Below are 115,343 nucleotides of genomic sequence, written 5' to 3'. Positions count from 1 at the left end.
GTGGACAAGAAAAGGTATATCATAAAAAAGAATTAGATGGCTATCCACTTTTATTTTTAGGAACTGAAAAATATATGAAATACCACGATTCAAAAATGTGGGACGAAGTATATATGAGTGATGAGCAATTAGGTTGGTTAAAACAAAATTTAGAAGAGTACAGTCAAAAAGATAAAAATAAGCCAATCTTTATTTTCTCTCATCACGTTTTACCTGATACAGTATCTGGATCAAGACAATCACCATATTTACAAGATTATTTAAACGTGGATAAATTGTATGATATATTAAAAGACTATCCGCAGGTTGTTTTCTTCACGAGTCATACACATTGGGATTTAAACTTACCTGACTGGGCTGGTAAAAAGAAAATTACAGGCGGAGATGAAAAAGGTTTCACTGTTGTAAATACGGGCGGGATTGAAACAGGCTGGATGTCAGCAGGACCAAATGGAGGAGAGAAAACTGCTCCAGATGGCTATTCATTTAAACAAGGGTTACAAGTGAAAGCATATGGTAACGATGTAATTGTGACAGCTTACGATTACAAACGTGATAAGGATATAAAGAAGTTATTAATTAGTGATTCAAAAATTGCGCAGATGGCACCAAATGTAACGGCAGATGATCGTAAAAATATAATTGTCGGTGCAAATGAATATATGGAGTATTCTATAGAAGGAACGAATGAGTGGCATACGTATAGTCAAGCAAATCCTCCGAAATTTGATGGAGATAAAACTGTATACGTACGTCATAAAGGTGAAATGAATTTAGAGCCGGGATTAACGCAGTTACTTCGTTTTTCGGTAAATAAGTGATTGGAGGGAGTCTGCATTTGAATGTGTGGGCTCTTTTTTTGTTGATGAGAAAGGGGTTGCCTGTCTGTCGTTTTTTGTCGATAGATCGATATATTAAGAAAATCGTTGATATACTGCAAGTTACGATCGATATATTTGAAAAATCGTTGATATATTGTAAGTAATGAACGATATATTTAAAAAATCGTTGATATAAATTTCATGTACCGTAATTAAGTTAAAATCATTAATACGGTTTTACTTATCAAAATGAAATTCTAATACATTTTTAACCGAGAAAGATGACTTCACCATTTTTACGTGTAATAATAGTAACGTTACATACATTGCGAAAGAAGTACAAAAGGAGCGTTACAATGAATTTAGCTAAATTCCCGAGAAAAAAATATACAGAATCATATACACCAATTGAAAAGTTAAACAATTTTTCTGAAGCACTTGGTGGCCCGACTATTTATTTTAAACGAGATGATTTACTTGGTTTAACAGCCGGTGGTAATAAGACGAGAAAGTTAGAATTTTTAGTTGCGGATGCACAGGAAAAGGGTGCAGATACGTTAATTACAGCTGGTGGTATTCAGTCAAATCATTGCCGCCTGACACTTGCTGCTGCGGTAAAAGAAAAAATGAAATGTATTCTTGTATTAGAGAAAGGGCTTGAGCCAGAAGAGAAGAGAGACTTTAACGGAAACTATTTCTTATATCACTTATTAGGTGCTGAAAACGTCATTGTTGTACCGAACGGAGCAGACCTGATGGAAGAGATGAATAAAGTAGCGAAAGAAGTAAGTGAAAAAGGTAGTACACCATATGTAATTCCAGTTGGTGGATCAAACCCTACGGGCGCAATGGGATACGTTGCTTGTGCGCAAGAAATTATGGCGCAATCATTTGAGCAAGGAATTGATTTCAGTTCAGTTGTTTGTGTAAGTGGTAGCGGCGGTATGCATGCTGGTTTAATTACTGGTTTTTCTGGAACACAAAGCCATATTCCTGTAATCGGGATTAATGTAAGTAGAGGAAAAGCTGAGCAAGAAGAGAAAGTAGCAAAACTTGTAGATGAAACTTCAGCACACGTTGGTATTCCAAACTTTATCTCGCGCGACGCTGTTACGTGCTTTGATGAATATGTAGGACCAGGCTATGCGTTACCAACGCCGGAAATGGTAGAGGCAGTTCAGTTACTTGCGAAAACAGAAGGTATTTTACTTGATCCAGTGTATACAGGTAAGGCAGTAGCGGGATTAATCGACTTAATTAGAAAAGGTAAATTTAATAAGGAAGACAATATTTTATTCGTACATTCAGGTGGTTCACCAGCTTTATATGCGAATACTTCTTTATTTGCGTAAGTGTAAAAAGCATTGGGGATCCAATGCTTTTTTTGTTATATACTGGAATTACCGAGAGGTAGGAGGATGATATGAATTCAAATTTAAAATGGATTATATATACGGTACTTGGCATTTCTATTCTATTAATCTTATTTGTGGCTTATGGGGTGTATTCTTATTTTACATTTTAAAAGCGTAATGGAAGTGAACTATTATATACACTAAAGGCGGAGAGCGCTATGCAAATTAGAAATTTGTATTTAGTCTTCAGCGTGATTTGTTTATTTGTGGTAACCAGCTGTTCAAATAATATAGGAAATCATAATCAAACAATCGAAGTGCAAAAACATGCTGGTGATAATCATTATGAGGATTTGAAGGTAATTACAGACAAGAATAAAGTATTGCAAGTAAAGAAAATATTAAATGATACTAACTTTGAAAATAAAAAGGTGGAAATGTCTCGTTCAGCTGATTATCAGTTTGTTTTTCAGTTTAAAAATCCGAAAATAGAAGCGAAAGCTGTTTTATATCAAATGTGGATTAGTCCTAATAAGGATAAAGTAGAAATAATGGCGGGGGATAATCAGTACGCTCAATTAGCAGAGAAAGACGCAGCTGCTTTTATGAAGATTGTTACTGGTGAGAAGTTAGCTGAATAAAAGTATATGGTAGATTTTGCTCTCTAATTCCCCGCTTATTTTTCGCTTTGAGGGATAATTAGTGAGAAATATCGAATGAGAAGTAATCGTGAAATAGTAAAGAATATATTCACTGCTAAAAGAAGAGTTGTTTAAAAAACTCTCCGCATCGTTATGTAATGTTAATAAGAAGAAGTAGAAGGTAGAAGTAAATCTAAATAAAACCCAAAAGGGATAAATAGGAAAATGTAGAATCTTTATATATAAGATGTTCTGAATTTTTAGATATAAGGTAGAGTGGAGGAAGAAAGATGATTCAATTTCCTATGGAAGATGCTGAACAATTTTTTAGATCCTATAGTATTGGTAGGTTTACAGTTAGTGAAGATGAAGGGAAATTAATTTTTAGTACAAACTTAAATGGTCATTCTAATTTATGGGCGATGGATTTACCCAATTTATCCCCTTATCCCTTAACATATTGTAATCAATCAAGCAATTTTATTAAAATGGATTCTTTAAATCGATTTATTTTAGCTGGATTTGATAAAGATGGGGATGAAAATTATCATATTTATGCATTAAAACCAGAGGGTGGTGGATTGCTTGAATTGATTCCAGCAGGAGAGACAGAAAAGGATTACTTTGTGCATTTAACAGAGGATGGGGAACGATTATACTATGTCACAAGTAAAGATAACCCAATGTTCTTAAACTCTCGTTGTTATAATATACGCACTAAAGAAGATACGCTGTTGTTAACTGGTGTGGAGACACCTACATATGTAGAGGCAGTAAGTCCGAATGAATCAAGTTACATTGTTTTAAAGTCATATAGTAATACATATAATGTAGGATATGTAAAAAAAGGAGAAGAACTTATTTGTTTAGTACCTTCCAGTGAGAAAGAACATACTGTAGGCTCCATTTCTTATATTGATGAAAATACAGTGATTTTCGTTACAAATTATGAAGAAGAGTTTTCCTATGTAGCTTCTTTTGATTTAAATAAACAGGAATTCAAACCAATCTGTAAAATAGAGAAGGAAGATATATCCGATATAAAATGGCATGCTGAAACAAAAAATGGCTACATTGTTTCGTCGAAAGGTGTTACAGATAGGTTATATAAATTTGTATGGGATAAAAAAGAGTTAATTCTATTGAATTCTCCGGTAGATACGATAAGTCAAATTGAAATTACAAAATCGGAAAATTTTTATTTACTAGGTGAAAGTGCGACGAAAACAGCAAACATCTATTACAAGAAGAATAGAGATACAGAATGGGCAGCATTAACAAAAAACTATGTTATTGGTCTATCTGAATCTTCTTTTGTTGAACCGGATGTTATAACATATGCCTCTTTTGATGGGTTAAACATAGAAGCATTATTATTCCGGGCGAAAGGAGAAGTACAAAACGGATATACAATATTTTGGCCTCATGGTGGTCCACAAAGTGCTGAGACGAAAGATTTCAGAGCATTATTTCAATATTTATTAAGGCAGGGATATAATATTTTTGCGCCAAACTTTAGAGGTAGTACAAGATATGGTTCAACGTTTACAAAAATGATTGAAGGTGATTGGGGAGAAGCGCCGCGTTTAGATTGTGTAGCAGGGATCGAATGGTTATTTGAACAGGGGATATCAACTCCTGATAAATTATTTGTTATGGGCGGTAGTTATGGAGGATATATGACCTTATTGCTTCACGGGCGTCATTCAGAGTATTTCCGTGCAGCCATTGACATTTTTGGACCTAGCAATTTATTTAGTTTTATCGAATCTATGCCTGAAAATTGGAAACCGCTCGCAGTTAATTTAATAGGTGATATTAATAATGATAAAGATAAGCTTATACAAGATTCACCAATTACTTACTTAAATCAAATGAATAAACCACTCCTTATCATCCAAGGGGCAAATGATCCACGAGTTGTAAAGGAAGAATCGGATCAAATTTTTCAAGCGTTGCAAGAACAAGGAGTAGATGTAGAATACCTAGTATTAGACGATGAAGGGCATGGATTTTCCAAAAAAGAAAATGAAATATATGTATATCGTCGCATAACAGAATTTTTAGCAAAGCATAAGTAAAAGAAATGGCATTTTACGGGTTATGATCATATCGCTATCAGGCTAAAAATGCAGAGAAATGACAATGAAATTATTGAATAAATAAGAATGAAACAACTTAATTGTTACGTAACAAAAACGCTATTCTTTCCCTAGAATCATAGGAAGAGATGGCGTTTTTGTTATGAACTTATCAATTTTTTATGAACTGGAATTGTTGTCTAAAGAGTTGCAACAGATTTTTTTATAAATTGAAAGACAAGGAGACGAACTTGGATGGAGTATTGGAAGCACACAATAAATATATTGAGGAGTACATGTTTGAAAACATTAAATCAATGGAAAATGAAATATTTTGTTGGAATGTCTGAGCTGCGGACCAATTCTATCACTTTAATTAACTAAAAGAAGAACTTCCCCATCCCGATTAGACTACTGATCATTCCTATTCCACTCATGGTGCCTTTTCCTGCTGTAAGTAAGTTTCCAAGCATTCCTGGCTGACCGTTACCTCCGTTATTTCCCCATCCCATTGGGGCCCACGGACTACCCCATCCTGGAGGGTTTCCAAAAACACCTGAGTTATTGGTATTGAAATGAAAAGGCTTGGCTGGCGGCGATAGTAAAGCTGCAAGATGACCTTGTGCGAACATCCCTGTATGATTGAATGGTTGCGCCCAGGGGAAGGGAGGTTTTTGAAAATTAAAACCTGCATGACCTGGTAGTGGAGTCCAATTATCGGGATGTCCTTGGGGCATCATCCCTGCATAATTGATTGGCTGCCCCCAAGAGAAGGGAGGGGGTTGGGGACTGAACCCCGTATAATTGGCTGGTGAATCCCAACTAACTGGATAGACTCGGTAACTCCAATTCTCAGGAAGCTTCAAATCATTCATTACCTCAGATTTAGTTATTTCGGGCTGTGAATATAATGAAATTTGGTTAGTATATTGTTCCCCGTTTCCCTTTGAATTCAAATACCAATATTGGTCCATACGCTTATTCTCCTCACTTTAAAAATGTAATGTTAGACTTAGCCTATGTAATATTCCTTTTTATGGATGGTTACATAACTAGATCTACAAGCCTGTATTTAAAGGAATGGGTGCGTGGTCTTTTTGATTTTTCTCGCTGCCCGTAAAATACCCATTGATTTAAAGTTTCACTTTATTTTAGAAGGGGATTTTCAGTTGCTTATTTTGTGTATTTCAGCCTAATTTAAATTCCGTTAACAAACGTTTTTATAAAGGTTTCATCAACAAAAAGATTTTAAAATGGTATGTTGAGCAAGTGGAATTGCTAAAAAGAGAATATCCATTCGAAGAGTTTGGCAAAATACTGCAAGGGTAATGTTTTCTTGTGCAAATATGTAAACGATTTAAACGAATCAATGAAATTTATAATGAAGGGGCAATTAAATATATGAGTGAAACATTACATAAAAGAAAACCACCATATGTAATGCTTGTAATCCTTTTTATTGGGGCATTTGTTTCATTTCTAAATAACTCCCTTTTAAATGTAGCCTTGCCATCAATAATGAAAGATTTAAACATTCAAGATTATTCAACGATCCAGTGGCTTTCTACAGGGTATATGCTTGTAAGTGGTATATTAATTCCGGCATCAGCATTTTTAATAACGCGTTTTTCAAATAGGAGCCTATTTATTACATCTATGGTGATTTTTATTCTTGGTACTGCCTTAGCGGCTGTAGCACCGAACTTTGGTTTATTACTTACTGGCCGGATGGTTCAAGCGGCAGGCTCTTCAGTTATGGGACCTTTGTTAATGAATATTATGCTAGTAAGCTTTCCAAGAGAAAAAAGGGGAACAGCAATGGGGATTTTTGGACTAGTTATGATTACAGCTCCAGCAATTGGACCGACACTATCAGGTTATATTGTAGAGTATTATGACTGGCGTTTGCTGTTTGAAATGATTTTACCGTTAGCAATCATTAGCTTACTGTTAGGGATTTGGAAATCTGAGAATGTCATGAAACAAAACAAAAATGTAAAACTTGATTATCTCTCATTACTATTATCTTCTGTCGGTTTTGGCGGTTTGTTATATGGATTCAGTTCTGCAAGCTCCGATGGTTGGACAAATAAATTTGTCTTAACAACCTTAATCATAGGCGCTATTGCCCTAATTGCTTTCATTATTCGTCAATTAAAAATGGATGAGCCGTTATTGGATTTACGTGTTTACAAGTATCCAATGTTTGCACTTGCGTCTGTAATTGCAATTGTTAACGCGGTAGCCATGTTTTCGGGTATGATTTTAACACCAGCTTATGTACAAAACGTCCGTGGTATTTCGCCGCTGAGCTCTGGGCTGATGATGCTTCCAGGTGCGGTTATAATGGGGATTATGTCACCAATTACAGGTAAACTATTTGATAAATATGGTCCTCGGATTCTTGGCATAGTGGGGCTTTCCATTACAGCTGTTTCAACTTATATGTTGGCAAGTCTGCAAATTGACTCTAGTCACACACATATTATTCTTATCTACACACTGCGGATGTTTGGGATGGCGATGGTTATGATGCCACTTATGACAAATGGTCTTAATCAATTGCCAACTCGCTTAAATCCGCACGGTACAGCTGTTAATAATACGGCTCAACAAGTGTCCGGTTCGATTGGTACTGCTATTCTTGTTACGATTATGAACTCTGTAACAAAAACAAAAGCTGAAAGTTTAATGTCTCATATAGATCCAACAACCTTTACAGAAACTACGAAGGCAATAGTAACTCAGAAGGCTTTATTATCTGGAATTCAATATTCATTTTATGTAGCGCTTGGCATGAATGTTGTTGCACTACTATTAGTTTTTTTCGTTAAACGTGTAGATACAAGTGCGGAAGCTGTCGAGAAGTTAAATCGGTAGAGAAGAATAAAACGCTTGATAATGATTCCTACAAGTTTTTTACTGCTAAGGCGCCGGTATTTAAAGCTGGAAAAGAACTAAAAGAAGCAGAGAAATAATTATATAGTAAAAGAGGACCTGATGTTCATATCAGGTCCTCTTTCATTAGTAACACGGCATACTTGCTTATCGTATTGGTTTAACTAAACTACTGATTTTTCGAATACTACAATCTTAAGATCATCAACTTTTCTATTTTGGGGTGTTTTAGAAGAAAATAAATCAAAATAATCGTTTTTATAAACAAATACAAGAGATGAGATCCGTTTGCAATTTCTCATAAACATTACAAGTCTAGATTATCTTTTAACACCAACATTAAAAGGCTCCAATTATATTTATTCGCTTCATTTTAATTTAGTATTTTTCTACAAGTTATAAATTTAATTGCCAAGCTTATACGCAATATCATAATCATGAATAGTTAGGGAAAAGATAAAATAAGGTAATCAATTACATATCTTTATCCCAGGCGATTAGTTGCTATTTCTTCTTTATTAAATGGGATATGTTATCCCGAATTAACGGGCAGTAAGACCCCCACCTCAAAATTTAGCAGAAGCAAAGAAGTTAGGTGGGGGACCAACTGCCCGTAAAAGCCCGATTGGTTCAACTAATAATCAGTGGGGGATGAACAAAACCCCCACTGACTAAAGTTTCACTTTATTTCATGCTTTTTTGAAAGGGTGTTTTAAATGGAAAAAAAAGTATCTGCCATTCCTCAGCCGAAAACATATGGACCGCTGGGTAATCTCCCATTAATCGATAAAGATAAACCGACCCTATCCTTTATCAAGATAGCGGAAGAGTATGGTCCCATTTTTCAAATTCAAACTTTAAGTGATACCATCATTGTCGTTTCTGGACATGAATTGGTAGCAGAAGTTTGTGACGAAACACGGTTCGATAAAAGTATAGAGGGTGCTTTAGCAAAAGTTCGTGCCTTTGCTGGAGACGGATTATTTACAAGCGAGACTCACGAACCGAACTGGAAAAAAGCTCATAATATTTTGATGCCTACATTCAGTCAACGGGCAATGAAAGATTACCATGCCATGATGGTCGATGTTGCTGTACAACTCGTTCAAAAATGGGCACGACTTAATCCGAATGAAAACGTAGATGTTCCGGAGGATATGACTCGTCTTACGTTAGATACAATTGGTCTATGTGGTTTTAATTACCGATTCAATAGCTTTTATCGTGAGACCCCTCATCCTTTTATTACTAGCATGACCCGTGCTCTAGATGAAGCGATGCACCAATTACAGAGGCTGGATATAGAAGATAAACTCATGTGGAGAACGAAACGTCAATTTCAGCATGATATTCAATCTATGTTTTCTTTAGTAGATAATATCATTGCTGAACGTAAAAGTAATGGGAATCAGGAAGAAAATGATTTACTTTCCCGTATGTTAAATGTGCCAAATCCGGAAACTGGTGAAAAATTAGATGATGAAAATATTCGTTTCCAAATTATTACCTTTTTAATAGCTGGACATGAGACAACAAGTGGATTGTTATCTTTTGCAATTTATTTTTTATTAAAGAATCCGGATAAGTTGAAAAAAGCCTATGAAGAAGTAGACCGTGTTTTGACAGATCCTACTCCAACATACCAACAAGTTATGAAACTGAAGTATATACGGATGATTTTAAATGAATCGCTACGTCTATGGCCTACCGCTCCAGCATTCAGTCTCTATGCAAAAGAAGATACAGTGATTGGCGGGAAATACCCAATTAAGAAAGGAGAAGATCGTATTTCTGTTCTTATTCCACAGCTACATAGGGATAAAGATGCATGGGGAGACAATGTGGAAGAATTCCAACCTGAACGATTTGAAGAGCTGGATAAGGTTCCTCATCATGCTTATAAGCCATTTGGAAATGGCCAGAGAGCATGTATCGGTATGCAATTTGCACTTCATGAAGCCACTCTTGTAATGGGAATGCTTCTTCAACATTTTGAATTAATCGATTATCAAAACTATCAGCTGGACGTAAAACAAACATTAACGCTAAAGCCCGGTGATTTTAAGATTAGGATTCTACCCCGAAAACAAACTATTAGTCATCCTACTGTTCTTACACCTACAGAGGACAAGCTGAAAAACGATGAAATTAAGCAGCACGTTCAGAAGCCACCTTCTATTATTGGGGCCGATAATCTTTCACTTCTTGTTCTGTACGGCTCGGATACAGGTGTAGCAGAAGGTATTGCAAGAGAATTAGCAGATACAGCTAGTTTAGAAGGAGTTCGAACGGAAGTGGTAGCTCTTAACGATCGGATTGGAAGTTTGCCAAAAGAAGGAGCGGTTCTTATTGTAACTTCTTCTTATAATGGAAAACCGCCAAGTAATGCAGGACAGTTTGTGCAATGGTTGGAGGAACTAAAACCGGATGAGCTAAAAGGTGTTCAATACGCAGTTTTTGGTTGTGGAGATCATAATTGGGCTAGTACCTATCAACGGATTCCAAGATACATTGATGAGCAGATGGCTCAAAAAGGAGCAACAAGATTTTCTAAACGCGGAGAAGCAGATGCAAGTGGTGATTTCGAGGAACAGCTTGAGCAATGGAAACAAAACATGTGGTCTGATGCGATGAAGGCATTTGGATTGGAGCTCAACAAAAATATAGAAAAAGAGCGCAGTACTTTGAGTCTGCAATTTGTTAGTCGTCTTGGAGGATCTCCTCTTGCACGAACATATGAAGCAGTTTATGCATCTATACTAGAAAATCGTGAACTCCAATCACCCAGCAGTGATAGAAGTACACGACATATCGAGGTATCTTTGCCAGAAGGCGCTACATATAAAGAAGGAGACCACCTTGGAGTGTTGCCAGTTAATAGCGAGAAAAATATCAACCGAATTTTAAAACGTTTTGGATTAAATGGGAAGGATCAAGTTATACTGAGTGCAAGTGGACGAAGTATAAATCACATACCTTTAGACAGTCCTGTTAGTTTATTGGACCTTCTTAGTTATAGTGTTGAAGTTCAAGAAGCTGCCACTCGAGCACAAATACGAGAAATGGTAACATTCACAGCATGTCCTCCTCATAAAAAAGAATTGGAAGCATTATTAGAAGAAGGAGTTTACCATGAACAAATACTAAAGAAACGGATTTCAATGTTGGACCTTCTTGAAAAGTATGAGGCTTGTGAAATCCGATTTGAACGCTTTTTAGAACTTCTTCCTGCGCTCAAACCGCGTTACTATTCTATTTCAAGCTCTCCACTCGTTGCACACAATCGTCTGAGCATTACGGTCGGTGTTGTTAATGCGCCTGCATGGAGTGGGGAAGGGACATATGAAGGAGTCGCTTCTAATTACTTAGCTCAGCGTCATAATAAAGATGAGATTATCTGTTTCATTCGAACGCCACAATCAAACTTTGAATTACCTAAAGATCCAGAAACACCAATTATTATGGTTGGGCCAGGTACTGGAATTGCACCATTCCGTGGATTCTTGCAAGCGCGTCGTGTTCAAAAGCAAAAAGGTATTAACTTAGGACAAGCGCATCTATATTTTGGTTGTCGTCATCCTGAAAAAGATTATCTCTATCGTACAGAATTAGAAAATGATGAAAGAGATGGATTAATCTCTTTACACACAGCTTTTTCTCGTCTAGAGGGACATCCAAAAACATATGTACAGCATTTAATAAAACAAGATAGAATCAATTTAATTTCGTTATTAGATAATGGAGCTCATCTTTATATATGTGGTGATGGAAGTAAAATGGCTCCAGATGTAGAAGATACCCTTTGTCAAGCATATCAAGAAATTCATGAAGTCAGTGAACAAGAAGCAAGAAATTGGTTGGATCGTGTGCAAGATGAAGGGCGATATGGAAAAGATGTTTGGGCTGGTATATGAATGTTTCTTAATTAGTTACGTATTAACTAATAAATTTCACTTTATTAGTATAGTGTATCTAGATGAATAATGATTAACCGGACTATTTAGTATCTACTAAATAAAAAACAGGACCTGATATTCATCTATCAGGTCCTGTTTCACATAGACATTATACATGGATATTTTCCACACATTATCAATGTTTGTAATGTAGTTAGCCTTGTGGGTCAGCAATAAAATCAGATATTATTTTTTCGATATCGAAAGGAGTAATCCCTTTATCCAAAGAAAAAATGCTTTCTGCTTCTTCGATTTCTTGAACGAGTTCACCTCTAGCTTCAATATGTAATCGGAACAAGTCATATAAATTCGGTTTAACTAAATTAGTTAAAGCCTTTCCAACTAGTATCATACCTTTTTGATTAGCCTCGATGGTATTATCATAAGTTAGATCTCTTGTAAGAGACAAATCTGTCCAAATCAATTTTCGTTCCTTTAAGTCTAAAATAACTGGAATAGAGATTTGGGTGTCGGCAGTAATATCTACTTTATCTTGAACAGTAGAAGGTTCAAATACTTCACCTGAACCAGGATATTGACGAACCATCCAACCAGTAAAGCATTCTGGTAAATCTTTATATGGTTGGTCTGTGTAAGAAAGCAAAGTCATAACTACATAGCGTCCACCATATTTCAGCACAGACGGAATATCGAAATCAATGAATTCAGATGCTCCCTTTGGTGCAGAAGTAATATCTCCGCTATGGTAGGCTTTGAAATTTTTTGAACGTAAGTTCGTGAAGGATACATGTTCTTTGTATTGCCAATCTTCGTCGTACATTGCAGCAGACAAATCAATGTCAACGCGTCCTGTATGTTGTCCATTCACATAGCCTTCTTTCCACCATAGGAAAAAACGAATCGTATCTCCTTCTGGCAAATCTACTTTACTTCCTCGAGATAATGTGCGAAGCGCTTTGCTGGCTGAACGTTGAGAGAAGGGAACTAAGTGATTTTTTAACTGTTCATCCAAAAATACTTTTCCAAGACTTGGAAGTTCCGTGAAGCGATTTTTTAAAGTATCTTCACACATTTTTACAATCATTAAACAAATATCCTCTGAGATAAATGGAAGTGTATTTTCAATACCTATAGCTTTTGCTACATTTCCCTTTGGAAAAAAGGTACGAAATTCATTTTTATCATTTCGATGCTTAAAATGAGCCGTGAGTTGAAGTAATACAGGAGTAGAAACGTTTCCTATTATACTTAGAAAATCTTCGAGAATATTGAAAACATCTGTTGACTTATTACTACATAAACGGATTAAATGATCCAAGCGTCTGGCAAATTCCCCCGGGCGAGTTTTTAAAAGATTTTTCGCTGTCATGATATCACGATTCAACAAAGCTGCTTCTATTTTTCCATTAAATGTTTCAACTTTAATGTTGTTGCGAAGCATCTCAAATGCTCGGTGGGTTTTTGGGAAACGAGTATGATATTCTGCTGGATGAAGAATTTCACCTAAACGAATCCAACGTTTTTTGTATCGAATCATATCTTCGGTAATGTTTCCGCATTGCTCTAACAATCCTAAAAGGAAGCGTCTTTCTGCTCGGTTAAACTTCTTGAATCGAACGGAGGATGCTAAACTCACATCGCCTTCAGATAAAGCAACTGCAAGGCGAAGAACATCAGTTGCCGTTTTAAAATACTTTGCAGCAGCATCGGCTGATATTTTTCTGTTTATTAATAAAACCCCAATTATAAAAGACATATTTTCCTTATGAGGAATTACATTAGGTAGAAAACAGGAAACATCTTCAGTGTGTGTAATAGCCCATTCTACATCTGTCTTATCAGTTGAGGAAATAGAGCTGTTTGCACTAATCAATTGAGAAATCATTTGATTGAAATCTTCTTCACTTCCTAAGTCAATAACTTTCAAATCAACGCTATCTAAAAGAGGGAGTCGTTCTTCTACTTTTGATACAGGTAGGCGCAACGTCACATAATGAATAACGGCATTGATGTATAAATCAGCGTCACTTAAATCCATCATTTGTTGCGGAAAGTTTGGATACATAGGAGTAAACTGAATATGTGCACCAACCATTTCTTTTAAATGTTTTACCAACTCTTTGTAAAACGATGTGAATGCATCAACCGAAAGTGTTTGCAACTCTTCTATTAAAGGCTCGGAAAAAGTAAATCCTAAACTTTCCAAGTTTTTTAAAACAGTGGCTAAATACATGTTCGGTAGTTTATTTTCTTCTCTTTTTATAATTACTTTCAAACTTCTTCTTATGTAAATAGAATTTTTCATGAGAACGCCAGCTATTCACTCCTTATAAAAGAGGGGAATAGTCTGACTGTCCTCCTTTCAGTGGTAGATTTTTATTTTTACATGCATAAACACACTAATTGTAGAGAAATGCACTGAGGGTATAAAGCTATTTTTTAGTGAAAAATTAGGGGTATAACATTTAGTTGTTAAGTGGTAATTTGTTAATTAAGAAAAGAAAACCTCTACATCAATGGTTGATAAACTAAAGTTTATTCAAACCCAAAGAAGAAAGAGGTTTTATAGTCTAATTATTTTCATAGGAAATTGACAACTCTAAAACAATTTGAAATTTCTACAAAGAAGGAAGAATTGTCATAGCCTATGTGTTTAGCAGGAAAGTAACATCCCTATTTCGCCAAAGAAGTTAGAAGGAAGGAACGTCATAGCCTGCTTTATTAGTATATTCTCTTGCGGAGAGCAATTCAAGTATACTGTCTGATTTTTTAAAGTTTTCCTAAATGGGAATTTTCATGTTTATCCCGTATTAATGGAGGATTTTTATTTTTGATATATTATGGAATGGAGTTGAATGAGTATTATAAATACAAAAGGTGAAATTAAAAAAACAAAAAGAAAAGTATTACTAACTATACTTACTATGTTAGTAATTATAATTGGATTTGGATATTGGAAACTTTTTAGTTTGCAAGGTGTTCCAAAAGGGGAATTAATTCGAACAGTGAAATCTCCAGATGGAAAATATCTCATCAAGACTTATTTCCATAATGCAGGATCATTAAGTGCGGATGCTGTTAGGGGTGAATTAGTTAACCTTGATACAGATTCAGAGAAAAATATATATTGGAATTATCCAGATACCGATCCATATATTGAATGGGTAAATAAGAATATTGTTAGAATTGGAGATCAAACTTTAGATGTTTCGCAGAAAGAAACCTATGATTGGCGTGATGATGATAAGCACGTTAAAGAAATGCCTAAACAGTTTATTAGATAAAACAAGAAAATTTAAATGTATTTAATCTTATTTGTTTAACTATAGATAGTATTATATGAGTGAAAAAGTCCATTTAAATCTTCTAAATGGACTTTTTTAGGTTTCTAGATACGACTACTGATAAAAATGGAACAAACTTGTTACTTAGGTTGTCTATGAAGTATACGTATAAAACAGGTGTTCATGATAGTTCAATCATTTTATGAAAAGTGAGATGCAAGAAGAGTGATATCCGATACACTCTTTAATTGTATCGATATGTATAACACCTAGAAAAACTATATATTCTTGAAAGAGGTTGAAAATGTATGATAGTCTTAAACAAGTTTTTTAACATTTTACATTACAAAAAGATGGTACCTGTAGTATTTCTTTCATGTGCAACGCTTATAGGCTGTTCCGATGGCAATACTCAGTCTGAATTACCTAAACAAACAAAACAAACAAATCAAACCAAACAAGAAACTACTGGTAATGATTCTTTTGCTAAACTTGAAAAAGAATTTGATGCTAAACTCGGTATTTATGCATTGGACACTGATACGAATCAAACCGTTACGTATCAATCAGATAAACGGTTTGCATACGCATCTACCCACAAAGCTTTAGCTGTGGGAGTACTTTTACAAAAGAAATCAATAGAAGATCTAAATCAAAGAGTTTTGTATACTCGTGAAGATCTTGTTAATTACAATCCAATTACAGAAAAGTATGTTGATAGGGGTATGACTCTGAAAGAGCTTGCAGATGCTTCCCTTCGATATAGTGATAATACTGCGCAAAATCTTATTCTTAAACAATTAGGTGGACCTAGTGAATTCAAAAAATCACTGAGAGAAATAGGAGATACCGTTACAAATCCTGAACGTTTTGAACCAGAGTTAAACGAAGTGCATCCAGGAGACGTACATGATACTAGTACCCCAAAGGCATTAGCTACTAGTCTTCAGGCTTTTGCGCTAGGAGATGTACTTTCAACTGAGAAACGGGATTTATTAATAGATTGGATGAAAAGGAATACTACGGGAGACAACTTAATTCGTGCTGGAGTTCCAGGAGGATGGGAAGTAGCTGATAAGACGGGCTCGGGATCTTATGGAACCAGAAATGATATCGCAATTATTTGGCCACCAAATAAAAAGCCAATTATTCTTGCGATACTTTCTAATCATGATAAAGAGGATGCTAAATACGATGATAAGCTTATTGCAGAAGCAACCAAAATAGCGCTGGGTGTCTTAAAAGCTAAAAATAAATAATAATAGTATTAGTTATTGAAATTTTCTTGTTTTTTCGTCACAATACTGTGACGGTCTTTTTGTGTATTTTACAAAAGATCGTCTTAAGTAAAGAAAGAAGATAGAAACCATCTCTATTAAGTTTATTAACTAAGTAACAACAAATATATGCTTTATTGAATACTTATTGCATTTAATGTGGAGGAATAAAATGGAGTCGAAAATTCTTATTGTTGATGATGATAAAGAGATTAGAAATCTTATCTCGGTATATCTGGAAAATGAAGGTCTAAAAACTCAAAAGGCAGAAGATGCTATACAAGCTTTACAACTGTTAGAAGAAAAGGACTTTGATTTGATTATTTTAGATATTATGATGCCGAATATGGATGGCATTGAAGCATGTATGAAAATTAGGGAAGATCGCAATATGCCTATCATTATGCTATCTGCAAAATCTGAGGATATAGACAAAATTCAGGGCCTAGCCTCTGGTGCAGACGATTATTTATCAAAACCGTTTAACCCACTAGAATTAATTGCTAGGGTAAAATCCCAATTAAGAAGGTTTAAAAAATACAATACATCCATAGAACATAATAAAAGCATTCTAGAAATTGGTGATTTAACCGTAAATACAGATACACGTCAAGTATGGGTAAGGGGAAAAGAAACAAGGTTAACTCCAAAAGAGTTTGCTATTCTCGAACTACTCGCCCGCAACAAAGGGATTGTCCTGAGTGTAGCAAAAATATATGAAGCAGTTTGGAAAGAGGTTTTTTATAAATCAGATAATACCGTCATGGTGCATATTACAAAAATAAGAGACAAAATTGAAGAAGATTCTAAACATCCCATTTATATTAAAACTGTTTGGGGAATTGGGTATAAAATATGAAGAATGTTAGTTTCAGAAATAAGATTATTATAAAACTTCTTGGTGCTGTTGCAATTAGTTTTTTTATTTCATTTGGTTTAACAATTCTCATTGTGCAATACGTCATAGATCCATTTTTTATAAAACACGAAGATTTTGGCATGTTTGAAGTGAGACTCGCAATGTTGTTCTTATTTACGTTCGCAATCTTAAACTTTATAGTAATCTTTTTGCTATTGGTTCGAAAGAAAATAGTATATTTGAAGCTCATTTCGGAAAATGTGAATGATATTGCAAATGGAAAACTGGGTTTAACAATTGGGATTAAGGGGAAGGACGAATTGACCCAACTTGCTCAAAATATCAACTATATGTCCAAGGAATTGGAGAATACATTTGAACAAGAAAGACAATTAGAACGTACAAAAAATGAACTTATCACCAATGTATCTCATGATTTACGCACACCTTTAACATCTATTATTGGCTATATAGATTTATTAAAAAGAGGGCAATACAACAGTAACATACAATTACAGGAATACCTTGAAACCACGTATTCAAAGTCACAGAGACTGAAATATTTAATTGATGAGCTGTTTGAGTATACTCGTTTATCAGGTATAGATGCTAAGTTAAACCTTAATGAAGTTGATTTATCAGGTTTGTTGGAACAAATAGTTGGAGAATACATACCTATATTTGAAAAGGAAAGTTTAATCGTTCAAAAATCAATTACGCAAGAAACAATACCTATCTTCATAGATGTAGAAAAAATGGTACGTGTTTATGAAAATCTTTTTATGAATGCGATAAAGTACAGCATGAAACCATCCGAATTATCTATATGTCTTGAACTAATAGGTAACAAGGCAATGTTGAAAGTATCAAATAAAGTCGAGAAACCGCCTGTTAGCGATCCAAATAAATTGTTTGAAAGATTTTTCAGGGGGGACAAGGCAAGAAAAGATGACCAGGGAAATGGACTGGGACTTGCTATTTCAAAAAGAATTGTTGAACTTCATCATGGTAATATACATGCAGAATATAAAGATGGTTGGATGTCTTTTATTGTTGAACATTCAATTAGATAGAAAGCTTATGGAACTACAGGTTCCATAAGCTTTTTTTAAAACTTAAGAAATCTTAAGGATTTTACGGGGTGTTTCCTAATTTTCATAGTTTATCATGGGTGTATTCAAAGTGATGAGGTGAGCAAAGAAGATAAAAGGAAAGATTTCATTGTAGCTTAAGTGTGGAGGTAACATGTCTATTTTGTTAGTAGTAAACAAATTTAGTAGCTTATTGTAATGAAATAAAAAAATGTAGGAGGATATAAATGATAAAGCCAGTTGTAGATGTAAAAAACATTCAAAAATTGTACGGTAAAAAAGGTGAGAATCAATCACACGCATTAAAAGGTGTATCATTCTCAATTCAAGAGGGAGAGTTTGTTGGTATTATGGGGCCTTCTGGTTCTGGTAAAACAACATTATTAAATGTAATTTCAACGTTAGATAAAGCGACAGGCGGCGTTGTTGAAATTGCAGGAACGGATATTACGAGGATGAAGCAGGGTGAACTTTCTGATTTTCGTTCACAAAAGTTAGGATTCATTTTCCAAGACTTTAACTTATTGGAGAATTTATCCATCTATGAAAATATCGCACTCCCACTTTCACTTCAAGGTGTTTCATCTCGTAATATTGGAAAGAAAGTAGAAAAAGTAGCTGATATGTTAGGCATTACAGCTATACTTCAAAAATATCCTTCTGAAGTATCTGGTGGACAAAAGCAACGTTCTGCAGCAGCACGTGCGTTAGTTCATGAACCAGCAATTATTTTGGGAGATGAGCCGACTGGAGCTCTAGATTCTAAAAATGCAACGAGTTTACTTAATGCCATGACAAGCTTAAATAAAGAGCAAGGTGTATCCATTATGATGGTTACGCATGATCCTTACAGCGCAAGTTACTGTCAACGTATTTTATTCATTCAAGATGGTGAGTTATATAAAGAAATTCATCGCGGTAGTACCCGTGAAGAATTCTATAAAGAAATTTTAGATGTGCTTGCAAACTTAGGCACACAAAAAGCGTAAGGAAGGAAGTTCAATCATGTTATTTAAGCTTTCTATGTCAGGCCTAAAAAGTAAGTTGCAAGATTACATTGTTTTACTTGTTGGTCTTATTGTCTCTATTTCAACTTTTTATATGTTTCAAACGCTAGCATCCAATAAAACGTTCCTTGAATCTAACTCTTCTATTAGGGATATTGTGGCTGTCTTTAAAATTGGTTCCGTTTTGTTAGCGATTATCACATTTTTCTATATTTTATATGCAAACTCTTTCTTATCAGCTCTTCGTCAAAAAGAATTTGGTATGTATATGATGTTAGGAGCAAAAAAGCATAAAGTTACCTTACTTATGTTCATTGAAACAATCATATTAGGTGCCACCTCTCTTTTGATTGGAATTACAATTGGTGTAGGACTTGCAGAAGGTATCGGTCAGCTATTAATGAAACAACTCGAGTTTGCTGGCGAAGGTTATAAAGCATTTTATCTGCCATCTATAGCTATTACTTGCATCTTTTTCTTTGCACTCTTTGTATTATCTGCAATTATGAATAGTATTAAATTATCTCGTATTTCTGTACTGCAACTTGTACATGCTGATGAACAAACAGAACGTGTTGCCATAAAAGGAAAAATGACAGTTGTAGTTGCATTCCTTGGTATTCTTTTATTGGGTATTGGTTATGCATCACTTATTTATATATCATATGCAAATTCGCTAATTGTTTTGGGATTAATGGCTGTTGGATTAATCTCAGCAACTGTTGGTACTTACCTTATATTTGGATCACTTCTTCCAGTTATGATTAACAAGCTAAAGAGTAATAAAAAACGTAGTGAAAAAGGCCTCAATGCTTTTACTTTTGCACAATTAAATTTCCGCATTAATAGTCTAACAAATGTGCTTGCAACAGTAGCAATTTTAGTGGCTCTTGGTGCTGGTGGAATTGCTTGTGGTATGGCATTTAAAAACAACATCCTAAAAATTACAGATCAAATACAAATTTACGATTCAGTCATTCATAATCCAACAGTGGAAGAAAAGACAATTTTGGGTAGTATCTTATTTCAAGAAAAACTTGAATATCATTACAAAGTTGATGATAGATATGTTTATTATCTTAAAGAAGATGTAGAGAAAAATCGCCCTTTCTTGCAAGGTATGAAAATAGAGAAAGCTTCAGAGGAAATACCAATTGGTGCATTTTCAATAAAACGGGCTGAAGGAGAGACAGACACAAAACAATGGATTCAGGTTTTCAGAACGATCCAGCCCAATTATTTATATCCTGATTATGAAATAAAAATTGTAGATTATAACATATACAATGGATTGAAGGGGAAAGAAAGTATTGTGTTTATGGGGAAAACAGATGATTTTGGATCATACATAAAAGAATGGAAAAAACTTGATGAATTACAGATAGCAAAATATAAAAATGTGAAAGCGGAAGAATTGGGTAGTAAGTATCAAACATATATTATGAGTCATGATTTTGCCAGCGGACTAATGTTTATGGGTTTCTTCGTTGGAATTGCATTTTTAGCAATGATGGCAAGCTGCTTAATGTTTAAAGTTCTGTCGGGAGCATCAAAAGATGTAACACGTTATCAAATGCTTCATAAAATTGGTGTTCGCCGAGAGTTATTAACAAAATCGATTTATAAAGAGTTATTCTTCATATTCTTATTCCCAGCAATTGTAGGGATTACTCATATATTAGTTGGTATGAACATGTTTAGCCCTCTTGTAATCGATCCGTACTCTCGCATTTGGTTACCACTTGTTATTTTTGTAGTAATTTACTCGATGTATTACTGGATTACTGTTCAATTATTTAAAGGAATTGTACTCCCTAAAAAAGATTAATGTAATGATGTTGTTTATCCCGCATTAACGGGCAGCACGATTGGTGAGGGCTCATAATCAGTGGGGGATGAACAAACCCCACTGATTAAAGTTTCACTTTATCTTCTACTGTACCTTGTAACTACATTTTACCTTGCTGTAGAGAAACAAAAAAACATTTTTCTTATTCAATAATTCCAATTTCTAGAGCCTTTTGAACAGCTTCTTCTTTGTTACGGACTCCCAGCTTTGTATAAGCTGTGGAAGCATAATTTCTGACCGTACCATTCGATAAATATAACCTTGATGCTATGGTAGTGTATCGAAGTCCCTTTGCTACTAGCTGCAATATTTCTATCTCCCTAGCTGTTAGCTCATAAGCGGTTGCTTTTGATTGTGGTGTCTCTTTTTGCTCATCAAATTTCTCAAATATTTTGTGAGACATTCCTTGATCAATCAGTGTCCCACCTTTGTGAATAAGTCGGATCGTATTAGCTAGCTCCAATGTTTCAATAGATTTGAGTAAAAAACCATCCGCACCGTTGCGAAGCGATTCCAACGCCTGTTCGGTATCCTGAAAAGTGGTAAAAATCAATATGCGGATATGTGGCCATTGTTGCTTAATCTTTTTGGTTGCTTCGACTCCATCCATGTGTTGCATATCTAAATCCATAAGTATAACATGAGGCTGAAGGCGCCCACACAAATCGATGGCTTCATTGCCATCCTCGGCCAAACCGACTACATTTAAATCTTCATATCTATCGAGTAGTGTCCTCAAACTTTCCCGAATAAACGGCTGGTCGTCTACAATTAACAAACGAATAAGTCCATCTTTTATTTCAGTTTGTCGCGGTATGGTACATGTAACAAGCATTCCTTCATCTGGCTTTGTATATACAGACAATTGACCTTGCAAATTCATTGCTCGTTCTTTCATTGCATTCAGACCGAAGCCTTCCTGCCATTCTACATTTCCTTTTCCATTATCTTGAACTTCTAATCTCGTATATTGTTGTTCAAACTGCAATGAAACTATAATTTCAGTTCCCTGACCATGACGTACTGCATTCGTAAGGGACTCTTGTAAGCAACGAATGAACGCTATCTTCGCTTGCCGAGACAATTCATATTCCTCTCCGTATGCCCGAAAACTTACATTAACCTGAGCGTGCTCCTGAAATTCGGCTCCAAGATTTTGGAGAGATTGAATTAAGGAAGGCGATTGACAAGGAGACTCCATTTGATGTAGGTAACCTCTCACGTCCTCGATGCTTTTACGTCCCATTTCAAGCAGAGAATCTAGCCTCTGTATACCCATTTCAGTAGCAAGTTCGGTGCGCAACGTTTCCATCCCCATAATAATAGAAGTATAAGCGTGACCAACTGTATCATGAAGCTCACTCGACAGTCTGTTTCGTTCTTCCGCCAGTGTAATGCGTTCAATCTGAGACATATATTGCTCAAGTACTGCGTTTTGTTTACGAATTGATTCATTTTGTTTATGATTGACGATTAATAAATGAAAAGCGAAGCCCATTACATATGCGAATCCATAATAGGTGACCATAATCCAATAGCTATTACTTGGCGAGACCGCATAGAAAATTCCAGTTGTTATAAAAACCGTTATTGGAGCTGTCCAATAATAGGACAAATGCTTACTATTCGCAGCAATTAGAAACACTGATATAAGAAATGTGTTGTAAGCCCCTGGAAATAATGAGGTTAAATATATACATAGTCCACCATACAGCAGTATTTCTGTGAACAAATAATATTTATAATTGAATAGTAAGGCTACCCATGGAACAGAGAAGGCAATAATTTCCCAAAGAATAATAATCCAAAGTGGTAATGTTAAACCATCCTGAAAATTTAATGTAGCTAGAATGATAGACACACTAGCAAGTAGGCGTACCCCTAACATAATCCAATCATACCAAAACCAATACTTAACCATATCTAACAAGTCCTTTACCCCCTAAATAGCCTACCATTTTACTTCCTATATTATAATTTAATCCTTCCTGCCTTATTATACTTTTTAATTTAAAACTACGATACTACTCACAAACTGCAAACTTCTATTGATTTAGTTGCCGAATCATACTACGTGTATAGCCCCCAATTTTCTTTGTCAAACCATCGACTATTCTAATACTTATGGCGGTAAATACTATACCCATAAACATTACAAAGAGTGACTTGGCAAAAGTATCTATTTGTATAAATATAATATTCATATCGATGTATCGATACAGTAGTGGTGTCAACAGGAACATAAGTGGCATTACGTAAAAAATGATTGCACTAATGAGACTGAAAATGCCAATCGTAAATTTCTGCATTAGCCAATAGACAGCACACCAAGTGCGACGATCTGTTAGCACTAATTTCACCTGAGACCAGTTCGATGTATCCATTGTTATACTTCTATCGTAAGAGTCTGTTGAAATATCTGTATAAATTTTCGTCTGTATGCGCTCGAATTGGATAAAGGGTGTGGTAGTCTGTAGTACGCGTATAACTAGTGGAATCCCAACAACAGTAAATGAAAGGATTAAACTAAATAGCAGAGCTATTAGGTAAAAACAAAAATAAAACAATCCTGTACCGAAAGTTAGCAATAAAAAATAACCATTCTGGATGAATCTTGATTTCATAAAGTTCATCGCTCCTATCTATGTAATAACCGAATCATACTGCTTTTTTTGTCATTCTCACTAGTGTAAAAGTGTCATATGACAGTTCTAAATGATGTTAAAAAGGGGAGAGCAGCTTACTTCTGATTAAAAAAGATGCTTTTATCCCGCTATTTACTGGGCAGTAAGACTCCCACCTCAAAATTCAGCGTTAGGTGGGGGGCGGGCTGCCGGTAAACGCACGATTGGTGAAGGCTAATAATCAGTGGGGGATGAACAAAAACCTGCTGATTAAAGTTTCACTTTATTAATCCTCACAAAACAATCCCGTTCTTACATCTGCAAGAACGGGATTGTTTTGTACTTTTATTTAATATGAGATGGACTTGTTTTTCGAATATGAAAAATAATATCAAATTGCTCAAACAATGAAGTATCAAAATACACCGAACTGTTCGGGAGGATTTGTCCCCCTATACTTAGTAATGGTCTTTTTGCTTTAACCCATTTTTCTGCTTGTCCTTTAAGGTGACGGTTATCCAATAAAAACATTTTATATGGCACTTTTCCGAGAGTATAATTGAAACTTTTTACATCTTGTGGAATAGTGTCGGTTGTAATCTTACCTCCAGTGGAAGGATCATATTCGCTGTATAAGGTAAAATTCCCCTCCGTAGTTGTACTACCAATTGTGACATAATTATTGTCTAAACGTTCCTTCAAAAACTGCCCCGCAACATAAGGGTATAATTTCTCATCGATAATTCCTTTAGCTATATGAATATTGTGTGCCCATACCATCGTTTTACCACCAAATGTCTCTTGTGCCCACATTGCATGATCGGCCAAGTATTGTTCATGTAGTTTTATTATACTTGGATAGTCGTTAGGAAGTAGCATTGTGGTAAATTTCTCTATTGCACTTGCCGTTGCTTTCGCCCAGATGTACTCGGATGGGATTATTTCTGTGTTGGCTTGCTCATTCTCATCTTTTAGTAATCGGGCTACTCTCTCAGCGTTTGCTTTAAACTTCTCTTTTCTTTCAGGAGCAAGTTTCATATATTCCTGTATACTTCCAGTAAAAGAAGACAATTCTTTATAATTTTCTTCTACTTCTGCCAGCAAATCTGGTCGATGGAGCCTTACATAATCAATTACTTTATTAAAGCTACCTTGGTCCAATGCCTTTAAGTCGAGCCCAATAAATTGGATCTTTTTTTTATTGGATGGATCAGCATTATAATCTTTCATCCACTCAATCATGGCTATAATTTCATCAGTAGGATATAACAATTTTAAAAATTCCCTAGGGTTTCCTTTTCCTGTTTGGATATATTCATTTAGTTTTAAGCCGTTTCCCCAATCTTCTTCCATTGCAAAATTCGTAAAACCCATTTCAGTAACCAAATATTTCACAAGGCGAAACTTCATAGTAAAAATTTCAGAGCTTCCATGAGTATTCTCTCCTAATCCTACATATTGCGCGTTCCCAATCATTTTCTTAAGTGGTTTTAAATCTTCAAATGGTTTTGACGGCTCTATCGTTTTTAATGGGTTAGCCTGTGATTGTATTGATTTAACTATATTTTTTTGGACTGATTGACCTGAATTTTCGACTGCTACAGTTTGAGCGTTTCCTACTTCCGCGCATCCTGTGACTAATAAAGCTGTACTAACCATTGCAATCATTCTTTTCTTATTCATTTTTGCCCACCTCAATTGAATTATTTTCAAAAGCAAGATTGATTCATGTACTTGCACGAATCAATTGCTTTAATTCAATTGTTATTTATTCCATATCATATTTTCTAGTTACATATTGTCATAAGATTAATTGACACAAGTCATAGGTTAATCATTACACTTTTGTACTATCGGCTATGACAGTTTATAAATAATAATTAAATTGTTGAATCGCAAGTAAGACTAGATTATGAATTTGGGAGGGATTTTAAAGATGAATGATCTGTATGTCAAAATATTTTTATTCTAAGTTGTAGCTGTTGAAATGACAGGAAGTAAATTTGATAAACAAATGAATAAAAGGGGAAGGGCGGATTACAATGTTATTACACGGAGAAGCATTCCACAATAAAGATAAAATCCAACGTGCTAAAATAGGACTTCAACTCTTTCTAAGTATCTTAACCATTACTTCTATTATTCTAAATGTAGTAGTAATGATTACTAAAAGTATGCCGCTTATTGTGGTATATATGTTTACCCCAGCATTTTCTTCTATTTTGACTCGCATAATATTGAAAGAAGGGTTTAAAGATGTATCTTTTAGTCTCGGTAACTTAAAAATATGGAAGGGGATTGGTTTTGCTCTGCTAATACCTATGATTATTTGTGGAATTACTTATTCTATCGCCTGGTTGAGCGGAATTGCGAAGTTTCAGCCCCCGCAAGGTGGTATGCTAGAACCTATTTACAATATACTTGGATTTCAGTATCTACCGATACCATTAAGTTTCATTTTTATAGTAGTATTGAGCGGAGTTTTAGGAAGCTTGCTTAACTTAATCCCAGTTATGGGGGAAGAAATAGGATGGCGAGGTTATATGCTCACAAGGCTAATCGATGCAGAGTTTTCACGTCCCATTCTTATTAGCGGATTAATTTGGGCAACGTGGCATGTTCCAATTGTTATTGCTGGTCTATATGTAGAGGGAACATCTGCCCTACTTTCAGTACTTGGCATCTATTTTTGTATTGTGCCATTCAGTTATATTACAGCTTATTTACGACTTATCACAGGTAGCGTTTGGCCTTCGGTTATCATTCATACTACTTGGAATGCCATTATTCAAGGACCTTTCGCACGTGCAAGTACAGGAGATCAAACTGAGATTTGGATTGGAGAATCTGGTTTGATAACCGCTATTATTATCTTGGCTACTGCAATAATTATGTCTCGAATCGTAAATTTTACTAAATAGCATACGGATTTGTTTTAAATTCAATTAGTGTAATATGACGAGGCTGAAATAAGATACTCCTAAAAATATTAGAAAAAATCTAGTTGAACGGACTCTTACTTAATCTTAGGCTGCTGGATATATGGAAGGCATCAAGCTAAGGGTTTAATTTATAAAAATAAACTTGATTGTCATAAAAAAATAATGTTTTTCATTTAAAGGCTATGAGATGAAATTTCATCATCTTCATCACATTAGACCTTCAGGAAATAAAAAGTTAAACGATTATACAAATACTCTAACTGAAAAAACGATAGTCCTTTTATCAAAAATGTAGAAGGACTATCGTTTATTTTTTTTACAAAATTAGGGGTTGATGTTCATGAAAATGGATAATATAATTCGTATTTTACGTAAAGAGAAAAATTTCCCCCTAGAATATTAAGCTAAATATCTTGGTGTGACGGTTAATTTAAGTTTCACTTTATGACTTGTAAAGGGCTGTTCAATGCATCGTACTATTAAAAAATCTAAATTAAATCATTAAATTGCGATAAAATGTGGTCGGAAATAATGAAATTTTAGGAAAAATAAGGTACACTAGTCTATGATTTTAGTTGAAAATCGTTTGACGTTAATGCATACGGGGGAAAGATTGATGAACAACAATACAACAAATGAATCAGTTGAAGAAATTGATCAAAAACGAGTAAGATCAAAAAAACGTTATACAAATTGGAAGTTTATCGCAGCGGGTATTGGTGTAATTGCACTTCTTATTGGGGGAATGAGTTATTATCAGGCAACTCACTTCAATTCGAATGTTACAATTAATGACACAAAAGTTGGTGGTCTGAGCGCTGATCAGGCAATACAGAAATTAAAGACATCTGGACTAGCAAACAAAGTCTATGTTGATCAACAACAAATTTTAGATGAAAAAGATACAAAAACGGAACTTACGGAAAAAGATTTGCCTCAAGTTAAGAAACTATTAAAAAGTCAGTGGACATTTTTCCCTTCCTCAAAGGGAGAAAATTATTCATTGCTACCAGAGAAGGCAGATCAGTATCGTAGTGAAACGATGAAAAAACTTGTAGAAGAAACGCTCATCTCTATGAATGAAAAATTAAAAGCGCCTCAAGATGCTATGGCGAAGCTAGAACAAGGGAAAATTGTTATTTCGAAAAGTGTTGAAGGAAAACAGTATGACGTTACTAGTCTACTGAAAGATTACGATAAGCAAAAATATAAAAGCGAAATTCATCTGAAGTCTGCATACATAAAACCTATTAAAGAAGACGATCCGATTGTCAAAAAAGAGGAGAAAGCACTACAGAATCTTCTTGGGCAGTCTGTTGAGTATAAAGTGCAGAATGAAGTTTATCCTTTAAAAGCGAAAGATTTAATTCAAAATGCTTCTATGTCAAAGGATATGAAAGTTACAATTGACGCGAGCGACATTAAGAATAAAATTACTGAAATTAATAATGCCAAATCAACATTAAATAAAGATTTCTCATTTAAAACGCATTCTGGTTCAGTCATATCAGTAAAAGGGCAAGGCTACGGCTGGGCACTAGATGTTGAAAAAGAAACTAAACAAGTTCAACAAGCCTTTGAGAAAGGCGAAAAGGCGCTTTCTGCTTCTAACATTCACGGAAATGGTTGGGAGAAGGAAGGTATCGGTTATAAAACAACAGCGAATAATGGCATCGGAGACACGTATGCGGAAGTTTCAATTGCAGAGCAACAAATTTGGATTTATAAAGATGGGAAATTAGTCGTTACAACAAATGTAGTAACGGGTAAACATAGCACGGGTGAAGATACATCACCAGGTGTTTGGTACGTTCTATACAAACGAACACCATACACGCTAAGAGGTAGCGCAGTAGGGAAAGCTGATTATGCGGTTAAAGTAGATTACTGGGTTCCATTCACAAATAGCGGTCAAGGATTCCACGATGCCGGCTGGCGAAAAGACTGGGCAAATAATGCTTATTTAACAGGTGGATCAGGTGGGTGTGTGAACCTTCTTCCTAATGTTGCAAAAACTGTATATGATAGTTTGAACACGTATGATCCAGTTATCGTGTACTAGAAAATAGCTACGTATCAAGAAATAAACAAAGCAGGAAATCTTATCTGATGGTATATGAAAAAAACACCTCTTGCATTCGCATACTAAGTGTGCAAATGCAATGGAGGTGTTTTTGTTTGAATACAAGAGTGTATTGCTTATAAGAAACAAAGTAGAAAGAGATTAAGAATAAGTATTCAAATAATCAATAAAATTGACAATGAATATCATTTTCACTTAATATAGAATCGTCGCATTTAATTAGACATGAATTTTTTGTTAATATAATAGATTTCTATTAAGTTGTCATATTTACGAACTATCATTAAATATTTTAAGAATTTAAACGTAGGAAAGGGTAATATAAAATGAACTGGAAAAAAGGCGGATTATGGGTTATTATTTTTTTCGTTGTAAAAGGCACGATTTCTACACTTTTAATCGTTACAGGTGCTAAATATTTTGATTTATCATTTATGCAACTTATCTTATTAATTCTGACCTTATTAGTGATTTCTCTAATAAGTCGTAAATTGCTGTATAGACATAAACAAAACAAAAAGCAAAAAGAGCTAAATATATAATGAAGCCCCAGAGACCGTTGGATTTCTGGGGTTTTATTTCGATCGTTTTTTCCACATGTACATCAACTTAACGGAACAGGTTGTCCAAAACGATAAAATCGATGATGTTTAAAATGCGTCAATTACTTTTATATAAGGGTTGAAGAGAGCTTTTGAATCAATCTTTATTCTGAAGCGACAGACGTGCATAAATTATGCTTGTTTTTCAATTGGTAGTTTAAATGTAAAAGTACTGCCTTCTCCTAATTTACTTTCAACCGTAATTTCTCCTCCATGTAGTTCGACAATCCATTTTACCATCGACAATCCTAAACCTGTGTTTCCGATGTTTGAAGATGTTCGTGCTGCGTCAACTCGATAGAAGCGGTCCCATATTTTAGTAATATGTTGCTCGCTGATGCCGATGCCATTATCGGAGACTTTACCTATTATGTTGGTTTCATCACGGAATAGTTGCATATGCACAGTTCCGCTCGCTTTACTATAAGCAATCGCATTCGTTAGTAAATTCATTAATAAACGCATCATCAATGTTTGATCTGCTTTAATAAATAGGTCTTCCTCTATATTAGTTGTTATATCAATCGAAGCTTCTTGAACCATTAATGAAAGCTCTTCTACAACGATTTCCGTTAATTCACTCATATTGATACATTCAAATTGGAAAGTATTATGGTTTCCTTGGTCAGCTCGTGCTAATAATAAGAGTTGTGAGATTAGAGCGGACATTTTACGTGATTGTTTTAAAATTACTTCTAACGATTCTTCCATTTCTTTCGGATTATTTCTCTGCGATAAAGCGTATTCGCATTGCGAAATAATAACAGATGTTGGTGTTCTTAATTCATGAGATGCGTCAGATGTAAATTGTTTTTCACTTTCGAATGATGTCTCCAATCGCTCAAACATTTTGTCAAAGGTTTGTGCTAAATGATACATTTCGTCTTTCGGTGAACCTTGTAAATTAATTCTCTTCGAAAGGTCTTTACCATCACCAATTTTACTGGCGGAATCACTCATTTGTTGCACAGGTCGAAACGCCCTTTGCGTAATAAAATATCCTCCGAATGCCGCAATAAGAATAAGTAATGGGAATGAGATGATTGTTACCACGATAAGCGTATTCATCGTTGAGGATAATTGGTTCATAGTCATTATTCCACGAACCCAGACTTGCTCATCGCCGCCTGCATTATGGAGAAAATCATATACTATCCATTCTTTATTGCCGTCTTTAATGGTTTGTATTTCATCGGATTTAAGCGATATCTTTTTATTAAAGCTTGTTGGACTATGTCCTACCAACAGCTCACCTTGTTTACTATAAATACTAAGATTTACTCCATCTTCTAAGGTTTCAAAATCATCGTCAATCTTTAACTGCCCATGCTTATATTCGATATCTTCCATGCTTTCTTTTACTGTGCTCTTTAATTGATCTTTCATATTAAAAAGCAAAACTTTATCTGAAGAAGTTAAAATAAAAGCTAACACGAGTGCCATAATAATTACAATTAGCCCCGTATACCACAGGGTCACTCTCATTTTTATTGATAGTCTTTTCATGATTCTACTCGCAATACGTAACCAGTTCCGCGCACTGTATGAATTAACTTCGTTTCAAACTGGCTATCAATTTTTTTACGAAGATAGCGGACGTAAACATCAATAATATTCGATCCGCCTTCATAGTCGTAATTCCACACATGTTGCTCAATTTTATCTCGTGTCAGCACAACTTCTTTATTACGAATCATATATTCTAAAATAGCAAATTCTTTACTGGAAAGAGTGATAACTTGGTCTCCTCTTGTTACTTTATGCATATTGCAATCTACCACTAGGTCAGCGATTTCAAATACATTAGATGTATTTCCTGTTTTTCTTCGCATTAACACTCGAATTCTTGCTAACAGTTCATCAAAAGCAAACGGCTTTACTAAATAATCATCCGCACCTAAGTCGAGTCCTGTTACACGATCATCAATTGTATCTTTAGCTGTAAGAAGCAAGACAGGAGTTGCATTATTGTCCGCGCGTAATCTTTGTAATACGCGTAAACCATCTATTCCGGGAATCATAATGTCAAGGACAATCAAATCGTAGGTAGCCATGTTTATATAATCCAGGGCATCTTCTCCATTCCCACATGCATCGACACTATAATGTTCTGCATTTAATCGTTTCACCAATATATTTTGTAAGTCTTGTTCATCTTCGACGATAAGAACTCGCATTAACATTCTCCTTTTTTTCTTATTAATATGTATCACTATAATTCCAAAACATTAAAGAAAGATTAGAAACTAGTTAATTATATCATTTTATCCCGCATTAACGGGCAGTAAGACTACTCCCTCAAAATTCGATGAATGCGAGGGAGTTAGGTAGGGATTAACTGCCTGTAAAAGCCTTCACTTTATTTTTTTGTACATTAATCTTCCTTTAATGTTTGTTCGGTAATATAAAGGCAAGGATAAGGTGCACATGTAAAGGGAGGAAAACAGAATGGGAAAATGGATGCTGATTGGAGCAATGTCCTGTTTATTGTTATCAGCTTGTTCTACTCAAGCTGATAACAATACAGAAGTACAACAACTGAAAGTGGAAAATGATAAATTGCAAAAAGAAGTCGCTCAACTACAACAAGAACCAAACAAAACACAAGCTGCTACAAATGATAAGAAGCAAATACAAGATTTCAAAAACGAAGTCACATCTATTGTAGAAAAGGCAAATAAAACAAAACCAGTTGGAGCAAAAGAAGAAAACTTAAATACGTACTTAGCAGCAAAAAAAGAAATTGACCAATTGGATGACAAGATAGATCTATCTGATAATCAGCTAGAAGCAGATTATCGCGCTGGAACGATAACTGTTGAACAATATCAAACGCAAGAAAAAGAACACGATATACTAGAAGATCAATTAGAGCAAGCAGAAAATGCACTTGAAGCAAGATTTGGAATAGATGATTAATCATTAAGGAGTGGATGAAAATGTTAAAACATAAAAAGAAAATAATTATAAGTGTAATTGCTATTTTAGTAAGTGGTATTGCTATTGTTAGTGGATATTATGGCATGGGTTACAATTATGCAAAAAAGAATGAAAACTACACAGAGAAACAAGTTCGTGAAATTTCTTTAGCTCATACAAATGGAGAAATTATTAATGTGAAAAAAGAATTCGAATTAGAAGATGACAACTTAGCACAATCAAAATTTGAATATGAAGTGGAAATCAAGACACCTGATAATCTGTTAAATATTTTAAAAGTTAGTACTAGAACAGGTACAATAGAACTCAATAATGAAGATTAAATAAATATCGCGTATTTGAAAAAACTCCGAACAAAATTTGTTAGGAGTTTTTTCATGTTTATACTTTACTATTTTGAAATGTAGAAAATCTTCATACTTCTACAATCTATATAAATGGCTCAAGCTTCACATCTTATGAATTCCTTGAAGCGCTAAACCTAAGCAAAATAATGAACTATCCTATGGAAGAAAGTTGAGGGAGCTAATCGCATATGTTTTATTGAAAGGATGTGATTGAATTATGGAACGGCCGAATTGGGGAATTGGAGGATTAGTATTTGTTGGCTGCATGTTTCTTGGCGGAGGAGTGGGGTCTATGTTAGGTGATGCCCACAATGGATGGCTAATAGGGATGGGCGCTGGATTTCTTGGTATGGCTTTAACGAGACTAATCAGAAAGTAATATAATTGGAATTCTTCTTCCGGTAAATAAGGAAATATGTATGTAAGTAATTAATGGCATAAGAGCTCTATAAATTATAGTTAGAAGCTTCTCTATTCTAAATTTCTCCATACATAGATATGATTCTCAAATCGGAGAATGGCACCTTAAGGTGTCTTTTTTATGCTCTTTAAAAATGTCTTAACATATATAGCCGAGTTAATTTAAATAATCAAGAATAATTGAGCTAATAGCTTTCGGTAGATTGTCATCATTTTTTTTTATAGATTAGATTCATTACCGTTTCAGACCTATGTATTCATTCATAACCTAACAGTAAAAGGGGGGATGATTAAAGGTATGGCGTTTAATGATGAATTAATTTGTCAACAGTTTGCAAGAATTATCGGCGGGCAAGAAGGATTCGCCGGTGGGAAATGCGTGGCAACAATAAACAGGGATGAAATACGAGCAACAATCTTGGGAAAACGTTTTAGAGTAACAACTTCCTTTTCATTCGAATCACGAGACAATAAAACTGGACGGGCATTATGCCTAGGCCGAGTAGCACTCTTACAAAAAGAAGTCACTGAATTTGTGGCGACAATTATTAAACAAGGAATAATTGTTTCGTCTATACACAATGAGTGGTTATGTGATGATCCAAATTTGATTTACGTTAATATCGAAGACGTTGATGATCCACTAAATTTTGCAAGAAAAGTGAGAAGAGCGTTATGCACGTAATCAATTTCTTTAGTTAAACGAGTGATTATATTAAATTGAAAAGTTCAGCGTGTTGGATGGTTTTATAAAACGAAAGAAGGTGTTTCATATTTGGAATGCCTTTTCTTTATGTTTTCGTTACTAATGTGGATGGTTAACGGATTATATGCTGTTTCTCTTGCAACAGCAAGAACTGGACGAGGTATCTTGAAAGGTGTTTGACTATTTGTAGATACCATATTTTATCAAATGTTATTAGAATATCATAAAACGACAGGGGAGAAATCGCCAGAGAAATACGTCAGATTAGTTATTCCTGCTATAATCTAAGGGTGCGATTTTGTTTTCGAAAAATAATAGGTAAATCATTTGACAATTAAAATAATCTACTTTAATATATGTGCCATAGCATATATATGGTGAAACAAATACATTCATTGTGAATGATTGACTGGTATGCTATATCCTTTTATATCTTAATTTATAGAGGTGATATATGAACTTACATGATTTAATAGGCTATCTTGTTCATCGTACTGATGTGAAAATGACCAATTATTTTACGAAGAAATTAAAGCCTTATGGAGTTACGCCAGAGCAGTGGGGGATCATTAGTGTTCTTTGTAGCCAAAGGAGCACTACTCAAAAAGAGTTGGCGGAAGCTATTGATAAAGATCAAACTACTGTTGTTAGAATGATACAGTCAATGGAGAGAAAAGGGATTGTAAAGAAGGCTTTGAATGACCAAGATAGGCGTTCACATAACCTTTTTTTAACTGAAAAAGGTGACGAATTAAAGAAAACAATCTTGCCTGTAGTGAAAGACGCTCACCATTTTGTTACGAGTAATTTGAGCGAGGAAGAAATTAAAGTATTACAATCGTTATTAAACAAATTGTATGATACACACTATTAATATTTGTTCCTTATTGATGCTATGCTATTCATAAGGAACAAACTTTGTTTTAGATATTATATATGCTGCAGCATATAATTTCTGTTTGTTTGGACGAATGGGAAGATAACTTTATTTTGTATCATATTTGATTCAGGTTCACTTTTTTGCCTAGTACCAGTCAAATTTCCGTATTATATATGCTATAGCATGTAATTTTTAGCCCTTTAATATGGAAAAGGGTAATGTAAATGGAAGCGACTTCCATGCGGGTAATCTCAGGAAATAGGGTAAAGGTAGTGACTACTACCTGAACAATACTGATTTTTTATCAAATAATAAGAAAGGTGTGATTACTATTTTAATTTTCATCAATATTGTAAAAGTAGTGTTGTTTCTGTTCTTTTTAATGACAGGAACGAAAATTATATCCGGGAAAATGGCAGATGAGTTCAAACGATTTGGTTTACCTTCGTTTTTTAATTTCTTAACTGGAGCTTTTGAGATTGTAGGAGCGATTGGAATGTTGATAGGAATCTGGATTCCAACAGTAGCTTTATTAGCAGGATTGTTATTAGGCGGTACGATGCTTGCAGCCGCATTAACTCTAATTGTATTAGCGAGAGATCCTTTTAAGAAAGCAATACCTGCGCTTGTTTTGTTTGTCCTTAGTTTAGGGGTAAGTTTGTATCATATTTTTTTAACATAACTGAAAACTATTAAACTTTCACTTTATGCGTTCAAGTTACTATCGTTTTGTGATTATGTTACAAATAGGGGGATTCTCCAATTAGTGCTTGAATAATAATAGCAATACGAATTTAGACATTACTATCATTCGAATCATAGTAAAAGAATGGGAAGAATTTTATATTAAAAATAGGAGTGAGTGAAAATGGCATATTTATTACAAGTTGATTTTCCGTTTGAAGGTCCTTTTGGTGAAGAAATGGAAAAAGGATTTTGGGATTTAGCAAATAGTATTAACGAAGAAGAAGGATTCCACTGGAAAATATGGACTGAGAATGAAGAAACAAAAGAAGCTGGAGGCATTTATGTATTTGAAGAGAAACAAGATGCTGAAAAATACGCGGAAATGCACAAGAACAGACTTGAAGCAGCTGGTGTTAAAGATATTAGAGTAAGAATTTTTAACATCAATGAAAAGTTAACTAAATTGAATCGTGGTTATATTAAATAATTCCGACAGTCGGAGCAAGCGTAAAAAGGAGGGGGGATAATCCCCTCCTTTTTTAATTCTTAAATTGATGGTGAGGGGGCTCGCATAAAAAATAAACCTAGTGCTATCATGAGACATTTTTTATTTGAACGATCTACAAGACTTCTTGACCAAATATTAGTAAACAATGTTGATAAAGCCTTAATAATATATAAACCAGAGACAGCAATTGCCGATTCTGTTATGTTAAGAACGATTAGGTTTAGAGCAATAATGTAGATTTTCGTTTTACTTTTATCTCAGCAAGTATAACACCGCTTAGAATAAGTAATGCTCCGATATACCCTTTGAGTGACAATACTTCGTTCATGAACAGGTATGCAAATAGTGCAGAAAATACAGGTTCTAATGAAAAAATGAGTCCTGTATGTGTCGGTGTTGTGTATTTCTGTGCCATCGCCTGAATGATGTAGGCAAAAGCACTGCAGAATATACTTAATACCAGTACAGCGATCCAACTTTCTTTAGTGGATGGAAGTTGCGGCTCTTCGAAAATCAGGGCAGAGAGTACGCCAAACCCTCCGGCAAATCCCAACTGAAGAATTCCAAGCTGCAATGTATTGGCCACTTTAGCCGCCCTTCCGGTGACAATAATATGAAAAGCATAAAAGAGAGCAGCGAGTATACAGAGTAAATCTCCAGAATTAAGTGTTAATTGATTATTCAAAGTCAGTAAACCAATTCCAGTCATTGCAACAAGGGAACTAATGATTAGTCTGTAGCTCAGTCGATCCTTAAACAGAACGATAGATAATAAAGGGATAAAGATTACGGTCAAACTGGCTAGAAAACCAGCATTTGAAGCTGATGTCGTTTTTAAACCTAAGATGACTGAAGCAGATACAACGAAAAGTAAAAATCCTAGAATAAAGCCGTATTTTAAGGTGACAAAATGAATTGAACGAAATTGTTTAAAAAAAACAGCAGCACAAACCAAAAAAGCAATACCAAAGCGTAATGCAACAAGAGAAAATGAAGGGACAGTTTCCAATCCGATTTTCATAAAAAGGTAGGAAGTACCCCAGGTCATTGTAACAAGTAAGATCATAAGATTAGCCTTTATTGGTTTCATTTTTAGTTCTCCTTTAAAATTTTTATGTACTTAGTTTAATTGTGATTCAAGTATTAGTAAAACGAATATATGTAATGTTATACTTGAACAAAATTCATACATGAGAAAGTAGGAGAATCGATGAGTCTGACTAAGTTAGAAATCTTTCTGAAGACGGTTGAAATGGGGAACTTATCAAGAGCGGCCGAAGCACTGAATGTGACTCAGTCAGGTGTCAGCCATGCGATTAGAAGTCTTGAATTGGAGTATGGTTTTCAACTGTTATCCCGGAATAAAACAGGTGTTCGATTAACAGAAAATGGTGAGCGTGTTTTAACGCATGTTCGTGAAGTAGTAAATCATAATGAGCGATTGAAGCAAACTGTTGCAGAGATTAATGGGATAGTGGCAGGAACATTGCGCATCGGAACCTTTACAAGCGTTTCTATTCACTGGTTGCCTGCAATCATTCATCGATTTCACTTGGAATATCCTCGAATTGAAATCAAATTAATGGAAGGTGATTATGGAATGATTGAAACGTGGATTCAACAAGGGGTGATTGACTTAGGTTTTATGTCACTACCTTCGTCGGGCCATCTAGAATCTATTCCACTAAGAAAAGATCGAATGCTATGTGTCCTTCCTAAAAATCACTCATTAAGTAAACAATCTATAATTCAGTACGATCAGCTCAAGAAAGAGCCTTTTATTATGCCTGCTTCTTCATGTGGTTACGATGTTAGGAAAGTATTAGAAGCTGCTAGGGTTCATCTCGATATCCAATTTGAAACCGGTGATGATCATGCGATTGTCGCGATGGTGGAGAACGGACTTGGAATCAGTGTCATGTCTGAACTCGCATTACAAGGACAATGCGAAAATGTTACGGTTGTGGAATTGGAAGACAAACCTAAACGATCGCTTGGGTTGTCACTTACTTCAATTAAACACGCATTACCAGCGACAAAACGTTTCATCGAACATACCCAAAAATGGCTGGATGGCGATTGAATATATAGGCAAGCAAAAGAAAATTACCATTTTATGATATTTAGTCCATATAGGGGTACCTTTTCAAAAGAAGAAATGAACGGGGAAAGAAAAGGACCAACTCACAGAAGATATTCACAAAAGCTCTCCAATTATAAGTATGTAGTTAGTGTATTCATCTTATAACGTATAAAAAGACACTATAGAAAGTGTCTTTTTATACGTTTACATACTATGAAAGAAAATGTAGTGATTAATAATAATTTGTTGGATATTAATATAGACAAAAATAAATTAAATTTTTAATATATATAGATTTTTTTATGTTTGTACACATCGTTCGTCAACTTCTTTTCGTTTTCATAATTTGTTATTCTGATTTGTAATAACGATAATCAACTAGTAAGTTAGAATAAAGATTTAATACTTGCTAAGATTGTAAGTACTCCTACAATAATAACAAATACATTGCTCATTTTACCTCTATATTTAGCTAATACCGGTACTTTACGGATCGCATACATTGGTAATAGACATAAGATAGCAGCAACTAATGGACCGCTTAGAGCGTCAATGAGCCCAAGAATACTTGGATTTGCATAAGCAACATACCAGCATGTTAATACGACAAAAGTAAGAATTACTGTCCTAACTGTTTTTTCTTCTATATCTTTTCCACGTGTTTTACCAAATTTGATAATCATGTCACGCATTACTTCATATGATCCTATATAATGACCAAGGAAAGACTTTGTTATAGCCATAAAAGCAATAATAGGAGCTGCAATCGTAATTACTGGCGAATTAAGTTCATTAGCGAGATAGGATAGGATTGATAAGTTCTGCTCTTTTGCCACTTTTAAATCATCTGGAGTCAAACTCAGTGCGCTGCTCCAAACGAAGAACATAACAACAACGAACGTCATGATATAACAAATCTTTTGTATTTGAGCACATTTAGCATCAGTTGCTTCTATGCCATACGTAGATCTTTGTTTTATCACAAAAGACGAAATCATTGGAGAATGGTTAAATGAAAACACTATGATAGGTAGTATCATCCATATCGTTCCCAAATAACCTGTTCCGGTTGAAGCAGTAGAGACATCTGAAAAACTAAGCATTGATGTGTTCCACTGAGGAATTAGAGATATTGCGATAAATAGTAGAGAAGCTATGAAAGGGTATACTAGCAAGCTCATAATTTTTACAGTGATATCTTGACCAAAATTTAGTATAGCGATAAGACCCAGTACTAAGACAAGCGATAAAATGGCTCTTGAGGGCTCTTTCATATGTAATTGATTCACAATAAAACTACTTGCAGTATTTGTAAGTGCAACTGAATACATCAAGACAATTGTATAAATTGAGACGAAGTATACGATGTTAAAAATAATACTCGCCTTATTTCCAAAATACTCTCTTATTGTACCCGTAATTCCCTCATCGGCAGAATTGGAAGCATATATCATTTTAGCAAGCGCTCTATGTGAGTAATACATAACTGGATAGGCAAGTAATGTAATGAGTAATAATGATAATAAACCACCTGAACCTGCATTAATTGGTAAAAAGAGTACTCCTGCTCCAATTGCTGTCCCAAAAAGGCTCAATGCCCACGTAGTATCTTGCTTATGCCACTTTTTAGGATCCAAATATTTCTCGTTTGTAATCACAGTATTTTCAGATTGCAATTCTATTTTTTTAGCAGTATTCCCATTCATATAATAAATCCTCCTTGTATCCTATTCTTAAGTCTTAGGAATATAAGTCGTTCTGGAAAATGAATCTCCTACAAGTTCCTCAAATCGTGTGTTCTTCTCTAATTGAATCTAAAACCCAATATTTGTTAACGCTTTCAAAATCTTTTGATTGTAGATGAGTGTATTTAAGTGAATAAGGATTAAAAAATTGTAAGTATGTCCAGAATTCCCCTAAAACTATTGCTTTTAATTCGTGAGACATCTGACTTCCATCCCTTTATATCGCTTCAATAACCTCGTCAACATTGTAGACAGTGCTAAGGCATAGCTAATACGATGTCTTTTGCTACTAAAGAATTTTTAATGAATTTTCTTTTTGATTACACACCTTTCTTTGAGTGATTTTTTCATCTTGTTCAATTTTAGAAAGTTGATATTTTCTAAGGTGCTAATAGGTTATCCCTAGACGTCCCTATTATAGCTTGTATATTTATAAGTTAAATATTTTTGTATTTTAAGAAAAAATGAACAAACAGAATTTTGAATAGGTAATAAATTCAGCATTACATGTAGTATTTGTGTCTAATGTTTGAAACTGTATTAGTTAGAGGGAAATCAGCAGTAATACAGGGGTTCTTACATTTTCACATTGTTTATATTGGTAATCTCTTGTTGAGATACCTATATTTCTCTTTTTTGAAATATCTTATTTTTAGCGTGAAAGCTGTTGTAATAAATAATACATATAGATGATAGAAACTTATGTTAGGACATGTATAGGTGAGATATTGAATATTAAATAGTAAATTTGTATTTAAATTCATTTTTCGGAATAAATAAACTTTTATGTGAAGTCAAATTCCTATCAAATTCCTACAACTAAATGTTATTAAAATAAAAAATAATCAATTATAAAAGAGATTTTGAACGTAAGGAATTTGTAAGGAAGAGGTAAGAAAAAAGAGATTTTCATTGTGTAAGATGAAAATGTAAAGAAGAGTGAGAGGAGAAAAATACTATATATTTCTATAAAAAACAAATCAATTAATAAGACTTGTTTGGAGGAAAAGAGACATTACAGATTCAATGTCGTCCTTTTGCAGTGGGGTAAGAAGAAAGCTGTGTGATTAGTTCCAAACAGCAAATAACCATTTATACAATATGAATAGGGGAGAGGAATATTTTGATGAAAAAGCATCGCCAAATTACATGTACAGGTTTAGCCCTTTTAATAACTGGAGGTTCCCTGTTTTATACAACTCCAACCTCAAGTGTAAAAGCGGAGTCGTCCATTCAAAATGTATCTAACTCGTTACAAACAAGTACCCAAAGAGACCGTAATTCCGTCAAAGAGGCAATGCGGGATACATTGAAACTAGGATATCCAGGGATACTTGCTAAAACTTCTGAGGGTGGAAAAACATGGAGTTATGCGGCTGGTGTAGCTGATCTGAGTAACAAGAAAGCAATGAAAACAGATTTTCGTTTTCGGATTGGCAGCGTGACAAAGACGTTCACTGCAACAGTTGTACTTCAATTAGCAGGAGAAAACCGCTTGAATTTAGACGATTCTATTGAAAAATGGTTGCCTGGTGTCATTCAAGGAAATGGATATGATGATAAACAGATTACTATCCGGCAATTATTGAATCACACAAGTGGTATCGCTAATTACACAAGGTCAAAGGATTTTAATATCATGGATACAAAAAAATCTTATACTGCTGAAGGATTAGTAAAGATGGGAATATCCATGCCTCCAGATTTTGCTCCAGGAAAGAGCTGGTCGTATTCAAATACAGGATATGTATTACTAGGAATTCTTATTGAAAAAGTAACTGGGAACAGCTATGCGGAAGAGATTGAAAATCGAATTATTGAACCACTTGAATTAGCGAATACATTCTTACCTGGAAATTCAAGCGTCATTCCAGGAACCAAGCATGCCCGTGGATATATCCAATTAGACGGAGCAAGTGAGCCAAAAGATGTTACTTATTATAACCCAAGTATGGGGAGCTCGGCCGGAGATATGATTTCTACAGCTGATGATTTAAACAAATTCTTTTCTTATTTACTTGGGGGCAAGTTATTGAAAGAACAGCAACTAAAGCAAATGCTTACAACAGTCCCTACAGGAGTAGATGAGCTTGGTAATTCCGGGCTTGGAATTTTCAAAATGAAGCTTTCAAACGGTGAATCGATATGGGGGCATGGAGGAACCATTCCTGGCTTTTTAACTTTTGCTGGAGGTACACTTGGAGGCAAGCATACATTGGCAGTCAATTTGAACAGCCTTAAAGCTGATATTCCTGATCCTTTTAAAAATATTTTACTTGCTGAATTTAGCAAGTAGTCTAAAAGTAAAAACGGGTAAAATTTATCATGGTTTCATAGTTAAACAAATTAATGAAGAAAACGATCAATTATTTAAGGAGGTATCCGTGATGAAAAATAAGCTAACTGGTGTGTTAGCCACTGCATTAGTGGTAACTATGATTCTACCAACAGGAGCGAAAGCATTTTCTGAAAGTAAGACTACTGTTGTAACTGGTGAAGAAGTAGCTAGTCAGGAACTGAAGAAGATTGCAGCAGAGAAGGCGGAGCTACTTACGAAGTCCCATGGGGCAGCTAGCGTGCAGTATGCACTAATTGATAATGGAAAACTTATTTTGTCGGGTCAGGCTGGCAAGAACGATATGGAAGGGGAAAAGCCGCTAACCAAAGATACTTTATACGGGATTGGTTCAGTTAGTAAAATGTATGCAACAGCGGCTGTAATGAAATTGGTCGATGAAGGAAAAGTCGATTTGGATGCTCCTGTTGTCCGCTATGTTCCTGATTTTAAGATGAAAGACGGTCGATACAAACGTATTACACCGCGTATGTTATTGAATCACTCCTCTGGATTGCAAGGTTCTACGTTAGGTAATGCATTTTTATTTAACGATAATGATACCTATGCCCATGATACTTTGTTACAGCAATTGTCAAATCAAAACTTGAAGGCGGATCCTGGTGCTTTCTCGGTATACTGTAACGATGGTTTTACGCTGGCCGAAATTTTGGTGGAAAGAGTTAGTGGTATGAGCTTTACTGAATTTCTACATCAAAACTTTACAGGGCCTTTAAAAATGAATCATACGAAAACGCCGCAGGACAAATGGAGGGATGAAAATCGGGCTGGACTATATTACCCGGCGTACCAAGGGCAACTTCCAATTGAATCGGTGAATGTTATTGGTACGGGAGGTATATCTTCCACGGCAGAAGATATGGTGCGATTCTCACAACTATTTATGGGACAGGGAAAAGGAATCCTCTCTGATAAGGTAGTTAAGGGAATGGAGCAAGAGGAATATAAAAAAGGAATGTGGCCGGGGGCTGGCGAGAATATTTTTAACTATGGTCTTGGCTGGGATAGTGTAAAACTATACCCATTTAGTGAGTATGGGATCAAAGCTTTGGCTAAGGGCGGCGATACGGCATTGCAACATGCTATATTAGTCGTGCTTCCGGAACAGAAAATAGCAGCGGCTGTATTGACATCTGGTGGACGGAGCTCTACAAATCAGCTAATGGCAACTGAATTGCTGCTCGCTACGCTTAAAGAAAAAGGTACTATTAAGGAAATCAAGCCGAACAAATCCTTTGGTAAGCCGGTCAAAGTCAAAATGCCTCAAGGCGTAGCAAAGAAAGCTGGATTTTATGGTAATAGCGAAACTCATTTCAAAATTGAAATTACGAAGAACGGTGAACTATTCTTACCATCTAATCCAGAAGAAAAATATGTATATACTGCTGATGGAAGCTTTATTAATGAGGGGGGTACTTCCAAGCTCAACTTCGTAACCGAGAAGAATGGAAGAACTTATTTGAAGGAGAGCGCATATAAATCTCATCCAGGTTTAGGGCAAAGTGTGATGACCCACTATTTAGCTGAGAAACTAGAAGACAACGTGCTTTCGAAGAAAACCGCTGCTGCATGGGCAAAGAGGGAAGGTGTCAAGTTTTATCGTGTAAACGAGAAATTTAGTTCTATTCAATATCTTGTTCAGTCGAAACATCTTAGTACTCAAATTACTCGCAAGGAAGGCCCAGCAGGCTATTGGGATGGCAGAAAAATTACAGGTCCGAACACCGCGGTGCATCAGATCCAAGTACCCGTGATGAATGGTCGTGATACGACGGAAACGCATTTCTATACAGAAGGCGGCAATGAATATATGGAGATGGCTGGATTGTTATACGTAAGTGAATCTAATGTAAAACCAATTGATGTAGGCCAATCATCCAAAGTTACGTTGGATGCAAATGGGCATGCGAAATGGTTTACAATTCCACAAGCGGCAACAGACAAAAGGATGACCGTGACGCTGCCATCAAATGGTTCATTTGCGGTGTATGATGAGAAGGGAGTTTGCGTCAACTTCACCATTGTGAGTGGCAATAACAAGGTGGAACTTCCGAAGAATGGAACAATCGTATTCGCTGGGGCACCGAAATCGGAATTTGCAATCTCGGTGAACTAGCTATAATTTAAGATGATCTTAAACAAAACCAGTACGGTACAGAAAAGATGTATTACTGGTTTTGTTTGTATTTATGCATTCTCAATGAAAAAGCTTGAATAATATCACTCTCAAGCACTATAAAAACATCAAAACTAGAAAATTAGTATCTCTAGAAGATGTACAGTTTTTTGGGAGTTGAATAATTTTAACAGCGTAGAGAGATAAAATTTCTACTCTTTTTCTTCTTAATTGGGGTACGACCTCAATTAAGAAGGTTTCTTCAATTAATAGAAATGTATGTACATACACATTGTATTTTTATTCCATAACTTTTAAAATTTTGTTCACGATAGTTTGATATTGTAAAAAAAGAAAATATGTGGCACGACATCACTTTGTTTTTTATACAGCTTTGTAATTAAACTATAGTATTGTATTTTTTTTCATTATTGAAATTAGTAATAATAAAATGTATTATTGAAAAGCACAATTTATAATTCAAGTAATCAAGCATATGTACCCGTAATAATTTGAACATTCAGAAATTATAATATTGTCTAAAAACGAGGTGAGATTCATAGAAACAGTACATATTAAGTGGTATGGCATGTATAGTATAAATGACTTTTATAATAGGGAAGAAGCTTCTAAGAAGGGGATATTTGCAATCTCTAGAGTATTTGCTAAGAATGTAACATTGCTCTATATAGGACAAACCAAAAGAAGCTTTATACAAAAGATAAGAGAACTTAATAAAGAGTGGACTTTTGATGAGAGCGAATTAAAGATTACATTAGGAATAATAGAATTTCCTAGTGGTGAAATTTACTCTGAAAAGAAGGTAAAAGAGATAAAATCTCTTTTGATTTTACGACATACCCCATTAGAAAACGAAACATCTTTATTATACTATAGAGGGAAATTTAATTTAAAAATTATAAATAAGGGAAGAAGAGGCTTAATTGTTAAAAAGCTTTCTACAGGAGATCTAATGTGGACGTAATTGGAATCACCTTTGAATAAAATTGAAGGTTTCTTAAGTGCAGAAGCTTATCAATTTTTAATGTATTAAACTATTTTGAATAACATATGTCAGATACTTGAAAAAACACAAATTATATTATGATATGAAATCCTGTATGGAAAGTGTAGTTTATTTCTATTGTTTAATAAAAATATTAAGAATTTTAGGGATAATACATAAAGAGTAGAGGAGAAAGTAAAAACGGAGGTTTGAAGAATGGGACAAGTAAGCAGATTTCAAGAAAAACAACAGAATCGTCGTCAAAAGGCAATTTTTAATATTGCATTTACTTTGGTATTAGTGACAGTTGGTATAGTGACATACCAGTTGTTTACCCCTTCTAATACATCAAAGAAAGCAATTGCTCAAGAAAAGAAAGTAACAAAGATAGAAGAGAAGAAAACTAAAGATAAAGAAACAGCAAAGATAGAAGAGAAGAAAACTGAAGATAAAGAAACAGCAAAGATAAAAGAGAAGAAAACTGAAGATAAAGAAACAGCAAAGATAGAAGAGAAGAAAACTGAAGATAAAGAAATAGCAAAGATAGAAGAGAAGAAAACTGAAGATAAAGAAGCAGCACAGTTAGAAGGGAAACAAAAATTAGAAAAATCGGTAAAAACGAACGGAACTGAAAATAAAGAGGAAGAAAAAACGGTATCTCAAGAAAAGGATTCTCAAACTAATCCTTCATGGAAGCCAATTGGTACAGAGCAAGGAGCAAAACCTGATATGAAATTTAAAGAAGGAACAGTAGATTGGAGTGAGATGAAAAAAGCAATCTCTTATGCTGTTGATGTTCCAGAGAGCCAATTGATTTTCGATTTTATTGGAAATAATGGTAATAATAAAGCCTACGGTAATGTACGAGATAAACAAAGTAATAAAAAATATAAGGTTAATATTGATTGGGTAGAGAATCAGGGGTGGAAACCAGCATCTGTACAAGTGGTAAAATAAATAGTAGAAATGTAATTATATGCTTAAAAGTTTACTCTTGTAAAACTCATAAAAGAGTTTGTTTCAATCAGGGCTCTTTTGCTATGTTGACAGGATTAATTACTCAGGCTCAATTGTGAGATCCTGATGCAGACAAAGTTCGAAGTTTATTAAAATCTATCTAATTTAGTGCTTCGAAAGGTTCAAAATTGCATTTTTAAAGCATTAAATAATTAATGGTACCTTTTGAAATATTTTTGGTCTCATTTTATTAGAAACAATTCCGTCTATATAACTAAAAAATGTATTATGATATCTATTAACATATGAATAGGATAACAATTACCTTCTGTTAGCAAGTTGCAGTTTATCTAATAAAAAGATCACTTGTTTCTAAGACAAGTGATCTTTTTATATACATTTCCTTTACTATTTTTAAAATTGAATAGATATTTCAATCTGTGTAATTACAATAGACTTGATTAAAATTAAAACTGCAACAAGGATAATACCGTCCATATTTGTAGTAAGAAATATATATATAATATCTTAATGCAAGGTTGGCCTATGTTCTATGAAGATACTAAAGAATTATAGGAAACATTGAGAAACGGGAATTATTTTTATTACAATATTTATGCATCTTTAGGCCTAAATAGCTGGGTATTAGCTAAGAAACTTGAGATATTAGACTCCTATTAAGTTAAAAATGACCTTAAGTGTACTTCCCATAAAGAAAATTGTGTAAATAAGCTGTCCATATGGGCAGCTTATTGTATTTTTTGGCTTAGCTTGTTTTTTTCGAAGTGCTGGCGGTTCCTCTACAAGTATTCTTGCATTTAAATTATTTTTAATATATTATATTTATATGGTTATATAGAAATGGATGTATACAAAAAAGACTCAAATCTATTAATAAGATTTAAGTCCTTTTCAAAGATAAAAAGATTGTACCGAAATGGAATACAACTTATACTTTTCTTTTTAATATGTATCTAGTAAAAAGACATCTTTCATCAATAAAATTGTATTTTCAATATAAATGGAAGTTCATTTATATTCAATGATAGGAAATAGTGGGTCTAGAACATAGAGGAACAAAGAACCATACAGAGAAATTTGAAGAACCTGAAAGCTATTGTATGTAGTTTGTTCATCTCAAGTACAATAAAAGAGTCTTACCTCTGTAGGCAAAACTCCACTAGTATTGTTGTATAATATTTACATATCAACTAAAAAACAAAAACCATATAACACCAAGTAGCAGAATCCTAATATTCCTCCTACAGCTAATACTTGTTTAAACCAACTTTTAAATTTTATATTACTGTAAATACCTTGAACTTTTTCCATATTTCCTCCTATTAAGGAGAACCCTTAAAGACTCTCACTTCGTTATGGTACCATTAAAGAATGACTAATAGAGGTTAAATATTGTCAAAATGTATAAATATGCAATATTGCATACAGAAATGTATTGTTACAAATGTAAGCGTTTACTATAATAAAGGTATAAAGTTTAATCACATCCCAGTACTAACAAAAGAGGAGGAAATAATATGGAAATCGCAATGGCAGTTTTAAAATTTATAGGTGGAGCAATCCCATTAGTTCAAGAGCTTCTAAAAGCATTTATGTAAATTCACTATTTAGCAATTATTTATAAAAATTATCATTCGTATGAGTAAAGCCCCTTTAACAATATTAGGGGGCTTTTTAAATTTCTAAATATTTAAGGTTACGTCACATTAACATCAAGTTAAAAGTAAATTTTAAGAATAAATCTATAGAGGATATTTTATAGTGAATCAAGATCCTTTTACAAAGTTGTAGGCATTAAACTCCTACGGCTTTTATTATACTTTATTGAAGTAAAAAGTCTCTTCAGAAAATCTAAAAGGACCTTTTTAGATTTTTAAATACATGACCTACTGATAACCGGGGAGTGTAGAGAATATATATTTGATTTTTAAACAAATATGACAAATTACATGTGTAAGTTAGGTCGATCTTTATCGTAGATTAAAGGGACTTGAATAAAGTTCTTTTTTATTTGTAATCAAATCCCAGAGTGGCCCCTAACCTAATACCGGGAATCGTCTCCTATCCCCTTATACGCTAAGATATTTTTGGAAGTAAAAAACCAAACTTAGACCCCGAATTTGCTTTAACGTGAGGAGAGTCTAATGTCGACTGTCAGAAACGTGCGACAAAAGTCTTAAAAGAATTATTAAACACCTATCGAGGACAGAAAATAGTATTAGGCACTCATGGAGCTGTAATGACTTTGATGTTGTATGAACTTAGCTTGATAGCGATGGGGTACCGCCAACAAGACTCGAATTTTGCACGCTAAGCAAAAAAAACAATAAGCTGTCCACATGGACAGCTTATTTACATAATTCTTGTTATTGGAAGTCGTTTTGAAATTCTATATGTTTACTTTTTTCTTGTTCTTACGAATAAACCACAACACCACAGTTAAAAATAATAAAAAACTCAGTAAAAAGAGCGGTATTTTTTGAATAAAGAAAAATCCTTTCCAAAAATCTAACCTAGTACTATCAGGAGAATCTGTTGCCATCCCACCTATAAAAAAAGACAACGGAATAGTAAGTATATTTATCCCTAAACCGATCATTACGAATGATAGATTTTTACTCCAGATTTTTGGTAATGCAGCCATAATAAATAAAACTAATGCAGTACCAATTATAAGAAACAGTACTCCAAAATAAAATGCAAAATATAAAATAATTCCCATAATCCCCCTCCAAGACTTTAATTGTACCATCAATAAAGGCAATTTTGGATGAATATGATATTCGTATATAGTTAATATAACGTCCCATTATCGATAGCAAATAATTTCATAGAATCCTTGTATGTACAGGGGGTCTTGTTTTTTGGTCTATGTATCTCTTATATAGGATTTTATACATCATTGATGTAGCGGGGATATGAGGAATCCTCGCTTTTCTTTTTTGGCATAAAATTTTGTATGAAAACAGTTGAGTTATAATGCTTTATGCTGAAAAATAAAAACTTTTCTTTGAATTTGAAAAAGAAGGTGTTACACCCCCATGAGATCAATGGGACTTATATTCCACTTCTTTATCAGGATTATATTAAGAAGTGGAAATAGTATAAGTACCCAAAAAACGATAATAAAAACTGTATTCATCAGTTTCTACTCCTTATGTTGATAATAAAGTTATTTATAACAGGAAGTATAACTCACTTATTAGTTAGTTCTGTGGTTCTCTAAAAAAGTTAGATGCAATGCAACAAACTGTTCCGGTGATTAGAATACTATACTTCACAGTGCTACCCGTGTGCTCAAATAAATTAGTTCCATTAAGCATTATAAGCCCCAAAAACAATTGACCCGCGCCAAAACCTAATAATATTTTTCCTATTCGAGAAAATTTTTTCATGCTTTTCCACCTCCCACAAACTAGCTCGATTAAATGGCTTGACCGATGTGGGTTAATAATCAGAGGGGATGGCCTCTGATGTAAAGTTTCACTCTATCTCTCCGTCTCAAAAAACTCAATCCACTCCCCATCAGGACCAGCGAAGAATATGTAACGTGTTCCATCTGGTAATGTTTCGATTTCTTCTCCTAGTAAAAAGGTTACGCCGTGTTTTTGTATTCTTTCAATTTCATCCTCTAATGAATCTACCTTAAAGCAAATGTGATGTACTTTTCCTTCTGCTGGCAAGGAAGAATTGTAGCCTTCAATGAGTTCGAGTATCGTTTCTTTCGATTCTTCCACACCTAAAAAAGCGAGTTTTAAATCTGGATTCGGGTGCCCCATACGTTTAAGGAGCTGTAAGCCGACTACTTCTTCATAAAATGAGATAGATGCTTCTAAGTTTGCAACCATAAGTCCTACGTGTTCAATTCTTCTAACTGGCATGTAGATTCCTTCTTTCTGAAAATTATATACAATATATTATTGAAAATTAAGAAAATAAGCAAGATAAAAACCTTACAAATTTTAGCGTGTTGTATGGTATAGTGAGAAAGTATGTTTGGGGAGAAGGAAGGAGATTATACGATGAATACAACTACTCAAACTCCTTCATTATCAGAAACGATGAAAGAGTGGCATTATGCATTAGCATATGAAATTAAACATTGGAAAACGATAGGTGGTAGTAAAATTTCTATCATGAACGGTCGTTTTTTATATACAGATTATGAGAATACAGTGTATGTATTTCAGCTTATTTCGGAAGTAAGCTTACCTGAAGGATCACCAATTCGAATTGAGTTCGATGGTGAGGAAGCGACAGGAGAAGTATTATCTGTACATGGATTAGAAATAGAATTGAAATTAAATGATTATATACAAGGTGAAATAAGAGAAGCGGTTTTATACAGTGAACCGTGGCAACTTTTAGAGCAACTGCAAGAGCGATTGAAAGAAGCACGTAAAGACAAGCTAAAACGTAATCGTATAAAGCGTCTTGTTGATGGGACGAGCAGTCCGAAACATATTGAGAAGATGAAAAATCCGAAAAATGAACTGGCATATCGCGCGTTTTACAATCCGACAACGTACGTATGGGGACCACCTGGAACAGGGAAGTCTTACAATTTATCACGTATTATTTCGGCTCATTATCAAAAAGGAAAATCGGTACTTGTGTTAGCTCATAGTAACGCGGCAGTAGACGTATTAATGAGTGAAGTAACGAAGCAAATTGAAAAGAAAAAGAAATGGACGCCTGGCGAAATTGTTCGTTACGGTTATAGTCAGCATGAACATATACGAAATCATGAAACGTTACTTGCATCTAAGTTAGTTGAAACGACGAACGGATCATGGGGTGAGGAAAGACTCTACTTAGAAGAGACACGCCAAGATCTTCGTGAAAAAATCTTATCGTATAAAGCAACATCTGCTGATAAGAAGCGTATACAAGAGATTGAAAGTGATCTTCGAAAGCAAAAGGCTAAAATTAAAGAAGTAGAAAAAGAATATATTGAAAATGCGAAAGTAATCGGCGCAACTTTATCGAAATGTGCCATTGATGCGCTAATTTATGAGCGTACATTTGATTTAGTTGTCGTAGATGAAGTGAGTATGGCGTTCGTTCCGCAAATCGCATTAGCTGCTTCACTTGGAAAACGTATCGTTGTTTGTGGCGACTTTTTACAATTACCTCCAATTGCGATGGCAAATCATGAACTTGTTCGCAAATGGCTTGGGGAAGATATGTTTTACCATGCTGGGATTGTTGAGTCTGTTAATAAATCAGAAGCACACCCAAACCTATTTATGTTGCAGGAACAAAGACGTATGCATGCGGATATATCGAAGTTTACGAATTCATTTATTTATAAAAATAGAGTATACGATCATCCGTCTGTTTCAGAGCGTAAAGAACTTGCGCAATTGCAACCGTTCGCAAATGAAGCGAGTGTTTTATTTGATACGAGCCAAATGGGAGCTTTTTCGTTAAAAGATGCTGCTTCTGGTTCACGTTTTAACATTATGTCTGGTTTAGTAGCGATGCAAATGATGTTAATCGGATTGTTAGACGGTATTCAATCAATTGGTGTTGTGACACCTTACAGGGCGCAGTCACGCTTTTTATCGACGTGTATTAGAGAAATGTTGCAGAGAACGAAATATCAAAACATACCAGTTTTAGCGGCGACAGTTCATAAGTTTCAAGGTTCTGAAAGAGATATGATGATCTTTGATACAGTTGACAGTTATCCGCAAGAACGACCTGGCGTGTTATTCTTTGACCATAAAAATCATCGCCTCGTCAATGTAGCAGTGACAAGGGCGAGAGGGAAGTTCATTCAATTATCAGATTGCCATTATATGCGTAAAAATCTTTCTAGAAAACAAGCGTTATCGCAATTAACAGCTCATATAGAACGTCATGGAGATGTGTATGATCGCACGACATCAAGACAATTGTGGGAACGGAAAATTTCGAAACGTTTACGCTGGTTTATGGAAATGAATCTTGAAGAGCCGAAAGGGCTATTAAAAGATATTTTAGCCGCAAAACGAAAAATTATTATTTCACTTCCAAGTACAAAACAAGTGGATAAGCGAGTATGGCAAGCGTTAATGCGTACAAATGCACAGATAATAGTTTATAGTGATGGACCAGTTCCACTGAAAAATGTAAAGTTACAAAGACAAAATAAAGCATTCCCGTTTATCGTAATTGATGATGAAATCTTCTGGGCGGGCGCACCGCTCACATCTCAAATGATATTTGAAGGTAGCACGGAATTTCCGTACGTATGTGCAAGACTGCAAGCACCAGAAACAATTGGTGTATTAAAAGGATTTTTAGATATTCGGTAAATTCGGATAGGAATTCCTTGACTTTTACTTGGAATGAACTTAGAATAAAAAATAATTTAATATAATTTTATGAAAATTCTTATCACGAGAGGTGGAGGGACTGGCCCTATGATACCTCGGCAGCGGATTCGTTATGAATACTGTGCCAATTCCAGCAAGGTAACTTGAAAGATAAGAAAGAAGCTCATTTTGACTGTATATACAGAAGCCTCTTTCTATCTTTTAGAAAGAGGCTTTTTTACGTGAAAATAAAAGGAGGAAGAACAATGGGAGCGACAGGAGTAACGTCACAAAGAAAAACAATTGAAGAGAGTATCGAAAGAAATAAGGAAAAGTACATAGAAACAAGTCATGATATTCATGCGAATCCAGAGATTGGTAACCAAGAGTTTTATGCATCTAGAACGTTAAGTTTATTGCTAGGCAGTGCAGGATTTCAGTTGCAGCACAATATAGCTGGACATGAAACGGGATTTATCGCGCGAAAAAGCTCTGGAAAACAAGGACCAGCAATCGCATTTTTAGCGGAGTACGACGCTTTACCAGGACTAGGCCATGCGTGTGGTCACAATTTAATCGGCACAATTAGTGTTGCAGCAGCAATTGCATTATCAGAAACGCTTGAAGAAATTGGCGGGGAAGTTGTTGTGTTTGGTACGCCAGCAGAAGAAGGCGGGCCAAATGGTAGCGCGAAATCAAGTTATGTAAAGGCAGGTTTATTTAAAGACATTGATGCGGCGCTTATGATTCATCCGAGCGGAAAAACAGCGACAACGAGTCCTTCACTAGCAGTCGATCCACTTGATTTTCATTTTTACGGAAAAACAGCTCACGCTGCAGCTTCGCCAGAAGAAGGGATTAATGCATTAGATGCGGTTATTCAGCTCTATAACGGTATTAACGCACTTCGCCAACAACTTCCGTCAGACGTGAGAATTCATGGCGTCATTACAGAGGGCGGAAAAGCACCTAATATTATTCCTGACTATGCCGCAGCAAGATTCTTCATCCGCGCAGCAACGAGAAAAAGATGCGCGGAAGTAACAGAAAAAGTAAGAAACATTGCTGAGGGAGCAGCGTTAGCAACAGGTGCAAAAGTAAAAATCCATCAATTCCAAAATGAAATCGATGAATTACTCGTAACAAAAACATATAACGATATTGTAGCGGAAGAACTAGAACTATTAGGTGAAGATGTAAATCGTAAAGAAAGAGTAGGGATCGGTTCAACCGACGCAGGAAACGTAAGTCAAGTTGTACCGACAATTCATCCGTACATTAAAATCGGACCAGATGATTTAATTGCACATACGAATGAATTTAGAGAAGCAGCACGTTCAGAACTTGGAGATAAAGCATTAATTACATCGGCAAAAGCATTAGCAAATACGGCGTATCGATTAATTACGGAAGAAGGGTTGTTAGAGAAGGTGAAGGAGGAGTTTAGAGAGGCGCAGAGGAATCAAGGGTAAGGGGATTAAAGTGCTCTTTTCAAAGAGTAATCTAATTAATAAGTAGAGATACAAAAAGAACATTGAAATATCAATGTTCTTTTTTGTTTACTAGTCATTGATTTTGTTGGTTTTTCTCAAGAAAGAGAAACTTTTACTGTTAGTGAGGATAATACGTATCCCTTTATCAAAACGACAATTTCTCCTCAAATTCACTCTTTAATACTATTAAAGGAGATGACAAGCCAAATTGCATTAAGGAGTCTAAAAATGCAGCGAGGGAATCCATCGAATCGCTCATGACCTTCATCATATAATTAAATTCCCCACTAATTCGAAATAAATCTGTTACTTCAGGAGCTGCATTACAATACTGGATAAAATCAGAGCATTGGCTCGTTTTAAACATGATGAATGCTTGAATGTTTTTATTAATTTTTGCAGGCTCAAATTTCGTTCGATAAGCCGCTATAACTCCTTGATCTTCAAGCTTGTTAATACGTTCTTTTACAGCAGGTTGCGTCATGGATATAATTCGTCCTATTTCTGAAACAGAAATTCTCGCATTTTCATACAACAAGTTCATAATTTTATGATCGATTTCATCCAGTTTTACGGCGTTTTGCATTGTGTAGCCTCCTTGTTTTGCTTTCTAAAGTGAATCGCAAATTATAACTATAATATCATAAGTGAACGAACTAAAACACCTATAAATATGTATTTAAAATGATTGTTTTTTGCATGAAAATATAATTATAGGATTTATCAAACGGAAATTTAGGAAGGATGGAAAAAATGAAGAATCTTGATGGAAAAGTAGCGTTAGTAACAGGAGCGAGTCGCGGAATTGGCCGTGCGATTGCGATGAGATTGGCGAAAGATGGAGCATTAGTTGCGATTCACTACGGCCGAAATAAAACAGCTGCAGATGAAACGATTAGTGAGATTGAATCTAATGGAGGAAAAGCGTTCTTAATTGAAGCTGAACTCAATTCAATTGATGGTGTCAAAAAGCTAGTAAAACAGTTAAAGAATGAATTACAAATAAAAGTTGGTACATCAGAGATTGATATTTTAGTAAACAATGCAGGGATAGGTACACAAGGAACGATTGAAAATACGACAGAAGAAGTTTTTGATGAAATTATGTCTGTGAATATTAAAGCACCATTCTTTTTAATTCAGCAAACATTACCATTAATACGAGCAGAGGGCCGTGTGATTAACATTTCATCAGCTGAAGTACGACTTGGTTTTACAGGCTCAATTGCATACGGTTTAAGTAAAGGTGCATTAAATACGATGACACTGCCTCTAGCTAAACATCTTGGAGAAAGAGGTATAACAGTGAATACAATTATGCCTGGATATACGAAGACAGATATCAATGCAAAATTGCTAGATGATCCGGAAATACGAAATTTTGCTACAAACTCATCTGTGTTCGGACGAATAGGGCAAGTTGAAGATATTGCAGATGCAGTAGCATTCCTTGCTTCTTCTGATAGCCGCTGGGTAACGGGGCAGATTTTAGATGTTTCTGGTGGGTTTTGTTTATAGGGGCACTACTCCATAGCTATCAAGATAATCAAGTAAATTACTAGTTATGAAACGATCCTTGTTTCATAACTAGTAATTTATAGAAAGGTAGGGATGATAAAGAAGTCTATTAAAACGTGATTTTTTCGCTAGGCAATTTGAATAAGGGGGCTATTTTTCATTATTCGTAATCTAAAATAATCAAATTTTATTTTACAGTAACAATAAAACAAAATTATTGACCGCATGGTACAAAAAGGGTATTCTATTCATGTTATCTTTAAAATGAGAGGAGGATACGATTGAATAAACGCGGCAGACCTCGAGAGTTTGATTATTCCTCAATTGTAGATGTTGCAATGAAAACATTTTGGTTAAGAGGATATGAAGGGTGTTCTACACAAGATTTATGCAGTGATACAGGACTTGGAAAAGGAAGTTTATACAATACTTTCGGTAGTAAACATGAACTGTATAAACAAGTATTAGAACGCTACCATGAAATTGGGATTAGGGAACAAAGGAAATTGTTACATACTTCAATTCCAGTTAAAGAACGATTAAGTAATTTTTTTGAATGGGCATTGAAAGAAGACTTTGAGAATATGGATCAAAAAGGATGTTTATTGATTAATGCCAGTATAGAACGTGCTAAAAACGATTTAATGGTACAAGAAATTTTCTCGAAGCATGTTGAACTTCTTAAACAAGCTATTGAAACAGTGATGGAGGAAGGATTGCAAACAGGTGAAATTTCAAAGAAGCAATCAGCTGAGGAATTAGCTAGTCTGCTTTTAAGCAGTTATTACGGATTCCGTGTTCTTAATGTATCGATGCAAAATCGGATGTTGTCTGAACAAGTTATCAAAGGAACAATAGAGTCTATTTGTGGCGCTTAGTGCGCTCTTTTTTCGCACTATTTTTGTACCGATCATTACAATAATGAATAAGGAGTGTTTTTATGCCATCGATTATTTATTTATTAGCTTTAGCAATCTTTTGTATGACTACATCAGAATTTATGGTTGCAGGTATGATGAATGAACTTGCTCTTGCATTCCAGGTTCCTGTATCATCTATTGGGTATTTAATTTCAGCTTATGCAGGAGCAATGGTAATAGGAGGCCCCATTTTAACTGCAATCCTCTTACGAATGCGCAGCAAACAAGCATTATTGTTTTTAATGTTCATATTTTTAATTGGTCAATCGCTCGGAGCTATCGCTTGGAACTATGATATTATGATGATTTCACGTATTATAACTGGTATTGCTTCAGCTTCAGCTTTTGGAGTTGCGATTTCCTTTTCTGCGACATTGGTTCACTCTGATTCAAGGGGAAAAGCTGCATCAATTGTACTTGCAGGTTTAATGTTCGCAACTGTATTGGGTTTACCTATAACGACCGTTATTTCGCAATATTTTGGCTGGCGTATTAGTTTTGGGGCTGTTTCTGTTCTTGTGCTAGTATCAGGGATTATGATTCAACGGTTGTTACCATCCTCTTCAAATAAAGAGCAATTAAATTGGAAAGACGAACTTCTGCGATTTAAGAATATTCATCTTTGGGCAGCGTATATAACAAGTATGTTCATTATTGGTGGTACGTTTGCAGCATTTAGTTATTTCACTCCTATCTTTACAAATGTTACAGGGTTTTCAAGTGCAAGTATTCCATATTTACTTGCTCTCTATGGTAGTGCGACGGTAATTGGGAATATAATAATTGGCAAGTTCGCTGATAAATTTACAATGAAAATACTTACGGGTGGATTAATTATATTAATCATAGCGTTGTCTTTATTTGCTTTAAGTGCAGAGAATAAATACATTGCAGTGATTTCTACGATTTTTATTGGTTTAACTGGTGTAGCATTGAATCCAGCTATGGTTGCGAGGGTGATGAAGACAGCTAGTAATGGCATAATGATAAATACCGTTCATAGTTCTTTTATTACGCTAGGTATTGTTATTGGTTCGTCACTAGGTGGTATTGGGATCAGTAAAGGATATGGTTTTGTATCTCCGCTATGGATTGGAGCTTGTTTAGCTATCCTTGGGGTAATTTCGTTATTCCCATATTTACATAAAGGAAAGGCAGATTAAGATGTTTAAAATTTCTTTATATGAGGTACCGCCACATCGCTATCAAGCTAAGCTTATGCAAAGTCCATTTTAGGCGAAATTGTTTCTTTTTCTAAAGGGCAAGTGTAGGTGATTGAAAGATTTGCATACGAAATAAACCTTAACGGGTTTCACTTTTTTGAATTAAGCGGCTTGATTATCAGACATGGTACAATTGTAAACGACACCTAATATATCAAAGACCGTTTTTTTCTCATATCGATAAGATTTCCGCCCGTTTTGCTGTAGGAGGTTGAACAGGAGAATGAGAATCTTTGATAATTCTTGGGTGTCTTTCTGTATGGCTTGATAAATAAGAAAAAAATAATCTCTAATCATATATATGGCCTTATATTCACTCAGCTCTCGTTTCTTTTTCATAAGAAGTAATTGACGCATTTGAAACATAGTAGAAGAACAGAGGAGAATGGCGATCAGTTGCCCATACAAATGGCATTCTAATCTTTCTCGTTTTATCTTTTTACAATGGTGAATATAAAAGAATGATTTCCATGTTTTAAATAAAATCTCGATTTGCCAACGTAAAGAGTACAAATCATGTACTTGTCCCATCGAGACAATATCTGTAGAGGCGTTTGTCATATATACATTGATACCACTAAGTCGTTTGCTACGAGGAGAATACGTCATTCCTTTCTTTTTTTCTCGTATAGCTTGATCACGTAATCGTTTTTGTTGTTGTTCTTTTGTTAGCCGATGAACAATCACACGAGTTGGGACTTTATCAGTCATTCCTACATAAGCGTCGGATATTTCATATGTTTGTCCTGGTTGAAGAGAGCTCATTAAAACCTCCATATCTATCTGGATATACTCTGTACCTTTCTTGATTCTGCTATCTTGAAAATAATCAGGGTTAGGATTTTTTTGATAAATACGTGTATTCGATTTAATACGTGAGATAGAATAAGCTTTTTTATCTTGTATATGTTAAAGATGTTTCAAATAAAAGAATGGGGCAGTTAATGTAGAAGCATTTGATAAAAAAATCGAATAAATGAATTCAAAAAATAGAAATACATTTAATAAAACATATATGGACTTTTCTTTAATATCATAGCTTCAGTTTAACGATAGATAATTACCATGTAATTAGCCGTGCTAAAAAATACATATGATATTTCTATCTCCAGAGTTATATAATAGTGAGCTGTTGTACGTTAATACCACGAAATTTCTTCAATTTCTTTTTTATACTCTTTTTCATCATCTTTGTTTAACTTTTTATTATTAATGTAAACATAGTGCCATTCATAATTTTGTTTTTCTAAATATACATAGAAAACTATTTGTACATGTTCTTTTTCACTATTATCATAACCTGTAAATTCAACTACATAATGTTTTCCTTCTTTTTTTATATACTTCCATTTCGAGTTAGTGGTAAAGGATTCTAATGTCTCTCCTTCTTCACTCCAACGTACAACATTTTTCACATTTGTTTGGGTTGGTAAATATGCTAATTTTATGTCCATAATGTAAAGAAATGATAATAAAAATAGATTGAGGCATAGCATAATTTCAATGTGAGTGCCACCTTTTGCTCGTAAATACAGGTCTTGTTGAGTTTGAGGTAAACTCTTCACTTTTCCTAGAATTTGTATAGCGTGCTTAAAATACCAACGATTACCGTTCCACCCTACAACAAAACAAAATTCTAAATATAAGACTATGTCTACCCACAATGGGATATCTATTAGATGGAAAATAATAAACCATGGAATTTGTAGTAGTCCTAAGAGAAAGAAAAGTTTATACATTTTTCGATATGCTATCCAAAATAACGTGAAGAAGAAGGCTATCCAATTCCAAGTATTTTCTTTTGCTGGATCTTTAACTTCTCCCCATTTAAAGTCATAATAAGATTTCTTATTTTGAACGATTTTAAGTAGTGCTGGAAATGATGTAGCTTCTCCATCTAAATTAGTTATTTTCATCAAAAATTCCTCTCAGTACTGTTTGCATATAATTAGAAAGTGAAGGTAAATCGACAGTTTCGTTTTTCATACTTCTTCAATATGTTATGTATTTTTATAAATTTAATTTTGGTATTTATCATTTTTCTCTAAAGTGTTTTGATGAAAATAATTCTTCATTCATCAGACCAAAGTTCACTCATCAAATATATGAAATTGCAAATTATGGAGTTATCTCATGAAGTGAGACAACATTTACAGATTATTTCTGAAATGAGTGAAATGATAAATAGGAACATAGATTTCATTTCACTCCAACGTAGACACTACGATATATTAATTGGAAAGAGGAGTGAAATAAGTGTCATAACGCAAAGATTACAAATCGATATTAATGATATGGATGAACATTTTAATTCTTATATAAAAGAGTACAAATGAGTGATTTTCAAATAGTAGGTTCTCCATCTGCCATTTTCTATGATGAAGAGTATATTCCGAACCACAATGATATTGAATTAAGAATTCCAATTATATATGATAACACTGGAAATGTATCGCGGGATTGGGAGATAAAAAGCTAGATCAGCATCAAATTGTTACTACCTTACATCATGGGAGTTATGACGATATAGGTTACGATTATATGGCACTAGAAGAATGGATCAAGAATAATAGATATTCTGATAGTTGCTCCACTATATGAAGTCTATTTAAAGGGTCCGAATGTGATTGTCCAGTGGAGGATTATGCGACGCAAATTTGATATTCGGTTATTAAAAAATAACAACAATAATGATTTGACCTTGACAATATGTTAACGTTTATTCTATTTTCAAAAGTAATTTATCTTAATAAAATAGGTAGAATCTAATTATTTAGTTCACATTTTAATCCAAGGGGTACAAATTTGATGCGACGTGAAAAGGATTTGTTGAAACAATGGAAGGCGGATTTGCAAGCTATTCAAGAAGAGAAGAGACTGAAGAAGAAGAAGGCTAAGAAAAAGAATAAGAAATATAGCATTCCGGGTAATACAGTTGACTTCATGGATGGCAAGAATACTTATCGTAAAGAGAATGGGGTATGGAAACAAAGGAATAAATAAAGTGAGGATAAATGATTTTGATTAAGTGTATGGAAATTACTGTAGGTGCTGACATAATCTAGCTAGCGTCTTATTTGTTGTTAAGGAAAGATACTGAAGCAAAAACAGAGTTTGTTAACAAATACACTAAAATTGCGAAAACTAAATTTGAAAACAAATACTATAGTAAATATGAATGGAATATACAGCGGGATAGTAAATGAAGAGATTCAATTTCATAGTGATGGTACAAAAAGTGAAAATGAAAAAGTTATTTCTTATCTATGGAACTTTGGAGATGATACAACAAGTACAGGAGCAAATCCTACCCATGTATATGGAGAAAAAGGAACATACACTGTGGAATTAACAGTAAAAGATAGTAGGGGAAAAGAAAGCAAAGAACAAACAAAGTTACTGTAAAACAAGATCCGCAAACAGGTGAATCCCATGAAGAGGAGAAGGTACTCCCGTTTAATACGCTTGTAAAAGGAAATCTGATTACTCCTGATCAAACAGATGTTTATACGTTTAATGTTACAGATCCAAAAGAAGTAGATATTTCTGTGGTAAATGAACAAAATATTGGGATGACATGGGTACTTTATCATGAATCAGACATGCAAAATTATGTAGCTTGTGGTGAAAATAGGAAATGTTATAAAGGGGAAATTTACAGCGAAACCAGGTAAATATTATTTAAATGTATATAAATTCGATGATAAAAACGGTGAATATTCATTATTAGTAAAATGAATTTATTTCTAACATGTATAGAATGATTGTTTTAAGGAGGAGTCTGTTAGGATAGGCTCCTCCTACTTTTTATTTATATATTAGAACCATTAAGAATAGAAAAAAATCGTGTTTGAAAAAAGTTTAATTATTTCCTATCTGCATTACTATAATATCAGACTCTTTTCTTTAATAAGTCTAAAAGTTAATGTACAAAATTCAAGTGCTTATAAGGAATACTTAGCTAACTGTTCACCCCAAGATGATAATTCAGTTTCAATAAATCCTGCTTTTTTATATACAAATTTAGCTGTAAGGTTTTCAGGAGCATATCCAATCATTATTTTAGAAATGTTTGGGTTATTATTGCTTCTTATCTTATCAATTACCAGAGGTATAGCTTGTTTACCTATACCTTGCCCTTGAAATTTTTTATCAATCATAAGTCTATAAATCCAATAATTATTATCATCAGGATCTATCCCAAACATAGTAAATCCTATCATTTTTTCATCAAGATAAATACCGTTTGCATAGAAATTATCTAGAAATTGAACTTCTGCGATAGAATAAAGGTTGGATGCAATAAATGTTTGTTGTTCTTCTGTAACAGAAAGTGTAATTGCTTCTTCCCAATTACTTTTGTCAATAGCCTTTAAATAAATCTTATTCAATCTGAAACTCTCCTTCCAATATTGAAGAGGAAGCACATAGTTTATGGGCTAGTGATACGTTATCCTCTTGTTTTTTTGCCCAATCAAATAGAAATATTTTCTCATCGACAACGCCTCCTTAAAGTTACAATTCAAAAAACATTATTATAATCAATATCAATATAAATATATTTTATCCACTATAAATTATTTTCCTGTTGAAAAGATTCTATTTTTCTGTCTAATTTATCCAAGGTATATGATACCAAGTATCGGGAGAATCTCTTTGCAAACAATTATATTTCACTTTGAATAAAGAATAATGTTTTTTGTTTTGGAGAAGAATATGATTGTTAACTTGATAGCAGTGTGGCGGTACACTATTGTCATCAACCTATTATTCTATGATTTTTGTTTCTATTTACTTATATTTTCATTGTTACTGAACTCTACTTCATTAAAAGTTTGTTTATACCCCAGATTACCTCGTGTGAAAATAAGAATAAGTAAAGCGACAAATCCCAATCCTATCACTACAAATATATCCGTATTCTTTATAACAGGGTTGGTGGAATGAGTTTGTGCTAAACTAAACGTATTTATACTCGCATGAATTAGTATGACAATAAATAAATTACCGTGATTGCAGTTATAGCTCCAAGTAAGAATGATTGAGATCGGCAAACATAGTAAAATAAAAATTGGCAAATGGATATATAGGAGAGAAAGGTCAGAACCCGGGCCACCCTTTTGTGCAGCCGTTAAGAAATGTGGAAGATGCCAGAAAGTCCACAAAACACTAAGTAGTAAAGTAGCTTTTAACGGTCCAAATTTCGATTGTAATCGAGGCAGAGCGAAACCACGCCATCCGATTTCCTCGGGTAAAGGCCCACCGAGAAAGAAAATTGCTATAAAAGAGAAGAGATAGGTTATAAAAAATTCAAAATTAAGGTCACGGAAAGTAGGTATCTCTCCATTTACTATTACCATACCCAGAAACATTGCAGCGGGGATAACGATGAGGGTAAAAAAGTACCACTTCAAACCGACCTTAGTAGTTAGAATGCTGTTTCTAATTTTTTTCCATGACTCTTTGCCTTCAAGAATTCGGATCATGATACATGCTGCTAGCATAGGACCTACAAATGCATTGGCATAAAAGAAAAGATTAAACATTTTTGTTTTCGGGAAAATACCCCATTGTGACAAGATAAATGGAATTAATACAACCCACGAGAAAACATATGCCATAAAAAAAAATGAAGTTAACGGATAGAATTCCAAATACCTTCTCAAACCTGTTGATGAATTTTTTGATTTTGTTAAATAATCCAACACAATCACCTCTTCATTTATATAAACCTGCATCCGTGCTAATTCTACATGTTTTGATAAAGAACCTTTTTGATGTAATAATGTTCACTAAAATTTATTTGGTTTGCCGGCTCCAAATAAGAGAAAAAAACTTGCAGAATCTTTCTGTAAGGTTTTTTCTTTAAAAGTATGAGCTATCAGTACTAAAAACCTACAGTACCATATCTAATCTTGTTTCATTAGTTAATTCAATAGTATTAGTAACATCAGTTGGAGAGTTATTTTTAGTTTGATTCCTTCTCCTTATCAGCACGGAACTTGTTTAGCATCTCCATAATAATCCATAAGGGGACACCTTTATCTCTTAATATTTTCCATAAATCCATTTCAGTAAATTTGACACTAGATTGTTTTTCTTCTTTTTCTGATGACCGAATATCAAATTTGATAGCTAAATCATTAGTAGCTTCTTTTCCCTGAGTAGAAGGGAAGCCTTGAGTATTTTTTTCTGTACCCACAGTTGAATATATTGTAGATTGATTTACATTATGTGCATGTAACCCAAATTCCATTTCTTGCATCTATTTTATATTAATTTAATATATAAATGTAATTGTTTTAAATGTGCTTTGTAAAAATAGCAAATACTAATTAAGTGTGAAGTTAAAATTCAATTCTATATAAATAGGGGTATCACCCATCGCTATCAAGCTAAGAAAGGTAAATGCCCCCAGAACGAGATTTTGTGCTAACTTGTAGCAAAATAGCTCATTTTTTCTTTTTGGGGGCATTTCTTTTTCTTAAGTTGATGGGCAGGTATGGTGACCTCTATTAGACGATAGTGAATGAACAATTTCGGGGTTCAGTTCAACTTTATTCAAAATAAGATTTTTTTGCAGTAAAATTAATGTTAGTGGAACTTTTTTAATCAAACTTTTTTAAAAATTAACATAAATACTTGCAATATTTAAATTAGTACTATATAGTTCTAGTTATGACAAAGATAAAATTAATGAATCAAAAACGTGTGATTGAAGTAGCTGCAACATTATTTTTAGAAAAAGGGTTTGCTTATACAAGTATGGATGAATTAGTACGTGTAAGCAAAGTTTCAAAGTCTAATGTGTATTATCACTTTTCTAATAAGGAAGTATTATTAGAAGGGGTCGTTGATTATTGGATTGAAATGTATCAATCTGCAATTGATGACATACTTTCTCAGAACCAATTTTTAGTTGAAGATCGTATCCAACTGTTTTTAAAGCAATTATCACAAGGAGTTCAGTCGAGAGAGTATAAGGGGAGCTGTCCATTTATTACTCTTTATATTCAAAGTCCTAAACAGGCCACGCAAATAAAAGAAAAAATAGGTCTTTTTTTTACAGGATTACAAAAGAAAGTTTCTCTATTACTTAAACAAGGGGTAGAGAATGGAGAATTTAGAAATACGATTAATATTGATGAGGTTGCATCACTTTTTATTACAAATCTTGAAGGAGCGTTATTTATTTCAGAAACATTGAAGGATGCAACTGTAATCACGAAAACAGCAGATCATTTTTTAAAATTGCTTCGATAAAAGAAGCATTTTTTTTACATCAAATTAGTACTGATTAGTACTAAAAAGGAGATCTTATATGAGAACACTATTTTTAATTGGTGGAACAGGCTTTATTGGAAAGCAATTAGTGAAAGAATTAGCCAAAGAGGATGTTAAAATTCTTCTTTTAGTGAGGTCGAAAAGTAAAGCAATACGCCTTTTTCAAGAAAGAGGCATCTTAAAAAAGGAAGTTATGCACTTTATTGAAGGTGATTTGACGAAAATAGATTTAGGTCTAAGTGCTGAAGATAAGGAGAGGGTATTGAAAACGGATGTGATTATTCACGCAGGAGGCCCCATGGATATTCAAGCGACAAGTAAAGAGGCAGCTTCCGTATTTTTAAATGGTGCCAAACATATTAGTGAATTAGCTAAAAGTATTCATCAATTGAAGGGCTTGCAACAATTTATTCATGTTGTAGGTTATATGAGTCCCTTTGATGATAAAAATAGCAAGATTGCAATTGATGTGTTTAAAGAAGGAAACAATTATTTGAAAATAAAAAATCCATATGAGAGAACAAAATTTTTAGCAGATCTTTATATCCGTCACCAGGCAGCGGCAGTAGGTTATCCGCTTTCTGTAATTAATCCGCCAACTGTAGTCGGTAGTAGTAAAACAGGGAGTACAGAGCAGATAGCAGGATTAGGTTTGCTTGTGATGAGTATGCGAAGAGGGCTCATGCCAGTGATTCCTGGAGGTAAGGGATATAGGTTACCACTTATTTCAAACGATGAGCTTGCGAAGTTTATTGTGCAGGTTTTCAGATTGGAGCAACCGACTATTCAAACATATACACTTGTTGAAGACAAACAGCACGATCAGAACATTGCTGAATTATTAAGTATTATGTCGGAAAGTATGAATATGAGGGCACCAAAAATCTCTGTCCCAATGCCACTTATGAAAGCAATTATGAATAGTGGAGGAAGTAAAATAACAAAAATTCCTTCTGATGGACTGAATTTTATTACAAAACGAAAATTTTCAAATGTTTCAGCGAAGAAGATTATGGGAGGAGATTGGTTTAAGGAGACGAATGTAATGAAATTTTTCCCTGCCGTAGTAGCTGATCTGGATTATCGAATGATGTATCAAAATGGCCAACATAATCAATTATTTAAACGAACATTATGCGATAACACTACCCTTTACCAATTACAAGGAGAGGGTAAACCGTTTATATTATTACATGGTTTATTGAGTGATGGAGAGGATTTATTTCCTTTAGCACAAGAGCTTCATGAAAAAACTGGTCAACCTGTATGGATCTTGGATCTCCCAGGTTTGGGACGCTCTCCTTTTAAACTGGAGAAAAATCTTCTAGATATCTATTTGAATGTAGTGAAAAAATTATTGGAGAAAGCTACGAATGGTGCACATCTAATTGGCCATTCATTCGGTGCGTTTATTCTTCTGGAAGCATTGGTACAAGAGTACATAGATAAGAAGTATTCAATCACTTTACTTCAGCCACCTGTTGTTAAAAAAAATGCTAAATCGCTAAATGTTCCTCAATTTATGAACAAATGGACATTAAAACTGGCAACTACTAATTTGATAGGGCGATATTTATTAAGTAATGGTTTGTTTGAAAGTATGGAGAGCATCCCTGGATATTATATTGAAAAAATAAGAAAAAGTTTTACTTCTCCTAGAATTTTAAATACTACGGTTCAGCTTAACAGTTTACTACTAAAAAATGATCAAGGTGATTTCAATGAAGTAACAAAGTATAATCTTCACATTATTTGGGGGGAGTATGACAGAGGCTATTCTGCTCCATCGCATCTTGGTAAGGTTGATTTTGTTCCATATGGCCATCATTTTCCTCTTAGCCATCCGAGTGAAACGGCAACATTAGTAATAAAAAATAGTAATACTAGTAGATGAGAGTGTGGGATAAATAAAAAGTGTGTAGTAAGATCGTTGTGTCTTTGAAATAAAATCGTACTGTTTGGGGGCCCGCGAACAAGACGCGAATTTTGCACGCTAAGCAAAAAAAACAATAAGCTGTCCACATGGACAGCTTATTTACATTATTCTCGTTATTGGAAGTTGTTTTTAACTTTTCTTGATCTGAAAGAGTCAATCTTTTTTTATATAATTTATCAATAATTATTCTTTTTTCTCCGGCTGATAGGAAAGAATAACGACACCTGAACTGGTCGTTCTTGTTTCGATCAGTTTTAAAGCCTTTGTATCGTTTCCGTTTTTAAAGAGATGCTTTCCGCTTCCCACGATAACGGGATTGACCATAAAATGATATTCATCAATGAGGTCGTGTTGCATCAATGTTTGTATAAGTTCACCACTACCATAAATTAAAAGGTTCTGACCGGGCTGTTCCTTCAGTTTCGATATTTCTTCTACAATATTGCCCTTGATAAGGTTTGCATTCCATTCGGTTTCTTCCAAAGTTGTTGAAGCAACAAATTTAGGCATGCTGTTCATCTTATCAGCAAAACCCTCTTCATCAGTCATAGAAGGCCAAGCAGCTGCAAAACCTTGATAGGTTACTCGCCCTAGTAGAAGAGCTTCACTTTCAAACAGTAAATTGGATTGAAACTTTGCTACTTCTTCATTGAAGTATGGAGCAGTCCAAGCTGGTTCCTCCATGACACCATCTAGTGAGAGGTACATCGATACAATTATTTTTCCCATTTTGTTCTCCTTTAGTTTTAAATTGAGATTTTTACATATTGGTAACACAATTATTAATTCTCCAGCTAAAGAAATTCTCCCTTTTTAATAGTTTCGACAAAATGTGTTTATGTATGTTTCGGAATAATCTTATATATTAATAACTTTGAAACATTGTATAACAACTAATTTTTATGCGTTATTGATTAGCATTGCTTATTGTGCTAACGAATTAGGGTAATGTGGCGACCGACCAACTAAATAGTTGCTTATCCTCAATTATTAGAAGGAACGTTCTATCATTTCGCGAATTTATTAGACATAGACGAGTGCTATAATTTTCTATATCTACATAAAGAGGTGACTACGCATGAATCAAAGACCGTCAGAAGAAGAATACGCCGGGAGCTCCGGCGAATATATCCGTTTGGTGCCGGACGGTAACATCATCGACATTCTGCTCGCCCAGGAAAAGCAAATGACCGAGTTCCTGGCATCGTTGACCGAAAGCCAGGCCGCGTATCGGTATGCGGAAGAGAAATGGACGCTGAAAGAAGTCGTGGGCCACATTACAGACGCGGAACGCGTCATGACCTACCGCCTGCTTCGGTTCGCAAGAGGGGACCAGACGCCTCTGACCGGTTTCGATCAGGAATTGTTCATGCCTCCTTTCGGAAGCTGGACAACTGCGCAATTGGCCGAAGACTACCGGGCCGTACGGCAATCAACGATCACATTGCTGCGCGGGCTACCGGCTGAGGCGTGGACCCGCAAGGGCACAGCCAACAACCTAAGCATTACGGTGCGCGCCCTCGCGTACGGCGTCGCAGGACACGAACTTCATCACATGGCGGTCATCCGAAATCGGTATTTGAGTTAATCGCCGGCTGAGGCCATTGGAATGGAATTAACACCTCTCATACAACCTTAGATACCGTTCTTATTGGGGTCCCGCCCCACAACCATCTTAGACAATTTTTGAAATTAAAAGCACGTTACTATTCTCTTATGTTAATGAGAAAGGTTGACGTGCTTTTTATGAATATGCACCAAAAACAAGAGCATATCGATTTTTCTCATTTTGGGGTATTTGTTTTTCTTAGATTGAGGGTGAGGGGGCACTACTCTATAATGATCAAATTAAAATTTAAAATAGTTATAGAGACTCCATTTCTCGGAAATATTGTAACTATTAAGTTGTAAAAAGAACCGTAGTTTTTCATTTTTGAAAAGGTTATGGTCTTTTTTAATTGTAACAAAGATATGATGCGAGGAAGTTTTTTAGATAAATCAAAAAAACTTGATTAATAAGTTGCATATAGAACTCATCTACGTATATACTATAAATATCAAAAAAAGTTGATGAAGGGAAGTGAACTACAGTGGCACAAAATTTTCAGCTCTATGAGAAAAAGTTTAAAGCGTTGGCGGATCAGAAACGTTTAGAAATCATGTATGAACTTTGCCAGCGAGGACAGACGTGTGTATGTGATTTAACAGAAGTTTTTGAAATGACGCAATCTAAATTATCATATCATTTAAAAATTTTATTAGATGCAGGTTTGATTGTAAAAGAAACAAAAGGTACGTGGAGTTATTATGATTTAAATGATGCGGAAGTGGATAATTTATTATCAGAAGAATTGTGCTGTATCTTTAGAAAAACAGGAAAAGGTAGCTGCTGTTAAAATTTTAATTTATTAATCAAAAAAACTTGATTAATGATATATTAAGAGGAGGAATAAGGTATGAGATATGTTCACGCCGGTATAAACGTTACGAATTTAGAGAAGTCTATTGAATTTTATGAAAAGGTATTTGGTGTTTCACCAGTTAAAGTGAAAACGGATTATGCAAAATTTTTATTAGAGACGCCAGGACTTAATTTTACGCTGAACGTACGAGATGAGGTGAATGGAAATCAAGTAAATCATTTCGGTTTCCAAGTGGATACAGCTGAAGAAATTACATTACATAAAGAACGATTAGAAAAAGAAGGTTTCTTTGCGCGTGATGAGATGGATACGACTTGTTGCTATGCGGTGCAAGATAAGTTTTGGGTAACGGATCCTGATGGTAATGAGTGGGAGTTCTTTTATACAAAAGCACATAGTGATGTTCATAAAATTGATGATCCATCTTGTTGCACGACTTCAAATGAGATAGTTAAAAATTCTTGCTGTTAATAGGAGATGGAAAATAAAATGAAACGTTTATCTTTTCTAGACCGATATTTAACACTATGGATCTTTCTAGCGATGGCTGTTGGGATTGGTTTAGGGTTTGTGTTCCCTAGTGTAGTAGACGGACTGAATACATTACAGGTTGGAACGACGTCTATTCCGCTTGCTGTTGGATTAATTATAATGATGTATCCACCGTTAGCGAAAGTTCGCTATGAGGAAATGGGCCGAGTATTTAAAGATGTAAAAGTGTTAGTGCTATCTTTAGTACAAAATTGGATTATTGGTCCGGTACTTATGTTTGTGTTAGCAATTATTTTTCTTCCTGATAAACCAGAATACATGGTTGGTCTCATTATGATTGGGTTAGCACGTTGTATTGCAATGGTAATTGTTTGGAACGATCTTGCTGATGGGGATAAAGAGTATGCGGCAGGTTTAGTTGCTTTTAATTCGGTATTCCAAATGCTCTTTTTCTCAGTTTATGCATACGTATTTGTAACTGTAATTCCAGAATGGTTAGGGATTGAAGGTGCTATTGTCGATATTACAATGATAGAAGTAGCAAAATCAGTATTTATCTATTTGGGAATTCCTTTTATAGCAGGTATGTTGACACGCTTTGTACTAGTTAAGTTAAAAGGAAGACAGTGGTATGAAAAGGTGTTTATACCTAAAATTAGTCCACTTACATTACTTGCATTGCTATTTACGATCATCGTTATGTTCTCTTTAAAAGGAGAGATGATTGTTAGCGTGCCACTAGATGTGGTAAGAATAGCGATTCCGTTATTAATCTATTTTATTGTAATGTTTTTTGTTTCTTTCTTTATGGGAAGAAAAATTGGTGCAAACTATCCGGTAACAACAACGTTAGCATTTACAGCAGGTAGTAATAACTTTGAGTTAGCGATTGCTGTAGCGGTTGGTGTGTTTGGTATTCATTCGGGCGCAGCATTCGCAGCTGTCATTGGACCGTTAGTCGAAGTACCTGTCATGATTGCACTTGTAAATGTCGCTTTTTGGTTTAAACGTAAATATTTTAATGATCAATCAACTTAAAAACAAAGGTGGAAAACAACATGGCAAACAAAAAGACAATTTACTTTTTATGCACAGGAAATTCATGCCGAAGCCAAATGGCAGAAGCATGGGGAAAACAATATTTAGGGGATAAGTGGAATGTGTATTCTGCAGGTATTGAAGCACATGGAGTGAATCCAAATGCGATTAAAGCAATGAATGAAGTGAATATCGATATAACAAATCAAACATCAGATATAATTGATGCAAACATTTTAAATAGTGCTGACTTAGTCGTTACACTTTGTAGTCATGCGGATTCTGTTTGTCCATCTACTCCGCCGCATGTGAATCGTGTTCACTGGGGATTTGATGATCCAGCAGGAAAAGAGTGGTCTGAATTTCAACGTGTTCGCGATGAAATTGGTGAACGTATAAAGCGATTTTCTGAAATTGGGGAATAAATAAAGGCAAGAGCCAATCTTCTATTGTGTTGGAGATTGGCTCTTTTTTATTATGTATTTCATTTACTTATCGCATCGCTTTAAAACCACTCTTAGGAGTAATACAGAATATTATGTGAAGATGGTAAAGTTTCATTTTATAAATTTTACTGTATTAAAAGTTGATTTGTTAGAAAGGATAATCATTTATTGCTATAATGAATGGATGCGTGGCAGGAAATAGATAGAAAGATACTGCTAGTAATTTATACTTAAAATGTAGGGAGATTGAACAGAGTTATGGGGACAGAAAAAGAAATTAGTTCCGCTAAATTAATATGGAAGATGACGCGCCCGCATACATTAACGGCGACGTTTTCTCCTGTAATTTTAGGGACAGTGGCATCACTTTATGTTGCCAAAATTGATTGGCTTTTATTTATTGCGATGATGCTTGCATGTTTAGCGCTGCAAATAGCAACGAACTTATTTAATGAGTACTATGATTTCAAACGTGGATTAGATACCGCTGAATCCGTTGGCATCGGTGGCGGAATTGTCCGTCATGGATTGAAGCCAAAAAATGTGTTAACAGTTGCGCTTTTATTATATGTCGTAGCAGCTTTTATTGGCATTTATATTTGTATGAATAGTAGTTGGTGGTTAGTGGTTATTGGTTTAATTGGGATGGCAGTTGGCTATTTATATACAGGCGGTCCATTACCAATTGCGTACACCCCGTTTGGAGAATTAGTTTCTGGGTTGTTAATGGGGACATGTTTTGTACTCATTGCTTTCTTTATTCAAACGAATACTGTAACGATTGAAAGTGTATTGATTTCCATTCCAATTGGAATTTTAGTAGGTGCAATCAATATGTCAAATAACATCCGAGATATCGAAGAAGATATTAAAGGTGGAAGAAAGACATTAGTAATCCTCCTTGGGAGAGAAAAAGCTGTGGTAACACTAGCGGTAGCCTTTTTCATTGCGTATTTATGGATTGCCGTAATTGTATTAATGGGTTATATAAGCCCTTGGGCATTAGTTATGTTCTTAGGTTTGAGAAAGCCAATTTCTGCGATTCAAAGTTTCCAAAAAGGGGCAAAGGATCCTGGATATATGCGCATCGCAATGAAATCAACAGCGATGACAAATACGATTTTCGGCTTCTTGTTGTCAGCAGGATTATTAATTAGTTATTTGTTTTAAATAACTTAACCCCAATTTCTCGATTTTAATATAGAGAAATTGGGGTTTTATTTTGAGTTTTTTACGTTATAAACTATTATCATTTGAAATGTATATACCAATAAATTGCAACTTCATCACTTGTCTTATCCAAACCTTTATAAACAAGAAAATCAAACCCACCAATTACAAATCCACATTTTTCATAAAATTTACATGCTGCGACATTATTATTTTGCGTTTCAAGCATGATACCTGGCATATTTCCTTTTTTTGCCCACTGCTTTGCTTGATCAACTAATTTTTTGCCAACTCCGATTGTACGATATTTTTTATCTACCGTTATATCCTCTATGTAAGCATAGTGGTTCCAATTCTTTTTCAATACCATTAATCCAATGATTTTGTTATGTAACAGAGCTATGTAAATGACTTGATTAGGTTTATTTATATATTCATTGTAAGCCAGTTCTTCATTATCATCTTGATTTTGTAAATAACTTTTTTCATAACTTGGAACGTCTTCTACTGTATATTCTATGCGTCTATTTCCTTTGGAAAGAGAAAGAATTAACCGAGCATTCACTATAAAACTGTCATCAATCTCCGGGAGATTATCTAAATCATTTGTTTCTAACTCTCTAATTACAAGGTTCATCGGAGTACCTCCACATAATAATATTTCTTCTAGTTCTTCATTTGGTTCAAATGAATTCCAATTACAAAATTATAATAGAATTTCAATAGTACGGCCATCTCTGTATTTTATCTTTATACCGGTATGCTATTATCTTGATGTGAAAATGTTATTTAGAAAGAGTAGTATTTTTTATTTTGGATGTATATCCAGTTTTCAAATTTAACTGTAGTAGAGAAACAAATATTTTTTTAAAGAGTGGATGTAATAGGCTATTCTTTAACTAATTTCGACATTATTTGCATTTTATCTTCACCTTCCTCTATTAATCTATTTATTGTAAATATCAGCTGAAGTTAATGTTTAGCTGCATAAATAATGAATATGAAAATGAGTAGGGAAAGGATCGAAACATAATGAAAGAATCACAAAATAAGAAAAAAACAAGTGTAGTAACTAAGGCAATACTATCTCTAGGAGTTGTTTTAGCAACGACCTTTTTCACGTTCTTTTTAATAGGGAAATGGAACTCTATCCCAGCGAAAGGGGTAGCTAATGAAAATATTAGGCTAGCTAATACGCAACAACAAAAAAAGAAAGAGGACACATCGCTGGCAAAACAGAAAAGAGCTGATGGAAAACCAGTAGGAAAGGTTGTTTATTTAACATTTGATGACGGTCCTAGCGAATTAACTGGAAAATTTTTAGATGTACTAAAAGAGCAACATGTTGCTTCGACATTTTTTATGCAAGGTAGCAATTTACAGAATACTGGTTTTCAGGAAAATGTAAAACGAGCAGTAAAAGAAGGACATTATATTGGTGCACATAGTATGACACATAATAGTGATAAGCTATACAAAAAAGGACAATTTGTAACAGAGATGAAAGAAACGTTAGCTCTTATTCATAATATTACAGGTACAACTCCTAAACTAGTCCGTCCCCCATACGGATCTGCACCAGGATTAAAGGGGCAGGACATTCGTAACAAAATTGTAGAAGCAGGAATAAAAGTTTGGGATTGGACGATAGATTCAAATGATTGGAAATTAAAAGGTAACCCACAGCAAATTATAGAAAATGTAAAGCGTACAACAACAGAAGATGTGGAAGTAGTTCTAATGCATGAAAAACTACAGACATTACAAGCGCTTCCGGAAATTATTAAATTTTATAAGGAAAAAGGATATGAATTCGGGGTATACAATGAAGCGGATCATTTTCAACTAAACTTCCAGAAAGATCAACGTCTATAGTATAAACATAATTATTTTAAAAAGGTGTTTTCCATTACTAAATCCATAACTAAGCCAAAAGTCGATTTCTTATTTTATAAAGAAATCGGCTTTTTCGTTTGTATATTACGTTACAAGAGTTTCCTTATTTTCTCCGGAATGTCCTTTTTAGAAATGTATGCAACAGAGTCTTTATAGTAAGAGTATTTTGTTTTGGATAATCAAAAAAACGTATATTGCAATATAAAAATTCACTTTAATACTAAAGGATACATGACAACGATTCCTATAAATTCTTCTCAATAATTGAAAATAAAATCAATCCAGATTATTATATTGTTATTGTAATTATAAATGTAATTACATTTTATTGAAGGAGGATACAAAGATGAAAAACTCAAAAGGCTCTATTGAATCAGAGATAAGCAAAGCAATTACTCACTGGGAAAAGGACTACCTAGGACGCGGGTCTATATCCGTTAAGACAGATATATTACGGGATATGATTATCGTAAATTTACAAGGTATTTTAACGCCGGCTGAATATACGGTTTGCGAAACGAAAGACGGTATGCTAACGATAAAGAAAAATCGTTCGGAGCTAGTTGAATCTGGAATTGAAGATTTGAAAGAGATTATACTAGAATTAACTGAAGAAAAAGTGAAAAGCTTTCATACGGATATAAGCTCCCGCACTGGTGAACGAGTAATGATTTTTAAATTGTTTAATAATCTTGAGGAAAAATTTTAAAAATAAAAAACATCTTAAGGTTAGTGGAAGATAAACTAAAAATGTAGTGAGAGAGTTAAGAAACCTTAAATTTTTGCACTTTATTTAAATTTATTAACATAATAATAATTAAAAACTTGAAATTATTTACGTATACTGAATTTTAATTGGAATAACGTTCAAAAAAACTGATAAATAAATTGACAAACTGCTTAATATAGTTTATCTTATAATTGTTTTAAAAAATTAATAGATGCTTATTTTAACTGTTTGCTATAATTAAGGCTTTAGCATTTTTTTAATATGTAATATTGATTAAATGAAAAAGTTTCTTAATTGAAAGATAGCGCATAACATAAATTGATATATTGATTGCATAATCTAGGAGATCAGAGATATACTGTTATTTTTAATAGGAGTAATACATACATTACTATCCTCTATAAAATGGGAGCTCTTCAAAAAACTTTATTGAAGTTAGTTGAAGTGAAACCGACAATCTCCATAATTCAATGATGATATAAAATCATTGAATTATGGAAGTTGTCGGTTTTTTTTATGGGAAAAAACGATGCACGAAAAAGAGTGAATGAAAATTGAAATTTAAAAAACTATCGTAATTAAAAGGAATTTTTATAGGCTATTTTCGCTTAGAAGGGAGTATTTAACATGTTAATTTCGCTGAGTTCATCAACACTGTTAACTTTATTTTTTATGGCGCTTAGTGCTTCTTGGCTAAGTGGATTATTGTTTTTACATGCAAGGGTACCTTTACGTTTTGTTCATATCCATATTGGTATCGCTGCTTTACCTTCATTGGTTTCTTTACTCGCACTTGTTAATAACAATGGAGATAGAGTTGTGGGGCCTTGGCATCTAGATACTTTAGCTTGGTTAATGGCTTTCTTTGTTCTTACAATTGGTTTAATCATTCAGCGTTTCTCTGTACGTTACTTAATGGGGGATCACTCATATCGAAAATACTTTGCACTTTTTACATTTACTACAGGTGTATCTTCGGTTGCATGGTTAAGTGATGATCTTCGCTTAATGCTCATTTGTTGGGGAGCAACGCTTATAGGATTGGTTCTACTTATAGGGCTAAATAAAGGGTGGAAAGTAGTTAGTGAAGCAACTAAAATCTCTGGCTATTTATTTACAATAAGTTGGATTGCCTTACTATCAGCTATCATTTGGCTTTTTCAAGTAACAGGACAGTGGCAGTTAACATCAGTTTTAACGAATGAAAATGTAGCGCTACATGGAACATTGGAGAGAACAGGAATTAACTTATTAATTATATTAGCTGTGATGATTCCAGCAGCACAATGGCCTTTTCAAAGATGGTTAATTGAGTCTGCTGTTGCTCCAACTCCTGTTTCTGCTATTATGCATGCGGGTTTAGTAAATGCTGGCGGTATCATGTTAACTAGATTTTCACCTCTTTTTCATGATGATATTGCACAAATAATTTTACTAATTTTCTCTAGTATTTCTGTCTTAATAGGTACAGGAATTAGTTTAGTCCAAGTTGATTATAAACGTCAGCTAGTAGGTTCAACTATTGGACAAATGGGATTTATGCTTATTCAATGTGCATTAGGCGCCTATTTAGCGGCTGTTATTCATTTAATTTTACATGGTTTGTTTAAAGCTACACTGTTTTTACAAGCTGGTTCTTCCGTGCAACGTTTTGGGGTAGTGAATCAGTCTAATGACAATATATCCAATTTATGGATTATAGTTGGGCGTGTTTTAGGATTATTTATAGCAATTACTTTCTGGTTTATGTCTTCTGGAGAGGGGTATCAACTAGTTAGTGCGTTAATCTTAGGATGGTCACTATACTTTTCATGGAAACAGCTTGTTGTTTTTGGAGAGGGAAGAATGGGACGAATTGCTGGCTTAATTGTTTTGATTGGATTTTCTCTCATTTACTTTACTGTTCATAATTCTCTTTATAAATGGTTGCATACTGATATTTATCAAAGTGTTCAACCTTCAGCTCCAGCCGTTATCTTTGTTATATGTATTTTACTATTTAGTAGTGTTATTAGTACTTTCGTTACTCGTCATCAATCTTCTGCTTTATTCGCTGTACTTTATCTTTGGTTAGTTCGAGTAGGTGAGGCGAGAAGAAAGTCAGTAGAAAGTCACCCAAGCTATCTGAAACATTATGTATCAAAGGGAGGTAATTCGTGATGAGCATACCGTCAATATTAAAGAAAGATACAAACATTGATATGCAAGAAAATAATATAAATGATTTAGTTGCATCTGCTAGCCGAGTTATTGCACCACTTTGGCCTATCTCTACGTTTGCAGCTCACCACCCTTGGATGGGACTTGAAAAGCAATCATTTGAACAAGTCGCAAATTGGTTAAAAGAAGCTCGTAATGTGGATATTTATCCTAGTGCCTCTATGATTCATTCGGCAAAAGCAAAAGGTGAGATTGAGGAATCATTTTTACAAATGAGTTTGTCTCGTTGGCTGGATTCACAATCTTTTCATATTCCGCGAGAGAAAGCAGAGCGATTTTGCCAAGCAGCTTTAAAATTAGAAAAATTACCTTCTAGTCTATTATCATCGCCAGAATTAAATAAATTGGCAGAAGAAATGAGTTATATAAATACAGCAAGTATGAAAGCCTCTGTTATGCAGCCAATAAGTTCGCTTATAGAGAATCAAAATAGTGAAAACCTATCTGATGTTCTTAATTATCATATCATTAAATGGTGTAAATTATATCTTGATGACTCCGGATCAAGTTGGACGATGCCAAATCGAGAGAAAGGTTTTTATCGTGCATGGCAACACCTTATTAAATTTGATCCAGCGCTCAGTAAAAATGAGCGTAAAGTTTTAAAAGATTGGCCACAAGATGCCGAAGTAGCTTTAGCGAGAGCATTATCTGAACTAGGAATTTCTGAATCTAACATACAATCTTACCTTGAAGGGCACTTGCTTTCTTTGCCTGGGTGGGCAGGAATGATACGATGGCGCTCACAACAATCAATTCAGGAACAGGAACTTCTCATAGAATATTTAGCAGTTCGAATTTCTATGGAGCTGGCTATTGCAAAACCTTATTTACCTTTAAAAAATCAAAAGGTTGAGAAAAAAGTTTCGATCGTCCCACTTATAGCTTCTTGGATCTATTGGGGGAATATTTCAACACGGGAATGGTTACAAATGCCTGCTGCTGAACAAAGTGAATTATTAGTATTCGCTTATCGTTTTGATGAAAATATTCGCAGAAAACTTTGGCTGGAAGCTTGGGAACAAACGCATGCAGAGCAATTAAGGGAGAAGATTGCTTCTACACAACGTGCAACCGATGATAAAAAGCGTGTATTAGCTCAATTAGCATTCTGTATTGATGTACGTTCAGAACCGTTTCGTCGCCATCTTGAAAAATTAGGTCCGTTTGAAACATTTGGGATAGCTGGTTTCTTTGGATTACCAATTGCAACTAGTGAACTAGGTAGCAATAACAACCATCCTTCTTTGCCAGTTATACTCAAACCGAAACATCAAATAAAAGAGCTCACAAATGAAAATGAACTTAAATCTTATGAGCAACGTAAGAGGGTAGGCAGTTCGGTACGTTATACATTTAAAACGATGAAACAGAACGTACTGACAAGTATGGCGCTACCTGAGTTAAGTGGTCCTTTACTTGGTCTACAGATGGTGACAAGAAGTTTTGTCCCAAGAGGAGTTGGTGGTTTCATTCGTAACCTTCGTAAAACTATGTTACAAAAACCTGATACAACATTCTCGCTTAATCATGTTCATGACACAAAGGGTGAGATACCTATCGGTTTTACTAAAGAAGAAAAAGTGAACTATGTGCGTCAAGCTTTAAAAATGGTGGGACTGACAGAAAAATTTGCTCCTTTAGTTGTAATGTGCGGACATAGTAGTCAAAGTACGAACAATCCTTATGCTGCAGCACTTGAGTGTGGTGCTTGTGGCGGAGCAGCAGGGGGATTCAATGCAAGAGTTTTCGCTACTTTATGTAATCTTCCAGAAGTGAGAGAGGCGTTGTCTGCTGAAGGTATTAAAATTCCTGAGGACACCATTTTTGCAGCAGCTGAACATAAAACAACATTGGATGAATTGGAATGGATTTACGTCCCAGAACTTTCGGAAACTGCGCAAGAAGCATTTGATTGTATCGAGTCGATTATGCCAAATGTGAGCCAACATGCAAATAGAGAGCGTTTAACGCAATTACCAAATTTTAAAACGAAAATAAAAAATGCGAGTAAAGAGGCACATCGATTTGCAGAAGATTGGAGTGAAATACGTCCAGAATGGGGATTAGCTCGTAATGCATCTTTTATTATCGGGCAGCGAGAATTAACTCAGGATTGTGACTTAGAAGGTAGGGCTTTTCTCCATAATTATGATTGGAAACAGGATGAAAGTGGCGATATATTAGCTAACATTATTGCAGGACCAGGAACAGTAGCTCAGTGGATAAATCTACAATATTACGCTTCAACTGTAGCTCCTCATTATTATGGTAGTGGAAACAAAACAACCCAAACTGTAACCGCGGGTCTAGGTGTTATGCAGGGAAATGCAAGTGATTTGTTGCCAGGCTTACCTTGGCAATCCGTTATGCAGTCAGATAGTGAGACGTATCATTCACCACTTCGTTTACTAATTGTAATTCAAGCGCCTATTCAATATATAGAACGTTTGCTAAATAATGATTTCACATTTAGAGAAAAAGCTCAAAATGGATGGGTTAGACTTGCAAGTGTTGATCCAGAGGGACGCTGGAAAAATTGGTAACAATCATGCAATGCATAATCAACTATTGTTACTAGCTTAAAAATTTCATAAATACAATAATGAAGAAGGAGTGCTCCATATGAATTCAAAGAATAAAAAAGTTTTATTGTTAACAGACATTGAACATGGAATAGAGCCTATTATCCAACAAGTAACTAACATTCAACAAGAAAACATGTTGACTATACACAGCTACGATTCTGTAATTGTACATCCTTATGGAGATATAATGAGATCTATTATTATTGCTATTTATCAAGAAAATGTTGAAGAAATTATTGTTGTAGGAATAGAGGATAAAGAAAGTGATGTAGTTAATCTACAAATTCAACGGGATTCCATAAAAAATAACAGGGAACTAGATTATCTCTTTGAAAATTGCACGCCTGAATTTTCAAGTGGTAGCCTTGATGAATGGCTAAGTGGAAAAGAAAATGTTAGTGAAAATATTGAGAAGAGTATAGATATGATTTGTCATCATCCACTAGTACCGTCTGATGTTAAAGTTTATGGTTTCAAGATTGATAGAACAAGGGGAAAAGAAACGGTCGTTAAAATTCCTACTAAAAAAATAGTTGAAAAAGTTAACTAATTTATTAAAGACAAATAAATTCTTATGTAAAAATTGCTGTTGTATAATAAAATTTATTATGTTTTAAAAATCAGAAAGGATAGCCATGCAAAATAAAATTATTGTTATGTTTCAAAAAGATTTTCGTTTATATGATAACCCAGCTCTATTTGAGGCTGTTCAGTCTGGTGAGGTTCTTCCTGTATATATACAAGATGAAACTTTTTCAATAGGAAGTGCGGCAAAGTGGTGGTTGCACCATGCTGTAATAGATGTAAAGAAGCAACTTGAGGCATTGGGCTCTACTTTAATAATTCGTAAAGGACGTACGGAGGAAGAAATACTTTCTCTCATAGAGCAATTAGATATAACGGCTGTATATTGGAATATTTGTTATGATCCGGACAGATTACAATCTAATCAAAAAATGAAAATGATGTTAGAGGATAAAGGTATTATCTGTAAAGAATTTAATTCGCATTTATTATTAGAACCATGGGTTATTAAAAAGAAAGATAACACTGAATATAAGGTGTTTACGCCTTTTTACAATGCATTTCAAAAGCAGGTAATACCTAAACCTATTAGCAGAGTGCAGAGTATAAAGTGGGGAAACTCTTTACCAGCAAGCTTATCTGTTTCAGAATTACACTTGTTGCCGACTATACCGTGGACATCTCATATGGAAGTAATATGGGATCCGACAGAAGAAGGGGCATATAAAACATTCAAGAAATTTTTCTCTAGTAAATTAGTCTCTTATAGTGAAGGAAGAGATTTTCCAGGTCAAAATGTCCATTCGATGTTGGCACCGTATCTTTCATTTGGTCAAATATCAGTAAAGCTAATGTTTCATTACTTAATAAATAAAAGTACCGAAAGACAATGTAGTCTTTTTGAAAAACAAGTTAATAGCTTTATACGTCAATTAATTTGGCGAGAGTTTTCTTATTATTTACTATACCATTATCCATTTACAGTATATAGACCTCTTAATAAGAGCTTTGAACATTTTCCGTGGAATAAGGAAGAGGAGTTATTAAGAGTATGGCAAAAGGGGAAAACGGGTTATCCGTTTATTGATGCGGGAATGCGAGAACTATGGCAAACAGGTTTTATGCATAACCGGGCAAGAATGGCTGTAGCCTCTTTTCTTGTAAAGCATTTGTTAATTCCGTGGCAAGAAGGAGCAAAATGGTTTATGGATACACTACTAGATGCTGATATTGCAAATAATACAATGGGATGGCAATGGGTTGCTGGAAGCGGAGCAGATGCATCACCGTACTTTCGTATTTTTAACCCCATCACACAAGGAGAAAAGTTTGATAAAAATGGAGAGTATATAAGAAGATGGGTACCAGAATTAAGAGATATCCCAAACAAATATATACATAAGCCTTGGGAAGCACCTGAGCATATTTTACAAAAATCCAATATAAAACTTGGGGATACATATCCTTATCCGATTGTTGATCATAAGGCAGCACGAGAGAGAGCCCTTTGTGCATATAAAAGTATGAAAGAATTTGTATGAAATAGGTTAAACAATATGTATTTGGAATTTAAATATTAGGATTTTATCCATTACAAGGACATACTAATCATATAAAGTTTCTATAATCTTCTAGTAAAAAGGAGAATGTTTATGAAAAAATCTAGTATTATAGTATTTTTACTAACATATGGTTTGTTTTATGTTTCTAGTGTTTTATTCCCTATTGATCGTACTTGGTATGATGCGTTAGAAAAGCCGTCTTGGACACCTCCTGGTATGACAATCGGAATGATATGGGCTGTATTATTTGGACTTATTGCATTATCAGTTGCAATTATTTACAACAACTATGGATTCAAGCCAAAAACATTTTGGTTTTTATTCCTTTTAAATTATATATTCAATCAAGCGTTCAGCTACTTTCAATTTAGCCAAAAGAATTTGTTTTTAGCAACAGTAGATTGTTTACTAGTCGCTATTACTACGTTACTTCTCATTATGTTTTCTTCCAATTTATCTAAAGTATCGGCATGGTTGCTAATCCCATATTTTTTATGGGCTACATTTGCTACATATTTATCTTGGACAATTTATAGTATAAATTAAAGACGTAAATGAAAACTTGAGCACAATGAAAATGCTCGAGTTTTTATGTTTATTAATGATAATCTAAAGTATAGAATATACATATCTTAGGGAGGTCATATATGTGAAGAAATGGATAAAAATTGTTCTGTACTCTTTACTAGGTATTTTACTCATCGGAAGTATTACTTTTTTAACTTGGTCTCAGTTTACTTATAAACCAACGAAAGAGGCTTTGTCTTTAGTAGATGATAAAAAAGATGAAGATTATATAGCTTTTGGAGAGAAAGATGCTAAAATAGGGGTTATTTTTTATCAAGGAGCTAAAGTAGAAGCCGAGGCTTATAGTTACTTAGGAGAAGCACTTGCAAAAGATGGGCATTTTGTAGTAATGCCTAAGTTACCATTAAACTTAGCGATACTTGGAATAAATGAGGTAGATAGTGTAATTGAAAAGTACCCTGAAGTTCAAAAGTGGTATGTTGCTGGGCATTCAATGGGCGGAGCTATGATTTCTAGGTATGCCTTTCAACATGAAGAAAAGGTAGACGGGATTATTTTCTTAGGTTCGTATCCTGCAGATGACTTCTCTACTAAGTCGATTCCAATGTTATCAATTTACGGGGAAGTAGATGCTTTAGCAACTGTAGAAAAAATAGAGAACAATAAAAAGTTCATGTCAAAGAATACAAATATGCACATGATAAAAGGGGGAAACCATGCTCATTTTGGCATGTACGGTGAGCAAAAAGGTGATAATGCGAGTTTAATTACGGCAAAAGCACAACGAGATGAAACAGTGAAAGTAATTGAAGAATGGTTATTGAAACAATGATAACGAATTTAATAAATCTACCGAAAGAATTCTTCCAGCGGTAGATGGAAGAGAGAATAAAGAGCCAACTCGTATGAATTGGCTCTTTTATTTATTTGCTATCTCCAATTGTCCTCTATTTTCTCCGGAATATCCTCTTTAGAAATAATATCGTAAGAATACACATACTTTCCTTTTACATGAATTTTTAAGTAAGTTTTTCTTATAAAATCATTAGGCGTGTTCGTTCCAACATTATATTCTTTTTCATTGCTTAATTCATCAACAGCTTTTAGTGAGTACATAGCTTTTCCTTTTTGATGATAATCCGGAACACCATATCCTTTCGCAACGGCATATACATTTTTTTCTTCAGCAATCGGATTAAATCTGTCTAAATCCCCGCGTAATATGAAAGGTAGTAAGTATATAGGAAGGCCTATTCCTAATATGCAAATTACAAATTTTCTCATTATCGTTTCTCCTCTTGTTCATTTACATGCTTCAGTATAGAAAAAAATTCTTATGAATAAAGGGAGATTTTCTTAAGTTTTTCTTAAAAAGAGTTTAAAGGTTATTTTAACCAAACATTATGTCACTAGAACATATAGAAGAGAAAAGAAAAACTATCACCAACATGTTAAACATGTATCTTTATAGGGTAGCGAGTATTGGGGAATTTACACAATTTAGATTCTGAAATTTTACAATTAGTAGTTGTTAGGGAAGAGAGAGGGTTTAGAGTTTCAGATGTGTGTCAGTTACAATTGAAAAGTTACATCAACAACAAAAAGGAATACATGAGTAAAAAAGACAGCAAGAAATGTATCTAATGTCTTAAAAGTGTAATTGTAGGAACTATTAGGATATTTTTCCTTAATATATGCATACTAAACATACTATAAAAGGTACATAGAAAGTGAGGGAATCATGGCTAAATTTTTGAGGCGTTTAAAATATAGAGACAACCCTAAGTCATGTTCAATACGAGACAATACTCATTTTCAGGAAAAAAATATTGAAGACTCCCTCTTAGACGCTGATTTATCCAAAAACATAGCTCATATTCAGAATATATTTCGTCAAGCGCCTGATTTAGTAATTCGGCAGTTTCAAATAACAGTAGGTGGATTAGAAGCAGCCTTAGTATACTTATCTGGATTAACAGATAAAGAATTGATTCAAAATCATGTTCTCAGTCCTTTGATGAATATTGATTTTGATACTAATAGAGAACTTCCAATTCCGTTAGGACAAATTAAGATTATTAATACATTAAGTCAGATTGAAAATGCTATTTTTGGGGGAGATAGTGTTTTATTAATTCACAGTCGAACAACAGCACATCAATTGGATACAAAAGGATGGCCACAAAGAAGTGTTGAGGACGCACATAACGAAATAGCTCTAAAAGGAGCACATCAAGCTTTCATAGAAACTGGAAGTCAAAATATCGCAATGATTCGAAGATATATTCCTCATCGTGAATTAGCGATAAAAGAAATAATAATTGGTGTACGGAGTAAAACCAAAATTTCTATTTTATATTTGAAAGATGTAGCTTCTGAAGATGTGCTGAAGGAATTAGAAACACGAATTCAAAATATTACAATCGACGCTGTGGCTAGTAATGGCGAACTTATAGAATTCATTGAAGATCACCCTTACTCACCGTTTCCGCAATTTATATTAACTGAAAGACCTGATTTGGCTGTATCTCACATTCTACAGGGGAGATTTGTAACTGTAATGGATCATTCACCTAATGTGTTAATTACTCCAACAAATTTTATTTCCTTTTTTCAAGGAGTCGATGACTACGGTACAAGGTGGTTAGTTGCTTCGTCTATTCGGTTGCTTCGTTTTGTCGCCTTTATGGTTGCTTTATTTCTGCCTGCGAGTTATGTTGCGTTTATTTCCTTTAATTTTGAAGTTATTCCTGTAGAGCTATATTTATCTATTGCTGAATCAAGAACGCGCGTACCCTTTTCTCCAGTTATGGAAGCGTTACTTATGGAAATAACATTGGAAACGATGAGAGAAGGGGCTTTACGGATACCTACTCCGATTGGTCAGACAGTTGGAATTGTAGGTGGTATTGTCATCGGCCAGGCGGCTGTTCAGGCGGGAATTGTAAGCAATATTATGATTATTGTTGTTGCTGTTACCGCCATCTCTTCTTTTGTTATCCCTAACTATGATATGGGAGCGGCAGTAAGACTTTTACGCTTTCCAATGATGCTAGCAGCTGCCTTATTTGGAATTGTAGGACTTGTTATCGGGTGGATGACTTTAATTGGGCATCTAAGTAGTCTTAAATCGCTAGGTACTTCTTACGGAACACCATTAGCACCCTTTCGTTTTGCAGATATGAAAGATGTTTTTGTACGCTTTCCTTTATGGACAATAAGAAGGCGTCCTAAGGGGAATGGAACCGATCAAACTATTCGACAAGGAAAGAATCGTAATAAAAGGTGAAATTATGAAAAAGTATGCCTATAATGAAATCACTCTTATGCAGTATATTATTTTAATTAATGGAGTGCAGGTGGGCACTGGCGTTTTATCGCTTCCACGTGTGCTTGCAGAAAAGGCTGGAACAGATGGATGGATAGCTATATTGATTGGTTGGATTTTCTCCACAATATCAGGTGTGTTTATAGTGAAAACAGCTGCAAGATATCCTGAGGATACGATTTATGATATTCTTATACGATTGTTTGGAAAAATAGTAGGGAAAGCATTCGTTGTTATTTACATGATGTACTTCGCTTTTTATTCTTGTATCGTTCTTATAAACGCTATGCTTTACCTTAAGGGATGGCTTCTCCCGAAAACGCCTGACTTTATCGTTATCTTTTTGTTTTCGATTCCTACCTATTTTGTTGCACGTAACGGTCCTAGTATTTTAGGACGGTACGCCGAACTTTTTTTTTATATGGCGCTTTGGATTCCGATATTTTTTTTAATCCCTCTTATAGGGAATGGAAGCTGGATGCCTTTCTTTCCGCTTTTAAAAGAAGGGTGGAAACCGATATTAACTGCTGTACCAAGCACTGTTTATGCTTATTTAGGGTTTGATATTGCTTTCTTTTTATATCCATTTTTACAAAAAAAACAGTATGCAGTCCATGGAATGGTTATAGCAAACACCTTAACGATGTTATTTTATTTATTTGCTACTATTGTTTGCTTTGCCTATTTTAGCCCTGATAGCATTACGCAATATAATCAACCGGTAATAAATTTACTGAAAGTAATTGAATTTCGTTTTTTAGAACGTTTTGACATGATTTTATTGGCTGTTTACTTAACCATTGTTTCCACATCATGGATCCCTGCCCTATACTGTTCTGTATTTTGTTCAAGCCAATTACTTGGAAAACAAGATCACAGCTCTCATGTAGTTGTTCTCTTATTGCTTATTATCGGATTCACATTTTGGACTCATCCTAGTTGGAATGAATCTGAAATTTGGCAACAGGTATTATCGAATACTGGATTAGGAGTAACATATATATTACCTATTATTTTATGGCTGTATTGCTGTCTATATGAGAAGTTTCGCCGGAGGAGAATACATTGAAAAGAAAAGTACTATGTTGTATTTTGTTATTAGTGTTCTTGATGACTGGATGCTTCGATCAAAGAAATGTTGAAGATGTTTCTCTTACTCTTATTCTTGGTATCGATTTAGATCCTAATGATAATTTATTAGTGTATATATCAAGCCCTGTTTTCAATAAAGAAGCAAAAATAAAAGAAGAAACTACTGGTGTGAAATCTGCTACGGTTCGAAAAGCAAGAGACAAATTTGATGCTACGGTTATGGCACTTACCGCCGGAAGTAAAACACAGGTTATTTTAGTTGGAAAAAGGCTACTGAAACAAAAAAACTGGGAAATTTACCTTGATCCATTTTACCGTGATCCCAAAAATACAGTTACCGCAAGGGTTGTCGCTGTAGATGGACCTGTTTCAGACGTCATCTTCTATAGTCCAAAAGATAAACCAAGGCTTCCTATATATTTAACAAAACTAGTTGATACCGCTTTTTTAAGAAATATCACGGTGAAAACAACACTTCAAGAATTATATGAACAAAGAGCAGACAAAGGGCTAACAGCAAATATTACTGAACTGAAAAAAAAGAATAAAATATGGGTGACAGGTACAGCCTTATTGGATGAAAAAGGAAAGTATAAATTAACACTGAAACCTGATGAAAACAAACTCTTACGCATTTTGCAACAAGGAACTGCAGGGGAGTTACCATTTACAGTTCCAATTAAGCTAAATTCAGATAGTCAAGATAAAGATTTGATAAGTTTTACTGCCTATGGTATTAAAGTAAAGACAAAGGCAAGATATGATGATCATTTTATATTTAATGTAGATGTAAAGATGAGAATCGGTATTACAGAACGACTTTTTTCGTTTAACACTAGAAAGGATGCAGCCAAATTACAAAAGGCGATTGAAACTAAGCTAGAAGCTGATTTCAAGCAATTAATACAAAAAATACAAACCGCCAAAATTGATCCTATTGGGCTTGGAGGATATGCAAGAACATACACATATCCAAAATGGAAAAAAATACAAAATAATTGGGGTAACGAATTAGCAAAAGGCGATGTAAACGTCAAGGTTAAGATTAAAATTGGTGGAATGGGTACGATTAAGTAACATGAATTCAACTGTGATCCGTACTAAGATTGCAAGTACTGTCTGTTTTAGAAGGAGAAATGCCTTTAATAATAGTGCAGCCACATCGCTATCTGGGCTTTTCCGTTATAGGTAACATTTTTCAATGCGTAAATAAGAAGGTTCTAGTGTAAAAACTTCAGAGTAATTGCGCCAGAATCACTATTGGATCAGTTTAGATCCATAATAAAAAAAGATTCGATATTCTGAAGTTAAAAGTAAAAAATGAAATTATGAAAGGTAAATTTCAAATAATGCTAATGTTTTATAAAGACATTGTATACGAAGGGATGTACCATTTATGATTGACGAGAAAACAATACAAATTGTGCAGTCAACGGCTCCAGTATTAAAAGAACACAGTATAGAAAAGGAATTGATTCATTATGAATCATTTAGCCCATTTGCAATTTTAGGTGAGTAACTAATACCGGATAGGGTTATAGTCATAATAATGTAAGTAAATAGTTTTTTTGCGATACTTCAATAGTGAAGTATCGTTTTCTTTGTATAATTAAAGCCCAACTATGGATTCTGATGTAATGTTGAAAAAGGATCGCAAGTAATGATCGGTCTGTTCTAATACTAAGTAACTATGATGAAATTGAATCTAAAAAGTATTATGCTAATAAAATAGCGAAAAAATTTTGGAAAAGCAAAAAATAATAGAGCTTAGATTTGCAATAATAAATGTTTTTTCATTAGATAATTACTTTACCAATAATCGGGATGTTTGCGGATACATTTATTTTTGGGATACATAATTATATTTAGAGAATACCCAGTTACAGTATTTGAATTTTTAATAAGAAGGGATGCGAAGGAATGAACTCACAGAGACAAGGCTATGCAGGCTGGTGGCAAGGCGGACACGGTGGTTGGCCGGGTGGACACGGTGGTTGGCAAGGCGGTTGGCAAGGTGGACACGGTGGTTGGCCGGGCGGACACGGTGGTTGGCAAGGTGGACACGGTGGTTGGCAAGGTGGACACGGTGGTTGGCAAGGTGGACACGGTGGTTGGCAAGGTGGACACGGTGGTTGGCAAGGTGGACACGGTGGTTGGCAAGGTGGACACGGTGGTTGGCAAGGTGGACACGGTGGTTGGCAAGGTGGACACGGTGGTTGGCAAGGTGGACACGGTGGTTGGCAAGGTGGACACGGTGGTTGGCAAGGTGGACATGGTGGTTGGCCGGGCGGACATGGTGGTTGGCAAGGCGGACATGGATATTAAAAAGATACTATAAAATCATTTTTTTATGCAAAGTTTGTATATTTAGTATCGTTGTATATTTTCATTTGTATAGTAAGGATATAGTGAAAACAGCAAAAAAATCCTGTGAAGTAAGGATTCTATCCATAAAATTAAAGCAGTGGAAATGTCAAAAGAACAAAAGACACCGCTTTTTATTATTCAAGGAGAACGAGACTATCAAGTTCAATCAAAAATTGAAATTCCTCTTTGGAAAGAACAATTAAAAGAACGAGATAATGTAGATTATCGACTATATCCAAAGTTAAATCATTTCTTTACAGAGGGGGATGGGGGAATAAGTAAGCCAGATGAATAGTATAGTCCTACTAATATCCCTGAGTATGTTTTAAATGATATTGTTACTTGGGTGCAAGGCAAATCGCAATTAAATTAGCAACCATATGTTTTAATAAAGACTTTCTTTCCGTAATCAAAATAGAAATATTTTTATTAGGTTATATGTTTTTTAAAAGCACTCTTTGAAAAGGAGTGCTTTTTTATTTTTCTATGATTTCTATAAAACAATGGGCTTACCTTCCAAACAAATCGTTATTTGGAGCGCTTTTATCAAAGCAAAGTTCTTGTGACATTTCTTTGATATTAAAAACATGAATAACCTATTGTGTAAAATTTTTTGAAAATTTAGGTTTAACATCTTTAAAATAGGTGTATTACATATTACATAACAACTAAATAAAAAAATAAAAAATCTAAAGGAGGAAAGATACGATGCATACGAATGAAAGAAAAACGGTAGTTTATGAATATCAAAATGAACAGGAAGTAGTTATGAAAGTAAAAGAGCTAGAATTGCAAGGGGTTCGCCACGATGACATTTATGTTTTAGCACATGAAAAACATATAACAAAAAGGATTGCGGATGATACAAACACAAATACGATTGGAGTAAAAGAACAAGGATTGGGAACAAGTATTATCAACTTTTTCTCCAAAAAAGGGGACGAACTTCGAAATCAAATGGAAGAAATGGGGTTGTCGAAGGAGGAAGCTAACTTATATGAAGAAAAACTAGATCAAGGGAAGATTTTACTCCTAGTAACAGCTGAAGTACCAATGGCGAATGATAGGCAGCCGCAAAACTATCATTCTCTGTAATAGATTGCAACATCTGATAAATAGGTAAGGTAATTATTTTAGGTTGTAGCATTGAAGAAAATAAAAATAGAAAAGGATGAGAAAAATGAAACATACAATATTTAAATATGCTGTGATTGGAATTACGACCGGAGTCATAGTCTCCCTATTAAAAAAAGAAAATCGGAAAGCTATACAAACAAAAGGAAAAAGCGTAAAAGAAAAACTACAAGAAGGAAACATAAAGGAAACATTGGAGAAGGTAACTGAGACAAGTAAACAATTTTCTGTAACTGCAGCTAATGTTGCAAAACAAACATTACCACAACTGCTTACAGCCACACCAGTTGTCATTTCTACCATTAAAGACTTAACAGAAAACGAAAATAATAAAAAGAAAACAGGTGAAAAGGATTACGAAATAAATGAAAATAGTAAGAACTTAGACGGGGGAAAAACGAAAAATGAAAAGAAATATGTGAAAGAAGGGAAAGAAGAGAGTGCCTAGATTTAACTCTAAAAATAGAAAGTGAGGAAAAAAGTATGAAATCTCTGTATGCAATTGATGTAGGAATTGGCTTTACCAAAAGGGCATATCGACAGGCTGTAGATTCTGAGATGACAATCAAGAGTGAAGCTTCCACACTAGCCCCTGTACCTAATCATGCTGAAAGTGAAGATTTAACAAAGGTAAGTTTTATAGACTTAGACTTTGCATACTACATGGGAAATGAAGCACATCAATCTGACGCTTCATTTCTTCCTCCATTTGACGATGAAATAGAAAATTATTATGAAAGCGAACGATTTAAACAACAAGTATTTGGTTGCATTGCAAAGGATTATAAAGAAAATGTCGTGTTACCTCTAGTTGTTACCGGGCTTCCCATCACTTGTTTTGGTAGTCAGCATGAGCAATTACAACGTGCACTAAAAAAAGAAACTTCCGTGCAAATTGATGGGAAATTTATTCATATTACGGTGGAAAATGCTTTGATTCTTCAGCAACCGGTCGCTTTACATGCCTATTTCTTAAAAGAGGGAATCATTCAGGAACGAGATCGCATCTTAATTATTGATGGTGGATTTCGTACATTAGAAATGACAGATATGAAACAGAATCTCATTTTAAATCATTATGAGACGGAACTAGGATGTAGCAAGCCTTTGAAAAATATTAAGAATATCGTGCAGAATTATGAGGGTGAAAGTAATCAATTGCATATTAACGACATGCCAAACATATTAGAAAAAGGATATGAATGTCGAGAAGAAAATCATGAGACAAGTCAGGTTCATACTTTGATTCAAAAAGAGTTGGATGCACACTTCCAAGACGTCATACGTGTATTACAAGAACAATTTACGTTAGAACAGTATGATACTATCATTTGGACAGGAGGAATAGTAGATCTCCACAAAAAACGAATTGAAAAAATGCAAGGTGAAGTTTCTTCTTTCCGTATGGTAGACGCTTCGAAAGAGGCTGCACTTCATGGATACTATATTATTGGAAGTCAAGTATTTGACGACATCACCAATCAATCTGCATATGAATCTAAATTATAATAACGACTGAAATGGAGTTCGTTGAATAGACGTGCCAAATTATGTAGCTTCTTTTCCACATATAATAAATTCTTTATAAGAAAAGATAAAAAGTGCTTGTATAGAGGAAATGTTTAAAATTGAGAATAAAAATAACTAATATAGGGGGTCTTCCTTTTAAAAGAATAAGACCTCCTATGTCATTTATTTTGTAATTTAGATGATCTAAAAACTTTTCCTCCAATACATGAATACCTACATACAAATTTCATATTACGGATATGATTCGATCAAATATAAAACTATTTAGAAAGGAAGAATAATATGGAATGCATAGAAATGACGAAATGGAGTTGGTATCATGTGAAAACTAGTGAGTTTGAAAAACTTTCTTCTATAATCCCTCGTAATGTAACATCTTATTTCTCTCAATTTGTAAAGAAAATACGTTCTCCTTGTGAAAATGGATTATATGTTTATACGTTATCACCAAGTCAAACTTGTATATATGGTTCGTTTTTATATGATCAAGATAAAAAGGACGCCAAAATTCAAAAATTTCTTCATTATTTCGTAGCTCATGGAATACTGATAACAGTTCAGGAAAAAGAGGAAGAGGATTTCCAAAAATTAATACATAATTTCCCTATGGGTACAAAAAATTGTAACAGTTCCGCTGAAGGATTATGTGCTATCTTATCAATGTTTATATCTCACTATTTGCGAAAGGTTGACTACTTTGAAAACAATTTCAGAAATGTATTATGGGATTTTTATCATCATAATAACATAGCAGTTTTAGAAAGGATTTATCATATTCGTCATGAATTATTTATGAACACACATGTGTTTCGCTTAATACAAGAAGTGTTACAAGGCCTAAAAGAAGCTTGGTTAGAAAAACTAACAAACACCCTTTGTTATAAACAAACACACGTAAAATTAGAGCGTGGATTACAACTTGTTAAAGAGTACCAAGAAGAATTAGACACGATGATTCATTTACAAGAAGTTGTTTCTTCTCATCGTGGGAATGAAATTATGAAAGCTCTTACTGTATTAACTGCTGTGAGTACGCCTTTGACAGCCTTAGGAGCATTATGGGGTATGAATTTTAAATACATGCCTGAACTAGAATGGAAATATAGCTATTTAATCGCTCTCTTATTTATTATTTTCACAACAGCGGGTATGTATATGTATATGCGATTCAAAGGATGGACAGGTGACTTATTACGAGTAAAGAAAAAGAAATCTTTTTTTAAATCTAATTAATCCTGTTTATAAAAAATATGATAGATATATGGTTTGTAATATTTATTAATTGAGATAGCACCATATCCCCATCAAGTTAAAGTTTTGATGTCCTCGCAATGATAAAAATGGTGAATATTTATATGAAAGATTAGAGCCCTCCTTCTTGTAGGAGGGCTCTAATCTTTGTTAAAAAACTATATCATATACTTGGGGGGCAGACTCATCATCTGAAATTTGTCCGAATTCAATTTAGAATATGGCAAAAGAGAACTTGCGATTAAAAACAAGCTCTCTTTAAAAGAAATAACGTAATTGAGATACTTATATATTAACAATTGTTTTCTTCTAATTCCATATGTCATATGTTGAGAAATAAATTATAAATGGATTGATAAAGCTAAAATGAATGATTGACATAATATTTTGACGATAATATAATAAATCTCGAATTCAAGATAACTTGTAAAGGATTGGTAATTATGAGCGTGATTAACGATGAGAGCTTATCTTTAAAGTTATTTGTTATATTATCTAGGGCAATACAGTCAATTACTAAGCGTATTGAAGAGGATATAAAAAGTTATGGACTTAATCCAACTGAATTTGCAGTGCTTGAGCTACTGTATAGTAAAGGCGATCAGCCTATACAAAAAATTGGAGACAAAATATTACTTGCAAGTAGTAGTATCACGTATGTAGTGGATAAGTTGGAAAAGAAGAGGTTCTTAATACGAAAACCATGTCCTAAAGACCGCCGTGTCACGTATGCGTCAATTACTTCAGAAGGTATTGAACTAATGGATATTATTTTTCCTCAGCATAAAGAGGCGATTCAGCAAATATTTGGTGGTTTGGACTATATTGAGAAAAAAATGATAATCGAAAAGTTGAAAAAATTAGGGTATTATGCACTAGAACTATAAATCTTTAGAAATATATCTCGAATTAGTAATGTCCTAATTAAATATAATTTAAATAAATAGGAGGAAAAATTAATAAATGGTAGTAAATTTATTATAATACAAAATGAATAAAGCGTGTAATTTCAATCGGTATAATATGAAATAAAGTTGTTATGTTAACGTATACATATCGTCCTTTAAATTATAAATCTTTCATAAAGCGGAGAGTGGGTATCAAGAATGGAATTACGTCATTTAGAGTATTTTATTCAAGTTTGTAATAATAATAGTTTCACTAAAGCTGCGGAAGTTCTAGGTATTTCACAGCCGACTTTAAGTCAACAAATACGAGTTTTAGAAGGTGAACTTGATACACCCTTGTTTCATCGAGTTGGAAGAGGTATCAAAATGACAGAAGCGGGTAAGCTGCTATTTGATAAAGGGAAATTTATCATGCAACAATTTGATGACGTTTATAATGAAATTTTTGAATTAAAGGGTGTAAAAAGAGGTGTGATTACTATAGGAGGTCTATTAGAGGATCTCACTTATTTAACACCTTATATTATGAAGTTTCAACAACATTATCCCAACATTGTAGTAAAGATTATAGAATCCGAAGTTGCTGTAAATCAAATCGTTGACAAAAATATTGATTTCGGGATTACACGTAGTGCTCAAATTCCAGACACATTAACAAACACCCTTTTGTATAGTGAAGAGCTCGTCCTTGTCATTCCAAAAAATCATCCTTTGAATGAAAAATCATTTGTTTCTTTTCGAGAATTAGTAGGGATCAGTAGAGTAATGGTTTCATGTAGTTGTCGTGAATCTATTAAGATATATTGTGAGAGTTTAGGGTTATCTTTATCTGAAGCAAATATAGAAACAAAATCTTCTATTTCTCTATTGAGCCTTGTATACAATGGACATGGGGTTGCCATAATACCTCTTTCACTGGTTAACTTTGTTAATAATGATACTTTGAGCATAGTTCGTATTACTGATCCAACACCAAGTCAAGATATTAATCTTATACACTTTGATGATAAATTTTTAAGTTTTGCAGCACGCATCTTTATGCAGAAGTTAAATGATTCTCAAAAAGTATCAGTGTAATAGAAATAATAATGATTCCAGTGTAACAATTGGAAAAATTAAAATCTATAATAAAGTCAAAGGACAGTGGGGTTATATGTGTGGTGTAGTCGATCAAAAAGGGGGATACCATTGACTTTTAATTAAGGAAAAAAGGACAGACTTTGCAAGGAGAGAAGGCTATCAAAAACAAGTTAAGTTAATCAATCAATTCTTTGGTCTTATCGCATAGTAACAGATTCCATATGGGGATATACACTGCTATTTTGAATCTACATATCCTTATTGTAGAAAGAAAACCACCGGCATTATACCGGTGGTTTTGATTTAGAAAGCAAAGCAAGTACAACCAATCCCCCATTTAGTTCCATCTTTTCCTATTACGGTATGAGTGTGTTGATGGAGAGGGTTACTACAACTATGTAACTTGTTATCATGGGAATCGTGAGAAAGTATAGTGTTTGCTAGGTTAGCACCACCATAACCATAAACGCCCGTCGGTGACCAATCAGGTGATGCTGGCGGCAATTCAGGTGATAAATTTTTAAATTCATCATTTCCATAAACAACCTGCCCACCCATAATGGTAAGTAATGATTCAAGGTCTTTGATTTCTTCTTCTGGCACAGTAAAGTAGTCAGCAGACAATACAGCAATATCAGCAAACTGACCTACTGCAAGGGTTCCCTTTTTACCTTCATCACCAGAGAACCACGCACTTCCTTTTGAATATAATTCTAGGGCTACTTTTCTATCAAGTTTATTTTTTTCATCGTATATGGAAAGACCACCAATGGTTTTTCCGGCAACCATCCAGTAAAGAGCGACCCAAGGGTTATAGCTGGAAACCCTGGTTGCATCACTACCGGCGCCAACAGGTATACCAAGATCTAACATACGATAAATCGGAGGAGTATGCTTTGCAGCTTCCTTTCCGTATAAGTCAACAAAGTATTCACCTTGAAAAGCCATGCGGTCTTGGATGGCAATACCGCCATTTAAAGCCTTAACACGTTCCATACTACGATCTGAGATTGTTTCTGCATGATCAAACCACCAGCGTAGCCCATTAAAAGGAATTTCTCTGTTAACTTCCTCAAATACATTTAAGAAACGTGTGATTGACTCGTCATAAGTTGCATGTAAACGGAATGGCCAACGGTTTTCCACCAATAGAGAAATTACTTTCTTTAAGTCGGCTTCCATTACTGTAGCTAGTTCGGGCCGTGGCATTTGAAATTTTTCAAAATCGGCTGCCGAGAATACTAACATTTCTCCGGCACCATTCATTTTATACTTATCATTTCCTTGACCAGGAGAAACAATTTTTGCCCATGAAGCAAAGTCTTCATATTCATGATTAGGATTTTGCGTAAATAGATTATAAGCAATACGCAAAGTTAATTGTTCCTTCTCGGCTAAATGTTCAACAACTTTGTAGTCATCAGGGTAATTTTGGAAACCACCACCTGCGTCGATGGCGCTTGTAATACCTAATCTATTTAATTCACGCATAAAATGGCGAGTTGAGTTAATCTGGTCGTCAAGATTAAGTACTGGAGCTTTACCCAAACTTGAATAAAGAATAGAAGCGTTAGGGTTAGCAATTAAAAGGCCCGTTGGATTACCTCTTTTATCCCGCTGAATTAAACAGCCTGGAGGGTCTGGGGTATCTTTCGTGTATCCCAGTGCACGTAGCCCTGCACGATTTACAAGTGCTCTATCGTAAAGATGTAGCACAAAGACAGGCGTGTCTTCAGAAACAGCATTAATCTCTTCTAATGTTGGCATCCGTCTCTCTTTAAATTGAAATTCAGACCAACCTCCAACTACTCTTACCCACTGAGGAGCAGGTGTACGCCTTGCCTGTTCTTTGAGCATTTCTAGAGCAATAAAAAGTGATGGCACGCCTTCCCAACGTAATTCCATATTATAATGCAGACCACCACGAATAACGTGTATATGAGAGTCATTCAGGCCTGGAATAGCTCTCTTTCTTTTTAGGTCTATTTTTTTTGTTTTTTCCGTGGCACTATTAAGAATCTCATCTCCACCTACTGCAGTGACTAAACCATCAGTTATGGCGATAGCAGATACCTCAGGCTGAGAAGGGTCAAGGGTAGTAATTTTTCCGTTATATAAGATCATATCCGGTAAATTCATGTTCACACCTCGTCTACTTTCTATTATTTTGTAACCATGGATGAAATAATTTACCGAAAATCGGCATGACTACCCATGATAGCAAGGACACTATACATACAGAAACAAAAAAAGCTGACATAATAGGATTCATATGTTTTATAATAGGTCCTATCACTTTAGGAACTAACATGCTAAGAGGCCATACACCCAGAAGGGTAACGATAGACATTTTCCATTTTGGAGGTGGAACTGGCGTTTTCGGAGTAACAAACCAATAAGCCAAACTGCTTTCAGTTTTGTAAGTTGGATTAGTGGCTTGAAATTGCTCGGCCGTTTTTAACAAATCCCGGCGAACATCTGATTCTTGCCAAGCACGTAGATGCTCATACGTATCAAAGCGAAAAATAACAGTATACTCTCTGGATTCGTTACTTGGGACTATTAGATTTACACCTAAATGTCCTGGGAATTTAGTAGCCGCAGCCTCAATTTCATGTCTCCATGTTTCAAACTGTTTTTCTCTACCTTCTTGAATTTCCCATGTAACAATCGTTGTTACTGGATTGCCAGCATCCATCGTGTTCCCTGTATAAGTCTCTTCGACAGCTACTCCTTCTTGTTTCATATTTTCCTGCTTGGAAGCGCGCCATGCACCATAGTATATGCGTATTCTACACCTTGACCATAAGCACCAGTGTGTTCCTTTACAATCTCCATTACAGCATCATAAGTGTCTTTGTGTGCCCAGTCACGTTGGTATTCAAGTAAAACTTGAATTGCTGTCACTGGAATTGCACCAGCTTGTTCTACACGACGCATAGCAGCGTTATGTGCTGTCAAACTAGTACCACCTGAAGCATCATCAACTGCATACACCTCATAGCCAGCTTTAATTGCTTCAAGCACAGGGAATGCAAGGCAAACTTCAGTCCAAAGTGCTGCAAATATTAATTTCTTTCTACCGGTTGCTTTAACTGCCTCAACAAATTTCGGATCTTCCCAAGAGTTCATTGAACTACGTTCTATAATTTCATGGTTTGGGAATATATCAAGAATTTGTGGCCAAAAATAACCAGAAAAGCTGCGTGTTTCAACTGTAGTAAGAATAGTAGGTACGTTAAAAGTTTTTGCTGATTTAGCAAGCAGCATAACGTTATTAATCAATGTTTGTCTATCAATACTTGCAACTCCAAAAGTCATTTGAGGTTGAAAGTCAATTAAAATTAATGCACTGTTCTCCGGATTTAACAATTCTAAATTACTCATAATAAACAGCTCCTTTTTTAATTGTTTAAAATTAATATTATTGAAAAAATATATTTTCTGTTAATTAAACCTGTAATCGTAAAAATAAAATATTTGCTATACCTTTTAATTTAAAAGAGAGTGCTTATTTAATCAGCACTAAATGTATACTATCTAGTTTTTTGAAAGAAAAGCTATTATGCATTTTGTTTACTAAGATCTCGCTGCGCGCCCATATAGCTTCCAATTATATTTTGATAGCCTGGAAGATTGCTAGCAAGCAAATTGCCAAAACCTTCGACATCGTTGCGCCAATCGCGTTGTAATTCGCAAGCTACGCTAAACCAGTTCATAAGTTGCACACCACTATGTGCCATACGAGTATTTGCAGCATCTGCAACTTGTTTACTGAAAGTTCCTGAAGCATCAGTAACAGCAAATACTTCATATCCAGCTTTTATAGCGGAAAGTGCAGGGAAAGCAACACAAACGTCCGTAACTACGCCCGCGATGATAAGTTGCTTTTTTCCAGTTTCTTCGATTGCTTTTACGAAATCATCATTATCCCATGCGTTAATTTGTCCAGGTCGAGCTATTTTTGGTGCATGAGGAAAGAGATCAACCAATTCTTGCATTAAAGGTCCGTTAGGTCCATTTTCAAAACTTGTTGTTAAAATAACTGGTAAATCAAAAAACTTAGCAGTATGAGCAAGAGCTAAAACATTGTTCTTGAATTCATCAACACCATAGTCACGTACTAGTCCGGACATAAGACCAGTTTGATGATCTACTAAAAGAACGACAGCATCATCTTTGTTAATACGAGAATAGAGATCAGTCATTATGTATTCCTCCTAAAAATTAAGTAATCGAAGAAAGTTTAAATAGTCGAATACTATCATAAGTTTCTTCGTTTATAACTAAGCTGACCAATAATATTGGTCATAGCAGCATTCACAGAACATGAAGTGCTATACAAATTTATAGTATTTGAAAACTGATTCATTAATCAATTCTAAATTATCTATAATTTGTATAGGTCGTAACTATAGTTGTTTTCACTATAAAATAGATTGGTTTTACCTATACATCCTATAGATAGAACAATATTGATAGTCACCTATTTTTGTTATTACAATTGAATATAAGTAATGTTCAGTAATTATTTTATGATGAAAAAGGTATTAGAGGGGGGATTGTTCCAAAAGGAGAAAATGAATGCATTGGAACAATAGAGTTTCATACTTAGAGTTCACAACATAAACGTGCATAAATAGATTGTGAGATTCATCCGGATTATTGAAGAAAAGGATACATATTAGAATACTTTTTGGAGGTAGAAGCATGGCTAAAATTACTGTGGGAACCGAAAATCAAGCACCAATTGAGATATATTATGAGGATCATGGCACAGGAAAACCAGTTGTACTAATTCATGGTTGGCCGTTAAGTGGTCGATCTTGGGAATACCAAGTTCCAGCTCTTGTTGAGGCTGGATACAGAGTTATAACGTATGATCGTCGAGGGTTTGGAAAATCATCTCAGCCGTGGGAAGGGTATGAATATGATACCTTTACTTCTGATTTACATCAACTATTAGAACATTTAGAGCTTCAAAATGTCACACTTGTTGGTTTTTCTATGGGTGGAGGCGAGGTAGCCCGGTACATTAGTACGTATGGAACAGATCGTATTGAAAAGGCTGTTTTTGCTGGAGCAGTTCCTCCATATTTATACAAATCAGAGGAACATCCTGAAGGGGCATTAGATGATGCTACAATTGAAGCATTCAAAAGTGGTGTGATAAATGACCGCCTTGCATTTCTTGATGAATTTACTAAGGGATTTTTCGCGGCTGGTAATCGAACAGATTTAGTTAGTGAACCATTCCGTTTATATAATTGGGATATTGCAGCCGGTGCATCACCTAAAGGAACACTTGATTGTATTACCGCCTTTAGTAAGACAGATTTTAGAAAAGACTTGGAGAAGTTTAATATACCTACTCTTATTATTCACGGTGATTCTGATGCAACTGTACCATATGAATATAGTGGGAAATTAACACATGAAGCAATTCCTAATTCTAAAGTAGCCTTAATAAAAGGCGGTCCACATGGGCTAAATGCAACGCATGCTAAAGAATTTAATGAAGCACTCCTATTATTTTTAAAGGACTGATTACAACTATATAATTGTTAATTGATAAATTATAAACAAGTAAAAATAAATCTAAAAAAAGATGCTCTTGGATAAATCCAGGAGCATCTTTTTAAATGGTGATATTGAGATGTTAGGCTGATAAATATCCATTAATTTTGGATTGAATATTCTTCTTAACAGCTAAAATGTATTGATTAGAGTTTTTTAGATTTCTTAGAAGTATTGTTATTTTACTATCAAGATAATATTTTGAATAATCCTCAAAACAAAGAAATGTACATTTTTTTTGAGGAAGAAATATCTTGTCAGAAAACAATAAAATCTTATTAATTTTTATAATTGGTAGAATTTTTATGGAAATAATTCTCTCAATATATTAAAATAACATCGTATTATGTCAGATTTTAATTAGGGGAGAGAAATTTTATGTTGAAAAAAATCATTCCAGTTGCTTTAGCATTAAGTACAGTTACTTTTACTAGTGTATTTGCTGCACCTTCAATCCAAGCGAATACAGAACAAAACCGCTACATAGATGTACAAATGCTCGGTATTAACGATTTTCATGGGCAACTAGACACTGTAAAAAAAATTAACAATAAAGATGCAGGGGGAATTGAGTACTTAGGGGCTTATTTACGTGATCGTGAAAAACAAAATCCAAATACATTAAAGGTACATGCTGGAGATGTTGTTGGAGCAAGTACTCCTGTTTCAGCATTATTACAAGACGAACCTACAATTGAATTTCTAAATGATTTGAAATTCGATGTTGGAACGATAGGAAATCATGAATTTGATGAAGGTGTTGAGGAAATGCATCGCCTTATTTATGGTGGATACCATGAGAAAACAGGTAATTTTAAAGGAGCAAAATTCCCATATGTTGCTGCGAATTTCTATAATAAATCCACCGGTCGTTTATTTTTACCACCATTCACTATAAAAAAGGTACAAGGAGTTCCTGTTGGCTTTATCGGAGTCGTAACAACGGATGTTCCTAACCTTGTTATGCCTACTATGCTAAAGAATGTAGAAATTACAGATGAAGTTGAAGCTATTAACAAATCCGTAAAGCAATTAAAAAAACTAGGCGTTAAATCTATCGTTGTTCTTGCACATAACGGAGGTACAACAGATGGGAACGGCGTAACAAATGGTGATATCGTCCGATTAGCAAATGAGACTGATCCAGAAGTCGATGTTATTTTTGGTGGGCATAGCCACACTTATGTAAATGGAACTGTTAATAATAAACTTGTCGTACAAGCAAATTCTTATGGTATGGCTTTTGCTGATGTTGATGTAAAGATTGATCGTAAGACACAAGATATTGTTGAGAAAAAAGCAGAAATTGTTACAACTTACCATGAAGGCATGGAGCCTGATAAAAGAATAAAGAAGAAGATGGAGAAATATCAAGCAAAAATCGCGCCTCTTGTTAATGAAGTTGTAGGTAAGTCTATTGCTCCACTAGATCGCAAACAAAATATGGCTGGTGAATCTACTCTTGGAAATTTAGTTGCTGATGCCCAGCGTGCAACAATGCAATCCCAAATTGCACTTATGAATCCTGGTGGTATTCGTAATGACTTAGATGCTGGTGATATTACATGGGGAGAGATATATGGTATTCAACCATTCGGAAATCAATTAATAAAAGTAAATTTAACAGGTCAAGACATTCGTGATATTTTAAATCAACAATGGCAAAAAGATATAACAAGAATGCTTCAAATTTCAGGGATCCAATACACTTGGGATGCGAACAAGCCTAATGGAGAAAAAGTAACAAGTATTCGCTTAACAAATGGAGAAGAAATTACTCCATCTAAAACTTACAGCGTCGTTGCTAACGCATTTCTAGCTTCAGGTGGAGATGGGTTTGTATCCTTTAAAAACGGTAAAGATGCTGAAACAGGACCAACTGATTTTGAAGCATTAGTAGATTATATAAAAAAATCAAAAGAACCAATTCAGTCTATTATTGATGGAAGAATTCAAAAAATAAATTAGTCTTTTATTAATCTCAAAAACAACTAGATTATCTGTGCGCTATACTTTTTAGTGTACAGGTAATCTATTTTTTTGATTTGAAATAGTCTAACTGTGGCCAATGCGTATACTGTCTAGATACAGAGTGCCGAAAAAAATGAAGTGAACAAAAAATAACCCCTAAATTAACTCTATGATAAAGAGACTACAAACAATCAAAATTTGGAACTTCATATTAACCATATATTAACTACGTTAATAATACATACTGAAATTGAATACTTTAGATAACATCATTTATAACGAATATCTATACATTATGATGTTATGAAATAAGGAGTTTACACTACAATGGATTGAAGCTTATGTAGTTTTATATTCGTATAAGTGAATTAAGAATTTCTTAAGAACCTATTAAGAAATAAGTGAGTTTTAGGAACTAGAATAAATGTATCTGAACAGTAATAAGAAAATGAATGTTTTAAATGGAAGTTGGCAGAGTATGTCAAAAATCTATAAGTAAATATTTCAGGAGGTTTTTTATGAAAAAGAAAATAATTATTGCAATTGTTGCTTCTGCTATAACAATGACTCATTTTGTAGGAAATACTTATGCAGATTCGAAAACAAAGGTTTCTGTTACAGCTCCCTACAATACAAATCAAATAGCAAAATGGTTAGAGGCACATGCAAAGCCTTTAAAAACAACTAATCCAACTGCACCTCTTAATGATTTGAAACCACTTAAGAATATGGTAGGTTCAGCTTCAATTGTAGGTCTAGGTGAAGCTACGCATGGGGCTCATGAAGTTTTTACGATGAAACACCGTATTGTTAATTATTTAGTATCTGAAAAGGGCTTTACCAATCTAGTTTTAGAAGAGGGATGGGACAGGGCCTTGGAACTTGATCGATATGTTCTTACTGGTAAGGGAAACCCAAGCCAACATCTAACACCTGTATTTAAGACGAAAGAAATGCTAGATTTACTTGATTGGATTCGGCAATATAATGCTAATCCAAAACATAAATCTAAAGTACGTATCATCGGGATGGACATTCAATCAGTAAACGAGAATGTTTATAATAATATAATAGAATATATTAAAGCGAACAATTCAAAACTATTGCCTAGAGTAGAAGAGCAGATAAAAGGTCTTATTCCTGTAACAAAGGATATGAATGCTTTTGAAAGCCTTACGAAAGAAGAAAAAGAAAAGTATATTTCAGATGCTAAACAAATTAGTGCTTTATTAGAAGAAAATAAAAGTTATTTAAATGGAAAATCTAAAGAGTTTGCATGGATAAAACAAAATGCTCGTATTATTGAACAGTTTACTACAATGTTAGCGTCACCTCCTGATAAACCATCGGATTTTTATTTGAAACATGATATTGCAATGTATGAAAATGCGAAGTGGACCGAAGAACATTTAGGAAAAACCATTGTATGGGGACATAATGGACACGTTTCGAAAACAAATATGCTTTCTTTTATATACCCTAAAGTAGCTGGGCAGCATTTAGCAGAATATTACGGAAAACGGTACGTATCTATTGGAACGTCAGTTTATGAAGGACAATACAATGTCAAGAATAGCAATGGTGAATTCGGCCCATACGGAACATTAAAATCGGATGATCCAAACAGTTATAACTACATTTTTGGACAGGTGAAAAAAGATCAATTTTTTATTGATTTACGTAAGGCGAACGGCGTGACAAAAACTTGGTTAAACGAACAACATCCAATTTTCGCTGGAATAACTACCGAAGGGCCTGATATACCAAAAACTATTGATATATCATTAGGTAAAGCGTTTGATATACTTGTTCAAATTCAAAAAGTGAGTCCATCTCAACTACATTAATAAATTTAGAATAATGTGCCTTAATGACAACTTGAGAAGTGTTTCATATAATACTATGAAATTTGTTTTATATAGTAAGAAGAATAATCGTATTAGAAAAAATCAGCAATTTAACCTGTTAAGAGTAAAATGAATCTTCAATATGTAAAGCGCAAAAAACACTGAAGCGAAAAGCATCGGTGTTTTTTGCGCTTTCGGGCACAGATGCTACTTCAACCCTAGTGTACAAGTGATTTTGAATGTAAGGAATTTGTAAGGAATAGGTAAGAAAAAAGAGATTTTCATTGTGTAGGATAAAAATATAAGGAGGCGTGAAGGGGGGAACAATTACGGCCTACATATAAAACAAACAATCAGTAACAAGAGTGTTTTGTGAAAATAATGAGTACAATGATTGCAAATGCATTGTTGCCTTTTCATCATTTGGAGAATGGATAGCTGTGTGGTTCGTATATGACACTTCTATCAACTATCTATACAATTTTAATAGAAGAGAGGAATTCTTTATGAAAACACGCAGTAAAATTACATGTGCAAGTCTAGCACTTTTAATAGGTGGAAGTTCCCTGTTATACATAACACCAACATCAGTTGTAAAAGCAGAACCTACGCAAAATGTATCTAGTTCGTTACAAACAAGTACGCAAAGCGATCGTACTTCCGTTAATAAAGCAATACGAGATGAACTGCAACTTGGATACCCGGGAATACTCGCTCAAATTTCTAAGGGTGGTAAAACTTGGAGTTATACGGCTGGGATAGCGGATCTGAGAACTAAGAAACCAATGAAAGCAGATTTTCGCTTTCGCATTGGCAGTGTGACGAAAACGTTCATTGCAACAGTTCTACTTCAATTATCTGGAGAGAACCGTTTGAATCTAGACGACTCCATTGAAAAATGGTTACCTGGCGTTATTCAAGGAAACGGATATGATGGTAACCAGATTACTATCCGTCAAATATTGAATCATACAAGTGGTATTGCTGATTATATAAATTCAAAAGACTTCGATATTATGGATACAAAAAAATCGTATACGGCTGAAGAATTCGTCAAAATGGGGATTTCTCTTCCCCCAGATTTTGCACCAGGAAAGGGTTGGTCTTATTCAAACACAGGTTACGTATTACTGGGGATTCTTATTGAAAAAGTAACTGGCAACAGTTATGCGGAAGAGGTTGAAAACCGAATTATTGAACCGCTTGATTTGTCAAATACATTTCTACCTGGTAATTCAAGCGTGATTCCAGGCACCAAGCATGCCCGTGGCTATTTGCAACTAGACGGAGCGAGTGAGCTAAAAGACGTTACTTATATTAACCCAGGTAGCTCGGATGGAGATATGATTTCTACTGCTGACGATTTAAACAAATTCTTCTCTTACTTACTAGGTGGTAAATTACTGAAGGAACAGCAGTTAAAACAAATGCTTACTACAGTTCCTACAAATAGAGAGGGAACCGGATATGGTCTTGGAATCCTTGAAATTAAGCTTCCGAATGGTGTCTCGGTATGGGGACACAGAGGTGGCGTTCTAGGGTTTTCTACTTTTGCTGGTGGAACACTTGGAGGCAAACATACACTTGCTATCAATTCGAACAGTTTTAAGATTAATAATCCAGAGTCTTTTAAAAACGTTTTAATTGCTGAATTTAGCAAGTAGGCAAAAAGGAAAACTGGATACATTTATCATTTGTAATTTTAATCGGAATAGATTACCGATTAAAATTAGTATAGAGGGAATTAAGTATCTAGAAACAATCAATCCGATAATGAGAGATGGCTAAGTAAAAGGATTGGTTTATATATTGTATTCTCTCCAGCCGATTAAAGAAGTAACAGATATAATGAGTGATTATTATGTATATATTATTGTAGTCGTGTTTGTATCGTCACTGATTATAAATTTGTATAAGGTGCGAAGTCTAATTTAAGACTTCGCACCTTTGCTGTTTAACAGCTTTTATTACTAAGCTATTAATAATAGCAAAAAGGAGAATGTAACTAGTTATGCAGATAAATCTTGGCACAGGCGCTATGTAGGGGATTTTGCTGAAAATAAATTTAGAAGAATATATGAATTAGAGACATGAAAGTTGAAGTGAATTTTAGTAGTTTTTATGTTTATCAGTTACTTGAAATTCTAGCTGTTTTGTATACAGAGTTTTCCCACCGTGATTGATAGCGCGTAAATATCATTCTTAATTATATGTAGTATGCATTGAGTGAGATTTTTTAGAACTAAATACAGTGTCATCTCCTAATGGTGAAAACAGTATTTGAATATTGTAGGGCTCTTAAGTATTTTTAGGTTTTTAAAGCCCGGTCATTTTAACCAAAATTTTCATAGAAATACCTTTAAAAAGAACATTAGTTCGGATATAATAAGAACAAATGTTCTTTTTGTTAGGAGTGATAACCTTGTATGATTATTCTCTTTTACCGAACCGTATTATTCTTTGTGTAGACCTTCGTAGCTTTTATGCAAGCGTATCATGTATTAAAAAAGGACTTGATCCAAGATATACAAAATTGGCTGTCGTAGGGGATGTGAATCAGAGCGGATCAATTGTATTAGCAGCAACACCGCCATTAAAAGCGTTAGGAATAAAGAAGATGGCTCGTTTGTACGAAATACCGAAGCGACCAGATATTATTATTGTGAATCCAATTATGCATACGTATATGAAGTGTTCAACTTTCATAACGGGTTTGGCTTTGCAATATGTCGCACCGGAAGATTTTCATCAATATAGTATCGATGAATTTTTTATGGATATGACTGCAAGTATTCATTTGTTTGCCAGTAATCCGCGCGAATTCGCATTAAAGTTTAAGCGAGAAATATATGAACGTACAAGGATTGAAAGTACGATTGGTATTGGGCCTAATTTATTATTAAGTAAAGTAGCGATGGATGTGGAAGCGAAAAAGAATAGGGATGGAATAGCGCAGTGGACGTATGACGATATACCCGAGAAGTTATGGAGTATTAGACCGCTCAGTAAATTTTGGGGTATATCGTATAAAACAGAAATGAAATTGAATCGAAAAGGTATACATACCATTGGAGAATTAGCTCAGTATCCTTTGAAATATTTAAAGCAATCATTCGGTGTAATAGGAGAAGAATTACATCTACATAGTAACGGAATTGATTTTAGTAGAATAGCAGAAAAATATGTTCCAGCGACAACATCTATAGCGAAAAGCCAAATATTATTGCGTGATTATTCGGTAGAAGAGTTCATAGTTATTTTATTAGAGCATATAGAAGAAGTTTGTTATAGATTGAGACGAGAAAAGAAATGCGTGCAAACAATTCATTTTTCAGTTGGATATAGCAAGGAATACGGTGGGGGAATAAAAAAGGCACATACGTTAAATCGAGCAACAAACTTAACGATGGATATTTATAATGTTTGTACATATTTTTTATATGAACGCCATACAGGAGAGCCGATTCGATCAGTAAGTGTTTCATTAACAAACCTTATTAATGAAGGGGAAGAGCAAATTTCGCTTTTCGATAACATTATACAAAGAGAAAAAGAAATACGATTAACGAAAGTTATGGACGAAATTCGAACACGATTTGGTAAGAACAGTATTTTACGTGGGATTTCTTACACAAGCGTCGCAACAGCAAGATATAGAAACACATTATTAGGAGGGCACAAATCGTGAAGAATGCTAATATGCCAAAAGGAAGAGGTATGGTAAAGTGGCAACCGTTTGCCAGTATGCCGGAGCAGTTCGCAGTTATTAAAGAAATGATAAAGGAGCAAACGAAAGCCTCGCGTCCAATTGTAACGCAAGATGCAAAAGAAATGATTGAAAATAAGCTATTAACTTCATTTTTAGGTGAGGAAGAGGTTTTACTTACATATTATAAAGATGGTTATCTATATAAAAATTACATAACAGTCGTGGATATTAATCCATTAAATGAGACGATTACTTGTACAGATGCTTTTCATAATCAAAGACTGTTTAAGTTTGGTGATGTAATTGAAGTGAATTAGAGGGGGAAATAGAAGTGATGACATCTTCCTAACTTAATTATATCATGTAATTTACGTTCGAAATAGACTGTTTCTTCTCATTTACTACTGTTACAATCAAGAACACATGAATAGTAAGGAGAGGTGCCAAATGAGTTCTTTCGTTCTCGATTTTCAGGAAATAGAAAAAACGCAGCTTTTTCTCGTTGGTGGAAAAGGATTGAATTTAGGGGAGTTATCCAATATTCAAGGGATACAAGTGCCAGAAGGATTTTGTGTTACAACGGTAGGGTATGAACAGGCCATCGGAAAAAATGGAGCGTTTAAAACTTTATTGAATCAATTAGCAATGCTAAAAATTGAGGAACGAGATCAAATTGGTGAAATTAGTAAGAAGATTAGAGAAGTCATTATGGCGGTGGAAATTCCAGTTGATGTAGTGGAATCAGTAGTGTATTATCTCTCGCACTTTGGCGATGAACATGCGTATGCAGTACGTTCGAGTGCTACTGCTGAAGATTTACCGTATGCCTCGTTTGCTGGTCAACAAGATACGTATTTAAATATTATTGGAAAAGAAAATATTTTGCAGCATATTAAAAAATGCTGGGCTTCTTTATTTACAGATCGAGCGGTTATATACCGAATGCAAAACGGTTTTGATCATAATCAAGTTTCTATATGTGTTGTCGTTCAAAAAATGGTTTTCCCTGAGGCTTCAGGGATTTTATTTACTGCGGATCCGATTACTTCGAATAGGAAGGTGTTATCAATCGATGCCAGCTTTGGACTTGGCGAGGCGCTAGTATCTGGATTGGTTTCTGCCGATAATTATAAGGTAAAAGAAGACGAAATCGTCGAAAAGGTTATCGCAACGAAAAAATTAGCTATCTATGGACGAAAAGAAGGCGGAACAGAGACAAAGAAAATTTCTCCTAATCAGCAAAAAGTTCAAACACTTACTGAACAACAAATTTTACAACTAGCACGCATCGGAAGACAAATCGAAGCTTATTTTGGTTGTCCGCAAGATATTGAATGGTGCTTAGTTGATGATACAATTTATATAGTCCAAAGCAGACCGATTACGACTTTATATCCAATTCCAGAAGTAAATGATGGGGAAAATCACGTGTATGTATCGGTTGGTCACCAGCAAATGATGACTGATCCTTTGAAGCCATTAGGAATGTCTTTATTTCAGTTAACATCTTTCGGACCAAGGTTTCAAGCTGGGGGAAGGCTGTTTGTTGATGTTGCACAAAGATTGGCTTCACCTGCAAGTAGGGAGTTTTTATTAAATACAATAGGTGAGTCGGAGCCGCTTATTAAAGATGCATTAATGGCTGTAATAGAGCGAGATAATTTTATCAAATTGTTACCGGATGATGAAAAAGAAAATAGTAAGAGAATGCCGCCTGCAGGCTCACAACCACAAATCGAAAATGATCCAGCAATCGTTACGGATTTAATAAAGAATAGTGAAGCATCGATCGAAGAATTAAAACAAAACATTCAAATGAAATCAGGATCAGATGTACTTAGTTTTATTTTAGAAGATATCCAGCAATTAAAGAAAATATTATTTCATCCGCAAAGTATGGCTGTAATTATGGCAGGTATGAATGCTTTATCATGGATCAATGAAAAAATAGAACAATGGCTAGGGGAAAAGAATGCAGCAGATGTACTTTCACAATCTGTACAACATAATATTACGTCAGAAATGGGGCTAGCGTTATTGGATGTGGCAGATGTGATCCGGCCGTATCCGGAAGTCATTGCGTATTTACAGCATGTAGAAGATGACAGATTTTTAGATGAATTAATTCAGTTTAAAGGCGGGGAAAAAGTTCGGGATGCAATCGATGCCTTTCTAAATAAATATGGAATGAGATGCAGCGGAGAAATTGACATTACGAAAACTCGCTGGAGTGAACAGCCAGCTACAATTATACCGATGATTTTAAATCATATAAGGGACTTTGAATATGGTGCTAGTAAACGGAAGTTTGAAGAAGGGCTGCAGGAAGCTTTGAAAAAAGAAGCAGAGCTGTTAGAGCGATTGCAGCACTTGCCGGATGGGGAACAAAAAGTAGAAGAGACGAAGAGAATGATTTGTAACCTCCGCAATTTCATCGGTTATCGTGAATATCCGAAATACGGCATGATTCATCGTTATTTCATATATAAGCAGGCATTACTGAAAGAAGCAGAGAAACTTGTGAAAAATAATGTTCTGGATGAAATAGAAGATATATACTATCTAACTTTTGAAGAACTTCACGAAGTCGTCCGCACAAATAAACTAGATTACAAGATTATTCATAAACAAAAAAATGCGTACAAATTATATGAAAAACTAACACCTCCGCGTGTTATCACGTCTGATGGAGAAATCATTACAGGTAAGTACAAACGTGAAAATCTCCCGGCTGAAGCAATTGTAGGTTTGCCTGTTTCTTCTGGAGTGGTTGAGGGGAGAGCACGCGTTATTTTAAATATGGAAGACGCGAATTTGGAAGATGGAGATATATTAGTTACGGCATTTACCGATCCTGGGTGGACACCTTTGTTTGTTTCTATAAAAGGGTTAGTCACTGAAGTCGGCGGGCTTATGACGCACGGAGCAGTGATTGCACGTGAGTATGGCCTGCCAGCAGTTGTTGGAGTAGAGAACGCTACGAAACTAATAAAAGATGGGCAACGAATTCGGGTACATGGAACAGAAGGGTATATTGAAGTGCTGTAATTAAGTAAAAGAACATTCACTATTATAGTGGATGTTCTTTTACTATATAGCTGGTTTATTTCTTTAAACCAGCTGCATAAAAAGGTCCATGAACTGCAATAGTTGATAAAAAGCGAGCAATCTCCTCAGGTGTTTCTTTTTGTCCATTATTTAACCATTGCTGGATGACACCTATATGTGCAGATGCCATATAAGAAGTTAAGTATTCGCTTGGAACAAGTAAATTCTCCTTATTAATGAGAGGACCATTCGTATCTTCAAATAATGTTTTCCACATAAAGTCTTTCAGTTTTGTTTGGAAAGATAAATCTCCTTTCGGACTTAGTACAGCTTTCATAAAATCACTATTTTCATTTAGAAATTCAAGAATAGAAGTGATAAGTATAAATGGCATTGTTGGAGAAGGATTTGATCCAAGGTCAGCAATAACTTCCGGGAGTTTCTGTTTAGCAATGTTAGAAAACTCATACATAATGTCTTCTTGGCATTTTGTCATTAAATCAAATTTATCTTGATAGTGCGCATAAAAAGTACCGCGATTAATATTTGCTTTCGTTGTAATATCTTTCACTGTAATTGCGTCAAAACCCTTTTCTTCAATTAGCTCCACCAATGCATTTCGTATGGCAGTTTTCGTACGAATAACACGCAAATCTAAATTACTATCGCGCAACGCATGTCCCTCCTTAATTTTACTCAACACATTTAGAAAATGTGTCTTATAACCGACACATTCACGATTTTTGATTATTGTATAAGGTTCAACTCGAACATATAATTCAAAATATAAATAAACAACACGTTGTTGATTATTATAAATCAAATTAAAGGAGGAGAAAAGAAGATGTTTAAAAATAAACTTTTATTGTTATCACCAGTTATTGCACTACTTGTTGTTTTTGTTTTTTCATTAACGTTATTTCCAACTGTTCAACCGCAGCCGAAAAACTTGCCAATTGCAATTGTAAATGAGGATCAAGGTATAGAAATTCCGAATCAATCGAAAATGAATATGGGGCAAATAATTGTTGATATGGTGAAAAAATCATCGAAATCAGATGAAGAACCTGCGGTAAAGTGGGTAGAAGTGAAAAATAAGGAAGCAGTTCAAAAAGGGTTAAATAATAAAGAGTATTATGCAGCGTTAGTCATTCCGAAAGAATTTAGCGCAAAGCAAGCGTCATTACGAACACTACAGCCATCTTCACCAGAGATAGAAATATATATTAATCAAGGAATGAATACGGTTGCATCAACTATGGCAGGGCAAATATTAAATGGTGTAGTTGATAATATGAACAATAATGTCCGTACGCAAATATTAGAAGGGTTGAAAGCAAAAGGAGCTACTGTAACAACAGATCAAGTTGCGAAATTAGTAACACCTATTGTAAAGAACGTGAAAAATGTGAATGAGGTTGGCAAAAATAGTGCGAACGGTAACTCACCAATATCATTGTTCCAGCCGTTATGGATTGCAAGTTTAGCTAGTGCAGCGATTATTTTTATTGCGATTAGTAAAATGCCAGTAAGCTCAAGAAAAGAAAACTTTCTGTTAAAAGTAAAACAAATCGTAACAGGAGCTATTGCGACACTTGTAATTGGATTTGGTCTTACATGGATTGCAGATGGGATAGTAGGATTAAATATTTCGAACTTCACGGATACAGCTCTATTCTTATCCATTACTTCTTTTAGTTTCTTCTTAATGATATCTGCGGTACTTTCATTAGTTGGGCTAAAAGGAATCGGTTTATTCGCTTTATTACTATTCTTCGGGGCGCCGTTATTATCGTTAGCACCTGAGATGTTGTCTCCGTTTTATCAAGACTGGGTTTACTCATGGTTACCAATGAAATTTATGATTGAAGGCCTAAGAGAAATCTTCTTCTTCGGAAAAGGGTTAAGCTGGAATACACCTGTTACTGTACTCGTTTGGATTGGTATAGTAAGTATGGTTACTATATTAGCAACTGCATTCAAACGTAGTGTAGTAAAAGGGCATAAAACAGAATTGAAAGCTTAAAAAAAAGCCGTTTCACTAATTAGTGAAACGGCTTTTTTGTGATGAAATCTAAAAGCTGAAGAATGAGTATCTGCTGTTGTCGCCTTAGAATTAAGTCGGAATCTCTAAAGATCGCGTACGTTCCAAACAATTTCACCACGTTCGTCATCCCACGTACTGTGATGCCGCTTAAATCCTATCTTTTCTAGTACCCGGAGGGAAGCGATATTCCAAGCGCCTACAGTCGACCAAAGTCTTTGGCGTCCAGTAGCAATCGCCGCGTCCAGCACAACAGATGCCGCCTCAGTCGCATAACCTTTACCATGAGCGCTGCGGAACAACTCGTATGCAATCTCTGGCTCTTCAAGTGTGGAACGTCCAATAATTAAGCCACAGTATCCGATGAAATCACCTTCATTGCGCCTTCGAATAGTGAGAAGGGAAATGCCATTTTCCTCTGTCTTCTTGCGCATCTCAATGAGCCGGTTACGAACGGAATCAACGGCTGGAATGTCCACACCACGTTCGCCAATTAATTTGCTCAGCCAAACGGAATCGGATTCCTCCCACATACTAAGCTCAAGTCTTTCGGTTTTCAGCTGGAAGGCCATAGGTTTAAATAAAGATGGCATAGTGGTACCTCCTAGTTATATGATTGGATTCATAATAGCTTCGCATCTCAACACCACATCTGGTTGGAAACCTGATTCATTCGCGAATTTATAGCAACAGCGTACAAAAAAATAGTGATATTTTATCCGCTATTTGCCGTGTAGTAAAATCCCCACTGATTATAGTTTCACTTTATGAATAAGCAATTCCTTTACAAAATAGACCCTTTTCTCAAACTTTACTTTCAATCTAAAGTTGTCCCGTTATATACACAGGCTCCTACCATTTCTAAATGCATAAAATGTTAAGCGAAAGTATGGAGGGATACGATGTATAATTCGAATTATTATGATTGGTATAGACAAAATGATAAGTTGATTAGTGATATTGAAAAAGCTATAAACGGAGAGTATAGCGCTATAAGCTGCTATGCAAAATTAGCGAATATGGCTCCAAATCAAGTAGAACAAAAACAAATTCTTGAAATTCGTAATGATGAAATAAAGCATTTCCAAAACTTTGTACAAATTTATACGAACTTAACTGGTAGGCAGCCAAAACCACAAATTACTGAAGACTGCCCAAATACGTATTTACAAGGATTAGAGTTCGCTATACAAGATGAACAAAAAACAGTAGATTTTTATTTGGAAATTTCAGATGAGACATCGGATGCACATTTGAAAGAGTTGTTACGGAGAATAGCTGCGGATGAACAAAATCATGCAGTATGGTTTTTATATTACTTCGTGAAGTCGAAGTGAGCATTAAGAATGAACGACTGCTGTGGTGCATATATTAAAAAATATTTTAAAACGTAGTGCAACAATTGAATGAAATATTTAAATGTAAGCAGAAGGAAACCGTTTCGCTAGTAGTGGAGCGGTTTTTTTGATGTACATATGTATCGACAAAATATAGTAATTACATTTCATATATAATGTATGAAACGAAAATGAATAAGTTAGGAGCAAGCATATGAAAAGAGGGATTACGGTAGATATTCTAGATGGATATGATAATTTACTTTGGAAAGTATTAAAGCCAATTGATATTACTGTATTTGATTGGCAAGTCATGGGAAGGGAGGAAGCTTATATAATAATAGGGGATGAATTAGGTCCAGAATTATTTTCAGAAGATAAAGAGATCATGGAAGGATCAGAATTAAAAAAGCTAATAAAAGATAACATATATTATCTTTTATTTTTAGATCTAAAACCATGTCCAAAAGGAGAGGTAATAGGAGAAATTGCAACATTTGAAGAATTTAAGGAGAGTAAGTGTGAAGTAGTCGTATTAGTAGCGGATGGTGAGTATATACAAATTTATGCGAAAAACCAAGAAGAGATTGAAATGATGTATGAAAACGCAGTGAATCAAGGATTTTATGTAGAATATATTACAGATGAAAATGATGGAAGGACTCGTTTGTCAGTATGGTAGCAATTTGAAAGGGGAAAGGCAATATGGAGAGAAATATAAGT

General features: G+C 34.5%; 96 protein-coding genes, 9 pseudogenes and 1 riboswitch (2 of these 106 running past the window's edge). Of the genes and pseudogenes, 76 read left to right on the top strand and 29 right to left on the bottom strand.

Features of this window, described 5'->3' with window-relative positions; all coding sequences use genetic code 11:
* The 4 genes from N2V79_RS15470 to N2V79_RS15455 all read left to right on the top strand — a co-directional run.
* Positions 1-821 carry the 3' portion of a DUF4073 domain-containing protein gene (locus tag N2V79_RS15470; RefSeq protein WP_340720032.1) on the top strand. The gene continues 412 nt to the left of window position 1, outside the view, so 821 of the gene's 1,233 nt are visible here — the last part of the coding sequence; its start codon lies beyond the left edge, outside the window; its stop codon occupies positions 819-821.
* A gap of 356 nt (positions 822-1,177) precedes the next feature.
* Complete coding sequence (locus tag N2V79_RS15465) at positions 1,178-2,173, top strand: D-cysteine desulfhydrase (RefSeq protein ID WP_340720031.1); 996 nt, start codon at positions 1,178-1,180, stop codon at positions 2,171-2,173.
* Between the two features lie 221 nt (positions 2,174-2,394).
* Positions 2,395-2,817: a hypothetical protein gene (locus N2V79_RS15460; RefSeq protein ID WP_001167092.1), complete on the top strand. Its 423-nt coding sequence runs from the start codon at positions 2,395-2,397 to the stop codon at positions 2,815-2,817.
* Between the two features lie 290 nt (positions 2,818-3,107).
* Entirely contained in the window at positions 3,108-4,898 is a 1,791-nt protein-coding gene (locus tag N2V79_RS15455) for a S9 family peptidase (protein WP_340720030.1), read from the top strand.
* A gap of 380 nt (positions 4,899-5,278) precedes the next feature.
* Here the strand turns inward: N2V79_RS15455 and N2V79_RS15450 are convergent, their stop codons facing one another.
* Positions 5,279-5,872: a hypothetical protein gene (locus N2V79_RS15450; RefSeq protein ID WP_340720029.1), complete on the bottom strand. Its 594-nt coding sequence runs from the start codon at positions 5,870-5,872 to the stop codon at positions 5,279-5,281.
* A gap of 427 nt (positions 5,873-6,299) precedes the next feature.
* Here N2V79_RS15450 and N2V79_RS15445 point away from each other — a divergent pair, with 427 nt between their 5' ends.
* Complete coding sequence (locus N2V79_RS15445) at positions 6,300-7,778, top strand: DHA2 family efflux MFS transporter permease subunit (protein ID WP_340720028.1); 1,479 nt, start codon at positions 6,300-6,302, stop codon at positions 7,776-7,778.
* 734 nt (positions 7,779-8,512) lie between these two features.
* Entirely contained in the window at positions 8,513-11,710 is a 3,198-nt protein-coding gene (cypD, locus tag N2V79_RS15440) for a bifunctional P-450/NADPH--P450 reductase (protein WP_340720027.1), read from the top strand.
* 196 nt (positions 11,711-11,906) lie between these two features.
* On the opposite strand, the gene N2V79_RS15435 is transcribed toward cypD, so the two are convergent.
* Complete coding sequence (locus tag N2V79_RS15435) at positions 11,907-14,018, bottom strand: TerD family protein (protein WP_340720026.1); 2,112 nt, start codon at positions 14,016-14,018, stop codon at positions 11,907-11,909.
* Positions 14,019-14,568: 550 nt separating this feature from the next.
* On the opposite strand from N2V79_RS15435, the gene N2V79_RS15430 reads away from it, so the two are divergent.
* From N2V79_RS15430 to N2V79_RS15405, 6 genes are all read left to right on the top strand, one after another.
* Positions 14,569-14,997 carry a DUF5412 domain-containing protein gene (locus N2V79_RS15430; RefSeq protein ID WP_000022542.1) on the top strand — a complete coding sequence of 143 codons (429 nt, stop codon included), beginning with the start codon at positions 14,569-14,571 and terminating at the stop codon, positions 14,995-14,997.
* 308 nt (positions 14,998-15,305) lie between these two features.
* Positions 15,306-16,256, top strand: coding sequence for a class A beta-lactamase (gene bla / locus N2V79_RS15425; protein ID WP_000636460.1), 951 nt, complete (start codon positions 15,306-15,308; stop codon positions 16,254-16,256).
* A 190-nt stretch (positions 16,257-16,446) separates the two neighbouring features.
* Positions 16,447-17,133 carry a response regulator transcription factor gene (locus N2V79_RS15420; protein WP_075678214.1) on the top strand — a complete coding sequence of 229 codons (687 nt, stop codon included), beginning with the start codon at positions 16,447-16,449 and terminating at the stop codon, positions 17,131-17,133.
* Positions 17,130-18,206: a HAMP domain-containing sensor histidine kinase gene (locus N2V79_RS15415; protein ID WP_000800285.1), complete on the top strand. Its 1,077-nt coding sequence runs from the start codon at positions 17,130-17,132 to the stop codon at positions 18,204-18,206. The genes N2V79_RS15420 and N2V79_RS15415 overlap by 4 nt, the downstream gene beginning before the upstream one ends.
* Positions 18,207-18,451: 245 nt before the next feature.
* Positions 18,452-19,213, top strand: a complete 762-nt coding sequence (locus N2V79_RS15410) for an ABC transporter ATP-binding protein (RefSeq protein ID WP_000595170.1) — start codon at positions 18,452-18,454, stop codon at positions 19,211-19,213.
* 16 nt (positions 19,214-19,229) lie between these two features.
* Positions 19,230-21,059: an FtsX-like permease family protein gene (locus N2V79_RS15405; protein WP_000897821.1), complete on the top strand. Its 1,830-nt coding sequence runs from the start codon at positions 19,230-19,232 to the stop codon at positions 21,057-21,059.
* Positions 21,060-21,222: 163 nt separating this feature from the next.
* Here the strand turns inward: N2V79_RS15405 and N2V79_RS15400 are convergent, their stop codons facing one another.
* The 3 genes from N2V79_RS15400 to N2V79_RS15390 form a co-directional block, all read right to left on the bottom strand.
* A complete protein-coding gene (locus N2V79_RS15400; RefSeq protein ID WP_098679691.1) occupies positions 21,223-23,010 on the bottom strand; it encodes a helix-turn-helix transcriptional regulator in 1,788 nt (595 codons plus the stop codon).
* A 115-nt stretch (positions 23,011-23,125) separates the two neighbouring features.
* The gene (locus tag N2V79_RS15395) at positions 23,126-23,704 is read right to left on the bottom strand and encodes a sensor domain-containing protein (RefSeq protein ID WP_340720025.1); all 579 of its coding nucleotides are present in this window, start codon (positions 23,702-23,704) and stop codon (positions 23,126-23,128) included.
* A gap of 345 nt (positions 23,705-24,049) precedes the next feature.
* Positions 24,050-25,387 carry an erythromycin esterase family protein gene (locus N2V79_RS15390; RefSeq protein WP_001036229.1) on the bottom strand — a complete coding sequence of 446 codons (1,338 nt, stop codon included), beginning with the start codon at positions 25,385-25,387 and terminating at the stop codon, positions 24,050-24,052.
* A 359-nt stretch (positions 25,388-25,746) separates the two neighbouring features.
* Between N2V79_RS15390 and N2V79_RS15385 the strand changes: the two genes are divergently transcribed.
* The 3 genes from N2V79_RS15385 to N2V79_RS15375 all read left to right on the top strand — a co-directional run bounded on the left by N2V79_RS15385 (position 25,747) and on the right by N2V79_RS15375 (position 29,271).
* Positions 25,747-26,625, top strand: coding sequence for a CPBP family intramembrane glutamic endopeptidase (locus tag N2V79_RS15385; RefSeq protein WP_254488193.1), 879 nt, complete (start codon positions 25,747-25,749; stop codon positions 26,623-26,625).
* Between the two features lie 637 nt (positions 26,626-27,262).
* Positions 27,263-28,708: a L,D-transpeptidase family protein gene (locus tag N2V79_RS15380; RefSeq protein WP_340720024.1), complete on the top strand. Its 1,446-nt coding sequence runs from the start codon at positions 27,263-27,265 to the stop codon at positions 28,706-28,708.
* 347 nt (positions 28,709-29,055) lie between these two features.
* Positions 29,056-29,271: a hypothetical protein gene (locus N2V79_RS15375; protein WP_001104104.1), complete on the top strand. Its 216-nt coding sequence runs from the start codon at positions 29,056-29,058 to the stop codon at positions 29,269-29,271.
* A 192-nt stretch (positions 29,272-29,463) separates the two neighbouring features.
* On the opposite strand, the gene N2V79_RS15370 is transcribed toward N2V79_RS15375, so the two are convergent.
* Both N2V79_RS15370 and N2V79_RS15365 read right to left on the bottom strand, forming a co-directional pair.
* Positions 29,464-30,837: a sensor histidine kinase gene (locus N2V79_RS15370; protein ID WP_340720023.1), complete on the bottom strand. Its 1,374-nt coding sequence runs from the start codon at positions 30,835-30,837 to the stop codon at positions 29,464-29,466.
* Complete coding sequence (locus N2V79_RS15365; RefSeq protein WP_001264528.1) at positions 30,834-31,508, bottom strand: response regulator transcription factor; 675 nt, start codon at positions 31,506-31,508, stop codon at positions 30,834-30,836. The genes N2V79_RS15370 and N2V79_RS15365 overlap by 4 nt, the downstream gene beginning before the upstream one ends.
* Before the next feature lie 271 nt (positions 31,509-31,779).
* On the opposite strand from N2V79_RS15365, the gene N2V79_RS15360 reads away from it, so the two are divergent.
* The 7 genes from N2V79_RS15360 (at position 31,780) to N2V79_RS15330 (ending at position 35,798) form a co-directional block, all read left to right on the top strand.
* Positions 31,780-32,250, top strand: coding sequence for a hypothetical protein (locus N2V79_RS15360; RefSeq protein WP_078400320.1), 471 nt, complete (start codon positions 31,780-31,782; stop codon positions 32,248-32,250).
* Positions 32,251-32,270: 20 nt separating this feature from the next.
* A complete protein-coding gene (locus tag N2V79_RS15355) occupies positions 32,271-32,594 on the top strand; it encodes a PepSY domain-containing protein (protein WP_340720022.1) in 324 nt (107 codons plus the stop codon).
* A gap of 241 nt (positions 32,595-32,835) precedes the next feature.
* Positions 32,836-32,997, top strand: a complete 162-nt coding sequence (locus N2V79_RS15350) for a hypothetical protein (protein WP_043315290.1) — start codon at positions 32,836-32,838, stop codon at positions 32,995-32,997.
* Between the two features lie 327 nt (positions 32,998-33,324).
* Entirely contained in the window at positions 33,325-33,723 is a 399-nt protein-coding gene (locus N2V79_RS15345) for a DUF1259 domain-containing protein (RefSeq protein WP_000589730.1), read from the top strand.
* Positions 33,724-34,198: 475 nt separating this feature from the next.
* Entirely contained in the window at positions 34,199-34,618 is a 420-nt protein-coding gene (locus N2V79_RS15340) for a MarR family winged helix-turn-helix transcriptional regulator (protein WP_001048563.1), read from the top strand.
* Between the two features lie 331 nt (positions 34,619-34,949).
* The gene (locus tag N2V79_RS15335; protein WP_024927972.1) at positions 34,950-35,306 is read left to right on the top strand and encodes a DoxX family protein; all 357 of its coding nucleotides are present in this window, start codon (positions 34,950-34,952) and stop codon (positions 35,304-35,306) included.
* Between the two features lie 186 nt (positions 35,307-35,492).
* Positions 35,493-35,798, top strand: a complete 306-nt coding sequence (locus N2V79_RS15330; RefSeq protein ID WP_000323765.1) for a monooxygenase — start codon at positions 35,493-35,495, stop codon at positions 35,796-35,798.
* A gap of 89 nt (positions 35,799-35,887) precedes the next feature.
* Here N2V79_RS15330 and N2V79_RS15325 read toward each other — a convergent pair.
* Together N2V79_RS15325 and N2V79_RS15320 are read right to left on the bottom strand one after the other, a co-directional pair.
* Positions 35,888-36,058, bottom strand: a pseudogene (locus tag N2V79_RS15325) (MFS transporter); the annotation flags it as partial.
* Positions 36,040-36,909, bottom strand: coding sequence for a DMT family transporter (locus N2V79_RS15320; protein WP_000802594.1), 870 nt, complete (start codon positions 36,907-36,909; stop codon positions 36,040-36,042). The gene N2V79_RS15320 and the pseudogene N2V79_RS15325, both read right to left, overlap by 19 nt.
* Positions 36,910-37,029: 120 nt before the next feature.
* On the opposite strand from N2V79_RS15320, the gene N2V79_RS15315 reads away from it, so the two are divergent.
* Positions 37,030-37,902, top strand: coding sequence for a LysR family transcriptional regulator (locus tag N2V79_RS15315; protein WP_265939562.1), 873 nt, complete (start codon positions 37,030-37,032; stop codon positions 37,900-37,902).
* Between the two features lie 386 nt (positions 37,903-38,288).
* On the opposite strand, the gene N2V79_RS15310 is transcribed toward N2V79_RS15315, so the two are convergent.
* A complete protein-coding gene (locus tag N2V79_RS15310; protein ID WP_340720021.1) occupies positions 38,289-39,608 on the bottom strand; it encodes an aromatic amino acid transport family protein in 1,320 nt (439 codons plus the stop codon).
* A gap of 1,165 nt (positions 39,609-40,773) precedes the next feature.
* On the opposite strand from N2V79_RS15310, the gene N2V79_RS15305 reads away from it, so the two are divergent.
* From N2V79_RS15305 to N2V79_RS15290, 4 genes are all read left to right on the top strand, one after another.
* Positions 40,774-41,943, top strand: a complete 1,170-nt coding sequence (locus N2V79_RS15305) for a serine hydrolase domain-containing protein (protein ID WP_340720342.1) — start codon at positions 40,774-40,776, stop codon at positions 41,941-41,943.
* Positions 41,944-42,034: 91 nt separating this feature from the next.
* A complete protein-coding gene (locus N2V79_RS15300; RefSeq protein ID WP_340720020.1) occupies positions 42,035-44,119 on the top strand; it encodes a serine hydrolase domain-containing protein in 2,085 nt (694 codons plus the stop codon).
* A gap of 550 nt (positions 44,120-44,669) precedes the next feature.
* On the top strand, positions 44,670-45,104 hold the full coding sequence (locus N2V79_RS15295; RefSeq protein ID WP_015055158.1) for a hypothetical protein: 435 nt from the start codon (positions 44,670-44,672) through the stop codon (positions 45,102-45,104).
* Positions 45,105-45,341: 237 nt separating this feature from the next.
* On the top strand, positions 45,342-46,082 hold the full coding sequence (locus N2V79_RS15290) for a YrrS family protein (RefSeq protein ID WP_340720019.1): 741 nt from the start codon (positions 45,342-45,344) through the stop codon (positions 46,080-46,082).
* A gap of 1,200 nt (positions 46,083-47,282) precedes the next feature.
* On the opposite strand, the gene N2V79_RS15285 is transcribed toward N2V79_RS15290, so the two are convergent.
* On the bottom strand, positions 47,283-47,414 hold the full coding sequence (locus N2V79_RS15285) for a hypothetical protein (protein WP_000416933.1): 132 nt from the start codon (positions 47,412-47,414) through the stop codon (positions 47,283-47,285).
* Between the two features lie 99 nt (positions 47,415-47,513).
* Here N2V79_RS15285 and N2V79_RS15280 point away from each other — a divergent pair.
* Together N2V79_RS15280 and N2V79_RS15275 are read left to right on the top strand one after the other, a co-directional pair.
* A pseudogene (locus tag N2V79_RS15280) lies at positions 47,514-47,701 on the top strand (hypothetical protein).
* A 497-nt stretch (positions 47,702-48,198) separates the two neighbouring features.
* A pseudogene (locus N2V79_RS15275) lies at positions 48,199-48,357 on the top strand (histidine phosphatase family protein); the annotation flags it as partial.
* 135 nt (positions 48,358-48,492) lie between these two features.
* Here the strand turns inward: N2V79_RS15275 and N2V79_RS15270 are convergent.
* The 3 genes from N2V79_RS15270 to N2V79_RS15260 form a co-directional block, all read right to left on the bottom strand.
* Positions 48,493-48,825, bottom strand: a complete 333-nt coding sequence (locus N2V79_RS15270) for a hypothetical protein (protein WP_000511402.1) — start codon at positions 48,823-48,825, stop codon at positions 48,493-48,495.
* A 484-nt stretch (positions 48,826-49,309) separates the two neighbouring features.
* The gene (locus N2V79_RS15265) at positions 49,310-49,498 is read right to left on the bottom strand and encodes a hypothetical protein (RefSeq protein WP_224980139.1); all 189 of its coding nucleotides are present in this window, start codon (positions 49,496-49,498) and stop codon (positions 49,310-49,312) included.
* Positions 49,499-49,591: 93 nt separating this feature from the next.
* Positions 49,592-49,984 carry a VOC family protein gene (locus N2V79_RS15260; protein ID WP_001145268.1) on the bottom strand — a complete coding sequence of 131 codons (393 nt, stop codon included), beginning with the start codon at positions 49,982-49,984 and terminating at the stop codon, positions 49,592-49,594.
* A 111-nt stretch (positions 49,985-50,095) separates the two neighbouring features.
* On the opposite strand from N2V79_RS15260, the gene N2V79_RS15255 reads away from it, so the two are divergent.
* Positions 50,096-52,405 carry an AAA domain-containing protein gene (locus N2V79_RS15255; protein ID WP_340720018.1) on the top strand — a complete coding sequence of 770 codons (2,310 nt, stop codon included), beginning with the start codon at positions 50,096-50,098 and terminating at the stop codon, positions 52,403-52,405.
* 76 nt (positions 52,406-52,481) lie between these two features.
* Positions 52,482-52,583: riboswitch (SAM riboswitch) on the top strand.
* A gap of 88 nt (positions 52,584-52,671) precedes the next feature.
* Positions 52,672-53,877: a M20 family metallopeptidase gene (locus N2V79_RS15250; protein ID WP_000501367.1), complete on the top strand. Its 1,206-nt coding sequence runs from the start codon at positions 52,672-52,674 to the stop codon at positions 53,875-53,877.
* Between the two features lie 166 nt (positions 53,878-54,043).
* Here N2V79_RS15250 and N2V79_RS15245 read toward each other — a convergent pair whose 3' ends face one another.
* Positions 54,044-54,484: an Lrp/AsnC family transcriptional regulator gene (locus N2V79_RS15245; protein ID WP_001178563.1), complete on the bottom strand. Its 441-nt coding sequence runs from the start codon at positions 54,482-54,484 to the stop codon at positions 54,044-54,046.
* Between the two features lie 167 nt (positions 54,485-54,651).
* Between N2V79_RS15245 and N2V79_RS15240 the strand changes: the two genes are divergently transcribed.
* The 3 genes from N2V79_RS15240 (at position 54,652) to N2V79_RS15230 (ending at position 57,499) form a co-directional block, all read left to right on the top strand.
* Positions 54,652-55,416: an SDR family oxidoreductase gene (locus N2V79_RS15240; RefSeq protein ID WP_000792650.1), complete on the top strand. Its 765-nt coding sequence runs from the start codon at positions 54,652-54,654 to the stop codon at positions 55,414-55,416.
* A 281-nt stretch (positions 55,417-55,697) separates the two neighbouring features.
* Positions 55,698-56,294 carry a TetR/AcrR family transcriptional regulator gene (locus tag N2V79_RS15235; RefSeq protein ID WP_001042196.1) on the top strand — a complete coding sequence of 199 codons (597 nt, stop codon included), beginning with the start codon at positions 55,698-55,700 and terminating at the stop codon, positions 56,292-56,294.
* 62 nt (positions 56,295-56,356) lie between these two features.
* A complete protein-coding gene (locus tag N2V79_RS15230) occupies positions 56,357-57,499 on the top strand; it encodes an MFS transporter (RefSeq protein ID WP_001139228.1) in 1,143 nt (380 codons plus the stop codon).
* A gap of 162 nt (positions 57,500-57,661) precedes the next feature.
* Here N2V79_RS15230 and N2V79_RS15225 read toward each other — a convergent pair.
* Both N2V79_RS15225 and N2V79_RS15220 read right to left on the bottom strand, forming a co-directional pair.
* Positions 57,662-58,468, bottom strand: a pseudogene (locus tag N2V79_RS15225) (IS4 family transposase); the annotation flags it as partial.
* A gap of 230 nt (positions 58,469-58,698) precedes the next feature.
* Positions 58,699-59,475 (bottom strand): DUF2628 domain-containing protein, encoded by a 777-nt coding sequence (locus tag N2V79_RS15220; protein WP_071731940.1) that lies wholly within the window; start codon positions 59,473-59,475, stop codon positions 58,699-58,701.
* A gap of 141 nt (positions 59,476-59,616) precedes the next feature.
* Between N2V79_RS15220 and N2V79_RS29235 the strand changes: the two are divergent.
* The 3 genes and pseudogenes from N2V79_RS29235 to N2V79_RS15205 form a co-directional block, all read left to right on the top strand.
* Positions 59,617-60,220 (top strand): annotated as a pseudogene (locus N2V79_RS29235) (GyrI-like domain-containing protein); the annotation flags it as partial.
* 147 nt (positions 60,221-60,367) lie between these two features.
* The gene (locus N2V79_RS15210; RefSeq protein WP_023522421.1) at positions 60,368-60,562 is read left to right on the top strand and encodes a hypothetical protein; all 195 of its coding nucleotides are present in this window, start codon (positions 60,368-60,370) and stop codon (positions 60,560-60,562) included.
* A gap of 150 nt (positions 60,563-60,712) precedes the next feature.
* A pseudogene (locus N2V79_RS15205) lies at positions 60,713-61,297 on the top strand (PKD domain-containing protein); the annotation flags it as partial.
* A 206-nt stretch (positions 61,298-61,503) separates the two neighbouring features.
* Here the strand turns inward: N2V79_RS15205 and N2V79_RS15200 are convergent.
* The 3 genes and pseudogenes from N2V79_RS15200 to N2V79_RS15190 all read right to left on the bottom strand — a co-directional run bounded on the left by N2V79_RS15200 (position 61,504) and on the right by N2V79_RS15190 (position 63,815).
* On the bottom strand, positions 61,504-61,950 hold the full coding sequence (locus N2V79_RS15200; RefSeq protein ID WP_053564032.1) for a GNAT family N-acetyltransferase: 447 nt from the start codon (positions 61,948-61,950) through the stop codon (positions 61,504-61,506).
* A 396-nt stretch (positions 61,951-62,346) separates the two neighbouring features.
* Positions 62,347-63,297, bottom strand: coding sequence for a CPBP family intramembrane glutamic endopeptidase (locus N2V79_RS15195; protein ID WP_142419455.1), 951 nt, complete (start codon positions 63,295-63,297; stop codon positions 62,347-62,349).
* Positions 63,298-63,454: 157 nt separating this feature from the next.
* Positions 63,455-63,815: pseudogene (locus N2V79_RS15190) on the bottom strand (DUF3914 domain-containing protein).
* A 440-nt stretch (positions 63,816-64,255) separates the two neighbouring features.
* Between N2V79_RS15190 and N2V79_RS15185 the strand changes: the two are divergent.
* Together N2V79_RS15185 and N2V79_RS15180 are read left to right on the top strand one after the other, a co-directional pair.
* Positions 64,256-64,822: a TetR/AcrR family transcriptional regulator gene (locus tag N2V79_RS15185; protein WP_001072312.1), complete on the top strand. Its 567-nt coding sequence runs from the start codon at positions 64,256-64,258 to the stop codon at positions 64,820-64,822.
* A gap of 58 nt (positions 64,823-64,880) precedes the next feature.
* Entirely contained in the window at positions 64,881-66,737 is a 1,857-nt protein-coding gene (locus N2V79_RS15180; RefSeq protein WP_340720017.1) for an alpha/beta fold hydrolase, read from the top strand.
* A 225-nt stretch (positions 66,738-66,962) separates the two neighbouring features.
* Here N2V79_RS15180 and N2V79_RS15175 read toward each other — a convergent pair whose 3' ends face one another.
* Positions 66,963-67,508, bottom strand: a complete 546-nt coding sequence (locus N2V79_RS15175; RefSeq protein ID WP_197241670.1) for a dihydrofolate reductase family protein — start codon at positions 67,506-67,508, stop codon at positions 66,963-66,965.
* 349 nt (positions 67,509-67,857) lie between these two features.
* On the opposite strand from N2V79_RS15175, the gene N2V79_RS15170 reads away from it, so the two are divergent.
* The 6 genes from N2V79_RS15170 (at position 67,858) to menA (ending at position 72,348) form a co-directional block, all read left to right on the top strand.
* Positions 67,858-68,367 (top strand): DinB family protein, encoded by a 510-nt coding sequence (locus N2V79_RS15170; protein WP_078400329.1) that lies wholly within the window; start codon positions 67,858-67,860, stop codon positions 68,365-68,367.
* Positions 68,368-68,869: 502 nt separating this feature from the next.
* Positions 68,870-69,175 (top strand): arsenical resistance operon transcriptional regulator ArsR, encoded by a 306-nt coding sequence (gene arsR / locus N2V79_RS15165; protein ID WP_071731954.1) that lies wholly within the window; start codon positions 68,870-68,872, stop codon positions 69,173-69,175.
* 60 nt (positions 69,176-69,235) lie between these two features.
* On the top strand, positions 69,236-69,673 hold the full coding sequence (locus N2V79_RS15160) for an ArsI/CadI family heavy metal resistance metalloenzyme (RefSeq protein ID WP_340720016.1): 438 nt from the start codon (positions 69,236-69,238) through the stop codon (positions 69,671-69,673).
* 18 nt (positions 69,674-69,691) lie between these two features.
* Entirely contained in the window at positions 69,692-70,732 is a 1,041-nt protein-coding gene (gene arsB, locus N2V79_RS15155) for an ACR3 family arsenite efflux transporter (protein WP_000826550.1), read from the top strand.
* 20 nt (positions 70,733-70,752) lie between these two features.
* On the top strand, positions 70,753-71,157 hold the full coding sequence (arsC, locus tag N2V79_RS15150; RefSeq protein ID WP_001284548.1) for an arsenate reductase (thioredoxin): 405 nt from the start codon (positions 70,753-70,755) through the stop codon (positions 71,155-71,157).
* 279 nt (positions 71,158-71,436) lie between these two features.
* Positions 71,437-72,348, top strand: a complete 912-nt coding sequence (menA, locus tag N2V79_RS15145; RefSeq protein ID WP_000536369.1) for a 1,4-dihydroxy-2-naphthoate polyprenyltransferase — start codon at positions 71,437-71,439, stop codon at positions 72,346-72,348.
* A 79-nt stretch (positions 72,349-72,427) separates the two neighbouring features.
* Here the strand turns inward: menA and satA are convergent, their stop codons facing one another.
* Complete coding sequence (gene satA, locus N2V79_RS15140) at positions 72,428-72,985, bottom strand: streptothricin N-acetyltransferase SatA (protein WP_088021904.1); 558 nt, start codon at positions 72,983-72,985, stop codon at positions 72,428-72,430.
* 395 nt (positions 72,986-73,380) lie between these two features.
* Here satA and N2V79_RS15135 point away from each other — a divergent pair, with 395 nt between their 5' ends.
* The 8 genes from N2V79_RS15135 (at position 73,381) to N2V79_RS15100 (ending at position 83,229) form a co-directional block, all read left to right on the top strand.
* Positions 73,381-74,223 (top strand): polysaccharide deacetylase family protein, encoded by an 843-nt coding sequence (locus N2V79_RS15135; RefSeq protein ID WP_088021903.1) that lies wholly within the window; start codon positions 73,381-73,383, stop codon positions 74,221-74,223.
* Between the two features lie 367 nt (positions 74,224-74,590).
* Positions 74,591-74,953, top strand: coding sequence for a DUF2294 domain-containing protein (locus tag N2V79_RS15130; protein ID WP_053564042.1), 363 nt, complete (start codon positions 74,591-74,593; stop codon positions 74,951-74,953).
* Positions 74,954-75,601: 648 nt separating this feature from the next.
* Positions 75,602-77,134, top strand: a complete 1,533-nt coding sequence (locus N2V79_RS15125) for an NADH dehydrogenase subunit 5 (RefSeq protein ID WP_088021902.1) — start codon at positions 75,602-75,604, stop codon at positions 77,132-77,134.
* Entirely contained in the window at positions 77,134-79,740 is a 2,607-nt protein-coding gene (locus N2V79_RS15120) for a DUF2309 domain-containing protein (RefSeq protein WP_340720015.1), read from the top strand. Before N2V79_RS15125 ends, N2V79_RS15120 begins: the two co-directional genes overlap by 1 nt.
* A 79-nt stretch (positions 79,741-79,819) precedes the next feature.
* Positions 79,820-80,332, top strand: coding sequence for a carbonic anhydrase (locus tag N2V79_RS15115; protein ID WP_340720014.1), 513 nt, complete (start codon positions 79,820-79,822; stop codon positions 80,330-80,332).
* Positions 80,333-80,417: 85 nt separating this feature from the next.
* A complete protein-coding gene (locus N2V79_RS15110) occupies positions 80,418-81,848 on the top strand; it encodes a cryptochrome/photolyase family protein (RefSeq protein WP_340720013.1) in 1,431 nt (476 codons plus the stop codon).
* 111 nt (positions 81,849-81,959) lie between these two features.
* Entirely contained in the window at positions 81,960-82,415 is a 456-nt protein-coding gene (locus tag N2V79_RS15105; protein WP_000749744.1) for a TspO/MBR family protein, read from the top strand.
* Between the two features lie 103 nt (positions 82,416-82,518).
* On the top strand, positions 82,519-83,229 hold the full coding sequence (locus tag N2V79_RS15100; RefSeq protein ID WP_340720012.1) for an alpha/beta hydrolase: 711 nt from the start codon (positions 82,519-82,521) through the stop codon (positions 83,227-83,229).
* An 87-nt stretch (positions 83,230-83,316) separates the two neighbouring features.
* Here the strand turns inward: N2V79_RS15100 and N2V79_RS15095 are convergent.
* Positions 83,317-83,681: pseudogene (locus N2V79_RS15095) on the bottom strand (YxeA family protein).
* 457 nt (positions 83,682-84,138) lie between these two features.
* On the opposite strand from N2V79_RS15095, the gene N2V79_RS15090 reads away from it, so the two are divergent.
* The 12 genes and pseudogenes from N2V79_RS15090 (at position 84,139) to N2V79_RS15035 (ending at position 95,084) form a co-directional block, all read left to right on the top strand.
* The gene (locus N2V79_RS15090) at positions 84,139-85,686 is read left to right on the top strand and encodes a spore germination protein (protein WP_053564049.1); all 1,548 of its coding nucleotides are present in this window, start codon (positions 84,139-84,141) and stop codon (positions 85,684-85,686) included.
* Positions 85,687-85,690: 4 nt separating this feature from the next.
* On the top strand, positions 85,691-86,794 hold the full coding sequence (locus N2V79_RS15085; RefSeq protein ID WP_053565489.1) for a GerAB/ArcD/ProY family transporter: 1,104 nt from the start codon (positions 85,691-85,693) through the stop codon (positions 86,792-86,794).
* Positions 86,791-87,894, top strand: coding sequence for a Ger(x)C family spore germination protein (locus N2V79_RS15080; RefSeq protein ID WP_069355881.1), 1,104 nt, complete (start codon positions 86,791-86,793; stop codon positions 87,892-87,894). Before N2V79_RS15085 ends, N2V79_RS15080 begins: the two co-directional genes overlap by 4 nt.
* A gap of 319 nt (positions 87,895-88,213) precedes the next feature.
* On the top strand, positions 88,214-88,336 hold the full coding sequence (locus N2V79_RS15075; RefSeq protein ID WP_000564622.1) for a flavoprotein: 123 nt from the start codon (positions 88,214-88,216) through the stop codon (positions 88,334-88,336).
* A 401-nt stretch (positions 88,337-88,737) separates the two neighbouring features.
* Entirely contained in the window at positions 88,738-89,142 is a 405-nt protein-coding gene (locus N2V79_RS15070; RefSeq protein ID WP_340720011.1) for a hypothetical protein, read from the top strand.
* Between the two features lie 115 nt (positions 89,143-89,257).
* A pseudogene (locus tag N2V79_RS15065) lies at positions 89,258-89,557 on the top strand (alpha/beta hydrolase); the annotation flags it as partial.
* A gap of 335 nt (positions 89,558-89,892) precedes the next feature.
* A complete protein-coding gene (locus tag N2V79_RS15060) occupies positions 89,893-90,279 on the top strand; it encodes a general stress protein (protein ID WP_000557321.1) in 387 nt (128 codons plus the stop codon).
* Between the two features lie 85 nt (positions 90,280-90,364).
* The gene (locus tag N2V79_RS15055) at positions 90,365-90,766 is read left to right on the top strand and encodes a hypothetical protein (RefSeq protein ID WP_000683219.1); all 402 of its coding nucleotides are present in this window, start codon (positions 90,365-90,367) and stop codon (positions 90,764-90,766) included.
* A gap of 35 nt (positions 90,767-90,801) precedes the next feature.
* A complete protein-coding gene (locus N2V79_RS15050; RefSeq protein ID WP_200458194.1) occupies positions 90,802-91,827 on the top strand; it encodes a ParM/StbA family protein in 1,026 nt (341 codons plus the stop codon).
* 303 nt (positions 91,828-92,130) lie between these two features.
* Positions 92,131-93,081, top strand: a complete 951-nt coding sequence (locus tag N2V79_RS15045; RefSeq protein WP_340720010.1) for a magnesium transporter CorA family protein — start codon at positions 92,131-92,133, stop codon at positions 93,079-93,081.
* Between the two features lie 461 nt (positions 93,082-93,542).
* Positions 93,543-93,986 carry a MarR family winged helix-turn-helix transcriptional regulator gene (locus N2V79_RS15040; protein ID WP_016122794.1) on the top strand — a complete coding sequence of 148 codons (444 nt, stop codon included), beginning with the start codon at positions 93,543-93,545 and terminating at the stop codon, positions 93,984-93,986.
* Between the two features lie 219 nt (positions 93,987-94,205).
* Positions 94,206-95,084: a LysR family transcriptional regulator gene (locus tag N2V79_RS15035; RefSeq protein WP_023522386.1), complete on the top strand. Its 879-nt coding sequence runs from the start codon at positions 94,206-94,208 to the stop codon at positions 95,082-95,084.
* A gap of 306 nt (positions 95,085-95,390) precedes the next feature.
* Here N2V79_RS15035 and N2V79_RS15030 read toward each other — a convergent pair whose 3' ends face one another.
* From N2V79_RS15030 to ycaC, 4 genes are all read right to left on the bottom strand, one after another.
* On the bottom strand, positions 95,391-97,226 hold the full coding sequence (locus N2V79_RS15030; RefSeq protein ID WP_023522384.1) for an amidohydrolase: 1,836 nt from the start codon (positions 97,224-97,226) through the stop codon (positions 95,391-95,393).
* 13 nt (positions 97,227-97,239) lie between these two features.
* Positions 97,240-97,833 (bottom strand): antibiotic biosynthesis monooxygenase, encoded by a 594-nt coding sequence (locus N2V79_RS15025; protein ID WP_000806856.1) that lies wholly within the window; start codon positions 97,831-97,833, stop codon positions 97,240-97,242.
* Complete coding sequence (locus N2V79_RS15020; protein WP_000067162.1) at positions 97,830-98,474, bottom strand: hydrolase; 645 nt, start codon at positions 98,472-98,474, stop codon at positions 97,830-97,832. The genes N2V79_RS15025 and N2V79_RS15020 overlap by 4 nt, the downstream gene beginning before the upstream one ends.
* 176 nt (positions 98,475-98,650) lie before the next feature.
* A complete protein-coding gene (gene ycaC / locus N2V79_RS15015; RefSeq protein WP_000131213.1) occupies positions 98,651-99,295 on the bottom strand; it encodes an isochorismate family cysteine hydrolase YcaC in 645 nt (214 codons plus the stop codon).
* A 502-nt stretch (positions 99,296-99,797) separates the two neighbouring features.
* On the opposite strand from ycaC, the gene N2V79_RS15010 reads away from it, so the two are divergent.
* From N2V79_RS15010 to ppsA, 7 genes are all read left to right on the top strand, one after another.
* Entirely contained in the window at positions 99,798-100,634 is an 837-nt protein-coding gene (locus N2V79_RS15010) for a bromoperoxidase (protein WP_098841665.1), read from the top strand.
* Positions 100,635-101,042: 408 nt separating this feature from the next.
* The gene (locus N2V79_RS15005) at positions 101,043-102,632 is read left to right on the top strand and encodes a bifunctional metallophosphatase/5'-nucleotidase (protein WP_069355877.1); all 1,590 of its coding nucleotides are present in this window, start codon (positions 101,043-101,045) and stop codon (positions 102,630-102,632) included.
* A 521-nt stretch (positions 102,633-103,153) separates the two neighbouring features.
* On the top strand, positions 103,154-104,482 hold the full coding sequence (locus N2V79_RS15000; RefSeq protein WP_000726839.1) for an erythromycin esterase family protein: 1,329 nt from the start codon (positions 103,154-103,156) through the stop codon (positions 104,480-104,482).
* A 506-nt stretch (positions 104,483-104,988) separates the two neighbouring features.
* Complete coding sequence (locus tag N2V79_RS14995) at positions 104,989-106,146, top strand: serine hydrolase domain-containing protein (RefSeq protein ID WP_340720009.1); 1,158 nt, start codon at positions 104,989-104,991, stop codon at positions 106,144-106,146.
* A gap of 758 nt (positions 106,147-106,904) precedes the next feature.
* A complete protein-coding gene (locus tag N2V79_RS14990) occupies positions 106,905-108,170 on the top strand; it encodes a Y-family DNA polymerase (RefSeq protein ID WP_340720008.1) in 1,266 nt (421 codons plus the stop codon).
* Positions 108,167-108,508 carry a YolD-like family protein gene (locus N2V79_RS14985; RefSeq protein WP_016081061.1) on the top strand — a complete coding sequence of 114 codons (342 nt, stop codon included), beginning with the start codon at positions 108,167-108,169 and terminating at the stop codon, positions 108,506-108,508. The genes N2V79_RS14990 and N2V79_RS14985 overlap by 4 nt, the downstream gene beginning before the upstream one ends.
* Before the next feature lie 130 nt (positions 108,509-108,638).
* Complete coding sequence (gene ppsA / locus N2V79_RS14980; RefSeq protein ID WP_340720007.1) at positions 108,639-111,239, top strand: phosphoenolpyruvate synthase; 2,601 nt, start codon at positions 108,639-108,641, stop codon at positions 111,237-111,239.
* Between the two features lie 55 nt (positions 111,240-111,294).
* Here ppsA and N2V79_RS14975 read toward each other — a convergent pair whose 3' ends face one another.
* The gene (locus N2V79_RS14975; RefSeq protein ID WP_340720006.1) at positions 111,295-111,912 is read right to left on the bottom strand and encodes a TetR/AcrR family transcriptional regulator; all 618 of its coding nucleotides are present in this window, start codon (positions 111,910-111,912) and stop codon (positions 111,295-111,297) included.
* A 171-nt stretch (positions 111,913-112,083) separates the two neighbouring features.
* Between N2V79_RS14975 and N2V79_RS14970 the strand changes: the two genes are divergently transcribed.
* Positions 112,084-113,265 (top strand): YhgE/Pip domain-containing protein, encoded by a 1,182-nt coding sequence (locus tag N2V79_RS14970; RefSeq protein ID WP_340720005.1) that lies wholly within the window; start codon positions 112,084-112,086, stop codon positions 113,263-113,265.
* A gap of 104 nt (positions 113,266-113,369) precedes the next feature.
* Here N2V79_RS14970 and N2V79_RS14965 read toward each other — a convergent pair whose 3' ends face one another.
* Entirely contained in the window at positions 113,370-113,876 is a 507-nt protein-coding gene (locus N2V79_RS14965; RefSeq protein WP_001139521.1) for a GNAT family N-acetyltransferase, read from the bottom strand.
* Positions 113,877-114,185: 309 nt separating this feature from the next.
* Here N2V79_RS14965 and N2V79_RS14960 point away from each other — a divergent pair, with 309 nt between their 5' ends.
* From N2V79_RS14960 to N2V79_RS14950, 3 genes are all read left to right on the top strand, one after another.
* A complete protein-coding gene (locus tag N2V79_RS14960) occupies positions 114,186-114,620 on the top strand; it encodes a ferritin-like domain-containing protein (RefSeq protein ID WP_000282835.1) in 435 nt (144 codons plus the stop codon).
* 214 nt (positions 114,621-114,834) lie between these two features.
* Positions 114,835-115,302 carry a DUF2691 family protein gene (locus tag N2V79_RS14955; protein WP_340720004.1) on the top strand — a complete coding sequence of 156 codons (468 nt, stop codon included), beginning with the start codon at positions 114,835-114,837 and terminating at the stop codon, positions 115,300-115,302.
* Positions 115,303-115,325: 23 nt separating this feature from the next.
* Positions 115,326-115,343 carry the 5' portion of a GNAT family N-acetyltransferase gene (locus N2V79_RS14950; RefSeq protein ID WP_340720003.1) on the top strand. Its footprint extends 498 nt past the window's final position, so only the first 18 of its 516 coding nucleotides appear in the window; it begins with the start codon at positions 115,326-115,328; its stop codon lies beyond the right edge, outside the window.

Source organism: Bacillus sp. CH_70 (assembly GCF_038007045.1).
Taxonomy (GTDB): Bacteria; Bacillota; Bacilli; order Bacillales; family Bacillaceae_G; genus Bacillus_A; species Bacillus_A cereus.
This window is presented reverse-complemented; position numbering and strand designations above follow the sequence as displayed.

Coding starts and splice junctions, on each gene's coding strand:
- N2V79_RS15410 (WP_000595170.1), top strand. CDS start 18,452: ATGATAAAGCCAGTTGTAGATGTAAAAAACATTCAAAAATTGTACGGT.
- N2V79_RS15115 (WP_340720014.1), top strand. CDS start 79,820: ATGAATTCAAAGAATAAAAAAGTTTTATTGTTAACAGACATTGAACAT.
- N2V79_RS15330 (WP_000323765.1), top strand. CDS start 35,493: ATGGCATATTTATTACAAGTTGATTTTCCGTTTGAAGGTCCTTTTGGT.
- N2V79_RS15265 (WP_224980139.1), bottom strand. CDS start 49,498: ATGAAAAAATTTTCTCGAATAGGAAAAATATTATTAGGTTTTGGCGCG.
- N2V79_RS15040 (WP_016122794.1), top strand. CDS start 93,543: ATGAGCGTGATTAACGATGAGAGCTTATCTTTAAAGTTATTTGTTATA.
- N2V79_RS15405 (WP_000897821.1), top strand. CDS start 19,230: ATGTTATTTAAGCTTTCTATGTCAGGCCTAAAAAGTAAGTTGCAAGAT.
- N2V79_RS15180 (WP_340720017.1), top strand. CDS start 64,881: ATGAGAACACTATTTTTAATTGGTGGAACAGGCTTTATTGGAAAGCAA.
- cypD (WP_340720027.1), top strand. CDS start 8,513: ATGGAAAAAAAAGTATCTGCCATTCCTCAGCCGAAAACATATGGACCG.
- N2V79_RS15055 (WP_000683219.1), top strand. CDS start 90,365: ATGAAACATACAATATTTAAATATGCTGTGATTGGAATTACGACCGGA.
- N2V79_RS15120 (WP_340720015.1), top strand. CDS start 77,134: ATGAGCATACCGTCAATATTAAAGAAAGATACAAACATTGATATGCAA.
- N2V79_RS15350 (WP_043315290.1), top strand. CDS start 32,836: ATGGAACGGCCGAATTGGGGAATTGGAGGATTAGTATTTGTTGGCTGC.
- N2V79_RS15185 (WP_001072312.1), top strand. CDS start 64,256: ATGAATCAAAAACGTGTGATTGAAGTAGCTGCAACATTATTTTTAGAA.
- menA (WP_000536369.1), top strand. CDS start 71,437: ATGGGGACAGAAAAAGAAATTAGTTCCGCTAAATTAATATGGAAGATG.
- N2V79_RS15230 (WP_001139228.1), top strand. CDS start 56,357: ATGCCATCGATTATTTATTTATTAGCTTTAGCAATCTTTTGTATGACT.
- N2V79_RS15060 (WP_000557321.1), top strand. CDS start 89,893: ATGCATACGAATGAAAGAAAAACGGTAGTTTATGAATATCAAAATGAA.
- N2V79_RS15105 (WP_000749744.1), top strand. CDS start 81,960: ATGAAAAAATCTAGTATTATAGTATTTTTACTAACATATGGTTTGTTT.
- N2V79_RS15315 (WP_265939562.1), top strand. CDS start 37,030: ATGAGTCTGACTAAGTTAGAAATCTTTCTGAAGACGGTTGAAATGGGG.
- N2V79_RS14960 (WP_000282835.1), top strand. CDS start 114,186: ATGTATAATTCGAATTATTATGATTGGTATAGACAAAATGATAAGTTG.
- N2V79_RS15245 (WP_001178563.1), bottom strand. CDS start 54,484: ATGCAAAACGCCGTAAAACTGGATGAAATCGATCATAAAATTATGAAC.
- N2V79_RS15240 (WP_000792650.1), top strand. CDS start 54,652: ATGAAGAATCTTGATGGAAAAGTAGCGTTAGTAACAGGAGCGAGTCGC.
- N2V79_RS15170 (WP_078400329.1), top strand. CDS start 67,858: ATGAATCAAAGACCGTCAGAAGAAGAATACGCCGGGAGCTCCGGCGAA.
- N2V79_RS14955 (WP_340720004.1), top strand. CDS start 114,835: ATGAAAAGAGGGATTACGGTAGATATTCTAGATGGATATGATAATTTA.
- N2V79_RS15380 (WP_340720024.1), top strand. CDS start 27,263: ATGAACAACAATACAACAAATGAATCAGTTGAAGAAATTGATCAAAAA.
- N2V79_RS15290 (WP_340720019.1), top strand. CDS start 45,342: ATGGGACAAGTAAGCAGATTTCAAGAAAAACAACAGAATCGTCGTCAA.
- N2V79_RS15110 (WP_340720013.1), top strand. CDS start 80,418: ATGCAAAATAAAATTATTGTTATGTTTCAAAAAGATTTTCGTTTATAT.
- N2V79_RS14970 (WP_340720005.1), top strand. CDS start 112,084: ATGTTTAAAAATAAACTTTTATTGTTATCACCAGTTATTGCACTACTT.
- N2V79_RS14965 (WP_001139521.1), bottom strand. CDS start 113,876: ATGCCATCTTTATTTAAACCTATGGCCTTCCAGCTGAAAACCGAAAGA.
- N2V79_RS15030 (WP_023522384.1), bottom strand. CDS start 97,226: ATGAATTTACCGGATATGATCTTATATAACGGAAAAATTACTACCCTT.
- N2V79_RS15195 (WP_142419455.1), bottom strand. CDS start 63,297: ATGCAGGTTTATATAAATGAAGAGGTGATTGTGTTGGATTATTTAACA.
- N2V79_RS15005 (WP_069355877.1), top strand. CDS start 101,043: ATGTTGAAAAAAATCATTCCAGTTGCTTTAGCATTAAGTACAGTTACT.
- satA (WP_088021904.1), bottom strand. CDS start 72,985: ATGAACCTTGTAATTAGAGAGTTAGAAACAAATGATTTAGATAATCTC.
- arsB (WP_000826550.1), top strand. CDS start 69,692: ATGAAACGTTTATCTTTTCTAGACCGATATTTAACACTATGGATCTTT.
- N2V79_RS15465 (WP_340720031.1), top strand. CDS start 1,178: ATGAATTTAGCTAAATTCCCGAGAAAAAAATATACAGAATCATATACA.
- N2V79_RS15320 (WP_000802594.1), bottom strand. CDS start 36,909: ATGAAACCAATAAAGGCTAATCTTATGATCTTACTTGTTACAATGACC.
- N2V79_RS15415 (WP_000800285.1), top strand. CDS start 17,130: ATGAAGAATGTTAGTTTCAGAAATAAGATTATTATAAAACTTCTTGGT.
- N2V79_RS15285 (WP_000416933.1), bottom strand. CDS start 47,414: ATGGAAAAAGTTCAAGGTATTTACAGTAATATAAAATTTAAAAGTTGG.
- N2V79_RS15130 (WP_053564042.1), top strand. CDS start 74,591: ATGAAAAACTCAAAAGGCTCTATTGAATCAGAGATAAGCAAAGCAATT.
- N2V79_RS15050 (WP_200458194.1), top strand. CDS start 90,802: ATGAAATCTCTGTATGCAATTGATGTAGGAATTGGCTTTACCAAAAGG.
- N2V79_RS15070 (WP_340720011.1), top strand. CDS start 88,738: ATGAACTCACAGAGACAAGGCTATGCAGGCTGGTGGCAAGGCGGACAC.
- N2V79_RS15260 (WP_001145268.1), bottom strand. CDS start 49,984: ATGCCAGTTAGAAGAATTGAACACGTAGGACTTATGGTTGCAAACTTA.
- arsC (WP_001284548.1), top strand. CDS start 70,753: ATGGCAAACAAAAAGACAATTTACTTTTTATGCACAGGAAATTCATGC.
- N2V79_RS15025 (WP_000806856.1), bottom strand. CDS start 97,833: ATGAAACAAGAAGGAGTAGCTGTCGAAGAGACTTATACAGGGAACACG.
- N2V79_RS15270 (WP_000511402.1), bottom strand. CDS start 48,825: ATGGGAATTATTTTATATTTTGCATTTTATTTTGGAGTACTGTTTCTT.
- N2V79_RS15175 (WP_197241670.1), bottom strand. CDS start 67,508: ATGGGAAAAATAATTGTATCGATGTACCTCTCACTAGATGGTGTCATG.
- N2V79_RS15305 (WP_340720342.1), top strand. CDS start 40,774: ATGAAAAAGCATCGCCAAATTACATGTACAGGTTTAGCCCTTTTAATA.
- N2V79_RS15395 (WP_340720025.1), bottom strand. CDS start 23,704: ATGAAATCAAGATTCATCCAGAATGGTTATTTTTTATTGCTAACTTTC.
- N2V79_RS15160 (WP_340720016.1), top strand. CDS start 69,236: ATGAGATATGTTCACGCCGGTATAAACGTTACGAATTTAGAGAAGTCT.
- N2V79_RS15010 (WP_098841665.1), top strand. CDS start 99,798: ATGGCTAAAATTACTGTGGGAACCGAAAATCAAGCACCAATTGAGATA.
- N2V79_RS15135 (WP_088021903.1), top strand. CDS start 73,381: ATGAAAGAATCACAAAATAAGAAAAAAACAAGTGTAGTAACTAAGGCA.
- N2V79_RS15455 (WP_340720030.1), top strand. CDS start 3,108: ATGATTCAATTTCCTATGGAAGATGCTGAACAATTTTTTAGATCCTAT.
- N2V79_RS15435 (WP_340720026.1), bottom strand. CDS start 14,018: ATGAAAAATTCTATTTACATAAGAAGAAGTTTGAAAGTAATTATAAAA.
- N2V79_RS15360 (WP_078400320.1), top strand. CDS start 31,780: ATGGGAAAATGGATGCTGATTGGAGCAATGTCCTGTTTATTGTTATCA.
- N2V79_RS15045 (WP_340720010.1), top strand. CDS start 92,131: ATGGAATGCATAGAAATGACGAAATGGAGTTGGTATCATGTGAAAACT.
- N2V79_RS15125 (WP_088021902.1), top strand. CDS start 75,602: ATGTTAATTTCGCTGAGTTCATCAACACTGTTAACTTTATTTTTTATG.
- ycaC (WP_000131213.1), bottom strand. CDS start 99,295: ATGACTGATCTCTATTCTCGTATTAACAAAGATGATGCTGTCGTTCTT.
- N2V79_RS15250 (WP_000501367.1), top strand. CDS start 52,672: ATGGGAGCGACAGGAGTAACGTCACAAAGAAAAACAATTGAAGAGAGT.
- N2V79_RS15345 (WP_000589730.1), top strand. CDS start 33,325: ATGATTAAAGGTATGGCGTTTAATGATGAATTAATTTGTCAACAGTTT.
- N2V79_RS15450 (WP_340720029.1), bottom strand. CDS start 5,872: ATGGACCAATATTGGTATTTGAATTCAAAGGGAAACGGGGAACAATAT.
- ppsA (WP_340720007.1), top strand. CDS start 108,639: ATGAGTTCTTTCGTTCTCGATTTTCAGGAAATAGAAAAAACGCAGCTT.
- N2V79_RS15090 (WP_053564049.1), top strand. CDS start 84,139: ATGGCTAAATTTTTGAGGCGTTTAAAATATAGAGACAACCCTAAGTCA.
- N2V79_RS15430 (WP_000022542.1), top strand. CDS start 14,569: ATGAGTATTATAAATACAAAAGGTGAAATTAAAAAAACAAAAAGAAAA.
- N2V79_RS15365 (WP_001264528.1), bottom strand. CDS start 31,508: ATGCGAGTTCTTATCGTCGAAGATGAACAAGACTTACAAAATATATTG.
- N2V79_RS15420 (WP_075678214.1), top strand. CDS start 16,447: ATGGAGTCGAAAATTCTTATTGTTGATGATGATAAAGAGATTAGAAAT.
- N2V79_RS15020 (WP_000067162.1), bottom strand. CDS start 98,474: ATGAGTAATTTAGAATTGTTAAATCCGGAGAACAGTGCATTAATTTTA.
- N2V79_RS15255 (WP_340720018.1), top strand. CDS start 50,096: ATGTTTGGGGAGAAGGAAGGAGATTATACGATGAATACAACTACTCAA.
- N2V79_RS15300 (WP_340720020.1), top strand. CDS start 42,035: ATGAAAAATAAGCTAACTGGTGTGTTAGCCACTGCATTAGTGGTAACT.
- N2V79_RS15310 (WP_340720021.1), bottom strand. CDS start 39,608: ATGAATGGGAATACTGCTAAAAAAATAGAATTGCAATCTGAAAATACT.
- N2V79_RS15370 (WP_340720023.1), bottom strand. CDS start 30,837: ATGAAAAGACTATCAATAAAAATGAGAGTGACCCTGTGGTATACGGGG.
- N2V79_RS15390 (WP_001036229.1), bottom strand. CDS start 25,387: ATGAATAAGAAAAGAATGATTGCAATGGTTAGTACAGCTTTATTAGTC.
- N2V79_RS15085 (WP_053565489.1), top strand. CDS start 85,691: ATGAAAAAGTATGCCTATAATGAAATCACTCTTATGCAGTATATTATT.
- N2V79_RS15220 (WP_071731940.1), bottom strand. CDS start 59,475: ATGAAAATAACTAATTTAGATGGAGAAGCTACATCATTTCCAGCACTA.
- N2V79_RS15375 (WP_001104104.1), top strand. CDS start 29,056: ATGAACTGGAAAAAAGGCGGATTATGGGTTATTATTTTTTTCGTTGTA.
- bla (WP_000636460.1), top strand. CDS start 15,306: ATGATAGTCTTAAACAAGTTTTTTAACATTTTACATTACAAAAAGATG.
- N2V79_RS14995 (WP_340720009.1), top strand. CDS start 104,989: ATGAAAACACGCAGTAAAATTACATGTGCAAGTCTAGCACTTTTAATA.
- N2V79_RS15340 (WP_001048563.1), top strand. CDS start 34,199: ATGAACTTACATGATTTAATAGGCTATCTTGTTCATCGTACTGATGTG.
- N2V79_RS15355 (WP_340720022.1), top strand. CDS start 32,271: ATGTTAAAACATAAAAAGAAAATAATTATAAGTGTAATTGCTATTTTA.
- N2V79_RS15210 (WP_023522421.1), top strand. CDS start 60,368: ATGCGACGTGAAAAGGATTTGTTGAAACAATGGAAGGCGGATTTGCAA.
- N2V79_RS15385 (WP_254488193.1), top strand. CDS start 25,747: ATGTTATTACACGGAGAAGCATTCCACAATAAAGATAAAATCCAACGT.
- N2V79_RS15075 (WP_000564622.1), top strand. CDS start 88,214: ATGATTGACGAGAAAACAATACAAATTGTGCAGTCAACGGCTCCAGTA.
- N2V79_RS15445 (WP_340720028.1), top strand. CDS start 6,300: ATGAGTGAAACATTACATAAAAGAAAACCACCATATGTAATGCTTGTA.
- N2V79_RS15000 (WP_000726839.1), top strand. CDS start 103,154: ATGAAAAAGAAAATAATTATTGCAATTGTTGCTTCTGCTATAACAATG.
- N2V79_RS15460 (WP_001167092.1), top strand. CDS start 2,395: ATGCAAATTAGAAATTTGTATTTAGTCTTCAGCGTGATTTGTTTATTT.
- N2V79_RS15035 (WP_023522386.1), top strand. CDS start 94,206: ATGGAATTACGTCATTTAGAGTATTTTATTCAAGTTTGTAATAATAAT.